This window comes from Streptomyces sp. NPDC058000 (genome assembly GCF_042886435.1).
Taxonomy (GTDB): domain Bacteria; phylum Actinomycetota; class Actinomycetes; order Streptomycetales; family Streptomycetaceae; genus Streptomyces.
The window spans coordinates 1-115,343 of sequence record NZ_JBHVQS010000008.1 but is presented as its reverse complement, the minus strand read 5'-3'; the positions used below and the strand labels follow the sequence as shown (position 1 = coordinate 115,343).

Here is a 115,343-nt window from a genome sequence, read left to right as displayed (position 1 = left end):
CGCGCCCGGCAGCGGCTCGGCGACGTGGTCGCGGTCGGTGACGCCCGGGCGCTGCCGCTGGCCGACGCCGCGGTGGACAACGTCGTCCTGGTCAACGTCCTGCACCTGACCGGGGACGTGGGCGGCACCCTCGCCGAGGCGGTGCGGGTGCTGCGTCCCGGCGGGCGGCTGGTCGCGCTGCACGGCCGCCCGGAACCGGAACCCACCGACCTGATGGCCGCGGCGGCCGGGCTCGACGTCCTCCAGCGCCGGCCCGACGGCCCGGCCGAGGTCGCCGCGGCCTTGCGCGCACTGGGCGCCCCGCTCGTCGTCCAGCGCCGGGCGGTCGAGCAGTGGGCCCGGATGTCGCCCCGCGACCTGGCCCGGGCGATCACCGGGCGGCAGTTCTCGTACCTGATGGGACTGGGCGAACCGGAGTGGGAGGAGGTGGTGGAACCGGTACTGACGGCGGTGCGTGCCCTGCCCGGCCAGGACCGGGCGCGCGAGCAGTGCTGGCGCTGTTGCGTGACGGTGGCCGAGAAGTGACCACAGCCGGTCGGTGAAACGGGTCGGCGAAACGGTCCGGTGAAACAGGCCGGCGAAACGGAATACGGAAATACGCGCGAATTACCCGCGGTGAGAGTGTGGGAAGTCCGGGAAACCGCCCGCCGCCGGGTATTCTGCCGGCCTGCCCAATTTCCTTCGCTACCCTCGGGCGCGAAAAATCGGTGCGGCTTGACACGACTTCGTCGCATCGCTGAGTATTCCCCAGGATTCCCGGGTTCCGGGATTCCGGATGGCGGGATTTCGGAATGCCGAAATGTCGGAATGCCGGAATGCCGCGATTGCGGAATGCTTGAATTCCGGTCTGTTCCGGAACGTTGTGACAAGGAGAGCACGAATGAAGTTCGCGATCGTCATGCTGGAGAACACCGAGTCCAGGAAGCTGCTGGACGACGACCACCTCGCCTACCGCAAGCAGATCGAGGGGTGGATGGGGGAGCAGGCGCAGGCCGGTACCCTCGTCGGCGGTGAGGCGTTCGAGACCGCCACCGTGGCTCCGGTGACGGTCCGCCGGTCGGCCGACGGCACCCGCGAGGCCACCGAGGGGCCGTTCGCCGACGGCGACGAGACCCTCGGCGGATTCATCCTCGTCGAGGCGGCCGACCGGGCCGCCGCCGTCGAGATCGCCAAGACCTGGCCGACGCCGGAAACGCTTGAGGTGCGGCCCGTCTGGGCGGCCGAATAGCCACCGCATCGTCTGCGTCCCGCGGACGTGCCGGGTGCCGCGCCACCGCGCGGCCCCGGCTTCGCGGGCCGACCGGAGGAGAAGGACGTAACGATGACCGACAACTCAATTCTGGTGACCGGCGGCGCGGGATTCATCGGATCCCATTACGTCCGCACGCTCCTCGCCGGCCCCGAAACGGCCGACGTCACCCTCACCGTGCTCGACAAGCTCACCTACGCCGGAAATCCGGCCAATCTCCGGCCGGTCGAGGACCACCCCCGGTACCGCTTCGTCCGCGGCGACGTCGCCGACACCGCCCTGGTCGACGAGCTGGTCGCGGCCCACGGCACCGTCGTGCACTTCGCCGCCGAATCGCACGTGGACCGCTCCATCAGCAGCGCCGGCGACTTCGTCCGCACCAACGTGCTCGGCACCCAGGTGCTCCTCGACGCCGCCCTGCGGGCCGGCGGCCGCCGCTTCGTCCACGTCTCCACCGACGAGGTCTACGGCTCGGTGCCGACCGGCTCCTCCCTGGAGACCGACCGGCTCGACCCCAACTCGCCCTATGCGGCCTCCAAGGCGTCCAGCGACCTGCTGGCCCTCGCCTACCACCGCACCCACGGCCTGGACGTGCGGGTCACCCGCTGCTCCAACAACTACGGCCCGTACCAGTTCCCCGAGAAGGTCATCCCGCTGTTCATCACCCGCCTCCTGGACGGCGGCACCGTCCCGCTCTACGGCGACGGCCTCAACGTCCGCGACTGGTTGCACGTCGACGACCACGTCCAGGGCATCGAGGCGGTCCGCACCGCCGGCCGCCCCGGCGAGATCTACAACATCGGCGGCGGTACCGAACTGACCAACAAGGAACTGACCGGACTGCTGCTGGACGCCTGCGGCGCCGGCTGGGAAAGCGTCGAGTACGTCGCCGACCGACAGGGGCACGACCGCCGCTACTCGGTCGACCACACCAAGATCGGCAAGGAGTTGGGCTACGCCCCGCGCCGCGACTTCACCACCGGCCTCGCCGAAACCGTCGCCTGGTACACCGCCCGCCGCGACTGGTGGCAACCGCTGCTGCGGCGCGCCGCACTGCCGTGACCGGCCGCCCCGCCGGCTGGCTGGTCACCGGCGCGGGCGGCATGCTCGGCCGGGAGTGCCTGGCGGTACTACGGGCCGCCGGCCAGGACGTCACCGGCCTGGACCGCACCGCCCTCGACGTCACCGACCCCGGCGGCGTGCACGCCGCCGTCCGGGCCCACCGCCCCGTCGTCGTCCTCAACTGCGCCGCCTGGACGGCCGTCGACGCCGCCGAACGGCACGAGGCCCGGGCCCGGCGCATCAACGGCGACGGCCCCGCCCACCTCGCCGACGCCTGCCACCACCACGGCGCCCGGCTGCTCCACCTCTCCACCGAGTACGTCTTCCCCGGCGACGCCACCACGCCCTACGCCGAGGACGCCCCGACCGCCCCGGTCAACGCCTACGGCCGCTCCAAGCTCGCCGGGGAACGCGCCGTCCTCGAACGGCTCCCCGACACCGGCTACGTCGTCCGCACCACCTGGCTGCACGCCGGCCACGGCCACAACTTCGTCCGCACCATGCGCCGACTCCAGGCCGAACGCGACCACGTCGACGTCGTCGACGACCAGCACGGCCAGCCCACGTGGGCCCGCGACCTGGCCCGGCAACTGCTCCTGCTGGGCCGGGCCGCCCGCACCGGCCGGGCGCCCGCCGGGATCTACCACGCCACCTCGGCCGGCGCCACGACCTGGTACGGACTCGCCCGCGCGGTCTTCGCCCTCACCGGCGCCGACCCCGACCGGGTCCACCCGACCGGCACCGCCCGGCTCGCCCAGCCCGCACCCCGGCCCGCCTACGGAGTCCTCGGCCACGACCGCTGGCGGGCCGCCGGGCTCCCCGCCCCGCCCCACTGGCACGACGCGCTGGCCCGCTCACTGCACGACACCGTCGGCTGAGCCCCGCAGGCCCGCGTACCACTCCCGGCACGCCGCGTACGACGGCAGCAGCCCGGCGCGCGCCGCCGCCGCGAGCGACGGCGCCCCGGCGTCCTTCGCCGACCGCACCGGCGCGATGTCGCGCGGCCAGGCGATGCCCAGCGCCGGATCGCACGGATCCACCCCGAACTCCCGCCGCGGCGCGTACGGCGCCGAGCACAGGTACATCACCGTGCTGTCCTCCTCCAGCGCCATGAACGCATGCCCCAGGCCCTCCGCCAGATACACCGCGCGCCGGTTCCGGTCGTCCAACCGCACCGCCTCCCACCGCCCGAACGTCGGCGACCCGGTGCGCACATCGACCGCGACGTCCAGCACCGCGCCCCGCACACACGTCACGTACTTGGCCTGACCCGGCGGGAGTCGGGCGAAATGGACACCGCGCACCACCCCGCGCCGGGACACCGACACGTTCGCCTGCGCCAGGTGCAGCCCGTGCCCGACCGCACCCCGCAACCCGCCCTCGGTGAACCACTCGTGGAACGTGCCCCGCTCGTCCGGGAACACCCTCGGCTCCCACAGCCACGCACCCTCGATCCCCAGCGGACGCACCCGCATCACCCCATCCCGACGGCAGCCGACCCGCCCAGCGTGCCGGCCGCCGGACGACCGCTGCTCAAGCGGAGGTCGAGCGCCCCCGCCCATCCTCGGAATCGCCCGCACATACGAAGACGGCGAGGGGACCGGCCGTGCCACAGCACCGGAACTTCATCGAGCTCGTGACCGACCGGGCCGCCGAACGGCCCACCCAGGACGCCCTGGTCTTCCTGACCGACGACGGCACCGGACTCACCCCGGAACGCCTCGACTACGCCCAACTCGACCGCGCGGCCCGCGCGGTGGCCTGCTGGCTGCAACGCCACGGCGCCTCCGGCCGCCCGGTCGTCGTCATCCAGAGCCAGGGCCGGCTGTTCGCCGCGGCCTTCCTCGGCTGCCTCTACGCCGGCGCGATGGCGGTCCCCGCACCACTGCCCGGCGGCGCCCGCCACAACGTCGACCGGCTGCTCGGGATCATCAAGGACACCGCCGCACACTGCGTGCTCACCGACAGCGCCGGCGCCCCCGACATCTCCCGGCTGCTCGCCGCGCACGGTCGGGGCAGCCTGCCCTGCCTGGCCACCGACGCCATGGACCCCGAGGACGCCGACCCGGACGCCTGGGCCCACCCCGACGTCTCCGAGGACGACATCGCCTTCCTCCAGTACACCTCCGGGTCCACCAGCGACCCCAAAGGCGTGATGGTCTCCCACCGCAACCTGATGTCCAATCAGCTCGCCATCTCGCGGGCCCTGGGCACCCACCAGGAGACCCGGATGGGCAGCTGGCTCCCCTTCCACCACGACATGGGCCTCATCGGCCACCTGCTGCACCCGCTCTGGCTCGGCGGCACCGGCGTCCTGATGCCCGCCGCGACCTTCGTCCGCCGCCCCGTCCGCTGGCTCCAGGCCGTCACCGACCACGGCATCACCGCCGGCGGCGGCCCCAACTTCGCCTACGACCTGTGCCTGCGCCGGATCCGCGACGAACAACTCGACGGCCTCGACCTCTCCCACTGGGAACGGGCCGTCAACGGCGCCGAACCGGTCCGGGCCGACACCCTGCGCGCCTTCGCCCACCGGTTCGGACCCGTCGGACTCCGCCCCCAGGCGTGCTACCCCTGCTACGGCATGGCCGAGGCCACCCTCATCGTCAGCGGCGCCACCCCCGACGCCGGCGCCGTCACCCGCACCGTGGACGCCGCGGCCCTGGAGGACCACCGCCTCACCGCCCCCGAGGACGACCGCCCCACCCGCGAACTCGTCAGCAGCGGACGGCCCCAGGACATCGAGGTGTGCATCGTCGACCCCGGGACCCGCCGGGAACTGCCCGACGGCCGGGTCGGCGAGATCTGGCTGCGCGGCGGCAGCGTCGCCCACGGCTACTGGAACCGGCCCGACGAGACCCAGGAGGTCTTCCGCTGCGCCCGCGCCGACGGCGAGGGCGGCTACCTCCGCACCGGCGACCTCGGCGCGCTCCACGACGGCGAGCTGTACGTCACCGGACGCCTCAAGGACATGCTGATCGTCTCCGGCCGCAACATCTACCCGCAGGACATCGAACGCACCGTCCAGAAGGTCAGCTCCCTCTTCGGCTGCTGCACCGTCTTCGGCGTCGGCGACGACCGCGACCACGTCGTGGTCGTCCAGGAACTCCGCGACCGCGGCACCTACGGCACCGACATGCCGGCCCTGGCCTCCGCCGTCCGCCACCGCGTCACCACCGAATTCGAGGTCGGCGCCGACTGCGTACTGCTCGTCCCGCAGGGCACCGTGCGCCGCACCACCAGCGGCAAGGTCCAACGCGGCGCGATGCGCGCCCTCTTCCTCGCCGGCGAACTCCAGGCCCTGCACCGGGCCGCCGGCCCCGAACTGGACCGGCTGCTGGGCCCGCTCGCCCGCGACACCGACCGGCCCGCCGGCCAGCCCGGACAGAACTGAAGGGACGCCGCCGATGCCGCGCACCATGAGCCACCTGTGGACCCCGCCCGACGAGGACACCGCGCCCCGCCGCACCCCCGCCGAGCGCCTGGAGAGCTACCTCGGCGACCCCGAGGACCCCGCGGGCATGCTGTCCTACGCCCGCGCCGCCGCCACCGACGCCACCGAGACCTTCCCCGCCGAAGCCTGCGCCCTGCTGGACCTGTGGGGACTCCCCGACCACTACGTCCCGGCCGAACACGGCGGCCGACTCCACAGCTACCAGGAGCTGCTGGGCCTGGTCCGCACCCTCGCCCGGCGCGACCTCACCGTCGCCGTCGCACACGCCAAGACCTTCCTCGGCTCGGTCTGCGTCTGGGTCTCCGGCGACCGGGTGGCCGCCCGCCGGCTGGCCGACCGGGTGCACGCCGGCGACGCGGTCGCCCTCGGCCTGACCGAGCGCTACCACGGCAGCGATCTGATGGCCGGCGAGGTGACCGCCTGGCCGGTGGCCGCCGGCTACCTCCTCAACGGCGAGAAATGGCTGATCAACAACGCCACCCGGGCCCGACTGGTCTGCCTCCTCGCCCGCACCGGACCTGACCCCGGCCCGCGCGCCTTCAGCATCCTGCTCGCCGACAAACGCGACCTGCCCGCCCCCGCCTACCGCGAACTGCCCAAGGTCCCGACCCACGGCATCCGCGGCGCCGACATCAGCGGCATCACCTTCGACGACGCCGTACTGCCCGCCCACAGCCTGGTCGGTGAGACCGGCGCCGGCGCCGAGATCGTCCTCAAGTCCCTCCAGATCTCCCGCACCCTGTGCCCCGCCCTGTCCCTCGGCGCCGCCGACCAGGCCCTCCGCCTCGCCGTCCGCTTCACCCGCGAACGCCGCCTCTACGGCCGCACCCTCGCCGAACTGCCGCTGACCCGCCGCACGTTGGGCGAGCTCTACGCCGACCTGCTGGCCATGGAGGCGCTCAGCACCGTCGCCGCCCGCAGCATCCACCTGCTGCCCCAGGAACTCAGCCTGACCTCCGCCGTCGCCAAATACCTGGTGCCCACCGTCGTCGACGACGTCCTCACCCGGCTCGGCGGCCTCCTCGGTGCCCGCTCCTACCTCACCGCCGAATTCGCCGACGGCCGCTTCCAGAAGACCGAGCGCGACCACCGCATCGTGGCCGTCTTCGACGGCAACACCATGGTCAACCTCTACGGCCTGATCTCCCAGTTCCGCGCCCTGGCCCGGCACCACCCGGCCACCCCCGACCGGCTGCCCGACCCGGACCTCTACGACCCCGACGCCCCCCTGCCGCCGGCCCGCCTGACGGACCTGGCACTGATCTCCCGCCACGGCAGCAGCATCCTCGGCGCCCTGCCCGACCACACCGCGGCGCTGACCGCCGCGGCCGCCGCCGACCCCGCCCTGGCCGGCGCCGCCCGCGCCGCCCACCGGCTCACCGCCCGCGCCGCCGGCCTGCTCACCGCACTCCCCAAGGCCGCCCACACCGTCACCGGCACCCCACCGGAGAGCTTCGAGCGGGCCGCCGCCCTCGCCCTGTGCACGGCCGGCGCCGCCTGCCTCGGCGTCTGGCGCCACGCCCCCCGGATCGGCCGCCACTGGCCCGCCGCCACCTGGCTGGAACCCGCCCTGCGCCGCGTACTGGCCCGGCTGGACGCCACCGGCCCCACCGGCCCCACCACCGGGGACCGGACCGCCTCCCGGGCCGCCGCGGACGACGCGGTCTTCGGCCCGCTCACCGACCGGCTGACCGACCAGTACCTCCGCGGCGAGGTCTTCTCACTGCTGCCGTCGACGACGGCCGAAGGAGCGCCCAGATGAACCTGTCATCGGCCCAGGGCACCCGCCCCCCTTCCGTGTCGGAGGAGAGCGCCGTACGGGCCCGGATCGCCTCACTGGAGAAGCGCTTCGGCAGTCGGACCGACCTGGCCAACCCGCTGCGCGACACCGCGCTGCTGGACGCCGACGAGCGGGCCGAACTCCTGCCCGTCGCCGAGCGGATGCTCGCCGAGTACCGGCTCAACGCCGAGTTCGTGCCCACCGCCCTCGGCGGCCGGTTCGTGCAGGTCGACACCCTCGCCCGGGTGCTGCGCACGGTCTTCCGCCGGGACGGCGCGCTCGGCCTCGGCTACGGCGCCTCCTCCTTCCTCGCCGCGGTCGCCGTCTGGGCCGCCGGCACCCCCCGCCAGCAGCAGTGGACCGCCGACCTGCTGATGGGCGGCGGGCGACTGGCCGTCGCCTACCACGAACTCGCCCACGGCAACGACTTCGTGCGCAACGAGTTCCGCGCCGACCGGCACGAGGACGGCTACCTCCTCAACGGCCGCAAGGAGGTCATCAACAACGCCGAACGGGCCGAGGCCCTGGTGCTGTTCACCCGCACCAGCCCGGAGCCGGGCAGCCGCAGCCACTCCGTGCTGCTGGTCGACAAGGAACTCCTGCCGCCCAACGGACTGGCGTACCTCCCGGCCTACCCCAGCGTCGGGATGCGCGGCTGCCAGCTCGGCGGCCTGGACTTCACCGACTGCCCGGTGCCCGGAGACGCCCTGGTCGGCGGCGAGGGCGACGGCGTCGAACTGGCCCTGCGCTCCTTCCAACTCACCCGCAGCGCGGTGCCCTCCATGCTGCTCGGCGGCGCCGACTCCGCGCTGCGCACCGTCGTCGGCTTCGCCCTGGACCGGCAGTTGCACTCCCGGCCCGTCCTGGACATCCCGCACGCCCGGTCCACCCTGGCCGGCGCCTTCCTCGACCTGCTGATCTGCGACAGCCTCGCGCTGGCCGCCACCCGCGCGGTGCACGTACTGCCCGCCGAGACCAGCGTGCTGGCCGCGGTGGTGAAGTACCTGGTGCCGAAGATGCTGGGGGAGACCACCTACGACCTGTCCACGGTGCTCGGCGCCAGCTTCTACGTGCGCGACGGGCGCTACGGGATGTTCCAGAAGCACGTCCGCGACCTGCCGGTGATCAGCCTCGGGCACGCCGGGACCGCCGCCTGCCAGGCCACCATCATCCCGCAGCTGCCCCGCCTGGCCCGCCGCTCGTGGCTGCTCGACGAACCGGCGCCGGCCACGCTGTTCCGGCCCGGCGAGGGCCTACCACCGGTCGACTTCCAGCGCCTGGCGCTGGCCGGGCCCCGCGACTCGCTCGCCGCCTCCCTCGTCGCGCACGCCGACGCCCTCACCACCCGCACCGACCTCGGCGCCTACCGGCCCGCCCTGACCGCCCTCGCCACCTCCCTCGTCGACGAACTCCGCCGCCTGAAGGACGCCTGCGGCCGGCTCTCGCCCAAGGACCGCACCGCGCTGGCCAGTCCGCACGCCTACGCCCTCGCCGACCGCTACGCCCTGGTCCTGGCCGGCGCCGCCTGCCTGGGCGTCTGGCTGCACCACACCGTGCCCGCCGGCGGCCCCGACCAGGCGTTCCTCGGCGATCCGGGCTGGCTCGCCGGGGCGCTGCACCGGATCGCCCGGCGCCTGGGCCTGGACACCCCCGAACGCCCCGACGGCTGCGAGGCCCGGGTCGTCGAGGAGGTCCTGGCCCGCCACCGCGACGCCCGCAGCTACGACCTGTACGACACCCCGCTCGCCGACTGAACCGGACCCGGCCGCCCCGCGCGGCCCCCGCCCGGGTCCGCGAAGGGCCCCCGCTGCAAAAGGAGTTCACCATGGAGAACCGGCCCGACGAGGCGGAGTTCCGGGCCTGGCTGCTGGCCCGCCTCGGCGAATACCTGGAGCGCCCCGTCGAAGACCTGGACACCGCGGTGCCGTTCGCCGAGAGCGGCCTGGACTCGGTGGCGGCGCTGAGCCTGTGCGGCGACATCGAGGACGCCTACGGGCTGGTCCTGGAGCCGACCGTGGTCTGGGACCACCCCACCGTCGCCGCCCTCTCCCGCCACCTGTGTGCCTGCGCCGCGGTCGCCGCCCGCCCCGCCCCCGGGGCCCACTGATGCTCGGCATCGCCGTCACCGGCCTGGACTGCGCCTTCCCCGGCGCCGCCGACCCCGAGGAGTTCTGGCGGCTGCTCGGCCACGGCCGGCAGGCGGTGGGCCCACCGTCGCCCGCCCGCGGCGACGGCCGCCGCGGCGAGCAGCCGGCCGGCTACCTCGACGACGCGGACGCCTTCGACCACGCCTTCTTCGGGATCGACGCCGCCGAGGCCCAGACCATGGACCCGCGCCAGCGACTGCTGCTCCAGTGCGTCTGGCGGGCCCTGGAGGACGCCGGCACCCCACCCGCGGCCCTGGCCGGCACCCAGGTCGGCGTCTACACCGGCACCATGACCGACGACTGGGCCGCCCTCCAACTCGCCGACCCCGCCACCGTCTCGGCCCGCACCGGCACCGGCACCGGCCACGCCATGCTCGCCAACCGCCTCTCCTACCAGCTCGATCTGCGCGGCCCCAGCCTCACCGTCGACACCGCCTGCTCCTCCTCCCTGGTCGCGGTGCACCTCGCCTGCACCGCGCTGCTGGCGGGGGAGTGCGACCATGCGGTGGCCGCCGGGGTGAACGTCCTGCTCACCACCGCTCTCGACGCGGTCTACGCGCGCTCCGGGCTGGCCGCTCCGGACGGCCGCTGCAAACCGTTCAGTTCCGCGGCCGACGGCATCGGCCGGGCGGAAGGGGTGGGCGCGGTGGTACTGCGCCGCCTGGAGGACGCCCTGGCCGAGGGCCGCCCCGTCTACGCCGTGATCCGCGGCAGCGCCATCAACCAGGACGGCCGCAGCAACGGCATGACCGCCCCCAGCCGCGGTGCCCAGCGCGAGGTGATCACCGCGGCCTGCCACCGCGCCGGGGTCCGCCCCGCCGAGGTCGCCTTCGTCGAGGCGCACGGCACCGGCACCCGCCTGGGCGACCTCATCGAGCTGGGCGCCCTCGGGGACACCTACGGCGCCGAGGGGCGTGAACTGCCCTGCCATATCGGCTCGTTGAAGGGGAACATCGGGCACGCCGAGGGCGCGGCGGGCATCGCCGGGCTGATCAAGGCGGTACTGGCGCTGCACCACCGGACACTGCCGCCCGGCTACGCCGTGGGGGACGACACCCCGGGCCCCGGGCCCGAACGGGCCGGGCTGTGCCTCCCGGACCGGCCGGTGCCGCTGCCGCCGGAGGGGCAGGTGCTGGCCGGCGTATCGAGCTTCGGGATGGGCGGCAGCAATGCCCACGTGGTGCTGGGCACCGCCCCCGACGGCCCCTCGACGCCACCCGCGCAGGGCGCCGTCCCCAGGGTGTTCACGCTCAGCGCGGACAGTGCCGCCGGGCTCCAACGGAACCTGCTGGTCCAGTCGGAGGCGCTGCCGGACGTCCCCCGGTCCGCGTTCGCCGCCGCCTGCTGGACCAGCAACACCGTCCGCACCCGCCTGCCGTACCGGTTCGCGGCGGTGGCCGGCGACCCGGCCGCCGTCGCCCGGGAGCTGCGGGCGGCGGCGCTGGACGCCGACGTGTTCGGCCACTCCGACCGGTTCGCCCGCCCGGACGGCCCGCCGTCCGTCGCCCTCCTCTTCACCGGGCAGGGCTCCCAGTACCCCGCCATGGGCGCCGGGCTGTACGCCGCCGTACCGTCCTACCGGCGCCACTTCGACGCCGCGGCCGCCGCCCTCGACGGCCATCTGGACTACTCCGTAGGCGAGTTGGTGCTCTCCGGGGACGAACGGGTGGACCGTACGGAGTGCGCCCAGCCCGCCCTGTTCGCCGTCGGGTACGCGCTGGCCGGGATGGTCACCGACCTCGGGGTCCGCCCGGTCGCGGTGCTCGGCCACAGCAGCGGGGAGTTCGCCGCGGCCTGCGCCGCCGGGGCGCTGTCGCTGCCGGACGCGGCCCGGCTGGTCGCCCGGCGGGCCCGACTGATGGGCGCACTGCCGGCCGGAGGCGCGATGCTCGCCGCCCGCTGCCGGCCGGAGGACGCCCGGGAACTGGTGCGCGACACCACGACGGTGGCACTGGCCGCGATCAACGGCCCCCGCGCCGTGGTCCTGTCCGGCTCCCGCCCCGAACTCACCGTCATTCAACGGGAGTTGGCGGCGCGCAAGGTCGGGAGTCGATGGCTGCCGGTCTCGCACGCCGCGCACTCGCCGCTGGTCGAGCCGATGCGGGAGCCGTTCGCGTGGGCCGCGGCGGAGGTGTCGGGCGGGGTGCCCACCGTGCCGTTCCACTCGACCGTCCACGGCCGACGCTGCGGCGACGGGGAAGCGCTCGACGGCGCCTACTGGGCCGACCACCTCACCGCCCCCGTACGGTTCGCGGACGCCCTGCGCGGGCTGTACCGCGCGCACCGCCCCACCCACCTCGTCGAGATCGGGCCGCGCCCGGTCCTCGCCCCGCTCGCGCACCGGCTGGTGCCGCTACCGAAGGATGCGTGCCGCACCGCCTGCCAGGGCCCGGAATCGACCGGCGGGGAGGCCGCGGAACTGGCCGCCGCGCTCTACCGCTGCGGACTCGACCCGGACTGGACGGCGCTCTACGCACCGGCCGAGCGCACCCCCCACCGCCTCCGCCCGCACGCCTTCGCCACGGCCGCCCGCTTCTGGGCCCGCCCGGAGACCACCCCCCGGCCCGCCGCGCCCACTCCGATGCCGGCCGCCGCACCGCCGGCGGGGCCCGAGGCGATGCTCGACACCGTCCTCGCGACCACCGCCGCCGTCCTGGGGCGGGAGCCGTCCGACGTACCGGTCGGCGCCCGCTTCTACGAGGACCTCGGCTTCGACTCCGTGATGATCATGGAGTTGCGGCACCGCATCGAGCAGAGCTTCCCCGCCCTGGCCGCGGTGCCGCTCTCCGAACTCCTCGACGGCGTCACCGACCCGCGCGGCCTGGCGGAACACCTCTGGCTGCGCTGCTCCGGGGTACGCGCATGACCGCCCCGGTGTACGTGGCCGCCGCCGGCACCGCGCTCCCCGGGCCGCCCGTCGACAACGCCACCCTGGGGGAGCGCCTGGGCCTGCTGCCCGCATGGGTGGAATCCTTCATCGGGACCCGCACCCGGCACTTCGCGGTGGACCTCACCGACGGCCGGATCCGGCACACCCTCGCCGACCTGTGCACCGCCGCCGCCCGGCAGGCGATGGACACCGCCGGCATCGGCCCGCACGAGATCGACGCGGTGGTACTGGCCACCGCCACCCCCGACACTCTGATGCCCACCACCGCCGCCACCGTCGCCGACCGGCTCGGCATCGACGGCGTCCCCGGCTACCAGCTCCAGTCCGGCTGCGCCGGTGCCGTCCAGGCCCTGGCCCTCGCCGCCGCCCTGCTCGGGCAGACCCCGCCCCCGCCGGACCGGGCCCCCGCCGTCCTGGTCCTCGGCGGCGACGTCTGCACCAAACACCTCGACCTCGGCCGCCCGCTGCACCGCCTCCCACCCCGCGCGCTGATCAACTACGCACTGTTCGGGGACGGCGCCGGCGCCGCCGTCCTCACCGGCGACCCGCTCGGCCACGCCGTGGAACTGCGGCACACCACCCACCGCATGTACGGCCGGGACCGCGAGCCCGGCCAGATCGTCGAATGGTTCGGCAGCGCCGACCGGGACCGCACCGCCCCCGGCGTCAGCGAGGACTACAAGGCCGTCGAGGAACACGTCCCGCCGATGGCCCGCACCGCACTGACCGGACTACTGGACGCCACCGGCTGGCCCCCCGCCACCGTGGACTTCCTGCTGCCGCCGCAGCTCGGCGGCAAGATGACCGCCGCCCTCGACGCCACACTGCGCGAGGCCGCCGGACTGCGGGCGGACTGCACCGAGGTCTCCTGCGTCACCGAGACCGGCAACACCGGCAACGCCCTGCCGTTCCTGCAACTGGCCCGGCTGCTGCCCAAGATGGCCCCCGGCGACCGGGCCCTGGCCGTCGCCATCGAGTCGAGCAAGTGGATCGAAGCCGCGTTCGCCCTGGAAGCGGCATGAGGCGGCATGAGAGGGGAGTACGACCGTGCGCACCGTCCTGGACCTGATCGAGCTGGCCAACGACGAACTCGGACTGCACCTACGCCCGGAGGACGCCGGCACCGCCTTCGAGGACCTGCCGGAGTGGGACTCCGTCCACCTGCTGCGGCTGGTGACCGCCCTGGAGGACGCGCTCGGCGGGCCGGTACCGGTCGCCGAGGTCCTCGGCGCCGCCAGCCTCACCGCCCTCTTCGACCTGGCGGTGCGCCCGTGACGGCCCGCCGCGCCCGGCGCACCCCCGGCACCGCCACCCGGCACCCCGACCGGGCCCGCCGCCACACCCGCTACTTCCTCGACTGGGCCCGCACCGCCGCCCCGGTGCACCTGGCCGCCGAGGTCGACATGTCGGCGGTCGAGGCCCACCGGGCCGCCGCCCGGGAGGCGGGCCACCGCTACTCCGTCGTCAGCTACCTGCTGTTCACCGGAGCGCGCACACTCGCCGCCCACCCGGAGGCCAACGCCGCGGCCCTGGGCACCGCCCGCCCCCGCCTGGCCCACTACCGCACCGTCAACGCCAAACTCGCCCTCGACCGCACCCACGACGGCCGCCGCACCGTCCGCACCGCCGTCCTCCCGGACGCCGACCGGCTCGACCTGGACGCCCTCCAGGAGTGGGTCGCACACTGCCGCGACGACGACCCGGCGAGCCTGCCCGGCGCGGCCGGCCTGCGACTGCTGTGCCGACTGCCACCGCCCCTGGGACGGCTCGCCTTCCGCGCCGCGGTCCGCGCCCCCGACCGGCGAGCGGCACTCCTCGGCACGTTCGCCGTCAGCTCCCTCGGCCACCGCCGGGTGGACACCTTCCACTCCTACGGAGGCACCGCCGTCACCCTCTGCGCGGGACGCACCGCCCCGCGCCCGGTGGTCCGGGACGGCCGGATCGTCCCGGCCCCCGTCATGCGGCTGGGCCTCACCTTCGACCACCGTGTGCTGGACGGCGCCGCGGCCGCGGAACTCCTGGACGATCTGGTGCGCCGCTTGGAGGAATGGGATGCCGGTCCTTCCGGGGCTCCCGACGGTCGGCCCGGCCGGGCCGGCGGTCGCCGTCCTGCACACACCGGGACCGGACGGTCCCTGGCAGCCGGTGCGTGACGCCCTCGCGGGCAGCGGCTCGGTGGTGGTGCACGCCCGGCCCGCCGGCTGGCTGCCCGCCGACCCCGACGACCCCCGGCTGCGCCCCCTGCTCGGCCGCGACTACCCGCGCTACCGCAAGATGTCGCACCCGCAGGTCCGCGGCCGGTTCGTCGCCTCGCGACTGCTGCTCAAGTACGCCGCCTGCTCGGTCATCCACGCCGCGCCGCACTCCGTGGAACTGGCCTACAAGCCCGGCGGCCGGCCGTACTTGCGCGGTCTCGACCAGATCGACATCAGCCTCAGCCACACCGACGACCTGCTACTGGTCGGCCTCACCCGGCGCGGCTGGATCGGGGTCGACGCCGAACTGTCCGACCGCCGGATGGCCCGCACCGGCATCGAACGGCAGGTCTGCACCCCCGCCGAGCGGCGCATGCTGGACGCCGTCCCCGAAGCCGACCGCAATGCCGCGCTGATCCGGCTGTGGACCCTCAAGGAGGCGTACAGCAAGGCGATCGGGCAGGGCATGCGCTTCCCGTTCACCGAGTTCGGCTTCGGGCCCGGCGACCGCCCGGTCACCGTGCTGTGCCCCGACGGCGCGCCGGGCACCGGAGAGGAGTGGTCGTTCGCCACCCACACCGTGTCCGGCGACTACACCATCAGCATCGCGCGGTACGACGCCGGCTTCGGCGACACCGGCGACACCGCCGCCGGAACCATGCTCGACGAGGGCCTGATGCAGGCCCTGATGGAGATCGCGGACGCGGAACGGTGAGCGGGCCGGAGGGTGACCGGGCCGGAGGACCACTGGTCCGGCCGATGACCGGACCGGAAGCGACGAAGCAGGCGAGGGCCGACATGACGGAACGTCAATTGACTGCGGACGTCTGCGTCGTGGGCGGTGGGCCCGCCGGCCGGGCGCTCGCCCTCGCGCTGGCCCGGCGCGGCCGCTCCACCGTTCTCCTGGAGAAGAACGGCGGCGCCCGCCGGGCCTTCCGCGGAGAGTCCGTCGCCCCCGACGCGGTACGGCTGCTGGCCGGACTCGGCGTCCTCGACGACCTGCGCGCCGCCGCCCTGCCGGTACGCCGGCTGACCGTCGCCGACGGCGGACGCACCGTCCTCGCCGTCGACTTCGACTCCTTCCCGTACGCCTACCGCACCCCGCTGGAAATCCCCCAACCCACCCTGACCGCCGCCCTCGCCGCCGCCGCGCACCGGACCGGCGCGGTCACCACCCTCGAACGGGCCGCGGTCACCGCGCTGGTACGGGACGACACCGGCCGGATCCGCGGCGCGGCCGCCACCACCCCCGACGGCACCGTCGAGGTGCGCGCCGCCCTCACCGTCGGCGCCGACGGCCGGCACAGCACGGTCCGCGAGCTCGCCGCGCTGCCCTGGCACAGCACCCCCCTCGACCGCGACGTCATCTGGCTCAAACTCCCCTTCCCGCAAGGCAATTGGGACCGCCACGCCTACCAGGTCCGGATCCGCGGCAACCGGCACGGCCTCTTCCTCCCCAGCGCCGACGGCCGGCTCCGGGTCGGCCTCAACATCCCCAAGGGCGGCTTCAAGCAGCTGCGCGCCCAGGGCGTCGCCGCCCTCCACCGCCGCCTCGCCGAACTGGCCCCGGAACTCGCCGACACCGCCTGCCACACCCTCACCGGCTGGTCCGGCACCGCCCTCCTCGACATCTTCTCGACCGACGTCCCGCGCTGGTACGCCCCCGGCCTGGCCCTCGTCGGCGACGCCGCCCACACCCTCTCCCCGGTCCTCGGCCAGGGCGTCAACCACGCACTGGCCGACGCCGTAGCCCTCGCCGCCCACACCGCACCCGCCCTGCACCACCGCGACCTGCCCGCCCTGGACGCGGCGCTGGCCCGCTACCAGGCCCACCGGGCACCCGTGGTGCGCCGCGCCCGCGCCCTCCAACTCCGCCAGGAGCGGGTCTTCACCTTCGCCGCTCCGCTCGCCGTCGCCCTCCGCCGCGGCGCCTACCGCGCCCTGCACCACACCCCCGCCCTGCGCCGCCGCGTCCTGGAACCCGTCTACTTCCCCGGCCGGCAACGCCTCCGCCGCCCGGCCCGCCCCCTGGAGACCCCGTGACCACCGCCGCCACCGCCCGCGCCGGTTACCTCGACGAACTCCGCGACCTGGTCATGCTGCACGCCCGCGCCCAGGGCCTGCCCCCGGCCCCCTGCCGGACCCTGCTCGCCCGGATCCGCACGCCCGACGGGGACGCCGACGGGCCCGGCTCCTGGGTGGGGGAGTGGTGCGCGGCCGGCGACCGGCTCGCCGCCCGCGGCCGCCTGCTGGACGCCTGCCGGCACTACGCCCTGGGCCGCTTCCCGTACGTCGACGGGCCCGGGCGGCAGCGCGCCCAGGACGCCTGCACCGCCGCCTTCGACCGCTGGCGCCGCGGCACCGGCGGCCGCCGGATCCACGTGGAACGGCTCACCGTCACCCACCCCGCCGGTACCCAGACCGCCTGGGCCGCCGGACTGGGCGACCCGGCCCGCCCCCTGCTGCTGATCACCGGCGGGATCGTCAGCGTCAAGGAGCAGTGGGCGCCCCTGCTGCGCCTGGCACCCGCGCTCGGCATGGCCGTGGTGGCCGCCGAACTGCCCGGCGTCGGCGAGCACACCGCCCGCTACGGACCCGACGCCCACCTCGCGTTCACCGCCCTGCTCGACGCGCTCACCGGACGCACCGACACCACCCGCACGCACGCCCTCGCGCTCAGTTTCAGCGGCCACCTGGCGCTGCGCTGCGCCCTCGACGACCCGCGGATCCGCTCGGTCGCCACGGTCGGCGCCCCGCTCGGCCCCTTCTTCCGCGACCCGGCCTGGCGCCGCCACGTCCCGCAGACCACCCGCCGCACCCTGGACCACCTCACCGACGGCACCACCGGCACCACCGACCGCGTGCTCCCCGAACTGGCCCTCACCGACGCCCAGTTACGCAGCCTGGACGTGGACGTGGCCTACGTCGCCAGCCTCCGCGACGAGATCGTGCCGCTCACCGAGGTGGGACTGCTCCGCCGGACCGTCGCCCGCAGCCGGGCACTGGTCCTCGACGACGTCCACGGTGCCCCCGCGCACCTGGCCGTCGTCCGCCCCTATCTGCTGGCCCACGCGGTGCGCGCCGCCCGGGCCCATCCGGCCCGGCGCGCACTGTTCGGCGGCCTGGCCGCAACCGCCCGGGCCCGTCACGCCCTGCCCGGCGGTGCGGTATGACGTCCACGACCTGGACCTGGACCGCCCCCGCCGGCCGGGCGCTGAGCGGGACGCTGGGGATCGCGGCACTCCTGGCCGGCGCCCGGATCGCCGGCCCGCGCAACAAGGTGCTGTGGACGGCCGCCCTGGCCCCCGACACCGCACTGCTCCTCGGCGCGTCCGCGGCCCCGACCTGGCGCCAACTCCCGCGGTACGCCATCGGCCCCTACAACGCCCTGCACTCCCCGGCCGTGCCCGCCGCCCTGCTCACCGCGGCCGCGCTGACCCGCCACCGCTCCCTGCTGGTGGCCGGCCTGGCCTGGTTCGGACACCTGGGCTGGGACCGGGCCTGGGGCTACGGACCACGGGACGCGGACGGATTCGTCGCGGGTAGGGCATCGGATACCTGATACGGCACCAGGCAGTGCCCGTCAGGTCGGGTAACCGGGGCAGGGAGACCTCCGCGCCCGCCCGTTCGTCCTGGAGTGCAAGGCCGAGAAGGGCATCCGCCGGCGAGCGCGAACGCCAACAGGGCCCCGGCGCCCGTCCGGTGGGATCGGACGCCGGGGCCCCTCTCTCCTACTTCTACTTCTGTCCCTTACATGTCGCCGCCACGGCCACCTTCGCCGCCGCCACGGCCGCCGTCGTTGCCGCCATGGCCGCCTTCGTCGCCGCCACGGCCGCCATTGTCGCCGCCACGGCCGCCTTCGTCGCCGCCACGGCCGCCTTCGTCGCCGCCACGGCCGCCGAACGAGTTGTCGCAGCCGATGCGGGAGCCCATCGAGGTGGCCTGCGCGCCCGGCGAGCCCTCGCCGTTGAGCGCGTTGCCCAGCAGGCCGTTCAGGATCCCGACCTCGCCGAGCACATCGACGTTCAGGTCGTGCGAGCGGCAGGAACTACCCTGGCCGATCTTGAAGTCGTTGCCGCCGCGACCGCCCGCGTGGGCGGTGCCGGCGCCGAGTACGCCAATGCTGCCGAGGGCGGCGGCCAGGACGGCAGCCTTGTAAAGCTTGTGCATTTCTTCTCCGGTGGATTGCGACGATGTGTCAGTTAATGCCCGACTTCGTACAGTTATGGAAGGCTAATACGAAATATGCCGGAGGAATCCATCGACGCGCCGGATAGGCCGGACCGCTTCCCGGAGATGCTGGAGGAGCGCGGGAGGGTGGGGAGTGCGGGGTCCCTGCCCCGTCCGACCAAGCCCCGCATCGCCGAGCTCAACACGGCGGCCTACGGCCCCGAGGCCGCCCCGAAGTCACGGGTCGCCGTTCCGGGGCCGTCACCAGGCGACCGGTAGGGCCTCCAGGCGGTTGAGCATCAACCCGGACCGCATCCTGACCCGGTCCTCGGGGACGGCGAGCCGGAGGTCGGGGAAGCGGGCGGCCAACGCGCCCAGGGCGATCCGCAGTTCGGCGCGGGCCAGCGGCGCGCCCAGGCAGAAGTGCGGGCCGTGACCGAAGGCGAGATGGGCACCGTCCCGGCGGTCCGGGCGGTAGGCGGCGGGGTCCGGGAAGCGGGCCGGGTCGCGGTTGGCGGCGCAGACCGCGGCGATCACCGCACTGCCGGCCGGGATCGGGCACCCGGCCAGCTCCACGTCCTCCAGGGTGACGCGCAGCGGCCCGCCGTCCCCGATGGGGTTGACGCGCAGCAACTCCTCGACGGTCGCGTCCAGTTGATCCGGGGCGGACCGCAGCGCGGCCAAGGCGCCCGGATGGCGCAGCAGGGTGAAGACGGCGGTGCCCAGCACCGAGGCGGTGGTCTCGTAGCCGGCGACGAGCAGGGTGAGGACCATCGTCAGCAGTTCGCGCTCGGAGAGCCGGCCCCGCTCGTCACGGGCCGCGACCAGCGCACTCAGCAGATCGTCACCGGGCTCCGCCCGTTTGGCGGCGACCAGCGAGCCCAGGTACTCCAGCAGGGCGGCGCGTCGGGCCAGCGCCTCCTCGCGGTCCAGTGCGGTGATCGACAGCACCGCCTCCGACCAGTCACGGAAGTCCGCCCGGTCGGCCGGCGGCACCCCGAGCAGTTCGCAGATCACCGCCACCGGCAGCGGCTGGGCCAGCGCCTCCAGGACGTCCACCGGGCCGCCGTGCCGCGCCATGGCGTCCAGCAGCGCGCCGGTGAGCTCCGCGATCCGCGGGGCGAGGGCCGCGACCCGGCGCGGGGTGAACTCCCGGGCGACCAGGGACCGCAGCCGGGTGTGCTCGGGCGGGTCCATGGTGAACAGCCCGCCCTGCTCGAACGCCACCGTGGTGAGCCGGGGCGCACCGGGCGCCACGGTGGCCGCCCGGCTGAACCGGGGATCTCCCAGTACGGTGCGGACGTCCTCGTAACGGGAGACCACGTAACCCTCGTCGCCGCTGGGGAACCGGGCCGGACAGACCGGTTCCCGTTCCGCCAACTCAGCGTAGAGCGGCGGCACTTGAGTGGCCGATGGGCGGGTGAAGGGGTAGTCGCGCACGGGGGCGGCGGCAGGGGCGCGGTCGGACATGGTGCCTCCGGGGCTGCGGCGGTGCACGGACGGGATGGAGGGATGGAGGGAGGGTGGGCGGCCGGGAAGGGTGGGGGCGGGCGGGCTGTGGACGGTCGCAGTGAGCATCGCCCGGCGGTGCACAGCGTCGGTCGAGGCCGGCTGGAGGGCCGGATCCGGGGCCGCTCACTCCTGAGCAGACGCGGCGCCGCTGCCGGCCGCATGGTGGCGGGCCGGCCCGCATCCGCGAGGGTCCGCGGGCCGGCCGGAGACGGACCGAAGGAGAGGCCGCGCACCATGACCGACGCGACATCCACCACCGAGGGACAACTGGCGCCCTTCCCCGAGGACTGGGCGCGGGCGCTGGCCGTCGTCGCCCACCCCGACGACCTGGAGTTCGGTTCCGCGGGCGCGATCGCCGCCTGGACCGCCGCCGGCAAGGAGGTCGTCTACCTGCTGGCCAGCCGTGGCGAGGCGGGCATCGACGGGATGGCACCCGAGGAGGCCCGGGCGGTCCGCGAGGCGGAGCAGCGCGACAGCGCCCAGATCGTCGGCGTCAAGGAGGTCGAGTTCCTCGACCACCGGGACGGCGTCATCGAGTACGGGCTGCCGCTGCGCCGGGACATCGCGGCGGCGATCCGCCGCCACCGCCCCGACCTCGTCCTCACCTACAACCACCGCGACCTCGCCTGGGTGAACCACCGCTGGAACATGCCCGACCACCGCAACACCGGACGGGCCGCGCTGGACGCGGTGGCCGACGCCGCCAACCGCTGGGTCTTCCCCGAACTGCTGGAACAGGGCCTGGAACCCTGGAGCGGCGTCCGGCACGTCGCCATCGCCTCCTCCGCGCAACCCACCCACGCCGTCGACCTCACCGCCACCCTGGACACCGCGGTGGCCTCCCTGGAGGCACACCGGGTCTATCTGGACGGGGCCGGGATCGGGGACGTCCGTGGGCCGATCACCGGGTTCGCCCGGCAGATCGGCGAGCGGTTCGGCGGCCGGCCGGCGGCCTCCTTCGAACTCCTCAACCGCTGAGCCGGTGGACGCCGCGAACCGCCTGCGTCCGCTGCTGGACGCGGTACACGACACCGCCGCGGAGGTCCGGGGCAAATGTCCCGACTACTTCGCCGACCGGCCGCTGCGCCTCGACCGGGACCTCCTGGGACGCTACGGCGGCGTGGCCGGCGGGACCCTGGCCCGGCTCATCGGGGACACCTACGGCCTGACCGTCGAACCGGCCGACGGCCCGGAGGCGCTGACCGCCGTGGACCGACTGGTCGCCGAGCGGGCGGCCGGCGGACCCGGCGCAGCCGCTACTCCCGCCGCCGTCCCACCGGAACCCGAACCGGAACCGGAACTGACCGCCGTCCCGCCGGAACCCGAACTGGCCGCCGTGCTGCGCTCGGTGGCCGCCGCCCAGCAGGAGCGCGACCGCCTGGACCGGGCTGCGGCCGAACGGATCGCCGCCCGCCGCCCGGAGCGGACCGGCGTCATGGGCGGCGTGCTGCACTACGCCGCGGCCGGCCCCCGCCGGGAGGACGCGCCGCCCGTCGTCCTCCTCAACGCCCTCGGCATGGGCCCCGCCCTGTGGTACCCGCTGATGGGGCAACTCGCCGAAGAGCACCGGGTGGTGACGTGGGCGCCGCGGGGCACCGCCCCCGGTTCCCGGCCGCTGCGGGTGCGGGACCACGCCGCCGACCTCGAAGCGGTACTGGTCGCCGAGGGCGCCACCGCCTGCCACCTCGTCGGCTGGTGCACCGGCCCCAAGGTCGCGATGGCCTTCCACCGCCGCCGCCCGGACGCGGTGCGGTCGATGGTCTGGCTGCACGGCTCGTTCCGCCGCACCGACGACACCGGCGGCCGGGAACCGGACACCCCCTACGAACGCAATCTGGAGGAACTGTGCCGGGCGGTGGCGGCCCGGCCGACCATGGCCGACACCCTCCGCCGGATATTCGACGGCGGGGGCGGGACCGACCCCGCCGCCAGCACCGGAGCCGGCTCCGACACCGACCCCGACACCGACCCCGAGACCGATCCGCACCGCTTCGCCGAAGAGGTGCTGGCCCGCCCGGCCCGCGCCCTCGACGAGGAACTGCGCCGCCCGTTCGCCACCGGCCCGGCCCTCGCCGCCTACGCCCGCCAACTCCTCGACTACTGGGCCGACGACGCCCTGGCGCACGCCCCGCAGGTGCGGGTCCCGGTGCTGTGCGTGGGCGCGGCATACGACCGGATCGCGTCGCCCGAGCGGCTGGCGGCGGCGGTGGAACGCTTCCCGGACGCCCGCTACCGGCACCTCGCCGGCGCCACCCACCACTCGATGCACGACCGGCCGCGCGAGATCGCCGGACTGCTGACCGCCTTCCTAAGGGCGGTCGAGCCCATCGGGGCGCCCCGCACCCCCGCTCAATTGTGAGCGGCACCGCGGGACACCCCTCCCTAGCGTCATCCGATACGGGGCCGCGCACGGCCCGTCGCACGAAGAAGGGGACTGACCGATGACCGACACGCTGAGCGCGGCAACGGGGGCGTTCCGCGCGGCGCAGGCGGGACCCGCCGGGGCCGGCGGCGACCTGCTGCACTCCGGCAACGCGGGATTCATCATCCACCGGGCCGGCCAGCTCGACCATGCCTACCGCACCGAGGGCCGGGCGTTCGCCGCGGACCTCGTCGAGCACCTCAACAAGGTGATGGCGGGCACCGCCACCGTCCTCGTCCACGAGGAGGTGCTCGGTGCCGTGGACCGGCTGCACTGGCTGATCCACATGAAGAAGCCCGACGACTACCGCCGGTTCCTGGAGATCGCCGACCACGACCGCTCCTTCAAGGAGATCACCGAGGCCGACCGGCTGACGGAGCGTCAGGGCGGCAACTGGGAGCGGATGTTCGTCGAGGGCTCCTTCCGCGAGCGGGTGTACGTCCCGCAGCACGGCCTCGACGACCACGACGCCGACCACGCCGACCACGCCGACCACGAAGATGCCCACGGTGACCACGACCACGACGCGGACGCCACGACCTTCGTGCCGCCCGCCCGCCACCAGACCGGCCTCCCCGACAGTCGCCTGCGCAGCTCCGCCGACAGCGGGCTGACCGTCATCCGCACCGCCCAGACCTTCTACCGCTTCCGCAACGAGGCCCGGGAGTTCGCCTTCGCCTGGTCCTCCGAGGTCAACCGGGCGCTCGGCGGCGAGTTGACCGTCTACCTCTACGAGGAGACCTTCGGACAGCAGGACCGGATCCACTGGATGATCCACCTCGACAACCTCGACGTGTACCGCAAGCTCACCGAGCTGAGCCGCACCGACACCGCCTACCGGGCCCTGTTCGGCCGGGAGTTCGTGCCCGCGCACAAGGGCGGCGGGGGCTGGGAACAGACCTTCGTCCCGGCCTCGATCCACGACACCGTGCTCACCCCGCTGCACGGCGGCGCCCCGATCGGCTTCTGACCGTGGACACCCGCCGCCCGCCCCGGACCGGCACCCGCCCCGCCGACGGCCCGCCGGTCCGTCTCACCGCCGAGCCGCACGTCCTGCGCGTCACGCTCAGCCGCCCGGACCGGCAGAACAGCCTCAGCGGCCCGGTGCTGGACGCCCTGGCCGCGGCGCTCGACCGGGCGGTGGCCGACCCGGAGTGCCGGGTGCTGCTCATCGAGGGCTCCGGCGGCACCTTCTGCACCGGACTCGACTTCGACGAGGCCGGTGCGGACCTGGCCGACGGCGGCCCGGCCACCGGCGCCGGCCAGGGCGGCGCCGCCTTCCTCGCCCTGATGCGAAGGTTCGGCACCGCCCCGGTCGCGGTGGTGGCGTCCGTCGACGGCCGGGTCGCCGGCGGCGGGGTGGGGCTGGCCGCCGCCGCGGACCTCGTCCTGGCCACCGAGCGCAGCCAGTTCAGCCTGCCCGAGGCGCTGTGGGGGCTGCTGCCGTGCTGTGTGCTGCCCGCACTGATGCGCCGTACCGGCTTCCAGCCCGCGTATGCGATGGCCCTGTGCACCCAGCCGGTGTCCGCCCGGCGGGCCGAGGCGTTCCGGCTGGTTGACGAGGTGGTTCCGGACCCGGACGCGGCGGTGCGCCGGTTGCTGGTCCGGCTGACCCGCCTGGACCCGCGGACCATCGGCGAACTCAAGCGGTACGCCCGGGCCTTGTGGTTCACCGACCAGGAGACCGACGCCTTCGCGCTGGCGGAGTTCACCCGGGCCGTCGCCTCCCCGGTGGCCCGGCGCCGGATCACCGACTACACCACGGCACGGCAGCTCCCCTGGGAGTAGCCCCGGACAAGTGAGGGACGACGCGATGGTGGCACTGGTTTTTCCGGGCCAGGGATCCCAACGCAAGGGCATGGGCGGGGAGTTGTTCGCCCGCTTCCCCGACCTGACCGAGCGGGCGGACGCCCTCCTCGGCTACTCCGTCGAGGAGCTGTGCCGCACCGGCGGTGACGGGAGGCTGGACCGCACCCAGTTCTCCCAGCCCGCCCTGTTCATCGTCAACGCGCTGTCCTACCTGGCCCGGGAGACCGGGTTGCCCGAGCCCAGCCACCTGGCCGGGCACAGCCTGGGGGAGTACAACGCACTGTTCGCGGCCGGCTGCTTCGACTTCGCGACCGGGGTGCGGCTGGTCCAGGCGCGCGGCGCGCTGATGGGCCGTGCCGAGGGCGGCGGAATGCTGGCGGTGCTGGGCGCGGACGGCGAAGCGCTGGCCGGGCTGCTCGCCGACAACGGCGTGGCCGGTGCGGACGGCATGGGCGGCATGGGCGGTGTGGCCGGCGTGGCCGGCGTGGATATCGCCAACTACAACGGGCCCGCGCAGACCGTGCTGTCGGGGCCGTTGGACGCCCTGCGCGAGGTGGCCGCCGAGCTGTCCGGGCGGGCCGGCGTGCGGTGCGTGCCGCTGCGGGTCAGCGCCGCCTTCCACTCCCGCCACATGCGCCCGGCCGCCCAGGAGTTCGCCCGGTTCCTCGAAGGGTTCGCGTTCCGTGATCCGCGGCTGCCGGTGCTCTCCAACGTCACGGCCCGGCCGTACGGCCCCGGGCAGGTCGCGGAGCTGCTCGCCCGGCAGATCGACCATCCGGTGTGCTGGACCGGCATCATGGACCGGCTCGTCGCGGACGGGGTGCGGGGGATCGAGGAGGTCGGGCCGGGACGGGTGCTGACCGGGCTGTGGCGGCCGGTGCAGGAACGGGCCACCGCGGGCCGCCACTTGGCTACGGACGACCGCCCGGCTACGGAGGACCGCCCGGCTACGGAGGACCGCCCGGCTACGGAGGATCGTCCGGCCACGGTCGAACGCCCGGTTGCGGAGGATCGTCCGGCCTCGAACGACCGCCCGGCACCCGTCCCACCCGCGCCCGCGGCGTCACCGAGGCCCGCGCCGGTGGCCCGTTCCGCGTCACCAGCCGCCTCCGCACCCCCGGCCGCCTCCGTCCCGCCCGCCCTGCCCGTTGCACCCGTCACACCCGTCGCCCCCGCACCCCCGGCCGCCCCGTCGCCCCACTCCGCCCCCCTCCGCGCCGAGGACCTCGGCAGCGCCGCGTTCCGGCACGACTACGGCGTCCGCTACGCCTACCTCGCCGGTGCGATGTTCCGCGGGATCGCCTCCACCGACCTCGTCATCCGGATGGCCCGGGCCGGCCTGATGGGCTTCTTCGGCGCCGGCGGCCTCACCCTGGACCGGGTGGAGGAGGCGCTGACCACCCTCACCCGCGCCCTGGGCCCGGACGGCCGCTTCGGTATGAACCTCCTGCACTCGATCGACGACCCGGCCTACGAGGACGCGGTGGTCGGGTGCTGCCTCCGGCACGGCGTCCGGCACGTCGAGGCCGCCGGATTCACCCAACTCACCCCCGCCGTCGTCCAGTTCCGCTACACCGGCGCCCACCGCGACCCCGACGGCCGCCCGATCGCCGTCCGCCACGTGCTCGCCAAGGTCTCCCGGCCCGAGGTCGCCACCGCCTTCATGGGCCCGGCCCCCGAGCCGATCGTGACGAAGCTCCGCGCCGCCGGCCGGCTCACCCCCGAGGAGGCCCGGATCGCCGCCGAACTGCCGGTCAGCGAGGACCTCTGCGTGGAGGCCGACTCCGGCGGGCACACCGACGGCGGCGCCGCGCTCACCCTGCTCCCCGCCATGCTCCGGCACCGCGACGCGGCGATGGCCCGGCACGGGTACGGCAAGCAGATCCGGGTCGGTGCGGCCGGCGGGATCGGCGCCCCCGAGGCCGTCGCCGCCGCCTTCGTCCTCGGCGCGGACTTCGTGCTGACCGGCACCGTCAACCAGTGCTCACCACAGGCCGGCACCTCCGACGCGGTCAAGGACATCCTCGCCGGACTCGACGTCCAGGACACCGCCTATGCCCCGGCCGGCGACATGTTCGAGATCGGCGCCCGGGTCCAGGTCGTCCGCAAGGGCACCCTGTTCGCCGCCCGCGGCAACAAGCTCCACCAGCTCTACCGCGCCCACGACCGTTGGGAGTCGATCGACCCTGCCACTCGACGCTCCGTAGAGGAGACCTACTTCAAGCGGACCTTCGACGACGTGTGGGCCGAGACCCGCGCCTACCACCTCGGCCGCGGACGCACCGCCGAGATCGACAAGGCCGAGCGTTCGCCCAAGCACAAGATGGCCCTCGCCTTCCGCTGGTACTTCGCCCGCTCGGTCCGCTGGGCGCTGGAGGGCGACCCGGCCCAGAAGGTCAACTTCCAGATCCAGTGCGGCCCGGCGATCGGCGCCTTCAACCACGTCGTCCGCGGCACCCCGCTGGAGGACTGGCGCAACCGTCACGTGGACGCCATCGCCGCCTGTCTGATGACCGGCGCCGCCGACGTCCTGGCCCGCCGCCTCCCGTCCTGAACCAGCCCGCGCACAACCCGTCATGACGTCCTCTCACCACAGGAGCACCAGGTGACCACCCAAGCCGCCCCGGCACCCCCGGTTTTCCACTCCACCAACAGCGGTGTGATCGTGCAGCGCACCGCCCAGCTCAAACAGGCCCACCGCACCGAAGGCCGCCGGCTCGCCCTGGAACAGGCCGCGTTCCTCAACGCCAAACACGCCGGGCAGGCCACCGTCACCGTGCACGAGGAAGCCTTCGGCACCCGCGACCGGCTGCACTGGCTGATCCACCTCCCCGCCCTCGGCGGCTACCGCGCCCTCGCCCCGCTCCTCGACGGCGACGAGGGCCCGGCCGCCGACGCCGACTGGCACGACTGGTTCACCGACGGCTCGTTCCACGAGACCGCGCTCATCCCGCAGCACTGGGGCATGTACGGCACCGACGAGGCACTGCCCGAGGGCACCGTCATCGACGCGGCCGCCCCCGACCTGCGGGTCCCGCCCGCCCAACGGCAGACCTCGATCAGCCCGGCACGGACCCGGCACTCCGCCAACTCCGGGCTGATCATCCACCGCACCGCGCAGCCCAAATACGCCTTCCGCGCCGAGGCCCGGCTCTTCGCCCGCCGGATCACCGCCTCCATCACCACCCGACTGCCCGGCATCGCCTCCTCCTTCCTCTACGAGGAGGCGTTCGGCCCCGCCGACCGGGTCCACTGGCTGATCCACATGAAGAGCGTCGACGCCTACTACGACCTGATCGACATGCACATGCGGCTGGACGACGAGACCCGCGCCATCTACCTCGACGAGATCATCGCCCCCGAGAAGGGCGGCGGCACCTGGAACCGGCTCTTCGTCGAGGACACCATGACCGACCTCGCCTTCGCGCCCCTGGCGGAGGCCCACTAGAGCCGCACTCGCCCCCCGCCCCGACGCCCGCGGGCCTGCTCACTTCTGAGCGGGCCCGCGGGCGCGCTGTTCCTAGGGTTCACACCGGCGCCGCACACCGGCCTCGCACCCGGCACCGCGCGGCCGCTCACCTGGCCGTCCACCGGTCCCACACCTGGGGGAGCAAGCACATGGAGCCTGGAACCAGCCCTGCGGGAGCGCCGGCCACCACCGGCGACGCACTCGCCGCGCGCATCGCCCGGACGCTCACCCGCGTCCTCGCCGAGGCCCGGCCCGGCGACCCGCCGGCCGCCCCGGACACCGCACTGCGGCGGCTGGGCCTGGACTCGATGACCGCGGCCCGGCTCTGGCTCGCCGTCCAGCACGAGCACCGCCTCGACGTCCCGCTCCGCTGGCTCACCGAGGCCCCGACCCTGGCCGACTACGCCCGGCGGGTCGCCGCCCTCGCCGCCGGCGACACCCGCCCCGAGCCCGGCCCCGGCGCCCCGTCCGCCACCGCCGACCCGGCCGCCCGCCACGAGCCGTTCCCCCTGACGCCCCTTCAGGAGGCGTACCTCAGCGGCAAGGAACCCGAACTCACCGCCGACGCCGTCGGCTGCCACCTCTACCGCGAGTTCGACCTCCCGGCCCTAGACGCCGAGCGGCTGCGCACCGCCTGGCAGCGCCTCGTCGACCACCACGACATGCTGCGCGCCGTCCTCACCGACGACGGCCGCCAGCAGATCCGCGCCACCGCCCCGCCCTGGACCCTGAGCGTCCACGACACCGCGGACCGCGCCGCGTTCACCGCCCGGGCCGCCGAGGTCCGCGGGCGACTCGCACACCGTCACTACCCGGCCGGGCAGTGGCCCCCCTTCACCGTCGAGGCCACCCGCCGCGCCGACGGCGGCGGCCGGATCCACCTCAGCATCGACGCGCTGATCACCGACGGCCAGGGCCTGGACCTGCTCACCGCCCAGTGGCAGGCGTGCTACGACGACCCCCGGCACCCCCTCCCCGCCCCCGCCACCGGACTCACCGTCCGGGACTGCGTCACCGCCCTGGACGCCGCCCGGCACACCCCCGGGCACCGCCGCGACCTCGACCACTGGGTGGAACGGATCCGCCGACTCCCCGGCGCCCCCGGCCTGTTCACCGACGCCCCGGAAGAGCGCCCCGACGGTCTGCCGTGCCTGCGCCGGACCACCCGCACCGCCGCCCTCCCGCCCGCCGTGTGGCAGGCCCTCCAGGACCGTGCGGCGGCACTGGAGGTCTCGCCGACCGCCCTGGTGCTCACCGTCTTCACCGAGGCACTCGCCCGGCACGGCGCCCACCGCCCGTACGCGCTCGTCGTCACCACCAGCCGCCGCCCCCATCTCCCGCCCGAAGCGGACCAGTTGGTGGGCCCGTTCACCGGTACCGCGCTCGTCGAGGCGGTCCCGCCGTATGCGCACCCGTTCGACGAGGCGGCCCGGCTGACCCACCGCGAACTGTGGGACGCACTGGAGCGCTCCGGGGTCTGCGCGGTCGCCGCCGGGCGCGAACTGCGCGCCCGCGACCGGGGCCGCGGCCCCGCGCCGCTGCCGGTCGTCTTCACCAGCATGCTCGACACCGCCGGCCGCCCCCGCGACCGCGGCTTCGCCGCCCGCACCGGCTACGCCGTCAGCCAGACCACCGGCATCTGGCTCGACCACCAGATGTGGGAACAGGACGGCGCGCTCCACCTGCGCTGGGACACCGCCGACGCCCGCTTCACCCCCGGCACCGCGGACGCCGCGTTCGCCGCCCTCTGCAACGGCCTGCGCGCCACCGCCCTCACCACCGCCCCCACCACCCGCCCGCTCAACGACCTCCAACAGGCGTACTTCGTGCCCCGCGCCACCGCCGACCCCGGCCCCTGGCGCGGCTGCCAGGTCGTCACCTCCTACGACAGCGAGGAACGGATCGACCCGGTCCGGCTGTCCGCCGCCGTGACCAAGCTGGCCGCGGCCTACGACGTCCTGCGCAGCGCGGTCACCCACGACGGCACCATCGAGGTGTGCGCCCGGGCGCCCGAGCAGTGGACGGTACCCGTCATCGGCCCCGGCCCCGACGGCGCCGCCCCCTGCCCGGACGCCGTCCGGGAGGCGATGGCCGCCGCGCCCTTCCCGCTCGGCCGCCACCCGCAGTTCGAGGTGCGCGTCACCCGCGGCACCGCGACGCCCCCCACCGAGGCGACGGGCCCGGCCGCGTCCGACACCGACACCGACACCGTCCACCTGGTCGTCGACCTCACCCTCGCCGACGCCCGCAGCATCCACCTCATCGGCCGCGAACTGATGCGGCTGTACGCCGACCCGGCCGCCGCCCCGCGCCCCGTCGAACCCCGCCCCGAGGAGGGCACCGCACCGCCCGCCGACCCCGACCACTGGCCGCGGCGACTGCGCGACCTCCCGCCCGGCATCCCCGCCGCCCGCACCGCCCCCGACGGCACCCCGCCGCGCCGGATCCGCCTCCAGGCCGCCCCGCTCGCCTGGCAGCCGTTCGCCGACCGCTGCGCCGCCCACGGACTGTCCCCGGACGCCGTCCTGTTCACCGCCTTCTGCGAGGCGCTGGCCCGCCGCCACGGCGCCGGCTTCGCGCTGCCCGTCGTCCGCTGGGACCACACCGGCGACCAGCACCGGCCGGCCGAACACACCGCCCTCAGCTGGCTGCCCTGCGCCCCGCCCGCAATGCCGTTCACCGACCGCGCCCGCCACTGCCAGCACACCCTCGACGAGGACCGGACGGTCCCCACCAGCGGCCTGCCCGAGCTACGGCGCACCGCCGCCCGCACCGGCACCGCCGGCCACCCCGTCGTCTACACCTCCGTCCTGGACCTCACCGACCGGCCACTGCCCCCCGGCAGCACCGCCGGCCCCTGGCTGAGCTGCACCCCCGACGTCACCCTGGACTGCATCACCACCGTGGACGCCGGACTGCTCCACCTCGCCTGGGACGCGGTCGAGCCGGAGGCCCCGGAGGACGGCTGGGGCGAGGCGTTCGCGGCGTACACCGCGGCCGTACGGCGGTTGGCGACGGACGACGCGGAATGGGACGGGCCCGCGCCGGACGCCCCGCAGCCGCTTCCGGCGAAGACCCCGGCCCCCGGCGCCCTCACCGACGCCGAACTCCACACCCTCCTCCACACCTGGAACGACACCGCCCACGACTTCCCCGCCGACCGGCTGATGCACCAGCCCTTCGAGGAGCACGCCGCCCAGCGGCCGGATGCCGAGGCGCTGCGCTGGCGCGGCGGCACCATGACCTACCGGGAACTCAACCGGCGCGCCAACCGCCTCGCCCGGGAACTCCGCACCCGCGGCGTCGGCCCGGAGACCGTGGTCGCGGTCAGCGTGCCGCGCGGCCCGATGATGATCGCCGCGGTCCTCGGCGTCCTCAAGGCCGGCGGGGTCTACCTCCCGATGGAGCCGTACCTGCCCGCCGAACGCGCCGCGGTCATCCTGGAGGAGGCCGACGCCGCCCTGGTCATCACCACCGAGGACCGCGACGGCTGGCCCGTCCCCGACGGCGTCGGCCGGCTCTGCGCCACCGCCGCGACCCGGGGCCCGCACCCCGCCGACGCCGACCACGACCCCGACCCGACGACCGGGCCCCAGCACACCGCCTACATCATCTTCACCTCCGGCAGCACCGGCCGCCCCAAAGGCGTCGCGGTCGCCCACCGCCCGGTCCTCAACCTCCTCAACTGGTGCTACCGCACCTTCGACTTCGGCCCGCACGACCTGGGCCTGTGCGTCACCTCGCTCGGCTTCGACCTCTCGGTCTTCGACGTCTTCGGGCTGCTGGGCCGCGGCGCCGCCCTCTACCTCGCCGACGAGGAGCAGCAGCGCGACCCGGCGCTCCTCCTGGACGTCCTGCTCGACGAACCGGTCACCTTCTGGAACTCCGCGCCCACCACCCTCGCCCAGATCGGCCCGCTGCTCGACGGCCGGCAGGATGCCCCCGGCACCGGCGACCTGCGGTTGGTCTTCCTCAGCGGCGACTACACCCCGCTGTCCCTGCCCGACGAGATCCGCGCGGTCTTCCCCCGCGCCGATCTGATCAGCCTGGGCGGCGCGACCGAGGCCACCGTCTGGTCCAACTGGTTCCGGATCGGCGCCATCGACCCGGAGTGGCGCAGCATCCCCTACGGCAAGCCCATCGACAACTGCCGCTACCACGTGCTCGACGCCCGGCTGCGCCCCTGTCCCGTCGGCGTCGAGGGCGACCTCTACATCGGCGGTGAGTGCCTGGCGCTGGGATACGTCAACCAGCCCACGCTCACCGCCGAACGCTTCCTGCCCGACCCCTTCCGGGACGACCCCGATGAGCGGCTCTACAAGACCGGCGACCGCGCCTGCTACTTCCCCGACGGCAACCTCTGCTTCCTGGGCCGGGCCGACGGCCAGGTCAAGATCCGCGGCTTCCGGGTGGAACTCGCCGAGATCGAACACCGGTTGCGCGCCCACGAGGCCGTCAAGGAGGCCGTGGTGCTGGCCCGCGAGGACGGCTGCGGCGACCGCAAACTGGTCGGCTACGTCGTCCCGCGCCCCGGCGCGGCGTGCACCGGACGGGACCTGCGGGCCTTCGCGGCCCAGGCCCTGCCGGAGTACATGATCCCCAACTTCCTCGGCTTCCTGACCGCCTTCCCGGCCACCGCCAACGGCAAGTTGGACCGGTCGGCGCTGCCCTGGCCGCTGACGCAGGACCAGCTGACCGGGCCGACCGCCGAGAGCGCCGGGACCCCCGAGGTCGCCGCCGCGCCGGCCGGCGGACCGGGTCGGGCCCCGGCGCCCCGGCCCACCGGGCCCTCGCACGCCGAGCTGTGCGCGGAGATCGCCCGGCTGTTCGCGGAGGCGCTGGGGGTGCCGTCGGTGGACGCCGAGGCCGACCTCTGGGACCAGGGCGCGACCTCGTTCACCATGGTCAGGGTCTCCGGCGCCCTCCAGCGCGCCCACCGGCAGCGGGTACCGGTATCGGCGCTGCTGGACGAGCCGACGGTGAGCGGCATCGCGCGGTGGGTGCGGACCCATCTCCTGGGAGCGGCCGAGCCCGAACCGGAGCCCGAGCCCACGCCCGAACCGGCGCCCGCCCCCGCCCCCACGCCTGCCTCCGCTCCCGCCTCCGTCGACTTCTTCTCCCCGGAGGACCGGGACCGCTTCAAGCGGCAGCACTGGAACCGGCGCCCGGAGGAGCCGGACACCCCCGAAACCCCCCTGGAAACCGTGGAGTTCGAGGCGGAGCTGTACGCCTGGCGGGCCAGCCGCCGGGACTTCGGCGCGGGTCCCGTCCCGTACGCCGACTTCTGCCGGCTGCTGAGCCTGCTGCGCGCGGCACCGGCCGACGGGACCGCCCGCGCCCTGTACCCCTCGGCCGGCGACACCTACGCCGTCCAGGTCTACCTCCACCTCACCCCGGACGCCGTCGACGGCCTCGGCGCCGGGCTCTACTACTACGACCCGGACCGGCACGCCCTGCGACTCCTCGACGCCGACGGCCGGCTCGACGGCCGCAGCCACTTCTACTACAACCGCCCGGTCTTCGACCGCTCGCGGTTCGGCGTCTACCTCTTCGGCCAGCGGCACGGCATCGAGCCGCTGTACGGGGACGAGAGCCTGCGCTACCTCACCCTGGAATCCGGCTACCTGGGGCAGCTGCTGCTGATGGGGCAGGCCGCCTGCGGCATCGGACTGTGCCCGATCGGCGCCCTCAACACCGACCGGCTGCGCGCCCAACTGGGCCTGGACGAGGGGCACGTCTTCCTCCAGGCGTTCCTGGGCGGCGCCGCCGCACACCCGGAACGCTCGGCGGCCGGCACCCGTCCGGTCTTCGCCGACCCCGAGCCGACCGGCCCGGCGGCCCCGGCGGCGGAGCCCACGGCCGCCACCCCCACCGCCGTCATCGGGATGGCCGGCCGCTTCCCCGGCGCCGACGACCTGGACGCCTTCTGGGACGACCTGCTGGCCGGCCGGGACGCGGTCCGCCCGCTGCCCGCCACCCGCACCGAGGCCGCCCCGCCCGGCGCCCCCGCCACCGGCGGTTTCCTCGACGACATCGACCGCTTCGACAGCCTGCGCTTCCACGTCGCACCGCAGGAGGCGGGCACCGTCGACCCGCAGGCCCGGCTGATGCTGCACACCGTCTGGCAGTGCCTGGAGGACTCCGGACACACCGCCCGGTCGCTGCGGGAGTCGGCCGGCCGGGTCGGGGTGTTCGTCGGCGCGATGTGGCACGACCACCGGCAGCAGGGCGCCGACCACTGGGCCGACGGCGGCCCCGCGCACACCCCCGCCACCGCCTCCGACATCGCCAACCGCGTCTCGCACTTCTTCGACTTCCGCGGCCCCAGCCTCGCCGTGGACACCTCCTGCTCGTCCTCGCTGGCCGCGCTGCACCTGGCGGTGGCGAGCCTGCGCCGCGGCGAGTGCGGGGCCGCGGTGGTCGGCGCGGTCAACCTCTTCGGCCACCCGTACCACTGGGGCCTGCTCGACGGCATGGAACTGCTCGCCACCGGTGCCCCGCGCGGCGCGTACGCCGCGGACGGCAGCGGCTGGCGCCCGGGGGAGGGCGCCGGGGTGCTGCTGCTGCGGCCGGCGGCCGCCGCCGAACGCGCCCGGGACACCGTGCACGGCCTGATCGAGGGCACCCGGATCGCCCACGCCGGGCGCGCCCCGCGCTACGGCGCCCCGCGCACCGAGGCCCTCACCGACTCGCTGGCCAGGGCGCTCGCCGACGCCGGGGTGACCCCCGACGACCTCGACTACGTGGAGTGCGCGGCGGCCGGCGCGGGCATCGCGGACGCCGCGGAACTGGAGGCCCTCGGTTCCGTGCTGGCCCGCGGCGCCGACGTCCCGCCGGTGCCGGTCGGCACCCTCAAGCCCAACATCGGCCACCTGGAGGCCGCTTCGGGCATCTCGCAGCTCATCAAGGTGTTGCTCCAGATGCGGCACGGCACCCTCGCCCCGACCCTGGTCGCCGCCGACCGCAGCCCGCTGGTGGACTGGCCGGGCCTCCCCGTGGAGGTGGTCGACCGGCCCCGGGCGTGGCCGGTCCGGGCCGCCGACGGCCGTGCCACGGCCCTGGTCAACGCGGTCGGCGCCACCGGCTCGTACGGACACGCGCTGATCCGGGCACCCCACCGGGACGTACCGGCCGGCGACCGCGCGGACCGGGCCCGGGAGGCCGCGCCGCACTCCCCGGCGCCGCGCGGCCCCCGTACCGTCGTGCTCTCCGCCGAGTCCCCGGAAGGGCTCACCGACGCCGCCCGCCGGCTCCGCGACCACCTGGCCACCACCGGCCGCCACACCGACCCGGACGATCTGGCCTGGACGCTCCAGACCGGCCGGGTCCCGCTCGCCGCCCGGTTGACGCTGGACGCCGACGGTCTGGACGGGGTCCGTGCCGGACTGACCGCCTTCCTCGACGGCCGGCGCCACCCCGGCCTGGCCACCGGCACCGCCGACCCGGCCCTGGCCGCCGCCCCGCCGGCCGCCGCCCCGGACTCCGCCGCCTCGGACCCCGCCACCGCGGTCGCGGACTGGCGGCGCGGCCACCAGGTCGACTTCGCCCGGCTGTGGACCGTCCCCGCCCGCCGCATCCCGCTGCCGGTCCGCGCCCTGGGCGGTGAACGACACCGGCTGGCGCCCGAGCGGCCGGCGGAGCCACCGCAGCCGACCCCGAGGGCGCCGGAGCGGGTCACCACCCCCGCCACCACCCCGATCGCCTCCCCGACGGCCGCGCCGGCCGCGGCTGTCCCGGCCTCCGCCGAGCGCTACCTCCTCGACCGCTACGCCGAGGCCAGCGGCATCCCGACCGACCGGCTGCACCCCCGCGTCCCGCTGGAGAACTACGGGCTCAGCTCCCACCTGGTCTCCCTGCTCAACGACCGCTTCGAGCGGGAGATCGGCGGGGTCTCACCCACCGTCCTCTACGAGTACCCGGACCTCGCCGGCGTCGCGGGCCATCTGGTCCGCCACCACCGGGGACCGTGGACGGAGCCGGAGCCCCCGCCCGCCGCAGCACACCAGGACACGGCACCCGACGCAGCGAACCCCGACGCAGCGAACCCCGGCACGGGAGACTCCGCCACGGGGGACCCTGGCACCGACGCCCCCGGCACCGACGACCCCATCGCCGTCATCGGTATCGCCGGCCGCTACCCCCAGGCCCCCGACCTGGACCGCTTCTGGCGCAACCTGGTCGACGGCCGGGACTGCGTCGGCCCGCTGCCCGCCGAGCGGGTCCGCGAGGGCTGGCCGTCCGAGCTGATGTGGGGCGGCTTCCTCGACGGCGTGGACCGGTTCGACCCGCTGCTGTTCGGGATCTCCCCGCGGGACGCCCAGCTGATGGACCCTCAGGAACGCCAGTTCCTGGAGGTGGCCTGGGAGACGCTGGAGGACGCCGGCTGCACCAGGGCCAAGATCCGTGACCGACTCGACTCCCGGGTCGGGGTGTTCGTCGGGACGATGTACAACGAGTACCCGTTCTTCGGCGTGGAGCGCTCCCTGCTCGGCGAGCCGGCCGACACCGGATCCGCGGTGGCCGGCATCGCCAACCGCGTCTCGTACTTCCTCGACCTGCACGGCCCCAGCCTGGCCGTGGACACCATGTGCTCGTCCTCGCTGACCGCACTGCACCTGGCGGTGGCGAGCCTGCGCCGCGGGGAGTGCGCCGCGGCCCTGGTGGGCGGGGTCAACCTCTCGCTGCACCCGCACAAGTTCCGCCAGCAGGCCCGGCTGAAGATGGCCTCCGCCGACCACCGCTGCCGCAGCTTCGGGGCGGGCGGCGACGGCTTCGTCCCCGCCGAGGGCGTCGGCGCGGTACTGCTCAAACCGCTCTCCGCCGCCCGCGCCGACGGCGACCGGATCCACGCAGTCATCCGGGCCACCGCCGTCAACCACGGCGGCAAGACCAACGGCTACATGGTCCCCAACCCCGTCGCCCAGGGCGAGTTGGTACGCACCGCGCTGCGGCGGGCCGGCGTCGAACCGTCCGACCTCGGCTACCTGGAGGCGCACGGCACCGGCACCGAACTCGGCGACCCGGTCGAGATCAACGGTCTGACCCGGGCCTTCGACGGGGCGATGCCGGCCCGCGGCAGCTGCGCGATCGGCTCGGTGAAGTCCAACATCGGTCACGCCGAGGCCGCCGCCGGCATGGCCGGCCTCGCCAAGGTCGTCCTCCAGCTGCGCCACCGCACCCTGGTGCCGTCACTGCACTCCCGTGACCTCAACCCGGCCGTGGACTGGGCCGGTTCGCCCTTCCACGTCCCCCAGGAGTCCCAACCCTGGGACGCCCGCCGCGGCCCCGACGGCACCCCGCTGCCGCGCCGGGCCGGGATCAGTTCCTTCGGGGCGGGCGGCGCCAACGCCCACGTGGTGGTGGAGGAGTACCTGCCCGCCCCGGCGGCCCCGGTGCCCGCCGCATCCGGACCGCAGCTGATCGTGCTCTCCGCCCACGACGCGGAACGGCTGCGCGCCCTGGCGGCCCGACTCCGCGACCGCCTCACCCAGAACCCCGCCACCGTCCCGCCGCCCGCGCTCGCCGACGTGGCCCACACGCTCCAGAGCGGCCGGGAACCGCTGCGCGAGCGCCTCGCCGTGGTCGTGCACGACCTGCCGGAACTCGTCGGGCACCTGGACCGGTTCGCGGCCGGCGCGGCGGACGGCCCGGTCCACGACCGCACCCCGGGGGCCGCGCACCCCGAGGGCCCGCTCGCCGCCCCGGAACCCGGCGCCGACCCGGTCGCCGAGCTGTGGCGGCTGGCCCGGCACTGGACCCGCGGCGGCGCGGTCGACTGGTCCGCCCTGCACCCGGCGCGCCCCCGGCTGATCGCCCTCCCGTCGTACCCGTTCGCCGGGCACCGCTACTGGCTGCCCGAACCCCGGCGGCCGCACGCCCCGTCGGCCGCCCCCGCCCGCCCCGGGATCCCGCTGCACGCCTGCGGCTGGGAGCCCGTACCGGGCCCGCGCCCGGCCGGTGAAGTGCGCGGCCGGACCCTGTGCCTCTTCGCCGAGCACAGCGAACCGCTGGCCCGCACGATCGCCCAACTCCTCGGCCCGGAAAGGGTGTTGCTGGTCCGGGAGGGTGCCGACGCCGGCGACGGCGTGCCCGCCTTCGCCTCCGAGCGGGAGGCCGCACGGATCATCAACCGGGCCCTGGCCCAGCACCCCGACCTCACCCACTGGCTCGACCTGACCGACCTCGGCCGACCGGCCCTCGACGGCCCCGGCCCCTGGACCTGCCGGCTGCTGATGCTCCAGCGGCTGGTGCGCCAACTCCGCCGCACCGGCTGCCGGATCCTCCAGGTGACCGGCGGACTGTACGGCCTGCCGGGCCCCGCACCGACCCTCGCCGGCGCGCGACTGGCCGGCTTCGTACGGATGCTGGGCGCCGAGTACGGGAAGGTCGCCGCCACCGTACTGGACCTGGACCCGGCCGCCGCCGGCCCGACCGACACCGCACGAGCGATCCTCGCCGAACTTGCCGCGCCGGACGCCCCGCACCAGGTCTGCCTCCGGGACGGCGTACGCCACCGCCCCGCCCTCACCGCACTGCCCGCCACCGACCCGGGCCCGCTGCGCTGCGCCGACGACCGGGCCTACCTCGTCACCGGTGGCACCCGCGGCATCGGCGCCCTGGTGGCCCGGCTCCTGGTCCGGCGCGGCGCTCGACGGATCGCCCTGACCGGCGGCCGCACCCTGCCGCCGCGCACCCGATGGGCCGCCCTCGACCCCCGGACGCCCGAGGGCGCCACCGCCGCCCTGGTCTCCGAGCTGGAGGCCGCCGGCACCCACGTCCTGCTGCACTCCGGGCCGCTCAGCGACCGGGACCGCACCGCGGACTTCCTGACGGAGGTGCGCCGCACCCTCGGGCCGCTCGGCGGGGTCGTGCACTGCGCCGGCCGCGGACCGCTGGGCCGCCCCTCGTTCGTCGGCAAGGACCTCGCCGACTTCGCCCCGGTCCTCGAACCCAAGACGACCGGATTGGAGACCCTGGCCGAGCTGTGCGCCGCCGACCGGCCGGAGTTCTTCGTGCTGTTCTCCTCGCTGTCGGCGCTCGCGCCCGCCCTCGCCGCCGGCGTCAGCGACTACTCCGCCGCCAACGCCTTCCTCGACTCCTTCGCCGAACACCAGGCACGGTCCGGACGGCCGTGGTTCCGGTCGGTGGTCTGGCCGACCTGGAGCGAGGCCGGCATGGGCGCCGCCAAGCCGGACGGCTGCGCCGCGGCCGGCGTCGGACCGCTCACCGACGAGGACGGGCTGCGCGTCCTGGAACGGGTGCTGCACCTGCCGCCCGAGCACGTACGGGTGGTGCCCTGCCCACCGCTGGACGGCGTACCGGCCGACCCCCGGGCGCTCCTGGGGCACCCGGCGGAGCCGGCCCCCGCCACCGACCCCACCACCTCTGAGGAGGAGACCGCCGTGCGGACCACCCCGGACCACGGGCTGCCGTCACCTGCCGCGCCGCCCTGGCTCGCCCCCCTGTTCAGCGAGCTGCTGGCGATCCCGGAGGACGACCTCGACCCCACCGAGCTCTTCGGCGACCTGGGCGTGGAGTCCGTGATGCTGGGCGAACTCCTCGAACGCATCGAGGAGAAGATGGGCCGCCCACTGGACCCCGGAACCCTCCTGGACCACCCCACCCTCGACCAGCTCGGCCCGCACCTGGCCGCCCTCGGCGCCCCGATGACCACCGGCCCGGCCACCGACGCCGCTCCGGCCACCGACGCCGCTCCGGCCCCGTCCGGCGCGGAGGCACCCGCCGCCCCCGCCCCGACAGCCACCCCGGCAGCCGCCCCGGCACCGGCCCCCGAGCCCCCCGCCGCGGCCCCCGACAAGATCGCCGTCATCGGTCTGGCCGGCCGCTTCCCGGGCGCCCCGGACGCGGCCGCGTACTGGGAGAACCTGCTCGCCGGGGCGTGCGCCGTCGACGAGGTGCCGGTCGCCCGCTGGGACACCGCCGCGCTCTACAGCCCCGACCACGCACCGGGCCGCAGCATCAGCAAATGGGGCGGATTCCTCGACGGCATCGAGGAGTTCGACCCGGAGTACTTCCGGATGACCGACGACGAGGCGCGCTGCCTGGACCCCGCCGTCCGGCTCTTCCTGGAAGGCACCGCGCAGTGCCTCGCGGACGCCGGCTACCGCGAGACGGAGCTGGCCGGCCGCGACGTGGGGGTCTTCGCCGGGGCGCGGATGTCCGGCTACGGACGGCGCGCCGCTGACCGCCGGGACGCCGTGGGCATGGGCTCCGACCAGAACTTCATCGCCGCCCGGGTCGCCCACCACTACGACCTGCACGGCCCCAACCTCGTCGTCGACAGCGCCTGCTCCTCCTCGCTCGTCGCCCTCCAACTCGCCTGCCGCAGCCTGCGCGACGGCGAATCCGAACTGGCCCTGGCCGGCGGGGTGGACATCCTCCTCGACGAGGAGCCCTACCTCGACTTCAGCGCCGCCCGGGCGCTCTCCCGGCGGGGCCGCTGCGCTACCTTCGACGAGCGCGCCGACGGCTTCGTACCGGGCGAGGGCTGCGGAGTCGTCCTGCTCAAACCGCTGGCCGCGGCGTTGCGCGACGGCGACCGGATCCACGCCGTCATCGACGCGGTGGCGGTCAACAACGACGGCCGCACCATGGGCCTGACCACCCCCAACCCGGCCGCCCAGGCCAAGGTCGTCCGCCGGGCGCTGGCCGCCGGCGGCCGCAGCCCCGAGGACATCGGGCTGATCGAGGCGCACGGCACGGGCACCATGATCGGCGACCCGATCGAACTGCGCGCCCTGACCGAGGTGTTCCGCGAGGCCACCGACCGCACCGGCTTCTGTGCCATCGGCAGCGTCAAGAGCAACGTCGGGCACCTGCTGAGCGCCGCCGGCATGGCCGGTTTCCTCAAGGCCGTCCTCGCGGTGCGCGAGGGCCGGATCCCGCCGACGCTCTTCTGCGACCGGCCCAACCCCCGCTTCGACTTCGCCGCCTCGCCGTTCCGGCCCGCCCGCACCGCCTTGGAATGGGCCCCCGACGACGGCCGGGTCCGCGCCGCCGGCGTCAGCGCGTTCGGCCTGGGCGGCACCAACGCCCATGTGATCACCAGCCAGTTGGACCCGGCGCTGGCGGCCCGGCACACCCCGCGGCCGGCGCTGTCCGATCCGCACTTCCGGCGCCGCCGCCTGTGGCTGGAGAAGCCCGCGGATGCCCGGCCGGCCGGCCCACCGCCGACGCCGGCCGCCGACGCCGCCCCGGCCACCGCGCCCCGCCGCCGCCTCAGCGCCTCCATCCTCGGCCTGCACTTCGCCCCCGCCCCGGCCGGCCCCGCACCCACCACCACCGTCCCGGCCCTCGACACCGCAGCGGCCACGCAGGAAGGACAGCCGTGTTGAACTCCCCTTCCGCACCGGACCCCGGCCACGAACTGGTCTGCCACCTGGTCCTCGCGCACTCCGACTTCATCATGCAGAACCACCGGGTGCACGGGGTGTCCGTGATGCCGGGCGTCACCTTCCTCGACATCGTCTTCCGCATCCTGCGCGACCGCGGTTTCGACACCGCCCACGCCGAACTCCGCAACGTCCTCTTCCACGAGGCCATCGCCACCGCCGAGGGCTTCGACTGCGACATCCGGGTCTCGGTGTCCGTTCCCACCGACGGCAGCCGCTGGATCACCGCCGAGAGCCGCCGCCGCGAGAACGGCGCCCCGGTCACCACCTACCGCGAGAACTTCCGCGGCGAACTGGTCTTCCGCGACGCCCCCGAACCGCCGCCGCTCGACCTCGACACCCTGCGCAGCACCGCCCTGCGCGTCGTCGACCTCGACGAGATGTACGCCCGGGCCCGCGCCGAGGAGATCCGGCACGGCTCCGCGATGCGCTGCTTCGGCCGGCTCTACTACGGCGACGGGCGGCTGCTCGCCGAACTCGGCCTGGACCCCGAGGCCGCCGAACTCGACGGCCACTTCCACCTGCACCCGGCCAAGATGGACTGCACCACCATCGCCGCGTTCGCCCAGGTCCCGCCGGAGAGCGACGACCCGTTCATCCCGGTCTTCATCGAGTCGTTCCGGGCCCCGCGCCCGCTCACCGGCACCGCCTACGCCTACATGCCGCACCCCGAGACGCTCGCCCAGTCCGGCGACGTGATGCACAACGACTGCGCGCTCTACGACGCCGACGGCCGCTTCCTCGCCGGCTTCACCAAGCTGATGTGCAAGCGCATCCGGCACGCCGGGCTGATCACCCGGCTGGTCACCGAGGACGGCCCGGACGGGTCCGACGACGGCTCGGTCGACGCCGTCCGCCGCCCCACCGCGGTCCTCACCGCCGGCTGCGCGGACCCCGGCATCGACGACGAGCGGACCGCCGACCCCACCGAGGTCACCGGCCACCTGCGCGGCATGATCGCCCGGATCCTCGGCAAGGACCCGGCCGCCCTCTCCACCAGCACCGGCTTCTACGAACTGGGCCTGGACTCCGGCCACATGCTCGACATCAGCCGCGAACTGGAGAAGTACGTCTGCTCCCCGCTGTACCCGACGCTGCTCTTCGAGTTCTCCGACATCGACTCGCTCGCCGCGCACCTGCACACCGAGTACGCGCCCCGGCTCCGCCCGGCCCCCGACCGCGACCCGGCGCCCGCCGCACCGGACACCCCGCCCGCGCCCGACGACACCGCAGAACCGACCCTCCGCTGCCACCGCCCCGTCTGGTCTCCGGCGGCCCCCCGACCCCCGGCCGACGGGACGCCCGCGGACCGCGCCCTCGTCCTGATCGGTGCCGCCGCCGCCACCGCCGCGGCACTCCGCACCGCCGCCGGCCCCGGCACCCGCGTCATCCGCGCCGAACGCGCCTCCGGCTACCAGCGACTGGGCCCCGACCACTACCGCCTCGACCCCACCGACCGCGACCAACTCGGCCGGATGCTGGGCGCGTTGCGGGACGAGGGCACCACTCCGGCCGGCTACGCCCGGCTCGCCCGGGTCCCGGCCCGCGCCGACGACGCCGCCGCGGTGCCCGAGGCGTACCGCGAATGCTGGGCGCTGGCCGCCGCCGTCACCGACACCCGACCGCTGCACCCCACCGCCCTGCTCTTCCTCCACCCGCACGACACCACCCCCACCCGCCCGCACCCGGAGGACGCCGCGCTGGGCGCGCTGGCCCGCACCGTCGCCGTCGAGGCGCCGGTGCTGCGCGCCCGCGCCGTCGGCCACCCGGCGGACCTGCCCGCCGACCGACTGGCGCGGCTCCTCGCCGACGAGACCGCCGACCTCTCCGCCGAGTCCGAGGTCCGGTACGCCGACGACGTCCGCCAGGCGGTCCGGTACGCGTCCGGGCCCGCCCCCACCGGCGGCGACGTGCTGCGTCCGGACGGCGTGTACCTGATCACCGGAGGCGGCGGCGGGCTCGCCGCGCTGATCACCGAGCGGCTGGTGGGCCGCGGACCGGTCCGGCTGCTCCTCACCGGCCGCAGCGCACCCGGCCCCGAACTGACCGGGCGGATCCGCGACTGGCAGGACCGCGGCGCCGCCGTGCACTACGTCCGCGGCGACATCGGCAACCTCGACGACGCCTACGCGGTCGCCGCCCGGGCCCGCGAGCTGTACGGCCGGATCGACGGGGTGTTCCACTGCGCCGGCACCGTCAAGGACGGCATGTTCTTCCGCAAGGACCCGGCGCAGACCGCGGCCGTGCTTGCCGCCAAGACCGCCGGCACCCGCCACCTGGACGCCGCCACCGCCGACGACGACCTGGCGTTCTTCGCGCTGTTCTCCTCCGTCTCGGCCTCCGTCGGCAACCCGGGTCAGGCCGACTACGCCTACGGCAACGCCTTCATGGAGCACTTCGCCGAGCGGCGCGCCGCCCGCACCGACCGCCGGGGCGCGTCGGTGGCCGTCGGCTGGCCGCTGTGGGCGGACGGCGGGATGCGGGTCTCCGACGACGCCCGGCACCGCTCGGCCGCCGGGACCGGACTGCACGCCCTGCCCACCGATGCCGGCCTGGACACCCTCTTCGCGCTGCTGGCCGACGACCGGGGCGCGCGGACCGTGGTCACCTACGGGGACCAGCGGCGCATCGAGGACCTGCTGCCGGCCCCCGAGCCGGTCCCCGAGTTGGTCCAGTCCGACGACCGGCAGACGTCCCCGTCCGACTCGGTCGCCGCCGCCTCTGGCTCGGCCACCGGTTCGGCCTCCGCCTCCTCTTCCGCTGCTTCAGCCGGGGGCGCCCCCACCGACCAGTCGGACGCCGTCGCCGTCATCGGCCTCGCCGGCCGCTATCCGCACGCCGACGACCTGGACGCCTTCTGGCGCAACCTCGCCGAGGGCCGTGACTGTGTCACCGAGGTCCCGGCCGACCGCTGGGACCACGACGCGATCCACGACCCCGAACCTGGCAAGGACGGCCGCACCTACGGCCGTTGGGGCGGCTTCCTCGACGGCGTGGACCGCTTCGACGCGGCCGCGTTCGGCATCTCCCGCCGCGAGGCCGAGCGGATGGACCCGCAGGAACGCCTCTTCCTCACCATCGGCCGGCAGGCCGTCGAGCACGCCGGCTACCGGCCGGACGCCCTGGTCGGCTCCCGCGTCGGTGTCTTCGCCGGCGTCATGTGGAACCACTACCAGCTCTTCACGGACGCGGACCCCTACCCCGACGCCGACGGCGATGGCGCCACGGGGGCGGACGGCGGCGCGGACCGCGGGGTGGCACCCACCGCGCTGCACTGCGCGGTAGCCAACCGCCTCTCCTACTGCCTGGGCCTCGCAGGCCCCAGCATGGCCGTCGACACCGCCTGCTCCTCCTCGCTCACCGCCCTCCACCTGGCCGTCGAGAGCCTGCGCCGAGGCGAGTGCACCATGGCCGTGGCCGGCGGCGTCAACCTCTCCGTCCACCCGCAGAAGTACCTCCAACTCGCCCAGGGGCGCTTCCTGTCCACCGACGGCCGTTGCCGCAGCTTCGGCGCCGACGGCGACGGCTACGTGCCCGGCGAGGGCGTCGGCGCCGTCCTGCTCAAACCGCTGGCGCAGGCGCAGGCCGACGGTGACACCGTCCACGGCGTGATCCGCGGCTCGTTCCTCAACCACTCCGGCCGCACCAGCGGCTTCACCGTCCCCAGCCCCGCCGCCCAGGCCGCCCTGATCGGCGAGACCCTGGCCCGCTCCGGTCTGGCGCCGGACAGCATCGGCTACATCGAGGCGCACGGCACCGGCACCTCGCTCGGCGACCCGATCGAGATCGCCGGACTCACCCAGGCGTACGCCAACGCCGGTATGGAACGTACGGAACGTAGAGAACACAGCAGTTGTCCGATCGGTTCGGTGAAGTCGAACATCGGCCACCTGGAGAGCGCGGCCGGCATCGCCGCGGTCACCAAGGTGCTGCTTCAGATGCGGCACCGCGAACTCGCCCCCTCGCTCCACGCCGAACGGCTCAACCCGTACATCGACTTCGCCGCCTCGCCCTTCCGCGTCCAGCGGGACCGCGCACCCTGGCGGCCCCCGGCGGGTAGCACCGTGCTCCGCGCCGGGATCAGCGCGTTCGGCGCGGGCGGCTCCAACGCCCATGTCCTACTGGAGAGCCCACCGCCGGAACCGGCCGACGCCACCCCCGCGGGACCCCAGCTGTTCGTGTACTCCGCGCCGGACGAGGCGCGGCTGCGCGAGGTCGTCCGGCGCCAGCTGGCCCACCTCGACCGGCTGGCGGCCGAGGGTGCCGACGGCGCCGGTACGGTCGAGGACGCCGCGGTGGCCCTGCTCACCGACGAGGTCGCCGCCGTCCTGGACGTGCCCCGTACCGCGGTCGACCCCCGCGAACCCCTCGCCGACCTGGGCCTCGACCCGGTCGCCGCCACCGAACTCCGCCGCCGGCTGGAGCACCGCCGCTCCGCCGGCGCACCGGTCGCCCTCGGCACCGCGATCGCCCTCGACACCGCGGTTGCCCTCGACGCCTCGATCGCCGAACTGGCCGGCCGGGCCGCCGCGGACCCGCGCACCGTCCCCCTGGCCGACATCGCCTACACCCTCCAGGTGGGCCGCGCCCAACTACCCGCCCGCCTGGCCGTCGTCGCCTCCGAACTCCCCACTCTGCACGCCACGTTGACGGCCTTCCTGGCGGGCGGGGAGCTCGGCGACGACGTCTTCACCGGCGCCGCGGAGCCGGCCGGGGGCACGGACCGGCCGCAGGACCACGACGAGCGGACCGCGGCCGGCGGGCGCGCCGTCGAACTGTTCCGGCAGGGCCGGTTGCACGGTCTGGCCCGGCTCTGGGCCGCCGGCACCGACGTGCCCTGGGAGGACTGCCGGCCCGCCGACGGCCCGCGTCCGCGCCGGGTCCCGCTGCCCGCCCACCCGCTCGACGAGCGGCCGTACTGGATCGGCCGCTGGCAGCGGTCCCGGGCCGAGCGCCGACACCCCGCGGTCGCCCCGGACACCGGCACCCCGGCCACGCCGACCGCCCCGGTCGCCGCCCGGCCGACACCGGCCCCGACGCCCCGCCCCGCCCCCGACCGTCCCGCCCTCGACCGCGCCGAGGCCGTCCGGGCCGTCGAGGACGCCGTCTGCGCCCGCCTCTACCTCGAACGCCACGAGATCGACGCCCGGTTGAGCTTCCACGAGATGGGCGTGGACTCGGTCGGTGCGGTGGAGATCGTCCGCGATCTGGGCGAACGCTTCGCCGTGGAGATCGACCCGGTGGCGCTCTTCGACCACCCGACCGTGACCCGTCTCGCCGACCACATCGGGGACCTGTGGCACCACACCCCGGCCCCTACGGAGCCCACGGCGACCGAAGGACCCCACGGGACCGACGACGCCCCCACGGCGGCGCCCGCCCCCGAAGCCCCCGCCTCCCCCGCCCCCACCGACACCACCGACATCGCCGTCATCGGCATGTCCGCCCGTTTCCCCGGCGCCGAAGACCTCGACGCCTTCTGGGCGAACCTCGCCGCCGGCCGCGACAGTTTCACCGAGGTGCCCGCCCACCGCTGGGCGGTCGACCGGGTCTTCGACCCCGACCGGCTCGCGCCCGGCCGCACCTACAGCAAATGGGCCGCCATGCTGCCCGACGTCGACCGGTTCGACGCCGCGTTCTTCCACCTCTCGCCGCTGGAGGCGGAGGTCATGGACCCACAACAGCGGCTCTTCCTCCAGCAGTCGCACGCCGCCCTGGAACACTCCGGATACGCGGTCGGCGGCCCCGAACGCACCCACTGCGGGGTCTTCGTCGGCTGCGCTCCCGGCGACTACTCGCTGCTGCTCGACCGGGCGGGCAAGGCCGACACCGGCCACGCCTTCCTCGGCACCACGAGCTCCCTCCTGCCGGCCCGGATCGGCTACTTCCTCAACCTCGACGGCCCCACCATGGCCGTCGACACCGCCTGCTCGTCGTCCCTGGTCGCGGTCCACCTGGCCGCCGACAGCATCCGGCGCGGCGAGTGCGCGATGGCCGTCGCCGGCGGGGTCGCCCTGATGGTCACCCCGCAACTCCACATCCGCGGCAGCAAGGTCGGCATGCTCTCCCCGCGCGGACGCTGCGTACCGTTCGACGCCGCGGCCGACGGCACGGTGCTCGGCGAGGGCGTCGGCGCCGTCGTCCTCAAACGCCTCGACCGCGCCCTGGCCGACGGCGACCACATCCACGGCGTCATCAAGGCCACCGGCGTCAACGGCGACGGCCGCACCAACGGCATCACCGCGCCCAGCGCGGCGTCCCAGGCCGCCCTGATCGCCGACGTCCACGACCGGGCCGGCGTGCACCCCGCCGACATCGGCTACGTCGAGGCGCACGGCACCGGCACCGCCCTCGGCGACCCGATCGAGGTCAAGGCGCTCACCGAGGTCTTCCGCCGGCACACCGACCGGGTCGGCTACTGCGGCCTGGGCACCGTCAAGGCCAACATCGGGCACACCACGATGGCCGCCGGAATCGCCGGCCTGCTCAAGGTCCTGCTGGCCCTGCGCCACCGCGAACTCCCGCCCGCGCCCGCCTTCGACACCCCCAACCCCAAGACCGACCTGCCCACCAGCCCCTTCTACGTCGTGCCGGACCGCCGTCCCTGGGAGCCCGGCCCCGGCGGCACCCGGATCGCCACCGTCAGCAGCTTCGGCTTCAGCGGCACCAACGCCCATGCGGTGCTCACCGAGGCCCCACGGCCGACCGCCCGCCCCGAAGAGCCCCACGGGGAACGACTGTTCCCGGTGTCCGCCCGCGACCAGGCGGCACTGGGCCGACTGCTCGGCGCCCTCGCCGACGCCATCCCGGACGACGCCCGCCCCGCCGACCTAGCCTTCACCCTCGGCGTCGGCCGCGCCCACCTCCCCGTGCGCGCCGCGGTCGTCGCCCGCGACACCCCCGAACTCCGCCGCAAACTCCGGCTGCTGGCCGTCGGTTCGACCGCGCCCGGCTGCTACCGCACCGGACCGGACGGCCCCGCGGCCACCGCCACACCGGAGGGGACCGGCGAACAGGACCTCGCCGCCCGCACCGGCGCCGCCGACCCCGACGTCCGCCGCACCGCCCTGGAAACCCTGGCCGCCGCCTACACCTCCGGCCACGACGTCGACTGGCGCGCCCTGCCGCACGGGCCGCACCCGCGCCGCACACCGCTGCCGACCTACCCGTTCGCCGCGGACCGGCACTGGGTGGAACTCCCGGCCCCCACCGGCGGCACCCACCCGGAGGCCACCGCCCCGGCCCCGCACCCGCTCCTCGGCACCCCGGCCGGCTCGCCCGGCGACCCCGACGGCGCCGTTCTGCCGGCCGCCGTCCCCGCCGACCACTGGGTGCTGGACCACCACCGGATCGGCGACGCCCCGGTCCTCCCCGGCGCCGCCGGACTCGACCTGGCGGTGGCCGCCGCGGCCCGCTGCGGCCTGTCCGGCCCGCTCACCCTGCACGGCGTCCAGTGGCTCCGGCTGATCGACGCCGAGGCCGCCGGTTCGCTGCGCCTGACCCTGACCCGCGACGGAACCACCACCGGCACGTACCGCTTCACCCTCACCACCGGCGACCACGGCGAGACCGTGTGCACCCGCGGACAGCTCACCGCCGCGCCCGACGGCCCGCCCCCGACCCCCGAAACCCTCGACCTCCGCGCGCTCACCGCCCGCTGTCCGCACACGATCCCGGCCGCCCGCTTCTACGCGGACTTCCGCGCCGGCGGCATCGCCTACGGCCCGACCTTCCAGGTCCTGGAGACGATCGCCTTCGGCGCGGACGACGTCCTGGGCGCCCTCCGCACCCCGCCCGGCACCGACGGTTTCGCCCTGCACCCCGCCCTGCTCGACGGCGCCCAGCAGACCATCGCGGCGCTGGAGGCCGGCAACGACGCCACCCTCGTGCCGTTCTCCGTCGAGCGGGTGGAGATCCTCGACGACCGCGCCCGGCCGGCCCACGCCCATGTGCAGCGCGCCGGACAGCACCGCTACACCGTGCGCCTCGCCGACGCCGACGGGCGGGTCTGCGTCCGCTACCACGGCCTCGCCCTGCGGGCCCGCCGCAACCCCGTCGACGCGATGATGCACCGGCCCGTCTGGCAGGACGCGACCCGCTCCGCCCCCGTCCCCGCACCGGACACCGGCCGCACCGCCGTCGTGCACACCCCCGCCGCGTTCCGGCTCGCCACCGCCCTCGCGGCCCGCACCGGAGCGGCCCTGGTCCCGCTGACCGGCTCCGCCGACACCGACCGCTGCACCGACCGCCCCGCGCTCCAACAGCCCCTGGACACCCTCTACTTCGTGGCGACCGCGGACGACGGGGACCGGACCGCCCCCGAGTCCGACCGCTCCGCCCTGGAGCTCTTCCGGCTCGTCAAGCACCTGATCACGACCGGCCGAACCCGGGACCGGCTGGCCCTGCGCCTCGTGCTCGGCGGCGCGGTCCCGGCCGACGACGCCGACCCGGTCCGCCCGGACGCCGCCGGGCTGCTCGGTCTGGCCCGGGCGATCGAATCCGAATGCCCCCGCTGGAGTGTCAGTTGCCTCGACGTCGGCGCCGGCCCGGACGCCGACCCGGCCGGTACCGCCGAGCGGATCACCGCCGAGCCGGGCACCGAACCCGTGGTGCTGCTGCGCGGCGCCCGCCGCCTGGAGCGGGTCTTCGCGCCGGTGCGGGTGCCCGCGCCGCAGGGCGTCGAGCCGTTCCGGGAGGGCGGCGTGTACGTGATCGCCGGCGGCGCCGGCGGCATCGGCTTCGCCCTCAGCCGGCTGCTCGCCCGGATCGCCCGCGCCCGACTGGTCTGGCTCGGCCGCCGCCCGGAGGACCCCGAACACCGGGCCAAGGCCGCCGAGATCGCGGCCCTGGGCGGTCAGGCCCGCTACCTCCGGGCGGACGTCGCCGACGAGTCCGCGCTGCGGACCGCGCTGGCCACCGTCCACGCGGAGTTCGGCCAGGTCAACGGCGCCCTGCACGCCGCCCTCGACCTGCGCGACCGCACCCTCGCCCACATGGACGAGGAGACCTTCCGCGCCGGACTCGCCCCCAAGGTCGCCGGCGTCACCGCCTTCGGCCGGGTCTTCGGCGCCGAACCGCTGGACTTCCTGCTGATCTTCTCCTCGGCGGTCTCCTTCGTCGAGGCCGGCGGACAGGCCAACTACGCGGCGGCCAGCACCTTCGAGGACGCCTACGCCCAGTGGCTGGACCGGCAGCGGCCGTACCCCGTCGCGGTCGTCAACTGGGGCTTCTGGGGCAGCGTCGGCGCGGTGGCCACCGACCGGATGCGGGACGCCTTCGCCAAGCTCGGCATCGGCTCCATCGAACCCGCCGAAGGCATGGCCGTGCTGCGCCGCATCATCAGCGCCGGGCTGCCGCAGACCCTCGCCATGAAGGCGGATCCGGCCGCACTGCCCGAGATGGGCATCCGGGTGGCGGGCGCGGACACCCCCGCAGCGAGCCCGACGGCGCCCGCCCCGGCCGCGGAATCCCCGGCCCCGCAAGCCGCACCCCGGCCGGCGTCCCCGACACGGCCCGCCGCATCTCCCACCACCCGCACCATCACCTCCACTACCCCCACCACCCCCCTCTCCGTCGACGCCGTCCGGGACTACGTCACGGGGGTCTTCGCCGAGGTGCTCAAGTACGGCGCGACCGCCCTGGACACCGCCGCCACCTTCGAGAACTTCGGCGTCGACTCCCTCGTCAGCCTCAACATCGTCAACCGCTTCGAACGCGACCTGGGCGACCTGCCGTCCACCCTGCTCTTCGAGTACATGACGATCGACCAGTTGACGGACCACTTCCGGGAGACGTACGCGGAACCACTGACCGCCCTGCTGGGTAGCGGAAGTGACGATGCATCAGCACCACTCGCCGTCCCGCCCCCGAGTCCGTCCCCGTCCCCGTCCCCATCCCCGTCCTCGTCCTCGGGCACGCCCGCGACGGACTCCGCCGACGCCACCCCCGCCGTCTTCACCCGCGCCCAGGAGGCGTTCGCCGAGGTCGAGGCGTACAGCCGGGACCTGCTGCGGCGCACCGTCCTCGGCTGGGACGCGGTACCGCGCCCGGGGGAGTACACGACCGTCGGTGAGCTGCGTTCCCGCCTCGGCGTGGTCGACCGGCACCGGCGGCTCTTCGACGCGGCGCTGAGCATCCTGCGCCGGTCGGGCGCGGCGACGGGCCCGGAGCCCGCCATCGGCACCGACGTTGGCACCGACGTCGGCACTGCCATCGGCACCGAGGAACGGGCCGCCTTCGGGCTGGCCACGGACGCCGCCTCGCCCGCCGCCCGGGTGGACGGCGCTCAGGTCGCCGCCCGCTACCCCGAGATGCGCGGCCACGTGACGCTCGTCGAACGCACCGCCGACGCCCTCGCCGAGGTGCTGGCCGGCCGCCGCAACCCGATGGACGTGCTGTTCCCCAAGGGATCGGTGGCGCTGGTCGAGCCGATCTACAAGGGCCAACCGATCGCCGACCACTACAACCAGCTGCTGGCAGAGGAGATCGCCGACGCGGCACGCCGGATCCACGCCGAGACCGGCCGGCCGGCCCGGATCCTGGAGATCGGCGCCGGTACCGGCGCCAGCTCGCAGACCGTGCTGCCCGCCCTGGCCGCCGCCCCGGACACCGCCCACTACTGGTACACCGACATCTCCCCGGCCTTCCTGCGCCACGGCGAGCGGGAGTTCGGCGCCGCCCACCCGTTCATGTCCTTCCGGACGCTGGATATCTCGCGCGACCCGCGCGAACAGGGCTTCGAACCGGGCAGCTTCGACGTCGTCTTCGGCACCCACGTCCTGCACGCCACACCGGACATGGACCGCACCCTGCGCAACATCCGCACCCTGCTCCGCCCCGGCGGCCTGCTGCTGGTCAACGAGATCACCCGGTTCTCCGACTTCCTCACCCTCACCTTCGGGCTGACCACCGGCTGGTGGATGTACGAGGACGCCGCCCGACGACTGCCGCACTCGCCGCTGCTGGCCCCGGCCCAGTGGCGGGACACCGCGGCGGCGGCCGGGCTGCGGACCGTCCGCACCCGCGGCCTACCCGGCATCCCGGTCGACGAGCTGGAGCAGTCGCTGGTGGTCGCCGAGCGCCCGGCCGAGGACCCGGCCGGCGGAGGCGGGCCGTCCGCGGAGTCCGTCCGCGCCTATGTGAGCGGGGTGTTCGCGGAGGTCCTCAAGTACGGTGCGGCCGACCTGGACCCGGCGGCGACCTTCGAGAACTTCGGCGTGGACTCGCTCGTCGGCCTCAACCTCGTCGACCGCTTCGAACAGGACCTCGGGGACCTGCCCGCGACCCTGCTCTTCGAGTACCCGACGATCGACCGGCTGGCGGAGTACCTGGCGGCGGAGCGGGGGGAGCGGCTGGCAACAGTGCTGGCGCCGGAGCCCCGGCTCTCGACGACGGCAATCAACCGTTCGCCGTCGACAGTGGCCGAGGAACCGACGGCTGCGGCCGAGGAAACGACGAGAACAGCCGAGGAAACGGCGAGAACGGCCGAGCAACCGACGGCGACGCCGGCCCCCACGGCCCTCTCCGCACCCCCGCTCGTCTCCGCCCCCCAGGACATCGCCGTCATCGGCGTCACCGGCCGCTATCCCCAGTCACCCGACCTCGACGCCTTCTGGTGCAACCTCGCCGAGGGCCGTAGCTGCATCACCGAGATCCCTGCCGAACGCTGGGACTGGCGAGACCACTTCGACCCCGAGAAGGGCAAGAAGCACCGCAGCTACAGCCGTTGGGGCGGCTTCCTGCGCGATATCGAGATGTTCGATGCGCCGCTCTTCGGCGTGTTGCCGCGCGACGCCGCCGACCTCGACCCGCAGGAACGCCTCTTCCTGGAGACCTGCTGGGAACTGCTGGAGACCACGGGCCACCTCGGCACCCACACCCACGAACCGGAGACCGGGGTCTTCGCCGGGCTGATGTACGGCGAGTACGGGCTGCTCTCGGCGGCCACCGACTGGCCCGAGGGCCGCTACGCCACCGGCCACTCCGCCTTCTGGTCGATGGCCAACCGGGTCTCCTACACCTTCGACCTGCAAGGCCCCAGCCTCGCCGTCGACTCCGCCTGCTCCTCCGCGCTCAGCGCCATCCAGCTGGCGTGCGAGAGCCTGCGCCGCGGCGAGTGCCGGATGGCCATCGCCGGCGGCACCAACCTGATCCTGCACCCCGCCCACTACGCAGCCCTGTGCGCCCGCACCATGCTCTCCGCCGGCGACGGGTGCCGGGTCTTCGACGCCGGTGCCGACGGCTTCGTACCCGGCGAGGGCGCCGGTGCGGTGCTGCTCAAACCGCTGGACCGGGCCGAGGCCGACGGCGACACCATCTGGGGCGTCATCAAGGGCGCGGTCAGCAACGCCGGCGGCAAGGTCAGCGGCTACACCGTGCCCAACCCCAACGCCCAGGCCAAGCTGGTCGCGGAGGCGCTCCGGCGCTCGGGCGTGCACCCGCGCACGGTCTCCTACGTCGAAGCGCACGGCACCGGCACCGCGCTCGGCGACCCGATCGAGATCGGCGGGCTGACCAAGGCGTTCCGGTCCGCCGGGACTGCTGGGACTGCCGGGTCCGCCGAGACCGCAGGGTCCGCCGGGTCCGCCGAGACTGCCGGGATCGCCGGGATCGCCGGGATCGCCGAGGCCGCCGGGTCCGCCGCGTCCGACACCGGCCACTGCGCCGTCGGATCGGTGAAGTCCAACATCGGCCACCTGGAGGGCGCGGCCGGGATCGCCGCGGTGACCAAGGTGCTGCTCCAGCTCAAGCACCGCACCCTCGTACCCACCATCAACCTCGACACCCTCAACCCGAAGATCGACTTCGCGGGTTCGCTGTTCCGGCCGCAGCGCACCGCCGAGCCCTGGGAGCGGCCGGTCGCCGACCTCGGCACCGGTGCCCGGGTCTGGCCGCGCCGCGCCGGAATCAGCTCGTTCGGAGCGGGAGGAGCCAACGTGCACATGGTGCTGGAGGAATACCGCGGCCCCGGCCCGGACCCGACTGCCACCCCGGACGCGGTCGCCGAACCGACCACCGCCACCGGGGAACCGGAACTGTTCGTGCTGTCCGCCCTCGACCGGGACACCCTCGCGGTGCACGCCGGACGGGTTGCCGACTTCCTCGACGGCCCCCAGGGCGCGACCACCCCGCTCGCCGACCTCGCGCACACCAGCCGCATCGGCCGCCGGGAACTACCGGAACGCCTCGCGGTGACAGCTTCTTCACACTCTCAACTCGCCGCAGCCCTACGGAAGTTCGCGCGGGACGGGGAAGTCTCCTCGGTGCCGGGGGCGGTGTGCGTGGGTACGGCCGTCAAGGGCGGACCCACGGACGGCCCGGACGGGGACGCCCTCGCCGCCGCGCTGGCCGGACGCCAATGGGCCGGACCGGCCGCGTACTGGGTGCGCGGCGGCCGGGTCGACTGGCGCGAGGTGCCCGGTGCGGCGGCCCGCCGGCGGGTGGCGTTCCCGACGTACCCGTTCCGCCGCAGCCGCCACTGGGTGACCGACGACCCCCGGCACCTGGCACCGGGGGCGGTGCGAACGGTCCCGGCGGCGGCAGCCAGCGACACGACGGCAGCCAGCGACACGACGACAGCCGGTGATGCGACGGCGGCCGGTGGCGCAACGCCGGCTCCGCATCAGGAGGTGGCTCCGCATCAGGAACAGCCGCCGGTCCCGCAGGCGGCGGCGGTCGCGCACCCCGGGCACACCCCGACCCAGGGCGTCACCCGGGCCCCGCAGGAGGACCCCGCCCCGGAGACCCGGCCCGCGCCCGCCCCCCTCCCGCCCGGCGCCGTCGAGCGCCGCGCCAACCACCCCGCCCTCGCCTTCGCCGATCACCACCGCATCGCCGGGGCCCGCTGGGTGCCCGGAGTGGCCCTGCTGGAGGCGGCCCGCGAGGCGGGCCCGGAAGGCGGCCTCGGCTTCCCCTTCCGCATCGGGTCGGTGCGCTGGCTGGCGCCGGCCGACCTCGACGCCGGTACCCGGCGGATCGCCCTCGCCTACGCCGACCGCCCCGGGACCGGCACGACCTTCCAGATCACCGACCCGGACGCCGGCGGCCGTACCCTCGCCCGCGGCATCCTCACCGCGGGCGGCCCGGACCCCGCACAGGAGCCCCCCGGGCACCTCGACCTGGCCGCGCTCCGCCGCCGCTGCCCCACCCAGCAGGACCTCTGCGAGTTCTACGACGCCTTCGCCGACAGCGGCCTGGAGTACGGCCGTTCGCTGCGCACCGTCGCCGGGCTCCGGTCCGGCGACGGGGAGTGCCTGGCCCGGCTGAGCCTGAGCCGGGTGCTGCGCCGGACCGGCCCGGTCTTCGCCCTGCACCCCGCCCTGCTGGACGGCGCCCTCCAGACCGTCTCGGCACTGTGTACCGGCGAACGGAGCTATCTGCCGGTCGGCATGGCCGAGTTGCGGGCCTATGGGCCGCTGCCCGCGGACAGTTGGGCGTACGTGCGTGAGGTCACCCCCGACGACCGGACCACCGGACACCGCCGCTTCGACCTCCGGCTGACCGACGGCGAAGGCCGGGTGCTCCAGGCTGTCGACGGCCTGGAGATCGCCCCGCGCGGCGCCGCGGCCGAGCCCACCGAAACCCGCTACCTACGGGCGACCTGGACCCCGGCCGCCCGCCGCGCCGACGCCGCCGGCGCGGACCGCCCGCCGCGCACCGTCCTCGTCTTCGGCGACGCCACGCCGACCCGCCACGCCCTGGCCCGCCAGCTGACGGACCACGGCAGCACCGTCCTGCACGCCACCGACGGCCCGGACTTCACGGCTCCCGAGGACGACGGACACCCGCACCCCACCTACACCCTCCGCACCGCCGACCCCACCCACCACACCCGGCTGATGGCCGAACTGGCCGACCGGGGGCAGCTCCCCGAGGCCATCGTCCACCTGGCCGACCCCGACCCCGCCCCCAACCCCGACGCCGCCACCGACGACACCGCGATGGCCGGCCGTGAGTTGCCGCCCGTCCTCTGGTCCGCGGTGGCGGTCCTCGCCCGGTCCGAACGTCCCGCCCTCCGCCTGGTGTACGTCCACCCCGCCGGCCCCGACGGCCCCGGCACCGCCGACCCCCGGCACACCGCCATCGGCGGGACCCTGCGCACCCTCGCCCTGGAACACCACAAGTTCGCCTCGGTGCGACTCGAACTGTCGCCAGAACAAGGGGAGTTGGCGGCCGGGGCGATCGTGGCGGAGCTGGCCGCCGCCACCCCCGGTGTCGTCGAGACCGCCTACGCCCCCGACGGCACCCGCACCGAGAAGCACCTGACGCCCTGCACCCCGCCGAACGTCCGGCTGTGCGATTTCCCGCTCCGGGACGGCGGCACCTATCTGATCACCGGCGGGGCCGGCGCCCTCGGGCTGCACTTCGCCGCCTTCCTCGCCGATCGCGCCCGCACCGCCACCCTCGTGCTCACCGGTCGCTCCCGTCCCGACGCGGCCACCGTCCGGCGCCTGGACGAACTGACCGAGGACGGCGTACGGGTCGTCCACCGGCGCGCGGACCTGCGCGACCCGGTCGCCGTACGGGAGTTGGTGGACTCCGTCACCGCCGAGTACGGCCCGCTGAACGGGGTGATCCACGCGGCCGGCGTCACCCACGACGCCCGCGCGGTCGCCAAGACACCGGACCAGGTCACCGCGGTGCTCGGGCCCAAGGTGCAGGGCACTCTGCACCTCGACGCGGCCACGGCGGACCAGCCGCTGGACTTCTTCGTCCTCTTCTCCTCCATGTCGGGCGAGTCCGGCAACCCGGGCCAGGCCGACTACGCCTACGCCAACGCCTTCCTCAACGCCTTCGCGGTCCGCCGCGAGGCCCTGCGCGCCACCGGCCGACGGGCCGGCCGCAGCCTGTCGATCGGCTGGCCGCTGTGGGCCGACGGCGGTATGACCGTCGACGACGCCACCCGCGAACTCTTCGTCCGCACCTGGAACATGGTGCCGCTGCCCACCCGCGCCGGCCTGCTGGCGTTCGTCCGGGGGCTGGCGTCGGAGCTGCCGGCGCTGTGCGTGGTGGAGGGGCTGATCCGCGACGACGCACCGGACGCGGAACCGGCCGGCGCCGCCCCGGAGCCGGCCGCCCAGGAACGGCCGGTCGCGGCGCCCTCCCTCGACGGCGCGCGGCTCCGCGACCTCGTGGAGCGCGAGGCCCGGGTGCTGGCCTCCGGGTTCCTGCTCGTCGACGAGACGGACGTGGACGTCCGGGCCGAGCTGCTGGAGCTGGGCTTCGACTCGATCACGCTCACCGAACTGGTCAACAAGGTCAACGAGCGGTTCGGCCTCGATCTCCTGCCCACCGTCCTCTTCGAATGCCCCGATCTGACGTCGTTCGCCGACTACTTGGTGGCCCAGCACGCTGCCGAGCTGTCCCGACACTACGGAAACACCGGACTGACAGAGCCGGAGGTGACCGTCCCCCTCCCCACCCCGGCACCCGCCGCCACCCCCCTTCCCGTCCCCCTTCCCACCCCCGTTCCCGTTCCCGCCCGCGCCGAGATCGCCATCATCGGCATCGCCGGCACCCTCCCCGGGGCCGACGACCCCGACGCCTTCTGGGAGCACCTGGCCGCCGGGGACGACCTGGTCGGCCCGGTGCCCGAGGACCGCACCGCGATCCGCGCCAACCCGGCCACCCGCGACCTGCGCGGCGGATTCCTGGACTCCGTCGACGCCTTCGACGCCCGCCTCTTCGGCATCTCGCCCAACGAGGCCGCGTTGATGGACCCGCAGCAGCGGCTGTTCCTCCAGACCGCCTGGCGGGTCTTCGAGGACGCCGGATACCGCCCGGCCGACCTGGCGGGCTCCTCGTGCGGACTGTTCGTCGGCGTCGCCACCCACGACTACGACGACCTGCTCAAGGAGAGCGGCATCCCGGTCCAGGCGCACACCGCCACCGGCATCGCGCACTCCGTCCTGGCCAACCGCGTCTCGTACCTGTTGGACCTCAACGGGCCCAGCGAGGCCGTGGACACCGCCTGCTCCAGTTCGCTGGTGGCCATCCACCGGTCGGTGCGCGCCATCCAGGACGGCGAGTGCGAACTGGCCGTCGCGGGCGGGGTGAACGTCATCCTCACCCCGGGACTGCTGGAGTCCTTCAGCCAGTCGGGGATGCTCAGCCCGGACGGCCGATGCAAGACCTTCGACGCGTCCGCCGACGGCTACGTACGGGGCGAGGGCGTCGGTGCGGTGCTGCTCAAACCGCTGGCCCGGGCCGAGGCGGACGGCGACCACATCTACGCGGTGATCAAGGGCAGCGCGGTCAACCACGGCGGCCGCAGCAACTCCCTCACCGCACCCAACCCCGACTCCCAGGCCCGGGTGATCGCCGCCGCGGTCCGTGCGGCGGGCATCGAGCCCGGCACCATCGGCTACGTCGAGGCGCACGGCACCGGCACCCGGCTCGGCGACCCGATCGAGACCGAGGGCCTGAAGAAGGCGTTCCGCACCCTCCACGAGGAGCGCGGCGAGCCGCTGCCCGACACCGGGCGGATCGCCCTCGGCGCGGTGAAGACCAACATCGGCCACCTGGAGACCGCGGCCGGGATCGCCGGTGTCCTCAAGGTGGTGCAGTGCATGCGCCACCGCGAGCTCCCCGCCAGCCTGCACGTGCGGGAGCTCAGCCCGTACCTGCGGCTGGACGGGACGCCGTTCCGGGTCAACGACCGGCACCGCACCTGGGAGCCGGCCCACACCGCCGACGGTCGTCCGGTGTGGCGCGCCGGTATCAGCTCCTTCGGCTTCGGCGGGTCCAACGCCCATCTGGTCCTGGAGGCGTACGAAGGCCAACTGCCGTCTCCTGTAGACGAGTTCATCCCCCGGGTCGTCACGCTCTCCGCCGGTGACGACGACCGGTTGCGGAGCTACGCCGGCCGGCTCGCCCGGCATCTGCACCGCTTCCCGGAGGCCGACCCGGCCCGGGTCGCCCACACCCTCCAGACCGGCCGCACCGAGCACCGGCAGCGGTTCGCGGTGACGGTCCGCGACCGGACGGAGCTGGTGCGGGCACTGGAGGCGTTCGCCGCCGGGGAGTTGCCGGACGGCGCGCTGACCGGCACCGCCCGGCGCGGCGCCCCGGCGGCCGGCGGGGACGAGGACCGCGAGCTGCTGATGAAGCTGTGGTGCGAGGGCGCCGAGGTGCCCTGGCACCGGCTGTGGACGTCGGCGCCGGGACGGATCCCGCTGCCGGCCGCGCCGTTCGCCCGTACCCGCCACTGGTTCGCGGCACCGGCAGCCGAGCCGCAGACCACCACCGACGCACCGGCCCGACCGGACCAACCGGACCAACCGGACCGACTGGCCCGACCGGCCCAACTGGTTCAACCGGACCGACTGGCTCAACTGGCCCGCCCGGCTCGCCCGGCCCTTGAGGAGACCGTGATGGAAACCCCCACCCCGATCCGCCCACCGCACCCGGCGCGGCGCGGGCCCAAGGTCCGGCTGACGGCCCCGGGCGGCGCCCGACCCGCCCCGGTCGCGCCCGCCCAGACCGCACCCGAGCCGGCCCCGTCCGCTCCGGCCCCGTCCGCCCCCGCCGTACCTGCCCCCGTCGTGCCTACCCCTGCCCCCGCCTCCGCCCCTGACCCCGATTCCGCCGCCGCTGGTCCCGACATCGCGGCCCTGCTGCGCGGCCAGCTCTCCCACCTGTTGGGCATGGGCATCGACGAGATCGACGACGACGCGCCGTTCGGCGAGCTGGGGTTGGACTCGATCTACCGGATGGACCTGGTCCGCACGCTCAACGAGACCTTCGGCCTGGAGCTGAAGGCGGCGGAGCTCTACGACTACGACACGGTCGGCCTGCTGAGCCGGTTCGTCGCCCCGCTGTGCGGGGGCCCGCACGGTCAGGCCACCGTCCCGGCCACCGCCCTCGCCCCCGCGCCCGTGACCACTGCGGCCCCGGTCCCGGCCCCGGCCGCTGCCCCCGAGGAGCGCTCCTTCGAAGATCTCCTCCAGGACGCCATCGCCGCCGAACTCGGCCGCCCCTTCGACCCCCGCGAGACCTTCACCGACAACGACTTCAGCTCGTTCGACATGCTGCGGGTGGTCGCCGCCCTGGAACGCGGCTTCGGCGCGCTCCGCAAGACCCTGCTCTTCGACCACCCCACGCTCGGCCGGCTGGCCTCCCACCTCACCGAGACCCACGGCCCGGACGCCGCCCGCCTGTTGGCGGCCGCGCCGACCACCGACGCCGCACCCCCGGCCGCGCCCGCCGCCACCGACCCGCGGCGGTACGACGACGACGGCGCCCTGGTCATCGCCAAGACCGACCTGCCGGACCACCCGGAACTCGCCGCCACCGTGGCCGACCTGGAGCGCCGCCACGGCCGCGAGGGCGGGCTGCCGGGCCGCGACATCGCCCCGTTGATCTTCCTGGGCGCGGCCCGCAACGCCTACTTCAACTTCTCCCGCCGCGGCGACGCCATGCTCACCTGGAGCTACGTCGGGCCCACCGAGGACATGCCGGCGCTGGCCGCCGAGTACGTCCGCTACGGGCAGGCGCACGGCATCGACCCCAACATCGTCTCCCTGATCCGCCTGGAGGAGGCGGACGGGGTGCGGTTCACCGCCACCCCCTTCGGCGCCCTGCAACGCCTCGAAGGAATCAGGGACTTCACCCTCGAAGGCGGCCGGATGCAGCGACTGCGCTACATGATCCGGAAGTTCGAGAAGGCGGGGGAGTGCCGCACGGTCGAGTACCCGGTCGGCTCCGATCCGGACACCGACCGGTCGATCACCGAGCTGATCGACCGGTGGTGCGAGGCCAAGGACATGGTCAACCCGTACGTGCACACCGTGCGGGACGAGATCGGCCGGGGCATCCTCGCCCCGCGCCACCGGATGTTCCTGACCTACGTTGACGATCGGTTGGTCAACGCGGTCATCGTCACCAAGATCCCGTCCGAGGACGGCTACCTGCTGGACCTGGAGTTCTACCCCAAGGACGCCCCGCTCGGCGGCCTCGACCACACCGTGGTGAAGATCATCGAGCAGACCGCGGCCGAGGGCTGCACGGTCTTCAGCTTCGGCGGCAGCTTCGGCGCCAAGGTCTGCGAGTCGCCGAACGCGGCGCCGGAGGCCGAAGCCGCACTGGAGGAACTGCGCTCCCGCGGGATCTTCACCGGTGACGGCAACCTCCGCTTCAAGAACAAGTTCCGCACCGAGAACCTGCCGCTCTACCTCTGCCAGCCCGCCGACACGGCCCGCACGGACGTCTCCCGGCTGATCCTGATGATCGCCAACCCGGAGGTGGCGACCCAGGGGGAGGCCGCTGCCACCGCCGAAGCCGCTACCTACGCTGCAGCCGTTGCCGCGGACGAAGCCGCCGCCGAAGCCGAAGCCGCTACCTACGACGAAGGCGTCGCCGCACCCGCACCCGCACCCGCACCCGTCGCCGACGTCACCCCCGCCACCGAAGGCCCCTCGTCCGCCGCCCCCCGGGACCACCACCTCGCCGCACACGGCTGGAACCCCCTCCACCTCCCGGCCTCCGCCATCGACTTCGACCTGCTCAGCGACTCCTGGGCCGAGCTGGACCGACCGCACATCGCCGCCCGCACCGCCGCCCTGCGCGCCGCGGCCGAGCACCGCCCCACCGGTCAGACCCTCGACGGCCTGGACCTGCTGCCGTTCTCCTGCGTGGTGCCCACCCCGTCCGGCCGGGCCGCCGAGGCCGCACTGTGCCGCGCCTGGCCGCACCGCGGACCCGTCGTCCTGCACAACTCCCTCTTCCCCACCTGGTACTTCAGCCACCTCGACCACGGGTTCACCCCGACCGCGGTACGCCGCGCCGCGGACCCGGACCCGGTCTTCCGCGGCGACCTCGACCTGACCCACCTGGACGAGCTGCTGGCCAAGGACGCCGGCCGGATCGCCTGCCTGTGCATCGAGGTCAGCAACAACGCCGACGGCGGCGCCGCGCTCTCCTACGAGAACCTCGCCGCGGTCCGCGAGACCGCCGACCGGCACGGCGTCCCGCTCGTCCTGGACGCCACCCGGGTCCTCGACAACGCCGTACTCATCACCGAGTACGAGGACGACCACCGCGGCCGCGAGGTGCTGGACGTGGCGCGCGACCTGCTCGCGCTCGCCGACGCCGTCACGATCAGCCTCTCCAAGGACTTCGGCGTGGACACCGGCGGCATCGTCGCCACCGACGACCCGACCGTCGCCCACCACCTGCGCGAACGGATCACCCTGCGCGGCCCGGAGATCAGCCGCTCCGGTCGGGCGCTGGCCGCCGCCGCGCTCGCCGACACCGCCTGGGCGGTCCCGGCGGTCCGCGACCGGGTGCACCAGGTCGCCCGGATCCAGCGGGCGCTGGCCGAGGCCGGTGCCCCGGTGACCGACGGCACCGCCACCCACTGCGTCCTGCTCGACACCCGGCGGATGCCCGCCCTCGACGGCCACGCCCACCCGGTTCCGGCCGCCCTCGCCTGGCTCTACCGGCACACCGGCATCCGGGCCGCCGCCCATCTCGACGGCCGTACGGACGGCCCGGCCCTGATCCGACTGGCCATCCCGGTCGGCCTCACCGACGCCGAGACCGACGAGATCATCGCCCGTCTCACCACCCTGTTCGCCGGCTCCACCGGCTCCACCGGCCCCACCGCCCTCGACATCCCCGACCTGCTGCCGGCGCCCGGCGACGGGCCCGCCGCGCTGGCCTGGTACCACCCCCTCGACCGGGTCCCCGACGACATCCGGGAGGCCATGGTCGAGGGCCACCGGGCCGAGAACGACAACTGGACCGTGCTCCGCGAACACCAGCCGGCCACCGAACGGCACCTCGTCCGGCTGCCGCAGGGCGCCGGCGGCGGCGACGTCGAGGTGTTCACCGCGGGGGACGGGCCGACGCTGCTGCTGATGCTGCCGTTCAACATCGGCGCCGGGATCTACGGACCGCAGTTCGCGGCGCTCGCCGACCGCTACCGGGTCACCGTCGTGCACCACCCGGGCGTCGGCGCCACCACCGCCTGTGAGGACCTCACCTACGACGGCATCGCCGACCTGTGCCGCCGCACCCTGGACCGGCTCGGGGTGCGCGGCCGGGTGCACGTCGCCGGGGCCTCCTTCGGCGGGCTCACCGCCCAGACCTTCGCCCTGCGCCACCCCGACGCGACCGCCTCGCTCACCCTGATCGGCAGCTCGTACAAGCTCGGCAACCGGGCCGGCGAGGTCAACCGGCTCGCGGTGGTGGCCACCGAGGACTTCGACCACGTCGTCACGGAGAGCGGATCGGACCGGCTGGGGCGTGAACGCACCCGCTACGAGCGGCAGTTGCTGCGCTGCGAAAGCATGGACCCGCAGACCGGGCTGCGCTACCTCGACATCTTCGCGGCCGCCCCGAACCTGCTCGCCCGGCTCGGCGACATCACCGCGCCCACCCTGCTCGTCCAGGGCCGGTACGACACCGTGATCCCGTTGAAGACCGCGCACCTGCTGCACGGCGCCATCCCGGACGCCACCTACCAGGAGATCCCCGACGCCGGGCACTTCCCGAGCCTGACCAGCGCCGACGAGTTCAACGCGACCCTCGCCGCCCACCTGGAGCAGCACCCGGCATGACTGGACGGAGACCCGGCATGACCACCACACGCACAACCACAACCACCACCACAGACACAGGCACGCCCACACCCACGCTCACCACCCCGTCCCTCGACATCCGGCAGGAAGTCAAGCGGACCATCACCGTCCGCCCGGGGATGTGCGGCCCCAACTCCCTGTTCCAGGGCCAGCTCGGCGACTGGACCTGGGAGACCGTCAGCGCCCTGTGCGGCACCGACGTCTTCGCCGCCAGGGACACCGCCGGCAACCCCACCTACCTGGCGTTCTACTACTTCCGGGTACACGGCAGCCGCACCCTGCACCAGGGCGCGCTCACCTTCGGCGACCGGCTGACCGTCACCTCCGGCTGCTACGACCAGGGCAGCGAATCGGTGCTCACCCTGCACCGGCTGGACCGCACCGGCACCCCCGGCGCCGACCGGCCGCTGGACCTCGCCGAGTTCTACGAGCAGCCCCGCGAAGGGTCCCTCTACGTAGAGAACTTCAACCGCTGGGTCACCCGCAGCACCCCCGGCAGCAACCAGGACCTGGTCAAGGCGTCCCCGCCCGACTTCCGCCACGAGGGGCTGCCGGCCCTGCCGGTCCGCTACTCGCCGCGCGCCGTCTACCGCCGGGCCCGCAGCGAGCACACCTTCCGCGACCGCGCCGACCGCGGCTACCGGCCGCTGCCCGGCCTCGGCCTGGTCGAGCACCCGGTCGACCTCACCCGGGACGTCAACGGCGTCGGACTGCTCTACTTCGCCTCGTACTTCGCCCTTGCCGACAAGGCGGCCCTCGCCCTGTGGCGGCAGCGCGACCGGTCCGACGCCGCGTTCCTGCGGCGCACCGTCCTCGACCAGAAGATCTGCTACCTCGGCAACGCCGACCTCGACTCCGTGCTGGTGCTCAGCGCCACCTCGCGGGTCAGCACCACCGACCCCGGCGACGAACTCACCGACGTCGTCATCCGCGACCGCGGCACCCACCGCGTGATCGCCGTCAGCACCCTGCACACCGTCCACGACCCCGAGGGGGAAGCAGCATGACCCAGACACCGACCGTCCACAGGGCCGCGACGGCGGAACTGGTCCGCGCGGTCGTCACCGCCATCCTGCCCGGCATCGACCCCCAACTCGTGGGCGGCAAACGCCACTTGAAGGATCTGGGGGCGGACTCCGTGGACCGGGTGGAGATCATCTCGGAGCTGATGGCGCGCACCGGCACCGACGCCCCGATGTCCGCCTTCAGCGAGCTGCCCGACATCGACAGCCTGATCGACTTCCTGAGCGGAGCCCAGCGATGACCGCCACCGCCGGCGCCACCGCCGGCGCCACCGCCGGTGCCGCCGACCGGACGGCCTACGGCATCGAGGCGCTCAACGCCTGGTGCGGCCTCGCCAGGATCACCACCGCCGACCTCTTCGCCGGCCGCGGCCTCGACCCGGCCCGCCTCGACAACCTCATGATGACCGAACGTTCCATCGGCCTGCCGATCGAGGACCCGGTCACCAACGCCGTCAACGCCGCCCGCCCACTCGTCGACGCCCTCCCGCCCGAGGAACGCGACCGCATCGAACTGGTCGTCACCTCCACCGAATCCGGCGTCGACTACAGCAAATCGCTCACCTCCTACGTCCACGAACACCTCGGCCTGAACCGCCACTGCCGCCTCCTGGAGGTCAAACAGGCGTGCTTCGGCGCCACCGCCGCCCTCCAGACGGCCGTCGGCTACCTGGCGTCCGGTATCTCACCCGGCGCCAAGGCCCTGGTCATCGCCACCGACGTGGCGGTCGTCGACGAGAAGGCCGAGTACTCCGAACCGGCCGCCGGACACGGCGCCGTCGCACTCCTCCTCGGCGACGACCCGCGCGTCCTCGCCCTCGACCTGGGCGCCTTCGGCAACTACAGCTACGAAACCCTCGACTCCGCCCGCCCCTCGCCCCGCTTCGACATCGCCGACGTCGACCGCTCCCTCTTCGCCTACCTCGACTGCCTCAAGCACTCCTACGCCGACTACGCCTCACGCGTCGTGGACGTCGACGTCACCACCGACTTCGACCACCTCGTCATGCACACCCCGTTCGCCGGACTGGTCAAGGCCGGCCACCGCAAGCTGATGCGGGAGCACGGCGCCGCACCGCACACCATCGACGCGGACTTCACCCGCCGGGTCGCCCCGTCCCTGGTCTACCCCAGCGTCGTCGGCAACCTCTGCTCCGGCTCGGTCTACCTCGCCCTCGCCAGCCTGCTGGACTCCGGCGCCCTCACCGGCCCGCGCCGGATCGGCCTGTTCTCCTACGGATCCGGCTGCTCCTCGGAATTCTTCAGCGGCGTCGCCGACGAGCGCTCCGCCGCCGCGGTCGCCGCCCAGGGCATCAAGGCCCACCTGGACCACCGCGCCCGGATCACCTTCGACGAGTACCTGCGGATGCTCGACCACAACCTCCGCTGCCTGGAGCCGGTCCAGCACCGCACCATCGACCCCGAGCCCTGGGAGCCGATCCTCGCCCGGGTCGCCGACCGCAAGGAGATCCTGACGTTCACCGGCGTCAAGGACTACCACCGCCAGTACGCCTGGCGCTGAACTCCCCCTGCCCATAAGGAGATTCACCTTGTCCGGCTCATGGATAGCGGGACGGGCCGACCCCGCCGGCTCCGCCCCGCGGCTCTTCTGCTTCGCCCACGCCGGCGGCGGCGGCGCCTTCTTCCACCCCTGGCGCACCGCACTGCGCCCGCACGTCGAGGTCTGCCCCGTCGTCCTGCCCGGCCGCGAGAGCCGCGGCCGGGAGGCCCCCTACACCCGTATGGGACCGCTCATCGAGGACCTCGCCGACGGCCTGGCGCCCTACCTGGACCGCCCCTACGCCTTCTTCGGGCACAGCCTCGGCTCGATCGTCGCCTACGAGACCGCCCGCCTGCTGCGCGACCGCGGCGCCACCGGCCCGGCCGCCCTACTGGTCTCCGGCCGCCGCGGCCCGTACGCCCCCACCGACCGGCCCGCCGTCCACCACCTGCCCGACGAGGAGTTCCTCGCCGAGGTCACCGGGCTCGGCGGCACCCCACCGCAGGTCCTGCGCCAGCGCGAACTGCTGCGACTGTTCCTGCCCGCACTGCGCGCCGACTACGAACTGAACGAGACCTACCGGCCCGCCCCACCGCCCGCGCCCGCCCTCACCTGCCCGGTCTTCGCCTACACCGGCGACGCCGACCCGCTCGCCTCGCCCCACCAGGTCGCCCGCTGGCGCGAGGTGACCAGCGGCGACTTCCTGCTACGGGTCCTCCCCGGTGACCACTTCTACCTCAAGGAGGCCCCCGACGGCCTGATGACCGCCCTCCGCACCGCCCTGTCCACGGTGCACCGGGAATCGACCACCGCTCAACGACCCCTTCGTACGGTCGGGACCTGAGCTTCGGGTCGATCGCCCTGGGGAGGCCACATGAACCCGTCGTCGCACGTCTCCGCTCCCGCCGGATTCCGCGCCCGGATGCACGGCGTGCTCTACAAGGACTCGGTGCGGGCCTCCACTGTGACGGTCGACCGCAACCAGAACGCCTACAGCTGCGGCGACCAGGACCGCAACGTCTACTACGTGGAGAGCGGCCAGATAAAGACGGTGATGTTCTCCCGCTCCGGCAAGGAGTGCCTGCTGCGGATCTACACCCCCGGGGACCTCTTCGGGGAGCTGTGTTCGCTCGGCGGCGTCCGCGCCGAATCCGCCACCGCGATGCGCGACAGCATCGTCCGCAGAGTGCCCTACGGGCAGTTCCTCACCGCCCTCACCGAGGAGGGCCTGGTCGACGCGTTCATCAACCACCTCACCCGGCGGCTGGCCGAACAGCAGCAGTCCATCACCCACCTCGTCACCGTCGACAGCGAACAGCGCCTGGGTGAGATCCTGCTGGACCTCGCCCGCAAGCTCGGCAAGGGCGACCGGCAGCGGTCCCGCATAGAGGAGCGGATCACCCACGAGGAGCTGTCCGGCATGGTCGGCACCACCCGCTCCCGCGTCGGCCACTTCCTCAAGCACTTCCGTGACGTCGGCCTGGTCGAGGTCACCCCCGAATCCCACCTGGTCGTCGACCAACGCCGGCTCGCCGCCTACCTGGAGACCCGGTCCGCCTAGACAGGAGCAACCATGCGCGTCCTCTTCGCCACCAACCCGCACATCGGCCACACCTTTCCGACCATCGCGCTGGCCTGGGCGCTGCGCTCCGCCGGGCACGAGGTCCTGCTCGCCACCACCGGCGACGGGCTGACCGCGGCCGGCGCCGGCCTCCAGGTCGCCGACGTCGCCCCCGACTGCGATATGGCCGCACTCCGCACCACGATCGCCGCCGAATGCCCCGACATCGTCCGCCAGCTCACCGAGAACCCGCCCCGCGACCTCAGCCTGATGTCCGTGATGTGGGCCCGGATGGCCGCCGGCGAACTCGGCGACGGCACCGTCAAAGTGGCCCGGGACTGGCGGCCCGACCTCGTCGTCCACTCCCAGATGTGGAGCGCCGGCACCCTGGCCGCCGCCGCGCTGGGCGTCCCCGTGGTCAGCCACGGTTACGGCTTCGCCCGCAGCGGCGCCCTGGAGACCGCCCAGTTCACCGACCACATGGCCGACGCCCGGGAACGGCACGCCGCCGGCCGACTCCCCGCCCGCCTGGTCCTGGACGTGGCACCGCCCAGCATGGTCACCCCCGAGCCCGGCGGCCGCACCGTGCGCTACGTCCCCTACAACGGCGGCGGCGTCCTCCCGCCCTGGCTGCTGGAGAACCCCGGCCGCCCCCGCATCGCGGTCACCCTGGGCACCATGGCGCCCAAGCTCACCGGCCTCGGCCCGGTCGAGCACCTGCTCCGCCACGCCCCCGACGTAGACGCCGAGTTCGTCCTCGCCCTGGGCGACATAGACATCAGCTCCCTCGGCGACCTCCCGCCCAACGTCCGCCCCTGCGGATGGCTGCCGCTCGGCGCCCTGCTGCCCACCTGCGCCGGCATCGTCCACCACGGCGGCGCCGGCACCACCATGACGGCGGCCGGCGCCGGCGTCCCGCAGCTGATGCTCCCCGACGGCGCCGACCGCCACATCAACGCCGACGCCGCCACCGCCCGCGGCCTGGCCCTGGCCGCAGCGCCCGAAGACCTCACCCCCGACCTGCTGCGCCGCCTGACCGAGGACGACAAGCTGGCCCACGCCGCCGCCGAGGTCCGCACCGAGACCGAGGCCCTGCCCGGCCCGGCGGACCTCGTCCCCGACCTCGTCCGGTTCGCCACCGCCTGACCCGGCGGCCCCGGCCCCGCCCCACCCACCCAGCCATCACGAGGTGACAACCCCATGTGGGACCAGCAGTTCGAGCAGCTCGTCCGGGACCGCCTGCCCGGCCTCGACCCCGGCACCCCGCTCACCGCGGACCTCTCGCTGCCCGCCTTCGGCCTCGACTCCATGGCCACCGTCGGCCTGATCGTCGCCCTGGAGGAGACCTACGGCCTCGCGCTGCCCGAGACCGTCATCGCCCCCGCCACCTTCGCCACCCCCGGCGCCATCTGGACGGCCCTGCGGCCGCTGATCACCGCCGCCGGCAGCGGAGTCGGCCGATGACCGCGGTCGCCCCGCACACCCCCGTCAAACGCCTCCACCACTGGTTCCTCGACGGCCTGGCCCGCAACCCGCACGGCACCGCACTGCGCCTCAACGACCGCCGCTGGACCTACGACGAGGCCGACCGCACCGCCCGCTCCTGGGCGGCGGCCCTGCACACCGGGCCCCGCCCGCCCCGCCGCGTCGGCATCCTCGCCGCCAAGTCCGAGGAGAGCTACCTCGGTTTCCTCGCCGCCCTGTACGCGGGCGCCACCGCCGTCCCCCTCAATCCCGAGTACCCGGTCGCCCGCAACCAGGGCATCGCCGCGGCCGCCGCCCTCGACGCCCTCATCGTCGACCCGGCCGGCGCCGCGCAACTCGACGCCCTGGCCGCCGCCGTCCACCCCGCCGTCGTCCTCGCCCCCCGCCACGACCGGTGGGCCCCCGCCGCGGCCGGCACCCCCGTCCGCGTCCCCGACCCCGCCGCCGACCACCCGCCCGCCACCGGCCCCGACGACGGCCTGGCCTACATCCTGTTCACCTCCGGCTCCACCGGCCGCCCCAAGGGCGTACCGATCCGGCACGGGAACATCTCCGCCTTCCTCACCGCGACCCTGCCGCGCTTCACCTTCGGCCCCGACGACACCTTCGGCCAGGTCTACGAGCTCACCTTCGACCTCTCGATGTTCGAGGTCTGGGCAGCCTGGGCGTCCGGTGCCTGCCTGACCGTCCTCAACCGCCTCCAGGCCCTCAACCCCCGCCGCTACCTCCGCGACCACGGCATCACGGTGTGGACCTCCACCCCGAGCCTGGTCGCCGCGGTGCGCACCCGCGACCTGCTCCGCCCCGGCGACCTGCCCGGCCTGCGCCACACGGTCTTCTGCGGCGAGCCGCTACCGGCCGAGAACGCCGCGTACTGGTGCACGGTCGCCCCCCGCACCGTCCTCGACAACCTCTACGGCCCCACCGAACTCACCGTCGCCTGCACCGGCCACCGCTGGGCCCCGGCCACCGACGCGACCACCGGCACCGTCCCGATCGGCCGGCTCAACGCCGGCCTGCGCGGCCTCCTCCTCGACGAGGACGGCCGCACCGACGCCACCACCGGCGAACTCTGCGTCACCGGGCCCCAGATGTTCGACGGCTACCTCGACCCCGCCAACGACGCCGGCCGCTTCCTCGACCACGACGGCCACCGCTGGTACCGCACCGGCGACCGGGTCCGCCGCACCGCCGACGGCGGGCTGGCCCACCTCGGCCGCAGCGACGGCCAGGTCAAGATCCAGGGCTACCGCATCGAACTCTCCGAGGTGGAACGGGCGGTGCGCACCGCGGCCCCGCAGACCGAGGCCGCCGCCTTCGCCGTCCCCGGCCCGGCCGGCCCGGTGCTGGTCGCGTTCGTCCTCGGCGAGGACACCCCGGACCTGACCGCACTCGCCAAACGGCTCGCCGAACTCCTACCGCCCTACATGCTCCCCAAGCACCTGTGGGCGCGGCCCGACCCGCCGCTCAACCCGAACGGCAAGACCGACCGCCTCCGCCTGCGCGAGGAGGCCGCCGAGCGGATCTGAACAACGCGGCGTGGGGCGGACCGGGTCTTCCGGTCCGCCCCACCGGCGCGCACCCACAACGGATATGACGTGACGTCAGCTCAGTCCATCTCGGTACAGTGCAGTGCAGTTCCGCTCAGTTCCATTCAGTTCGGATCGGCTCGGCTCAGGGTGAGGCGCGGGCCGCCACCACCTCCCGCGTCCAGGCATGGCGGGGCGCGCCCAGCACCTCGGCCGCCGGACCCCCGGAAACCCGGGACACGGCAGTTCGGCTCCTCGGACACGGGGGACGGATCCCCCAAGACTCGGTGTCCCGCCACCGGCCGTCTGCTCAACTTTGCCCGCCCGACCGGCACAGACCGGCACCGACCGGCCGCCTCGGCATCCCGTACCGCCCCGATGCTCAGTTATGAGCGGAGCGCCACCGGGCGGGCCGGGAACATCGGTCCCGGAGGTGGCTCTTGTGCGTGGAATCCTTCTGGCCGGTGGCACCGGCTCCCGGCTCTGGCCGATCACCCGGGCGGTGTCCAAACAACTCATGCCGGTCTTCGACAAACCGATGGTCTACTACCCGCTCAGCACCCTGGTGATGGCGGGCGTCAGCGAGGTGCTGGTGATCACCACACCCGAGGACCGCCCGCAGTTCCAGCGGCTGCTGGGCGACGGGCACCCCTGGGGCCTGCGCCTGGAATACGCGGTCCAGCCCGAACCCCGCGGCATCGCCCAGGCGTTCCTGATCGCCGAGGACTTCCTCGCCGGGGCACCCGCCGCTCTGATCCTGGGCGACAACATCTTCCACGGCGTCGGCCTGGGCCGCCGACTGCGCGACCGCGGCACGGTCACCGGCGGGCGGATCTTCGCCTACCCGGTCGCCGACCCCACCGCCTACGGCGTCGTGGAGTTCGACCCGGCCGGCCGGGTGCTCTCCATCGAGGAGAAACCCGCCGTGCCGCGCTCCCGCTACGCCGTACCGGGCCTGTACTTCTACGACGGCGCGGTCGTCGACATCGCCCGCGGCCTGCGCCCCAGCGCCCGCGGCGAACTGGAGATCAGCGACGTCAACGCCGCCTACCTGGAGCGCGGCCAACTGCACGCGACCCTCCTGGACCGCGGCACTGCCTGGCTCGACACCGGGACCTTCGACTCCCTCGTCCAGGCCGCCGAGTTCGTCCGGGTCATCGAGGAGCGGCAGAGCCTGAAGATCGGCTGCGTCGAGGAGGCCGCCTGGCGCGCCGGCCTGATCGACGAGGGGCAACTGCGGCGCCTGGCCGAACCACTGTGCAAGAGCGGCTACGGCGACTACCTGCTGCGGCTCCTGGACTGGGAGGCGCAACGGCACGAGCAGTTCGCCGACCGACTGGTACCGGTGGCGGGCCGGTGAGCCACGTCCGAGGAGAACCGGTGACCCAGACCAGTCAACCCCACCACGACCGGGTCCGGCCGCGGCTGCTGGCCGTGCACGCCCACCCCGACGACGAATCCAGCAAGGGCGCGGCCACCATGGCCAAGTACGCCGCCGAAGGCACCGACGTCCTGGTGGCGACCTGCACCGGCGGCGAACGGGGCTCCGTCCTCAACCCCGCACTGCGCGGCGACCCGGAACTCGCCGCCCGGATGCCCGAGGTCCGCGCCCGCGAGATGGAGACGGCACGACGGATCCTCGGCGTCCGCCAGGAATGGCTCGGCTTCGTCGACTCCGGCCTGCCCGAGGGCAACCCCGCCCCGCCGCTGCCCCCGGGGTGCTTCGCCCGCCTGGACGTCGCCGACGCGGCCAGCGAACTCCTCCGCGTCATCCGGGAGTTCCGGCCGCACGTGGTCACCACCTACGCGGCGGACGGCGGCTATCCGCACCCGGACCACGTCATGACCCACCGGGTCACCGTCGCGGCCTTCGACGCCGCCGCCGACCCGGACGTCTGCCCCGAGGCCGGCCCGCCCTGGCAGCCGCTCAAGCTCTACTACAACCACGGCTCCCACCCGGCCCGCCGAGCCGCCCTGCACCGCGCCCTCCGTGATCGCGGCCTGCCCTCCCCGTACGCGCCGATCTGGCGGGACCTGCGGCACCAACCCCCGATCACCACCCGGGTCCCGTGCGCCGCGTACTTCCCGGTGCGCGACCGGGCGCTGACCGCGCACGCCTCCCAGATCGACCCGGACGGCCCGTGGTTCGCCGTGCCGCTCGCCCTCCAGCAGGAGATCTGGCCGACCGAGGACTACGCCCTGGCGCGCTCCCTGGTCGACACCCACCTGCCGGAGACCGACCTGTTCGCCGGCATCACCCTGCCGGGCGTGCCGCGCCTGCACTACGCGCCCCGGCACACCGCCCCGGCGGACCGGCCGCACGCCGGCGCCGTCACCCCGGCCGGCCGCTGAGCGGCCCGGGGCCGAACGCCGCGGTCACCCGCAGGTGGCCGGGCACCGGGGGCAGCGGGTCGAGGCCGTGCCGGAACACCGGCGCCGCCTCGTCCCCGCCCTCCCGCCCGAACCCCAGCGACGGATAGAACTCCCGGAACCGCCCGTTCTTCGCGGTCTCCCGGTACCGCCCGCGCACCGCCACCAGCCCGCACTCCCGGGCCCGCCGCAGCACGCAGCCCACCGCGGCCGCCGCGATCCCCCGGCCGAACACCCGGCAGCTGAGCAGCGCATTGTCCAGTTCCAGGACCCCGTCCGCGCGCCGCGCGAAAACCGCCCCCACCACCCCGGCGTCCCCGAACCGGTCGGCGGCCGTGACCACCAGCACCGTCCGCCCGGCCGCCGCGGCGTACGCCGCCACCTCCGCCGGCCCCATCCGCAGCGTCGTCAGGTTGAACTGGTTGGTCCGCCGGGTGAGTTGGGCCACCCGCGCCAGGTCGCCGCCGGTCGCCGTCCGGATCCCGACCCGCACGTCCAGCCGCCGCAGGTACTCCGCGTACGAGCCGGTGTCCGCGCGCAGCTCCGCACGGGCCGCCTCGGTCCGGTAGTGGGCACCCCGGACGCGGTCCTCCTCGGTCAGGTCCAGCGTGTCGAACCAGCCGTCGGCGAGCAGCAGATGGCCGTGCACGGCCGGTTCGTCGCCGAGCCGGACCACGGCCACCTCGGGCAGGCTCCCGGCGACCAGCCCGGTCTCGAACGCCGAGTCGTCGGCGAAGACGAGACTGTCCACCCCCAGGTTCAACCGTGCGGCGATCTCCCGCAGGTTCCCGTCCTTGGGCGCCCAGTCGGCCCGCACGCAGGCGAAGTCGGCCTCCCGCAGCACCATGTCCGGGTGGTCCCGCAGCACCGTGGTCACCGCCGCGGCCTCGTTCTTGCTGCTGACCGCCAGCACCACGCCCTGACTCGCCAACTGCTTGACGACCCGCTGGAACCGCCCGAACGCCTCGCCCCGGAAGGTCCCGGCCGCCGCGATCCCGTCCGGCCCGTCGTCCCCCAGCACCCCGTCCCACAGGGTGTTGTCGAGGTCGACCACCAGCACCTTCTTCGTCCGCCCGGACAGCGCCCGGGCCAGGTGCCCGACCTCCCGCGCGTACCGGGCCAACAGCTCCTCGCTCAGATGCGCCTTGGCGTAGACCGCCAGCCGCGGGTCCTCGGCGGGCCCGCCGGCGGCCACCAGCGGATCCAGGTCCAGCACCACCACCCGCGGATGCCGCGCCGCCAGCCGCAGCAGTTGGGAATTGAACTCCCGCCACACCACGCCGAGTTCGGCCCGGGACGCCAGATCCACCAGCCGGTGCGACCAACTCCGCGGCAACGGAACGGTGTTGAGCACCAGGGTGCCGCCGCCGTGCGCCGCGTACCGCTCCGCCAACGCACCGATCCCGGCCAGCGCCCGGTCCGCGGCCGCCCGCACCTCGCCGACCCGCCACACCACCGGCAGCTCGTCGAGCACCACGTACGGATCCAGGACGCACAGCACCAGCCGGTGCCCGGCGTCGTAGACCGCGCTCGACGGGTCCCGCAGGTCCCGCACATACGCGTCGAAGTCGCTCACCGCCACCCGCGCCCACAGGCCGTGCCGGGCGCACTCCGCGGTCAGCGACGGCACCAGCGCGGCCAGCGTGCCGTGCCCGGTGACCGCGATCCCGATCTCCTCGGGGGCGTCCGGGGCGGTGCGGGAGGGGGCGTGGCGGGCCAGCAGCCGTCCGGCCCGCGCCAGGTCCGCGAACCCGCCCGGACCACCGGCGAGTTCGTCGAGCACCGCCCGCACCTCGCCGTACCCGCCGCCCTCCCGCACCAGCTCCCGCAACCGCACCAGTGCCGTCGCCGCGTCCGCCGTCATCGCACAGCCCCTCGCCGCCGGGTCGGATGTCCGCGCCAGGCTAGGGCGCGGCCCGGCCGGTCGACTCGGGCCCTGGTGGAGCCCCGTACCGCGCCGCGGTGGGGCGCGGTCAGTCGACCGCCGGCTGCTCCGGCCCGCACCAGGCGGTCAGCGCCGCCCGCAGCGCGTCCTCCGCCACCGGCCCGTCGCTCGCCCAGGCGAGATAGCCGTCCGGCCGCACCAGCAGCGCCGCCGCGTAAGGGCGTCGGGCGGTGGCCGGGACGACCTCGACCCGGTCGGCCCAGCCCGCCGCGGCCTTGAGGACACCACCGGCACCCGAACCGTCCAGCCCCAACAGCAACGGCCGCCCCGGGCGCAGCAGTTCCGCCAACCGGGCCGGCCCGTCCGCCGTCGTCACCGGCAGATCCCGGGCGAACGCCCCCGCCAGCGGATGCCCGCCCGGCCCGGGGGGACCCCCGGCGGTGGCGGGGGGAGCGGCGTAGCGGATGCCGGTGCCGTAGATGACGTCACTGAGGTGCTTGTTGACCTCCTCCATCGCCATCAGCCGGGTGAACAACGCCCGCAACGCGTCCACCTGCGGGCCGGGCGCCATCAGCGCCACCTGCGCCCGGGTGTTCTCCAGCACCTCCGCGGCGACCGGATGCCGCTCCGCCTGGTAGCTGTCCAACAGCCCCGCCGGCGCCCAGCCCCGGCACTCCGCGGCCAGTTTCCACCCCAGGTTGAAGGCGTCCTGAAGGCCGAGGTTGACGCCCTGCCCACCGGCCGGGAAGTGGATGTGCGCCGCGTCCCCGGCCAGCAGCACCCGGCCCGCGCGGTACCGGCTCGCCTGGCGGGCCCGGTCGGTGAAGCGGGTCACGAAATCCACGTCGGTCAGGGTGATCCGCTGCCCGGTCACCCGCTCGATGCTCCGGGCCAGTTCGTCAGCGGTCGCCGGGCTCTCCAGGTCCTCCGGCACATCCCACTCGGTGACGGCTATCCGCCCGTCGGGCATCCGCATGAACCAGCCCCCGTCGGTGCGCCGCCAGCCGGCCGGCAGTTCCCCGCCCCCGTGGACCTCGATGGCGCCGCGCCCCATCCGGGACACCAGCGACGGGTCGGTGCCCGGGAAGTCGATCCCGGCCCCCTTGCGGACCACGCTGCGCCCGCCGTCGCACCCGACCACGAAGTCGGCGCGCACCGCGGAGTCGCCGGCCGCGGTCCGCACGTGGACGGTGACGCCGTCCGCGTCCTGCGCCAGGCCGGTCACCTCCTGGTCGTAGCGGACCACCGCGCCGAGGCCGTGGGCCCGCCGCGCGAGCAGTTCCTTCAATACGTGGTGGGGGAGGGTCAGGCCGTGCGGCTGCTCGGCCGGCTCCGCCGAGTGCCGGCCGAGCTTGTACAACCCGGCGAAGTGGCCACGGGTGGCCTGGTCGGCGAGCAGCCGCCGGTGGTCCGCCAGCCCCGGCAGGCTCTCCTGGGCGCGGGTGAACTCCGCCAGCAGGCCCCGCCGGTCCAGGGTCTCCAGCGTCCGGGAGTGCAGCTCCAGCGTGCGCGGTTCGCCCTGCCCGCGCCGCCCCTGCTCCAGGACGAGGGTCCCGACGCCGTGCAGACGCAGTTCCGCGGCCAGCATCAGTCCGACCGGCCCGCCGCCCGCGATGACGACGTCGAAGTGCTCCCCGCCGAGCGGGTGTTCCGTAGTGGTCATGCCCGCGACGCTAGCGACCGCGGGCACCCATCACCAGTTACCGCTGTGCAGGCCAGAGTTGCACCGGACGCACTCCCCGGGGCAAGACCCGACACCGCGACCACACCCCGGCAGCGGCCCACACCCCGGCCGCACGCCGCCCCGCCGGGTCAGGGCCGGTAGCGCAACGGATGGTCGGCGGGCACCTCTGTCACCACGATCTGGTGCCCGTCCGGGTCTCCGAACCGAAGGGAAGCAGTAATCGGGAGATAGTAGACAAATGGTGACACTTGGCATGAAAGCGCTCTCGGCTATCCGCCTCAGCGTCAAGACGGACGAGACGACCTCCCCAGATCGACAGCGGGCAGCCAATGAAGAGTCTGCCCGGGGCCTCGGCGCAGAGATCATCGGTGAGGCAGAGGACCTTGATGTCTCCGCCTCGAAGACCACCCCTTTCGAGCGTCCTCAGCTGGGCGTATGGCTGGCCGATCCCGCCAGTTACGACGCCATCCTGTGGTGGCGCCTCGACCGCGCCGTCCGTTCCATGGCGGATATGCATGCGCTCGCGAAGTGGGCTCGGGATCACCGTAAGATGCTTGTCTTCGCCGAGGGGCCCGGCGGCCGGCTGGTCCTGGACTTCCGCAATCCGCTGGACATCATGTCGGAGCTGCTGGTCACCCTGCTGGCATTCGCGGCGCAGATGGAGGCTCAGGCCATCAAGGAGCGGGTCACCAGCGCCACCGCGGCCCTCCGCGTGATGCCTCTGCGCTGGCGCGGTGCGCGGCCTCCGTACGGGTACGAACCCGCGCCCATGCCCGGAGGCGGTGGCCACACGCTCGCGCCTGATCCAGAAGCCGTCACGGTCATCGAGCGCATCATTCGGGAACTTGTCGACGGAACCGCCATTTCTGCGATTGCAGTGGCCTTGAACGAGGAAGGCGTTCCGTCGCCCCGTGACCACTGGGCGCTCAAGCGAGGGCGGTCCACCGGCGGTAAGACAGGTGGGCGCCACTACGACGTCGGAACCAAGGTCGAGCGCTTCCGATGGGGTGCCTCCACCATCAAGGCACTCCTCACCTCGCCGACGCTGCTCGGCTACAAAGTGCACAAAGGCACTCCGGTCCGTGACGCAGAGGGGCATCCCATCGCGGCAACGGCTCAGCCCCTGCTGAACCGTGACGAGTACGACTACATCGGCTCACTTCTGAAGGCGCGAGCAACGAGACCCCGGACCAGGAAGGACACCAACGCGCTGCTCCTCCGGGTCGCCTTCTGCGACAGCTGCGAAGGCCGCCTCTACTGCGCACGCGCCAGCGGAAAGCGTCCCAATATCTACGGTTGCCGCCCCTTCGCCGACGGGCGGACCTGCTCCGCGACGGCCAACATCAAGGCGGAATGGCTGGAGGAGTACGTGGAGAAGGAATTCCTCGTACGCGTGGGTTCTTGGGAGCTGGTGGAAGTGAAGACGATTCCCGGCTACGACCCCGGACCGGAACTCGCCGAGGTGAGTGCGGAACTCGAAGCGCACATGTCCGAGGCAGAGCGATTCCGTTCGGACACCGGCCGCCGGATCTGGCAGTCGACGGCGGACGCCCTTGAAGCACGGCTGGCCGACCTGGAGGCTACCCCTGCTCGCCCACCGCAGGAGCACGTGGTCCGAACAGGCAGGACTTACGCCGACGAGTGGCATCGGCAGGACGTGATCGGCCGTCGCCGCATGCTCCTGGACGCCAGCGCGCGCGTCGTCGTCCAGCCTGGCCGCAAAGGTGGCAGGCACAGGCCGGATGAGTCCCGCTTCTCGTTCACCCTGGGAGCGAGCCGCGCCATCGCGACCCGGCTCAGCGAGATCGCTGCAGAAGAGTCCACCGCCTGAGTTCCTTCCGAAGCCTCCCTACCGCCGCCCCGGAGGGGTACGTCCCGCCGGGGCTAACGACCTTGGGGGCGATTGAGGTCGGGGCGTGCTGGCCTGGCAGGTCGGCTGGTGGGTGATCAGCAGACGGCCTGCCGGGCGAGCACCAGTTCGGTGCTGGGCTTGCGGCGGGTGGCCCTGCGGGCGGAGCGGTCGGAGACCAGTCCGGCGATCGCGAGATGGGTCTCGGCATAGGTCTCGCGGCGGCCGGTGAACCGCTGCAGCGGCCGCCACTGCTTGTACTTGGCGTTGGTGTGTTCCACGCAGATCCGCCGTGAGGACTGGCGGCGTCGCCGCTCGCGCCAGGCGTGGTGCTCGCCCAGCGGCGCGTCGTCCTTCGGCTTCTTCGGCGGGGCGCTGACCTGGCCGGGGAAGTCGTTGGCCAGCCCGCGGTAGTCCTCGTCGACCTCGGTTTTGACCTTCGGGTGCAGGCGGAGCTGCTCGGCGATGCCCTCGGTGCGCACGGCGGTCTCGTCGTGCATGCGGCCCGGTCGGACTACGCCGCTGAACAGGGTGCAGCCCTGCGGGTCGCTGAAGGTGGTGGTCTTGATGGTGTTCTGTCTCTTCTTGCCGGACACGAACGCCTTGCGGCCGGGGCGGTGTGTGCTGGGGCGGCGGACCTGCACCTCGGTGCCATCGATGCGCAGCTGAACGTCCTTGGCATCGGCGTAGGCGAACAGGTCCTCCAGCGTGCGAAGCCGTACCCCGGGCCGGTCGGGGGCGGCGAAGCCGCGGGCCGCCAGCAGTGGCCGGACCTCGCGGATCGCGGCGGAGATGGTGGAGCGGTCCACCCCGTACAGATGGGCGAGCGCCGTGTGCGGCAGCCCCAGCCGCAGGTGGACCAGGGTAGCCAGGAGCCGGTCGGCGAACACCAGCTGCTGCTTGGGCCCCGCGTCGGCGGCCCGCTTCCGGTCTCCGCCACGCCGCTCGCGCAGCGCCGACTCTCGCGCGGCCTGCCACTTGGGGGCGAGTTCTTCGAGCAACTCGCCGAAGTGTGCGCGGGGAACCCCAGGCAGGGCAGGATGGGCGCAGGCCGCACGGGCCCGGGTAAGCGTCACAACTCACTCAACCCGTGCGGCCGTTCTCATGTCACGGCCGGGACGAGGCGCGATACTCGACGGGTGGAGTCGATCTACCGCAGCACGACGGGCAAGGAGCTCATCCAACGCTGGTGCCTCGGCCAGCTCACCGCATGGCCGGTGCCGCACGAGCGGACGACGGTGACCGCCAAGGGCGCACCGACCCACGTCGTCCTCGCCGGTGTCGGCGCGACGACGGTCGTTTTCGTACCCGGCACCAACTTCAACGCCGCCGCGTCCCTGCCTCTGGCCACGGCGCTGGTCGCCGCCGGTTACCGGGTCCTGCTGGCGGACGTCCCAGGCCAGCCCGGTCTCAGTTCCGGCGAACGTGGTCTTTCCGGCGGCCGGTTGTCCTGGTACGGGGCGTGGCTGACCGAGGTGATCGAGAGGACTTCGTCCGGGCCGGTCGCGGTGATGGGCCACTCCTTCGGTGCCGCGATCGCCCTTTCCAGCGATAGTTCCCGGATTGACCGGCTCGTGCTGGTCTCCCCTGGAGGACTGACCAAGCTGAGGCTGACACCCACCGTGCTGGCCGCCTCGGCTGCCTGGTTCCTGCGGCCCACGCCGACCCGCAGCACCCGACTCCTGCGCGCCATGCTTGCGCCCGGCCATCCACCCCGCCAGGAATTGGTGAGCTGGATGACGCTGGTCGCCCGGAACGCGCGCTCAAGCGGGGCGCCAGGCGCTGCCACCCTGCCCGCACGGTCAATTCCCCGCTTGGTCCTCACCGGTGAGCACGACGTCTTCCTCCCTCCGCGACGGCTCGGTCCAGCAGTCCGCGCCGCACTCGGCGCTGAGCTGGGTGTGATCTCCGAGGCCGGACACCTCGTGGTCGAGGAATGCCCCGAATACCTGTCCACCTTGCTGGAGATCCCGGGCCAGCCCGCCCCCGACACCCTCACGGGGTAGCCGACCTCCAAGCGCCGGTCTCTACCGACGACCCAGGACCAGGCCCTACACAGCGAGGCACATCTATCGCTCTCCAAGTAGTAAGCGCCGCGGCGCGTTACTAGGTGTAACCCGCGGCCTGCGGCGCTGAGGTGGGCAGGGTTGCGCGAACTGGTGAGCGTGCTGTCTCGCGAGCTGCCGGATCCGAAGCTTCCTGGCCGGTCATCATCCCGATGTTCTGCAGTCAGTATCCTTTGCTCCCAACGGAGTTGGAGGGGGATGCACGCATGGCGTCTCAGGTGGTGTCGTACGAACTTGATGACAGGACGGTAGCCCGGTTCGAGATCGAGCCTGCCGACGGCTTTCACCCGGTAGGGGCCGAGGAAGTCGCGGGCCGCGTCCGCGAGGCGGTGAGTCCGGCGGTCGAAGCCGCCCGCACCGTCCTGGACCGGGTGACCGCACTCGGTCCCGACGAAGTCCAAGTCAAGTTCGGCATCAAGGTCAACGGGACCGCGAACTGGCTGATCGCCAAGGCGGCCACCGAGGCGAACTTCGAGGTCACGTTGGTATGGAAGCCTGAAGAGCGCCCGGGCGGGGACGACTGACACACGGTGAATCCGGGATTCGGCGCCGGCCGCCGCCCCCGCACGGCCGTCTGGGTGGCCGCTGTTCATGCTGCCGAGGAGGATGAGAGCCCGCTGGGGACCGGATTCCTCGTCGACAACCGGCGGGTCATTACGTGCGCCCACGTCGCGTGCCCGCCATGGGAGAAGAGCGGCGCCCTCTGGGTGGCGTTCCCGAAGTCCGATCACCTCATGGACCGTCGTGTGCAGGTCCTTGAGGTGATCGCGCCCGAGACGCCCGCCGAACGACGCAAGCAGGACGTGGCGGTACTGGTGCTGACCGAATGCCTCTCCGACGAGGCGGCGGCACGGCTGCGCCGGCCGACAACCGACGCTCTCGTAGGCGAGGCGTGGTGGTCGTTCGGCTTCCCCGGCGGGGACGTGTTCGGCAACTCCGCCGACGGAACGGTGGGAGAGTCCCTGGCCTTCGGACGAGTACGCCTCGATACCGAGTCCCGCTACCTCGTGAAGCCCGGCGCTCACCCGACGCGACAACCGGGCCCTCACCCTGCCCCGGCCCCGGAACGGCCACATCACACAAGAACCAAGTCCCCACCAACGAGCCGACCCGGACCCATGAACGAATGAGGCTAGAGGATTCAGCGAAGTTGCGTCGCATTGACATCGCCTCGGGCGCGCTTGGGCCTGGCAGGAGGGGCGAGGTGAGTGTGGTGCTCGGGGGAAAATCGCGGGATGCCGCCAAGTTGGCGATCGCCTTCGGGAGTCGTCGTGGCTTGGTAGCCTCGGCGCAAATTGATCGCCAGGGGCCTGCAGTACGGAAGCATCTGCTGCAGTGTCGACGGGGAGGGGCGCCAGAGCATGTGGACGGCGAGGACGATGGGCGGGGCCGCATTAGCGGTGATTCTGCTGGCGGGCTGCTCGGACGCGGGCAGTTCGGGGCACGGAGGCAAGCCTGGCGGGGCGGGGGACGGCGCCTCCGCCGCAAAACCACTGGCCAAGATGACCATGCCGTCGGCCTATGACGCGACCAAAGGCTGGGATGAAACTCTTTCGTGGGTGCCGGAATCGGTCAGAACAATCCCGGTGTCCGTAGTGCCGCATTCGGGCTCGGTTGTGGTGATGCAAGGTGCTTCTGATGGCTACATGGTGCAGGTGAGGGCTGCCGACAGCGGGCAGGTTCGTTGGAGTTCCAAGCCGTGGAACCCGCCGGCGCCGATGGCAGGGGCAGAAGGCAGCTCCGAGGACGGCAAGGCCGCGGAAATCCCCGATGTCACGGGCGTCGAGCAGGACGGCCACAGTTATGTCGTCGCGTACGCGCACGGCATGCGCGGTAAGGACGATCTGCACGAGGGCACCGAGGTGGTACGCCTCGCTGTGTATCCCGCCGATGCGTCGGGTTCCTCGGTGAAGCCTCTGCGGGAGATCGATGTGCCGGTGTCGGCGGCGCCGGGCGAAGTGCGCGTGCATGAGCGTGGTGGTCGGCTGCTGGTCGGATGGGGTGAGGGAGGCGCGTTCCCGCACTCGTCTGCAGCGGTGGATGTGGCTACCGGCTCCATCACTGCCTACAAGGACGCCAACCAGCTCCTGCCCCAGTGCGAACGCGCGGTGGCATGCTCCGGCAGTCGGGTCATGGCAGCGACCCCCGACGGACCGCTGGTGGCGATGGGCGGAGGCGGCTTCGGCATCCCGGGCCGTTGGTTCAGCGATGCGGTCCGCCCCGCAGGGGTCGCAGCGCAGGCTGGCGTTCTGGACTCCTGGAACGGCAGCGTGGGCGGCGTCGCAGACCGGCAGTTCCTCGCCGTCTGGCATACCAACGCTGCGTTCGACGAGAAGAGCGATCCAGTGTGGTCAGTGCACGATCTTGGCACGGGCAAACTCCGGGCCAGCATGGTGTGCGGAGAGGAGCTCCCCGACAGCCTCACTTCGACGCACAGCTACCCGTTGATCAGCTCCCCCGGAGGCCGCTACCTCGCGGCCGGTCCTCTTGCCTTTGACCTGGAGCGGAAGAAGGGCATCTGCCTCAAGGGCGATGGCAACCGCAAGACGATCCTGGTCAGCTCCATCCGCGACGACGGGACGGCCTACGGCGTGGTCGAGGAAGAGCCCACCACCAGCGACTCGAAACCTGTCGTCGCCCAGCTCGACCTCAGCACCGTCACCGGCAAGACCAAGGTCCTGGGCACGGGCGTCGATGTCCCCTACCACACCAGCGTGAACGGATCCGGTCTCTTCATCACCCGCGATGGCGACAAGATCGTACGGGTCTCGCTGCGCGCCGGGCGCTGACAAGGGCCAAGGGCTGCCCAATCGCAGCGCTGTGCGCGTGGCGCCGGCTGCTGACCCCACCATGATGCCGACGTCGGTCGTATGGGTGTATCCGTTTCCGTAGGCTGGTTGTAGCCCGCCTTCCGGCTCAACGTCGTGACGGGCGTCCACGTGGCATGCGGAAATACAAGAATCACGTTGGCCAAGGTGACCGGGGATGTTCTGGCGGCCGGCTCGGCCCGTCCGGTGGAGCGGGAGGCGCGGGGGGAGCGGCCGGCGGGCGCGGCTGAGACGGCCGTGCCGCGTGCAGACACCGATTCGCACCGATGAGGCCGGGGTGCCACGACCGGCCCCACCACCCGTACTGCGGAGTGGCGACGGGGCGGCCGGCCAGGTTGTCAAGGGCAGTTATGTGGCCCGGCAGCGGAGAGCCGCCTTGGCCGACGTCGAACGGGTGAGCGTCCGATCTGCCGAGGGCTGCAAGCCGGCCGATGTGCTGGGCTTGCAGCCCGTCAACGTCAGTTCTGTGGATCCAGGGATCGCAGCAGTTCGAGCAGCCCCTGCGCAGGGAGCAGTTGATCGTCGGTGACGGGGTCGGGGCTGAAGTGCATCAGGCTGTTACGGAACTGGCGGCACTCCTCAATCGCGGCGAGGAAGTGCTGCTGGTCGATGGCCCAGTCCAGGGCGGACCAGTTCTCGGGAGTCCGGAGCAGGTGCCCGTATGCCCCGAAGGTCAGGTTGGCGGCGGAGCTCACCCGGGAGGCGCGCCCTCGTGGCACCACCGCCCGGATGCGGTCGAGCGGTATGCGCTGGTCGACCACGCGGCGCAGACGCTGCTCGATCTCCTCCACGAGAACGAACGGGCGTACCCGCGTGCCGAACTGCACTGTCAGGTCCGAGGCGGTTACCAGGCCGCAGACCCTGTGGTCGTGGTCGCGCACAAGGACGTATCCGGTCTGCTGGATGGTCCCGATCCAGTCGAGGAGGTCGTCCGATCGGTCCGCCTCCTGGCCCCTGACCGTGGCGGCTTGGAGGCTCGCACGGGGATCGGCCATGTGGGCGCGCCCGATCGACTCCCAGCTCACCACGCCACGCAGTCGCCCGTCCGCGTCGAGCACGGGGAGCTGGCTGTAACCGCGCAGCACCATGAGGGTCATCGCGGTCCTCAAGCTGTCCCCGACCCGTACGCACTCGGGCATGCGGTTCGCGGAATCGAGGTTGCTCACCCGGTACGCGACGGTCTGTGCCTGGGACTCCTCGTCCGGCAGGTGACCGGCAGCCTGCACCGCGCTGTGGACCGAGGCCGGCAGGCTCGTGGTGCCCGAGAGCCGGGTCATGGCGCTCGTTCCCGCCTCGTCCGGCTCGGAGCCACCCGCCAGTACGGCGATCCGGCTGTCAATGCTGCCTTCCGTGAAGGGGGGCACGGTGACCAGGCCGCGCGCGTCGAGGTCGTTGTTGATCTGCTCCACGGCTGCTGGGTACCGACGCTGGATGCCCCAGACGGCGAGGAAGTCCCGGATGGAGAGGGTGAGCGGTTCGTCGGAGGCACGGCGGCGCACTTCCTCGAACAGTTTGGCGGGCTCGGTCAAGGTGGCGGCGAATTCGTCGGCGTCGGGGCGTCCCGGGTCGGGCCTGCCGTCGGCCAGGGCGGCGATGCGCTCCGCCGCTCCGAATCTGCTGAGTTCGAAAACGGTCAGCAAGGAACCCATGCTGTCCAGCAGATCGGAGTGGATCGACTGTCGGTCGATGTCCTTGACGAGCCACTCCACCCGGCGGACGTGGCGCAGTCCGTCAGCGGCTTCCGAGCGGTACGCGTAACCGCCTGCCACACGGCCGATGGCCACGAGCCATGACTTCAACGGGAGCGCGACGAGGTCCCCGGGCTGGATCTCGTGGACGAAGCGGTAGAGCTGACCGGTCCAGTTCCCGACCGTGTACGGGCCTTCGTCGGGGTAGGCGGCGGCCACGGCCGCCTTGATGTCGTCACGCGTGGCACTGTCGGTCAGATCTCCCAGGCCGAGCCACCCGGCGAGCAGCATGCCTTCCTCCAGCGCCGCCTGCTCCCGCTCCCCGTTCTCGCCCGCCCGAACCACCCAGGCCCGCATTCCGCCCCTCCCGTATGAACATGTCACTGCTTGCGTGGCGTGACCCTATAGCACGCGCGCTCAACGGCTCCTGGCTACGGTTGACTTACGGCCTTTTCGAATCCGCGGACGCTGATCTTTCGGTAGTGGCCGGTGCCGCGCTTCAGCGCCCTAAACTGATCGACAGGCAGTGCGACCGGGGTGAGGGCCGTGACGAGCGTGGGGGTACGAGAGCGCCGATGAAGCCGTTGGACACCGACAAGGACCCGCGTGTACGAGGGCCGTTCGAACTTCTTGCCCGGCTTGGCGAGGGCGGTATGGGCGTCGCGTATCTGGCCCGCAGGATTCCGCTGGACGGCCTCACGGACGAACTGGCCGCGACATACCGGCTGATCGAGCCCGACGAGGGTGTGGACGCCGCCGAGTCACGGCTGGCCGTGGTCAAGCTGATTCAGCCGGATCTGCTGGACCAGACGTCGGCCCGTGAGCGGTTCGACAGGGAGATCGAGGCCGTACGCGCGGTGGTCAGCGCTCGGGTTCCGGCGCTGCTCGCGGCGGCCCCGGGGGCCGCGGAGCCGTGGTTTGCCATGGACTACATCGCGGGGCCGTCGCTGCACACCATGGTGGAGGAGTCCGGGACCCTGGCCGTGGGGCCGTGTGCCGCGCTCGGCCTGGCCCTCGTGGACGCCCTGCGGGCGATCCACGGCACCGGGCTCCTGCACCGGGACCTCAAACCGAGCAATGTCGTCCTCGGCCCGGACGGGCCGGTGGTGCTGGACTTCGGTCTCGCGGTACTCGTCGAGCGGCGCACCAGCCAGGCCATCACCAAACCGGGCGAGGCATGGGGGTCGTGGCCGTACGCCTCGTACGAACAGCTCCACGACTTCCGCCACGTCAAGGAGCCGGCCGATGTGTACGCGCTCGGTGCCACGCTGTTTTTCGCTTTGACGGGGAGGGCGCCGTATGCCCAACAGCCTCTGCTCACGCCCCCCAACTGGAACGGTGTCGACCCGTCCTTCCTGCCGTTGCTCGGGCAGATACTCGTGCACGTTCCGGGCCAGCGTCCGGACCTGGACGCCGTGGAGATGGGCCTGCAGGCCGTCCTCGTCCAGGCCGGCCTGACTCCTGAGCTCGCGGCAGTGGAACTCAGGGAGCTCGTGGACGCCGCCGGCCTGGCCCCGGAACTACCCCCCGAGGCCGTGGCCGACCAGGTCGATCCGGCCGTGCGGGAGCTGGCCCAGAAGGCGGTTGACGTCGGTGCGGCACCGGACGCCCCATGGGCCGGGGACGGCGCCGCGGATCTGTCGGAAGAGACCGCCGGTTTCTTCGGCATCGTCGACACGGACGAGATCGAGCGGGCCGAGGACGCCGCAGACCGGGCAGGCGCGCCCCACGGGTACGCACCCACGGTCGTCGATCCTGCCGCGGCGCAGCCCGCCGAACCGGTCCCCGTCCCTCCCCCCTCGCCCGCAGCCTCGGCCCCGCAGACGACGCTCGGGGAGGGCCCCAGCCCCACCAGCCACCGCCGCCGGCCCTCGCGTGAAGCGGAAGAGCATGAAGCGGCGGAACTGGCGCCGCTCGCCCCGGCGGCGCCTCCCCGGGCCGCGCTGCACGTCGCCGAGGAGCTGCGCCTGGCGTATGCACATCGCGGAGACCTCTAGGGGCCGAGGGGCTAGTGGGCGAGTAGCCGCACCAGGGGGCGCGGTCCGGTGGCGGCCGTACAGTGAGACGCACGTCACAACGCGGCCCCCTTTCAATCCCTTCCGGGGCCCGCGCCTCCCGGGCCCCGCCCGGCCGGCCGGCGTGCGCCAAGCGGTCTCGCCCACCTCCATCGGCGCCCTACCCTTCTCAGGGGCCCCGCTCCACGGCGCCACTTCCCGCCGTAGCACCCTCCCCGTAACGACCTACAACGTAAGGAGCCGCCCGCCATGCCCGACGCCGTGCCCGGTACCCCCGAGGCCCGCCCCGCCGACCGGGCCACGTCGGCGCCCGGAGGACCTCCGCCCGCCGGCACGGTGATCGAGGTACGGGACGAGGAGTGGATGGTCTGCAACAACCCGAACGAGGTGCGGCCCGGCGAGTTCCTGATTGAGGTGGTCGGCGCCTCCGACCTGGTGCGCGGCCAGAAGGCCCAGTTCCTCGTGCCGACGATGGACCGCCCACGTGTCCTGCGTCCCGAGGACACGCAGCTCCTCGCCGACCGCTCTCCGCACTTCCGGCGCAGCCGCCTTTTCCTGGAGGCCGTGCTCCGCAAGACCCCGTTGCCGCAGACGGAACGCCGTCTGTCGCTGACCGACGGATTCCTCCTGGACCGCATGGACTACCAGCTGCGGCCCGCCGCGAAGGCCCTGGCCAACCCGCTGCGCCCGCGGCTGCTGATCGGCGATGTGGTGGGCCTGGGCAAGACCCTGGAGATCGGGGTGCTGCTCGGCGAGCTGATCCGGCGCGGCCGGGGCGAGCGCATCCTCGTCGTCACGCCCGCTCCCGTCCTCGAACAGTTCCAGCATGAGATGTGGACGCGCTTCTCCCTGCCCCTGGTACGGCTGGACAGCTCCGGTATCGCCCGGATCGAGCGGAAGATCCCGGTCGGGCGCAATCCGTTCACGTACTACAAGCGCGTGATCATCTCCATGGACACCCTCAAGAATCCCAAGCGCTACCGTCCATGGCTGGAAGGCCTCCACTGGGACGCCGTGGTCATCGACGAGTCCCACAACCTCATCAACCAGGGCAGCGACCGCCGCGCCCTCGCGGATCTGCTCGCCGAGCGCACGGACGCGCTGATCCTGGCGAGCGCGACACCGCACAACGGCGACATGCCCGCCTTCACCGGCCTGATCCGCCTCCTCGATCCCATGGCGGTCAAGGACTCCCGGAAGCCGAAGGCCGAGGAACTGCATCACCTGATGGTGCGCCGTACCAAGGTCAGCGCGGAAGTCGCGGATCAGCTGACGGACCGCTGGGCGCCGCGTGGCGGCTCCCGGCCGGTACGCTGCCAGGCGAACGCGCTGGAGGAGAAGGTCTTCCAGGAGCTCGCAGACCACTGGCTGGCCCAGCCCGATCAGGCGGTGGGCGCGGAGGACCGCCTCTTCCCCTACGTCCTGCTCAAGTCCTTCCTCTCCTCGCACCGCGCCCTGTTCGCCACGGTCCGCGACCGGCTCACCAAGACCGGACACCGCCTCCCCGAACGGCACACGATCGCCGATCCGCCGCCGGCAGAGGTCACCGGGCAGACGTCCGAGGCCGCCTCTCTCCTGCGCCTCATGGAGTTCGCCCGCGCCATCGACCGCGCGGCTACCGAGGATGCCGGCCTGACCGCCACGTCCAAGCTGGCGGGCCTGGTGGAAGAGCTGCGGCGGATCGGGGTCAAGGCGGGCAGCCCGACCCGGGCCGTCGTCTTTTCCGAGCGTCGCGAGACCCTCGACTGGCTGGGGAAGGCGCTTCCCCCGCTGCTCGGCTGGCAGGACGAGGACGATGCCAAGGCCGTCGTCAAGGTCCTGCACAGCAGCGGGGTCTCGGACCGCGTGCAGATGGAGTACGTCGACGAGTTCGCCCGCGCGGGCAGTGACGTACGGCTGCTGCTCACCGGCGACGGTGCCTCCGAGGGCGTCAACCTGCACCGCCAGTGCCACCACCTGATCCACTGGGACCTGCCCTGGAGCCTGATCCGCGTGGAGCAGCGCAATGGCCGCATCGACCGTTACGGCCAGACCGAGCCGCCCGAGTTCCGCGCGATGATCCTGGAATCGGCCGTCGAGGGCGCACTGGACGACACGGATATCGCCGAGAAGGTCCTCGCCCGCGAGGAGAGGGTGCACGCGGTCCTGGGCGCGGTGGAGGCGGCGACGAAGGAGAACGACGGCGCGCTGGAGGAGAAGCGCGTCATGGAGGCATTGCTCAAGGGCGAGGCCCCGCAGCAGGCCGTGGATGATCTGGAGGCCGTTCCGTTGTCCGGGGACGGAGCTCCGACGGACCTGCCGCTCGCGCAGCAGCTGAACGCCGAATTCGGCGCGAGCGGCGACCCGTACGACGGCGCCGGGTTCGACTTCGACACGGACTACGAGGAGGAGGCGGGCTTCGACTTTGACGACGGCCTGGACGCCTCGGAGGACCCGGACACCTCGGACGTTTCTGGCTTGTCGCCACAGGCCGTGCCCGGGGAGGCTCCGGCTGCCAAGGACGTCCTTCCCCCTCTCCACTTCATCGAGGAGCTGCGCCTGTTCTCGGACCGCCGTGACTACGTCCTCGCCGGCCTGGAAGAACTCAAGGATCTGGAGTCGTTCCGCCTGGACACCACCGTGCATGGCACCGACCTCAGCTTCGACACTCCGGAGGATCTCGCTGACCGGCTCGACGTACTGCCCCCCGGTTATCTGCGCGACCACGGCATCACCCGGCGCATGAAGCTCACCTTCAGCCGCAAGGACGCGGCCGACTCCCTCAAGCGGGCCCGGGAGGACGCCGACTCGTCGTCGCTGTGGCCGGACGCCCACTACGTCGGCGAGCTGCATCCCGTCATGGAGTGGCTCACCGACAAGGTCCTGGTCCAACTGGGGCGTCAGCAGGCGCCGGTGGTGCAGGTGGAACGCGCCCGTGTGCCGGAGCCGGTCTTCCTCACCCAGGGCGTGTGGTCCAACGCGGACGGCCGCCCGACGGTCGTGGCCTGGCTGGCCGTCGACCGGCTGGGCCGGGCCGGAGAGGAGCCCCGGGTGCGGAAGCTGACCCGTCGGCTCCTGGCCGATCTCGGCCTGGGCCCTGACATGCCGGACCACTTCGCGGACGGCGACCCGGACGCGCTCCAGCAGCATGTGCCGGCGGCCGTCGCCGCCACGCGCCGCGAGATGGACCGCCGGCGGGCCGACGCGGAGCAGCTCGTCGACGCACCGCTGCGTGAGTACGAGCAGCGGGTCGGCCTCTGGCGCCAGCAGGCGTTGCCCGGCTTCAGTGGCGGACGCGGCGCCCGTGAGCGCGCCGCCGAGAACCTGGAGGGGGCAGCGGCTCGCCTGCGCACGACTGGTGAACCGATGGTGCGGGTCCTGGTGGTCCTGGAGCCGAGCGCATGACCGGCCGTTTGACCGCACCCGTATCCGTACCCGCACACGTGTCCGCGTCCGCAACGCCTGGCACGGCAAGCCAGCAGGAGCAGCAAACGTGAAGTTCGACGCTCTGATCAACGAGGGTGAGTACTTCCCGTCCTTCTACCTGGACGAGATGCTGCCCAAGCAGCTCAAGACCGGCCGTCTCAAGCAGTGGACGGCACAGGAGCGGCAGGGCCGGCCGACACCCCGGCAGGGCTTGCGGGACCTCACCGGCCGCTATCTCGATGTGCGGCTCACCGTGGGCGGCGAGGCCGATAAGTACAACCTCCTGCCCGACCCGGAGGCCCGCGCCGCCCAGGAGGCGGCGACCGAGGCGGTCAAGGCGCACACCGGTCCGGACGAGCCGCCGGCCTTCCAGCCCGCCGCCGGGCCGCGTGCGTACGGCGACAGTCCGGAGGAGGCGTGGCGCGCGGGCCTGGACGCCTGGCACGTCAGCGTGTTGGAGGCCCTCGGTTTCACCCCGCGCCCCGGCCACCGCACCGTGCACGGCGCCGCCGGCCCCGTCGCCGTACCCGTCGCCCACAGTGAGCCGGGCATCGCCGTCCTGACCGGTGGCTTCGCCGACGACCTCGCCGCCACGCGCGCCGACGGCTCGGCCAACCGCCTAGCCAGCCCGGTTCGCGTCGCCTCCGGCAAGACGCTCACCACGGTCACGGACCTGGCCGCCTGGCTGCTCGCCGCCGCCGACGCCCCCCGCTACGCGCTGCTGCTGTTCGGCGGCATCCTGGTCCTCGCCGACCGGGAGCACTACATGCGCGGCCGCCACCTGGCGGTCAGCCTGGAGATTGCGCTGCCCCGCAAGGGCGTCAAGGGTGCGACCGCCAGTGAACTCGACGTGATCGCCGCCCTGTTCGGGGCGGAATCGCTGCGCCCGGCCGAGGACGGCGGGGACGACGACATCGCCCGCCTGGTGGCCGAGTCCCGCGACCATTCCGTAGGCGTGACCGCAGATCTGCGCGAGGGTCTGAAGGAATCGGTCCAGCTGATCGCCAACGAGGTGCTGGAGCTGGCCAGCACGGACGGCGTCAAGCCCGCCGACCTCCCCGAATGGCTCCCGGACGCGCTCGCCGAGCCCGGCGCACTCCCGCGCCTGCTCACCAACGAGTCGCTGCGCTACCTCTACCGCATCCTGTTCCTCCTCTACGCCGAGGCCCGCCCCGAGCTGGACATCCTGCCGATGCGGAGCGAGCAGTACGCTTCGGGCTACAGCGTGGCCCGGCTGCGCGAGCTGGCGGTCCAGGAGAAGCTCTCCAGCGCATCGCGCGACGGCTACCACTTCCACGACTCCCTGGACCTGCTGTTCGAGAAGGTCTTCACCGGCCGCCCGGTCGCCGACACCGTCACCTCGCGTCCGGCCCAGCCCGACACGGACGGGAGCGGCAGAACCCTGCCCGGAACTGACGGGACCGGCACGGCGTCGCCCTCCCCGGCCGGGCCCGTCACGGACGCCGATCCGCCGGAGCTGTCCGAGGACGACGGCTACGCGGGCGTCCGCATCGAGGCCCTGCGCTCCCGACTCTTCGACCCTGCCTCGATAGAGCTCGTCGACCAGAAGATCATCCACCCCAGCGACATCGCCCCCGACGGCACGGTCCCCGGCTCGGCCCGCCGCCTGGACCTGCGCTTGCGCAACAAGGTCCTGCACCAGGTGCTGCGCAACCTGACCGTCGTCGAGGGCCGCGGGCGCGGCGGGCGCGGCGGTTTCATCTCGTACGCGAACCTCAGCATCAACCACCTCGGCGCGGTCTACGAGGGGCTGATGTCCTACACCGGGTTCATCGCCGATGAGCCGCTGTACGAGGTCGCCAAGGGCGGCGACCCGAGTGGCGGCTCCTGGCTGATCCGGGCCAGTCAGGTCGCCTCGGGGCGCTACCCGGACGGTCCGGACGACAGCGTTTTCGTGAAGACGGAACTGAACCCGGAGACCAACGAACGGGTGCCGTTCCCGCACAAGGTCGACTCGTACGTCTATCGCCTGGCCGGCCGCGACCGCCAGACCAGCGCCTCGTACTACACACCCGAATCCCTCACCCAGGCCACTGTCGAGCAGACCCTCCGCTTCCGCCTCGACGAGAACGGCGAGGTCGACCCCAAGGAGCCGGAGAAGGCCTGGGTCAACGCCGCCGACGTCCTGAAGTGGCGGGTGTGCGAACCGGCCCTGGGCTCCGGTGCGTTCCTCAACGAGGCGGTCAATCAGCTCGCCGAGCTCTACCTGCGCCTCGCCCAGCGCGAGCGCGGCGTCGAGATCGACCCCGAGGACTACCAGCGCGAGCTCCAGAAGGTGAAGGCCTACCTCGCCCTGCACAACACCTACGGCGTCGACCTCAACGAGACGGCGGTCGAACTCGCCGAGATCTCCCTCTGGCTCAACACCATGCACCGGGGCATGAAGGCCCCTTGGTACGGCCTCCACCTCCACCGCGGCAACTCGCTCGTCGGCGCGGCGCGAAAGGTGTACCCCGGTAACAGCCTCAGCAAGGGCGGCTGGCTGACGGCGAAGGAACCGCAGCGTCCCCGGCACGTCCCGCTGGGCGAGAAGCTGAAGGCGCGGGAGGTGCACCAATTCCTGCTGCCTGCCATGGGGTGGGGCTCCATCGGGGAGAAGGTGTCCCTGCGGACGCTGAAGAAGGGCACGCCCGAGGAGACGGTACGGGCCGTGGTCGATGGCGATGTCGTCGACTGGCTGGAGCCCGAACTGGTCGAGGCGATGCGGAAGTGGCGCTCGGCGATGCGGCGCAAGCCGAAGGGCGACCGGCGGACGACGCCGAAGAAGGCGGTAGCTCCGACCCCGGAGAAGCAGGCCAAGAAGGACGCCGGGTCCGGGCAGGGTGCCTTCGACCTCGGGCTGGAGATCTGGGAGCAGCCGACGCTGGGCGTCGTCTCAGCCAAGCCTGAGGGGCCGGCTGGGGCCGCGAGTTCGGCCAGGTCTGCTCAGCGGGACGACGAGGCGGAACCCGGGGCCCGGACCCAGACGGGACGGCTGATCCGGCTGGCCCAGCGCGTCGAATACCTGTGGGAGCTGGTCGTGAAGCGGCTGACGCTCTCCGAGCAGGAGATCTCACGGCACGTGGACGTGTGGGGCGCGGGTGCGTCGCTTCCCCCGGACGGCTCCGAAACGGGCCCCAGGCCGATGGACCGCGATGCCGTGCTGGCGGCGCTCCGCCGCCAGGGCACCCCGTATTGGCGGCTCAAGCAGCTCATGGACGCGTGGTGCGCACTGTGGTTCTGGCCGCTGGAGGAGATCGGGCTGCTGGACGGTACGGACGACTTCGAGTACCGCCCGCACGGCGAGGACCGCACCGAGCTCCCCAAGGGCCACGGCAAGCGCCGGGTCGCCCTCAAGTCCCTCGACGACTGGATCGAGTTCGCCGAGGCCGTGGTCGGTCGGGTCGACGTGGACACGGGCGAAGGGCAGGTCACGTTTCTGCCCTTCGAGGGCGTCCGGAGCCTGGAGGAGCTGGACGCCAGGGAGCGGCAACTCGACGAGAAAATGACCGGGGACACGGCTTGGTCCAAGCCGGTGGACCTCGGGGGTACGTTCCCCTGGTACGGGACGGTCGTGCGGATCGCCCGTGAACGGGGCTTCTTTCACTGGGAGTTGGGCTTCGCGCATGTCTTCGCGGAGGGCGGCTTCGACTTGATGGTGGGGAATCCGCCGTGGGTGCGGCAGGAGTGGGACGAGAACGGCGTTCTCGCGGAGATCGAGCCGTGGTTCGTGCTCGGGGGGAAGGAGTCGGAGGCCGACCGGGAAGAGAACGTGGCCGAAGCACTGGCCAAGCCGGAGCACCGGTCGTTCTATTTGGACGAGCTGGGGACCGTGGCGGGCGTTTCGGAGTTCCTGTCGTCGGCGGATACGTATCCGGAGCTGGTGGGGACTCGGCCGGATATGTATCGGGCTTTCATGTTGCTGGGGTGGAGGGCGACTGGTGAGCGGGGGGTTGCTGGGCTTATTCATCCGTCGACGCATCTGACGGGGTCGAAGGAAGGGGTGCTGCGCCGGAGAGCGTATGAGCATCTGAGGCTGCATGCGGACTTTGTTAATGAGCTGTACCTTTTCGCTAAACCTGTCGATCACAGCACGCACTTCAGCCTCAATGTGTACGGGCACAGGCGCGACATTGGATTTCAGCACTTGAGCTGGGTCATCCACCCGAAGATGGTGCGTGAATCGCTGTGGCACGACGGAAAGGGCCAAAGCCCCAGCATTAAGTACCGGGGCACATGGGATACGCGTCCGCACCAGAGCCGAGTCGTGAGCGTGAACCGACAGACGCTCGCCGAGTGGCGTGAGCTGGCGGGCGAGGAGAATCCGCCGCCGGTCGAGCAAGCCAAGCTCCTCTACCCCGTGACACAAGCTGAGGAGTCAGCCATCGCGGCGCTCGCGAAATGGCCTCTCCGGCTCAGCGCAATGGATCCGTGGATCAGCGGGGGCTTCAACGAAAAGACAGACCGCGCAGCGGGCTACTTCTCCTGGGACTCTGGCCCGGCCGACAAGTGGAACGATGTGATCCTCCAGGGGCCGTTCATCGGTATCGCGACACTCTTCGCCAAGCGGCCGATTGAGGATGCCCGTACGTCGCTCCAGATGGAGCCGTGGGGCCACCTGAACCTGGCGGTGGACGAGGTGCTGCGCACGAACTACCGTCCCGCTGGAGCCCGTTCAAGGTTCATTGCCGCACAGAGCCAGTGGGTGGACCGCGACCGGATTACCCAGCTCTGGGGTGACCCCGCAGCGGTCGCGGCTGCGGAGGCGGACGTCAAGGCATCCGACCCCGAGATCGAGGACGACGACCTCGACAAGGCTGTCGATGCGTTGTTGCGGGCGGCGAGCATGCGACCGTACTCGGAGTTCTACCGGGTGGCGTGGCGCAGGCAGATCGCCTCGAACACCGAGCGCAGCCTCTTCGCGGCCCTCGTCCCACCTGGGCCCGTCCACGTCGACTTGGTCAATTCCATGTCGCTCGGCGGCCTCACCGACACCGCGCTGGCCGCCGGATTCATGGCCGCCCTGCCGTTGGACTACTACTTGCGTGCCACGGGACGCAACGACCTCCGTATTGGTGAGGCCAAGACGCTCCCGGCCCCCACACCAGACCACCCCCTAGCCCCCGCCCTCCTCCTCCGCACCCTCCGCCTCAACTGCCAGACCAACGCCTACGCCCCTCTCTGGGAGGAGCTCTACGACCCGGTCTGGCAACAGGACACCTGGGCCGCCTCCACAAGATGGCCCAAGGCAACGACCCCGCTCAGCGTAGGCGTAGGCCCCACCTGGACCGGCGACACCCCCCTCCGTACCGAGTTCGCCCGTCGTGCCGCGCTCGTCGAGATCGACGCCCTCGTCGCGGTCTGGCTCGGCATCAGCGAGGAGGAGCTGGTCGCCATGTACGACGCCCGTTTCCCTGTACTCCAGCAGTACGAGGAGCACATGTGGTTCGACGCGACCGGCCGCCGTATCGCGAAGGCGCACCAGCAGCACGGCTACGGCCAGCCCAAGGACGCTTGGAAGACGTTGAGTTCACCGGCGGCTTTCCCGAACGAGCACAAGGTCCCCGAGGGGTACACCGCCCCTCTCTACCAGGCGCACCGCAGGGAAGAAATGCGAGCCGCCCACAAGGAGTTCACCCGCCGCCTGCACGAGGCCGGCTGACCAGGCACCCCACCTACGCCAAGAGCCCTGCCGCCCGACAAGGATCGGCAGGGCTCCCGCGTACGTACGACCGTCAGGCGTCCGCCCCCGAAGAGGCCAACCCGACGAGCCCCGCCCATGCCTCACGCGACACCGTCACGACGGGCCCGGCCACGGCTTTGGAGTCCCGGACGTGCACAACTCCCGTACCGGCCGCGACCTCCACACACTGGCCGCCCTCGGTTCCGCTGTAGCTGCTCTTGAACCAGGCGAGGCCGGATGCGACGGTCGAGGACTCAGCGATCTTCATAGCGATCCCAGCAACCCTTCGATGAACTCCAGTGACTCTCGCGGACTGAGAGCCTGTGATCGGATGATCCCATAGCGGGCGGCGGCGATAACCGCCCGTTCAGGGTCGGTCTTAAGGGTGCTGGTTGCGTGTGTCTCGGCGTACACGAACTTCTTGTCGTCCTTGCGTGTGACGACCGTGAAAGGCCCGTTCACGCCCGCGTTGTCCGCGCAGTCAAGCGGCATGACCTGGATCTCGACGTTCGGCTTCTGGCCGATCAGGAGCAGTTGCTCCAGCTGTCCCCGCAGCACGTCCTTGCCGCCGTACCGGCGTCGCAACACCACCTCGTCCATCACGAAACTCAGCAGTGGTGCGGGCCGCCGGTCGAAGATGTCCTGCCGAGCCAGCCGGGCGGTTACCCGCTGCTCGATCGTTTCGTGGTCCAGAGGAGGACGCGCATGCCGAGCAGAGCCCTCATGTACTCCTCGGTCTGGAGCAGGCCATTGACCACATGCGTGTCGTACATGACCAGCTCAATGCACTCCTTCTCCAGCTTCGCCATCCCCCGGAAGAACAAGGGATACTGAGCCCGCTCGACCTGCTCCTTCCACACCGTGAGCAGACCATCCACCCCAACACCTCGTCCGCCCGGTCGATGGTCCGGGGCGTCGGGATCCTGCGCCCCTGCTCGAACGACGCGACGGTGGACGCCGAATACCCGATCCGCCGCCCGAACTCCTCGCGTTCCAGCCCGGTCCGGAGCCGCAGCGTCTTCATGCTCTGTCCGAACGTGACGACCAGGCCCTGACCGGACTTGTCCGCCGCCCGCCCGCCGGCACCGTCGCCGCTCTCCCAGCCGTCCCCGAGGCTGACGAGCGCCTCGTCACCGCCCGGCGGGGTCTCCGCTTCCGTCGTCGTGAGTTTCGTATGGTCCGCCATCGACATCACCACCTTCCCGGCCCAACGCCCACCCGATGAATGTCGTCACGCCGCGCGATTCCTACCCGTACCGGCACGCGCGTACAACGGATTCGCGTCGGTGCGTCACCGCTGGTGACGCTACGCCACCGGCGGGAGGGTGGTCGGCATGACGAGCAATTCCGGCGATCTCACTCGCACCACCCAACTCGCCGCCCCCACCCAGCTCTTGATCATCACGCCCGGGCCGCAGCAGTGCGCGGACCACACCTTCGAGATGCGCTTCACCTCCACACCGTGCGGGGCACGCCTCGCCCGCCACCTGGCCGCGCACCGGCTGGGCACCTGGGGGATTCCGTACGACACCGACCCGCATGACGCGCTCGTCCTGATCGTCGCCGAGCTGTCCGCGAACGCGGTACGGCACGGCTATGTCCCCGGCCGGGACTTCCACCTTCGCCTGTACGTTCCGGCGGACTCGTGCCCCGGCGTCGCCCGGGTCGAGGTCACGGACACCCGCACCGAACGTGTACCGCCCCGCCCGGCCGCCGTCCGCGACCCTGGAGCCGGGGAGGGCGGCCGGGGGCTGTGGTTGGTGTCCCGGCTCGCCGTCCGCTGGGACTGGTACCCCCGGACCGGTGGTCCCGGCAAGACGGTCTGGGCCGAGTGCGCCGTCCCGGGGTGTGACCTCTCCCGCGAAGAGGTGCGGTAGCGGCTCCGCTCTTGGCTGGTCGGTCGGGTGAGACGCGCTTGATGGGTACGTACCCGTACCCGTATCCTGGCGGGGTTCGATCGAGGAGGCTCCCATGTCCGACGCCAACGTCCGTATCCCCGCCGAAGCCCGCGACAGGCTCGCCCGCATAGCTTCCTCCGAAGGCATGTCGTTGCGGGGGTACCTGTCCCACCTCGCCGAGACGCTGCTCACCCCTGAAGAGCGCGCGGAACGGGCCGAGCGGGCCCGCGCCGCCCTGTGGGAGTGGAACGGCTACGACCCGAGCGCGGCCGAACAGGTAGCCCTCGACGCCGAGTTGGATCGACGGCTCAGTGAGGCGGGAGCAAGGTGACCGAGCCCCTACACATCGTCCTGGACGACACGGCGATGGTTGCGGCCGGTAAGGGCAGCGTCCTCGCCTCCCGGCTGATCCATCGCGCGCATGCCGAGGCGGGCTGGTTCCTGTACGCCTCGGCCTGCGCGCTCGTCTCGGCGGACCGCATACGGCCGGGCACGGCGGAGCATCTCGCCGCGCTCCCCGGTGTCAAGGTCCTCGACCTGGACCTGCCCGCCGCGCTCGCCCTGGCCCGCGACGACTCCTGGGCCCCGGCCCACACTCGGTACGCCGCCGAACCCACGGTGGAGCGGCCGAACGGCGCGGTGGTCGCCACCACCGCCCCCGATGTCTGGAAGGGGCAGCCGGTGCGGATCATCGACCTCACACCGTGATCTCCCTGATCTCGACTCCCTAATCTGGCTGATCTCGGCGAACGAGGCGGCTGTGTCAGACCTCCGCCGTAGAGTGGAACGTGATCGATTCCGACCGCCCCGGTCCGTATCCGGGGCGGTCGGGGTGATCGGATTGCACGCCACGACACGGGAGACGGGGGCCAGGGGCGCGTCATGAGACCCACACTCGCCGCGCAGACGCTGCGCGACACCACGGTCGAGTACCTGACGACGACGTTCGCGCTGGCCGAGCCCGACACCCAGGAAGCCCTGGAGGAATTCCTCACCGACCCGGCCGACGGGCTCTTCCGCGGGCCGTATCTGCGCATCCGGCGGCCCTTCCGGGCGGCGGCGGACGGCTGGCAGCGCCATCTGGACTGGTACCCGGCGGACTTCCCGCCGCCCTACGCGCACCAGGCCGAGGCGTTCGCGCGCCTGACCAGCAAGGACGGGCGTCAGCCACAGCCCACCCTGGTCACCACGGGCACCGGGTCCGGCAAGACGGAGTCCTTCCTCATCCCTGTACTCGATCACTGCCGCCGGGCACAGGAAGCGGGCAAGCCCGGCATCAAGGCCATCCTGCTGTATCCGATGAACGCCCTCGCCGGTGACCAGGCGGACCGTCTCGGTGATCAACTGGACAGGGACGACCGGCTGAGGGAAGTGACGGCGGGGCTCTACATCGGCGAGGCATCGTCCCGCGGCACGTCGCCTTACGGACGGGTGGAAGTGGACCGCGCGGAGATCCGCCGCAACCCACCGGACATCCTGATCACCAACTACAAGATGCTGGACCTGCTGCTCCAGCGCCAGCAGGACGCCTCGCTGTGGCGGGACGCCGATCTGGCGTACGTCGTGATCGACGAGTTCCACACCTACGACGGGGCCCAGGGCACTGACGTGGCGATGCTGCTGCGGCGGCTCGCGGCGGTCGTCGGGGCCGGAGAGGAAGGCCGGCCGCTCGGGGCGATCTGCCCCGTGGCGACCTCGGCGACGCTCGGGTCCGGGGACACGGCGGGCGGGCCCCGGGCCATGCTGGACGTGGCCTCCCAGGTGTTCGGGGTGCGTTTCCCGGACGACGCGGTGGTGGGGGAGGACCGGCGGGACGTCGAGGACTTCCTCTCCCCCGTGGACCACTCGCTGCCGCTGCCGTCCCCCCACGAGCTGGCCGCCCTCCCGGACCCGGCGCGCACGCCCGGTGGCATGGACGCCGTGGCCCGTGCGACCGTCGGGTGTGACACGGCCGATCCGCGCGAGCTGGGGCGGCGGTTGCTGGCCCATCCGCTCACGCGTGCGCTGCTGGGGTCGAAGGACGCGCCGCTGACGGCGGTGGAGGCGCTGGAGGCGTTCCCCGACACCTCGGCCTGGCGCGCCGTGGCCGCCCAGGACCCGGAGACCGCTGCCGCGGCGCTGGCGCGGTTCGTGGCGCTGATCTCCGTCGCCCGCGCGCCCGATGCGTCCGACGGGCGGGACCGGCCGCTGCTTCTGGTGGAGAGCCATCTGTGGCTGCGGGCGCTGTCGCGGGTGCTGCGGTTCGTCGCGCCGGAGCCGGTGTTCTCCTGGTCGGACGCCGACCAGGCGGCCCTCGCCGAACAGCAGCGCGCGGACACCGAGCGCCTGGCCTTGGCGGACGCCGAGCGCCGGATGCTGGTGGACGCCGCGCAGGCGGAGCGGCGGCGGCACGCTCAGCGCTCGGGGCGGCTGCCCGCCGCCTACTGCCGGCACTGCGGCCGATCCGGCTGGGCCGCGATCTGCCCCGACCGCAACCCGCAGAGCCTGGTGCACGCGCCGGACGAGATCTACCGCGCCAGCGCGGCGGGCGGCGCCGCCAAGGGCCGGGTGCGGGCGATGATCGCGGCCACCCCGGCGGAGGCGGCCGAACAGGCCCGCGCCACGCTCGCGCGCCGGGCCCGGCGCGGTCGTCGGGGCGCCGCGCACGACGCGACCCTGCTGGTCCTGGAGGACAACGGCAGGGCACTGCGCAGACTGGACCCGGACGAGGTCCTGCGCGATGCCAACGCCAACGACCATGCCCATAGCCATGCCGACGCCGACGCCGGAGCCGTCGCTCCGGCGCCTGAGAACGGCGTCTATGTGTGGACGTGGTTCGACAATCAGGAGCAGGCCGAGTACGCGAAGCAGGACCGTTGTCCGGCCTGCGGGCAGGCCCAGGGCATCCGCTTCCTCGGTGCCGGTGTCGCCCCGCTCGCGTCCGTCGTAGTCACCCAGCTGTTCACCGGCGGCGAGCTGCCGGACCGGGACGCGGAGAAGCGGGACCGCCGCAAGACGCTGATCTTCAACGACTCGGTGCAGGACGCGGCGCACCGCGCGGGCTTCGTGGCCAGCCGTTCGTGGAAGTTCTCCCTGCGCTCGCTCATTCACCAGCAGCTGACCGAGCACGTCCGCACCGACCAGGAGTTCGCGGCCGACGGGGTCCCGTTGAACGAGCTGATCTCCTCCCTGGTGAGCCGGGCCGCCGTCCCCGAGGAGCGGCTGCTGGGCGCCGTCGTGCCACCCGACCTGCACGACGTGGACGGGGTGGGGAAGCTGCTCGCCGGCAAGAAGCGCATCCCGAAGTCGACCTGGAAACTGGTCGGTGAACGCCTGGCCTTCAACACCCTGCTGGAGTTCGGCCTCTACTCCCGCCTGGGCAGGACCCTGGAACTGACCCGCACCGTCGCGGCCGAGGTGCACCTGCCCGACCCCGAGCGGGCGGCCAAAGCGGCCGAGTCCCTTTTCCGCGTCCACGAGGGCCGGCTCCTGCCCGGCGCGGTGGAGACCGCCGATGCCGATGTCGATGCCGATGGTGAGGCCGACGTCACCGACGCCACTGACGGCGGCGCGGCAGCGCCGAAGGCCGGGCCGCCCGCCGAAGGCCCCGAGCGGCTGCGCTACTTCGAGGGCTACGTCCGCGGGCTCCTGGAACACATCCGACAGATCGGCGGCATCCACCACACCTGGCTGGACGGCTTCATCGACGAGGAGGGCCGCTCCCGGCACCCGGTCTCCACGGGCCGCCCCGAAGGCATGCCCCCGTTCCGCCGCAACGCGGAGGCCCCGGCGTTCGTCCTGGTCGGTGCCCAGCGCGGCCGTACCGACTTCGAGCGGGTGGACACCCGGGACAGCTGGTACGTCGACTTCACCCAGCGGTGTCTCCAGCTGGACCGGGAGTCGGCGGCGGTGTATCTGGCCGAGCTCTTCGAGCAGCTTGCCGACGACGGGGTCGGCGCGCTCGCCCGGCGGCGGACCAGCCCGGCCGACAAGCAGCAGGGGCACGGGGTGTACGGGCTCACCCCCGGGCACGTGCGGCTGCGCCCCCTGGCCGACGAGCAGACCGCGTTCGCCGCTCTCACCTGCCCCAGGTGCGGCTGGACGCAGACCGTACCGCCGGAGCGGGCCCCGGTGTGGCAGGGCATGCGCTGTCCGCTCAAGCGCTGCGACGGCGCCCTCCGCCGGCCCTCGGCGGAGGCCGGCGGCCGGGCGGCCCGCGACTACCGCTCCGACTACTACCGGCGCCTGTACCGCGAGGCCGAGCCGTACAGCGTGGTCGCCGCCGAGCACACCGGAGTCCTGGGGCGCAAGGAACGCGAGGAGGTGGAGAAAGGTTTCCGGCGCGGCGTCAAGCACACCGATCCGAACGTCCTGTCCTGCACGCCGACCCTCGAACTCGGCATCGACATCGGCCAGTTGGAGGCCGTCATCCTCGCCTCCCTGCCGCCGTCCACGGCCGGCTACGTTCAGCGGGCAGGCCGGGCGGGGCGTGCGACCGGCAACGCCTTTCTGGTGTCGCTGGCCGACACCAGCCCCCGGGCGCTGTACCACCTCGCCGACCCACGGGACCTCATCGCCGGCCCGATCCTGCCGCCCGGCTGCTTCCTCTCCGCCGGTGAGCTGCTGTGCCGCCAGTACACCGCGTATCTGATCGACCGCGCGGCCCGGGGCGCCTTGGAGGGCGTGCCGCCCCTGCCGGACCGCGTCACCCAACTCATCGGCCGTGCGGGTTGGTTGAAGCAGTTCCGCAAGGCGACGGCCGGCCGGGTGGACCTCGCGGAGGAGTTCCTGCGCCTGTTCCCCGCGATTGACGGCGTCCCGGGTTCCGGCGTCTCCCGCGATGCCCGCAAGGCGCTGCGGCGCTACGCGGAAAGCGGGCTGGCCAAGGGAGAGATAAGCGGGCTGGCCAAGGATCTGGACGATGCGGAAAAGGCGTGGGAGGTCGAGCGCGCCGAACTCGCTCAGCGCCGTGTCCTCATCAATGACGCCGCGGAATCCCTCCAGGAGGCCGTCGAGGACGAGGCGCGCGAGAAGCGCAACCTGGTCCGGGAGGCCGCCGGCGTCGCGAAACTGCTCCAGCAAATGGCCCAGTCCGACGCTCAGGGCTTCCTCGTCGAACACGGGCTGTTGCCCAATTACAGCCTGGTCGCGGACGGCGTGCGCTTGGAGGCCATGCTCAGCTACAAGGAACCTCCCAAGAAGGCGCGCCCCGCAGGCGACGCGGCCGACGCCCGGAACGCGCCCAAAACACGCTGGCGTACCGAACCCCGTGTCTACGACCGGCCCGCCGAGTCCGCGCTCACCGAACTCGCCCCGGGAAACGCCTACTACGTGCGCGGCTACCGGCACGTCGTCGACGGCTTCGACCTCGGGCCCAGCAGACAGGACGCGGCCGACGGCACCCCCGTCGGCCTCCAGACCTGGCGGGTCTGCCGGGAATGCGGCCATGTCCGCACCGGCGAGCGAGCCGAACACGACACCTCGCCCTGCCCGCGCTGCGGCGGCTCCGGCATCGGCGGGCGCACGGCCCTCCACCAGGTGGTAGTCCCCCGCAAGGTCACCGCCCACGACAAGCGGGGGGACGCCCGGATCGTCGACGACCACGACAACCGCACCCGCACCGCGTACACGACCGTCACCGCCGTCGACGTCGACCCGGCGGACATCAAGGAGACCTGGCGGCACCAGAAGACCACCTTCGGCGTGGACCACGTCCGTGAGGCCGTCATCCGCCGCTTCAACCTCGGCAAGACCAGGCACGGCCGGCGCAACGACACCTCCTTCGCCGGCGCGGAGGTGGCCATCACCGGATTCACCGTCTGCCCGCAGTGCGGTGGCGCCACGGACCGTGAGCCCGGCCACGGCCCGACCCAGGACTCGCTGAGCCAGTCCCTCCTTGGCCGGGTCGAGCTGGCGCACCACCGGCCGTGGTGCCCCACCCGGCGCCGCGACAAGCAGGCCACACCGCAGGACGTGCAGGTGATCACCGCCACCGAACACCGCACGGAAGCGCTGCGCATCCTGCTCCCCGCCGCCACGCTGAACGTGCCGGAGCGCCTCGCCTCCTTCTCCGCCGCACTCCACTTCGGCCTGGCCCTGCGCTACGGCGGCGACCCTGCGCACATCCGCTCCACCCCCGCCACCGAGCCCGACCGGGACACCGACCTCACACGCAACTACCTGGTGCTCTACGACGCCCTGCCCGGCGGCACCGGCTATCTGCAGCGCCTGGTGGACCGCGAGGGCGAGGAGTTCCGCACCGTTCTCGCCGAAGCCCAGCGCAAGCTGCTCGCGTGCCCCTGCAAGGGCACCTCGCGCCGCGCCTGCCACCGATGCCTGCTCGCCTACGCCCCCGAGCGGGACTACAAGAACGTCGACCGGCGGGAAGCCCTGTGGATGCTCGACAGCCTGCTGGGCTCCGACGGCACCAGCGGATGGGACGTCCGCAAGGAGTCGGCCGATGCCGCACTGCGCTTCGCCGACCAGGCGGAAAGCGATCTGGAGCGCCGTTTCATCGAATGCTTGGACCGCTGGCTCGAAACCCTCGCAACCATCGAAAACGGAGCCGCGGCGGGCCATACCTCCACGCCCACCGGCAGGAACGGCAAACAGTTCACCCTCATCCGGCCGGACGGCGGTGAAGTCCACTGGGAGGTCGTCGCCCAGAAGGACCTGCACGACTACCGCACCCGCCCGGACCTGCTGTTCCGACCGATCGCCGGCGAAACGACCACCGATGGGGCCCCTCCGCTCTCGATCGCCGTCTACCTCGACGGCTACCGCTGGCACGCCTCCTCCCGCACCAACCGCATCGCCGCCGACGCGGCCAAGCGGGCCCGGCTGCGCGCCGACGGGATACTCGTCTGGCAGATCACCTGGGACGATGTCGCGGCCTGGGACCGGTCCCTGAAGGACGAGCCGGCGACAGACGTGGACGCGGCCCCCGATCCGCTCACACCCGTCATCGCGGGCCCCGAGGCTGACGCGGCCTGGCCGCCCTACGACGTGCAGTCCGCTGCCGGCCCAGGTGCCATGGTGCGCAAGCAGTGGGCGGGGCTGCGGCGCGACCCCGCAGAAGTGGACACGCTCCTGTACGGCGGGGCCATCCCAGCCTTCCTCGGTTTCCTGCGCGATCCCCGGCTCAACAAATGGCAGCAACTCGCCCAGCTCGCCGTGAGCGTGCCCGCCGCCCTCCGTAAGAGGGAACTGGTCGATGCCGATCCGGCCACCGCCGTCGGGTGGATCGAGGCCGCCGTCCGCGGCGAGCCCGCCCCGGCCGTCACCGGCCAGGGGCTCAAGCTGCTGACCTTCCAGGACGCTTCGGGGCTGCCGCTCGTCATCGTCGGGGCCCGGCGCGCAGACGCCAAGGCGTTTCGGTGGAGCGCCCTCGCCGTGCTCGACGACCGACCCAAGGCCGTCCAGGGTGACCGGGCTGACCACCGGCGCCGGTGGAAGGCATGGCTGTGCTGGGGCAACATCATCCAGTTCCTCGACCCCACCGGCGGCGGCCAGGCGGACGGACTCGCGCTCGCCCGCACCACGCTCGACACCTTCGACGCCTCCCTCCTCGCCGCCACGGCCGGTGCGGGCGCTGGCCTGTTGCCTGCGCTGCGCAGTGAGACACCGGGTACCGGACTCAACCTCCCCGAGGACCAGGATCTGTCCGGAGACCGCCCCGAGGCCGACGACCGCCCACCGGCCGCCATGGCACGCACAGCGGCGCAGGAACAGAAGCGGCAGGAGCAGGCAACCTCCAGGGCCCTCGAAGCCGGCGACGAACTGACTCCTCTGGAACGTTCCGCATGGCAACTGGTCCTGGGGGAACTGTCGAAGTGGGGTGACCCGCAAGTCGCTGCGATCGCTGAGCGCCTCGCGGCGCGCGGGGACATTCCTGTGGGCCGGGCGAGTTGGGACGTCGACGGTGTGTCACGCACCGTCGAACTGGCCTGGCCCGGCCATAGGATCGGCATTGTCCTGGCTGAGGACGCCGAGGACACGGAGTACATGGCGCAATGCGTGGCGGCCGGCTGGCAGGTGCGCGCGCCAGACGGCTGGGACGTCGAGCAACTCGCCCGTTCGCTGGGCGAGGAGGGGGTCGCGCAGTGAGCTACGGGGCGGGTCGTCGGGCTGGTGGTGCCAGGACACGGGTGCAGGTGGGCCTCCAGGCCCACGAAGACATCCGGCGGCGGGGCGGGGCCGCGGCGGACGCGGTCGCCACCTTCGTCCAGCGGCTGCGCGCCGACCGCACCAACCGGGCCCTGCGCCTGTCCTTCCTGCGGGCCGCGGGCGACAACGGAGACCTGTATCTCGCACACGTCGACGCCCGCTGCATGACCCTGCTCCTGTCGACGGACGGCGGAGACGAGATCGCGGTCCTCGCCGTGCGCACCGGGGCCCTGGCCCACGACGAACTCGCCCGCCTCACCGTGGAGATCAACACGGTGTCGGGGGCGGTTGAGGTGGTCGACCAGAGCGAGGCCAGTGCCAACGTCGTCGCCCTCCCCGACCGATCCGACACCGCCCCGGCCGAGGCCCCCACCACCGGCTCACCGGACCCCACCAGCGCTGAAGCGGTCGTATCCGCCCCCGCCAGCGGCCTGCGGACTCCGCTCTTCGCCCGGTACGACGACAAGCTCCTCGTCGACCTCGGCGTCGTCCCCTCCCTGCTGCCGGCCCTCTGCAAGGTCACTACGGACGAGCAGTTCGAGCGGCTCCTCACCCACAACCTGCCGGAACTCACCCGAGATGTCCTCCTCGCCCTACGCGACCGCGTGGAACCGCAGGACGTACAGCGGCACATCACGGCCAAGTGGCGTCCCAAAGAGGATGTCAACCCGCGGGACTGGGCCCGTGCGGCACAGCGTGCTGTCTCCCAGGCGGCGACCGACGACGACGCCGTACTCGGCGCGCTGGGCAAGAGTTTCGATGCCTGGCGACTGTTCCTCCACCCGGAGCAACAGCGCCTCGCTGCCGGTGACTTCAAGGGTTCCGCAAAGGTGACGGGTGGTCCCGGTACCGGCAAGACCGTCGTCGCCCTGCACCGCGTACGCCACCTCGTCACCCGGCTGCCACCCGGCCACTCCCGCCCGGTACTGCTCACCACGTACAACACCAACCTCGCCCTGGACCTCAAGGAGCGTCTGCGCCACCTGGGCGGCGACGACCTGCTGCGCCGTGTCGACGTCAAGTCCGTCGACGTGCTCGCCCGTGAGATCGTCCAGGAGTCCCGCGTGGACCTGGGCCGGCCGCTCGACGACGACGTCGCCATGAACCTCTGGCACACCGTCCGCACCGAAACAGGTCTCTTCGAGTACGATGCGGACTTCTTGGACAGCGAGTTCAAGCACGTGATCCTCGCCGGCGGATGCCGCTCGTGGGACACCTACCGCCGCATCGGCCGCGCGGGGCGCCCACGCATCAGCACGGCTCAGCGCCACGACGTATGGCAGCTCGTCCAGAAATACCAGGCGCACTTGGACTCCCCGCCGCGCCAGACCACGTACGCCCTCATCGCTGACCGGGCGGCCGCCCTCGAACAGCACCGTATGACCCGGGTCGAGGGGCAGGCCCGCTACAAGGAGGAACAGGGCGGCTGCGACCTCGTCCATCGAGAGGCCGGCAGCGGAATGTGGCTCAAGCCCCGTTACCAGCACGTCGTCGTCGACGAGGCACAGGACCTGTCCGCCGCGCACTGGCGCATGCTGCGCGCCATGGTCCGCAGAGGCCCGAACGACATCTTCCTTGCCGGAGACGCCCACCAGCGCATCTACGGCAACCGCGTCGTCCTCGGCCACCAGGGCGTCGAGATCCGCGGCCGCGCCTCCCGTCGCCTCACCCTCAACTACCGCACCACCCGGCAGATCCTGGGCAGTGCCAACCGCCTCATCGACGGGGCCCCCTTCGATGACCTCGACACCGGAATCGACACCCTCGACGGCTACCGCTCCGTACTCACAGGGCTTGCCCCGCAGTTCTGGCGCGCCCCCGACCGGCTGACCGAGATGCAGGCCGTGGCCGCGCTCATCAAAGAGCGCCACGACACCCACGGCACTCCGTACTCCGCCATGGCGGTCAGCGTTCCCGACGGGGGGTCCGCGCAGGAGTTCGCCAACGTCCTGGCCAAGGAGCCGTTCTCTCTCCCGGTGGTCGAGCTCGGCAGGGACGGAGTCCGTTCCGACCGGGACGCTGTGCGCATCGGCACCATGCACCGCTTCAAGGGCTTGGAATTCCAGCGAGTCTTCCTGACTTCCGTCGGCGAGGGGCAGGTGCCGCACCAGCGCATCGAGCGGTACCGGCTGGCGAACCCGGATCGCTACCGCCAGGAGGAACAGCGTGCCCGCTCGCTGGTCTTCGTCGCCGCCACCCGGGCCCGTGACGAGCTCATCGTCACCTGGAGCGGCAAGGCCAGCCGTTTCCTCCCACAGGACGCGGACGACACCGCCTACCGCGCCACGGATCTCCTCCGGCAGGACGGACCACCGTCCGGCTCCTCGGGGGCGGCCGTCGCCTGACCCTGATACGGCCTACGGCACGAGGCTGGGCTATTTCGGCGCACAGGCCCGGACTGGGACAAGCGCTCGGCGGACCTGCCCGCCAGCCCGGCAGGCACTCAGGCTTGCGGACGCCCGCGACCGTTGTCCACAGGCGCCGCGAATACAGCCTCCCCGTGCCCCGTCTCGCACGGTATCGTGCCCGTGGCATTCCGTTACAGCGGGAACCTGGAGGTGGCTCGTGGCCCGAGCCTGGGAAGCTGACCCGTCGGCGTTATTCGTCAAGCGGTGGGGGAAGTCGGCGGAAGAATTGGGCAACTCCCAGGGCAGGGAGCAATGTCCGGATATCTGGCGGCTCAGTAATGGTGATATCGCCGTCATCGGCCGCGATCTGACCGACGACTACGCTTCGCGCCTGCCGGAAGGCGTGTCTCTCGCGGCTGACGAACGCCTCGTCGTCATCCCTGGCAACATGCTCATCGCGGCGAAACCGGACATTCCCGATGCGTGAGACTCAGGTGCCGGCGCTTCCTTTGAAGCGTGGCCAGCGACTGACCAACGACGAGTACCTTTGTGACTTCCGTGCTCGGGACGTGGCGATCCACAACGGCGACTCGTGGAAGCTGGAGCGGCTGCAGCACTTCGAGGAGGTGGGCAGTCCGTCCCGCGACGCGCTGCGACGCGGGGACTGGGCCACGGCACTGCGCTTGTTCGAAGAGGGCCGTGACAACCTGCGCGGGATCCAATCAGATGAAGAGGCCCGTGGTTCGGTGTTCCACCGGGTGCGCGTGGTGGAGGAGCCGCTGACGCCGTACGTGCAGTGGGAGCTGCATTCGCTGCGGATCAGTGCCGAGTACGGGGAGCGGGTGCGGATCCTGCCTGCCAAGGCGGTCGCCGCGGCCGAGGTCGACGGCTGGCTTCCGGAACTGACCATTCAGGACGACACGGTGCTCTTCCACGTTCTCTACACCGAGACCGGGGTGCCGGACGGTGCGATCCGCTTCACCGACCCGGAGATCGTTGATCCGTGGGCGGCATACGTGCGGAACGCCTACTCAGCTGCGGAAGACCTTGCGTCCTACTTCGAACGCGCCGTCGCACCGCTGCCGCCGCCCCCGGCGGCTTGACCCGGAAGGGACGCACCGATCGGCATGCCGGCAGACGCCAACGGGTGGTCCGGAGACTCGACCAACGACCTCTCCGGGGAGTCCCGCGATGTCGTCCAGGCCGGGAGGGTGTCCGGTGGCATTCACTTCCATCAGGCACCGGGAGCACCTGACCGTCCACGAACCGTCCCTCGGCAGCTCCCTGCCGATGTGCACGCATTCGTCAACAGGACTGACGAGCTAGGCCAGTTGAATGCCGTGCTGACCGGCCGGGACGGCGGTCAGGTTGTTGTGTCGGTGCATGTGGTGGCCGGTACGGCCGGGGCGGGCAAGACGTCTCTGGTCCTGCACTGGGCCCACCAGGTCAAAGACCGCTTCCCCGATGGCCAGCTCTTCGCGAATCTCCGGGGCTACGACCCGCGTGAGCCGGTCACCGCCGCGCAGGCGTTACGCGGTTTCCTGCGTGCGCTCGGCGTGGCCTCGGGCGACGTACCGCAGGACGTGGACGACGCGGCCGCGCTCTACCGTTCCCTGCTTGCCGACCGCCGGATGCTCATCGTGCTCGACAACGCCGCCACCGTCGGTCAGGTACGGCCACTGCTCCCCGGAAGCGGGGACAACCTGGTACTGGTGACCAGCCGCAACCGCCTGGCCGCCCTCGCCATACGGGATGGCGCTCGCAGGATCACCCTCGGCACGCTCCCTGAACCGGAAGCCGTTGCACTGCTGCGGGCCGTTACGCAGGACTACCGCCCGCAGGACGACCTGGTCAAGCTCACCGAGCTGGCCCGGCTGTGCGCACACCTTCCGCTCGCCCTGCGGATAGCAGCCGAGCGCGCCGCCAGCCACCCGCACCTGCGGCTCGACGACTTGCTCGCCGATCTGCGCGACGAGTCAGGGCTCTGGGACGCGCTTAGCACGGGCCTCGACGAGGAGGCCGAAGCCGTCCGGACCGTCTTCGCCTGGTCCTACCGTGCTCTGCCACAGCACTCCGGGCGACTCTTCCGACTCCTTGGCCTGCACCCGACACCGGAGTTCGGGCTCCACGCGGCCGCCGCGCTCGCCGACCTCACCCTCAGCCGCGCCCGGCAGCTCCTCGACGACCTCGTCGGCGCCCATCTGCTGGAGCAGACCGGCCCCGACCGCTACCAGTTCCACGACCTCCTGCGCGCCTACGCATCCGACCAAGCCCACGACGAGGAACCGGCGGCGGAGCGCGAGGCCGCCCTGCGCCGCGCGCTGGACTGGTACCTGCACACTGCGGACGCGGCACAGTCCTGGCTCCAGCCCAGCGAGGACCACGTACCGCTGCCCCAGGCGATCACCCTCCTGCCGTCACTGGCCTTCGCCGACTACGACGGCGCCGCCGACTGGGCGGAACGCGAACGCGCCACTTTCCCGCACCTCGTACGAGCCGCTGCCGCCGCCGGGCTCCATCAGCACGCCTGGCAGTTGACCGCGACGCTGTGGAATGCGTTGTCCGCTTCGGCTTCCTTCGCGGACTGGCTCGATTTCGGACACGTCGGCCTGGCGTCTGTCGAGCATGTGAATGACTCAGACGGGCAGCTCCTACTCCTCAGCCAGCTCGGTATGTCGCACCGTTCCGTCAACCAGCTTGACCAGGCGGTCGAGTACTTGAATCGCGCCCTCGCGCTTGCCCGCACTGCGCAAAAGCGCATAGATGAGGCACATGCCCTCAACCTCATGGGCCTTATCCACTTGCGTGCTCGCCGACTCGAAGCTGCCGCCGCACACTTCGCACAAGCCATCGATATCTTCCGCGACGTGGACGGTGCCCGCTGGGCCGCCTTCGCCCTGTCCAATGTGGCTGGAGCCCACTTGGAGGCAGGACACCTTGAGGAAGCGGATGCCGCGATCCAGGCCGCCCTCGCCGCTCACCGCGCCCTGGAAATTCAGCAGAGCATCGGCAACGCGTTATGGCTCGCCGCAGAACTCCATCGTGAGCGGGACGAGACCGAGGCAGCCCGTGAGGCCATTGACGAGGCCCTCGGGATCGCGCTGAGTCTGCGCAATCGTGGGCTGGAGGGCTTCTGGTTGCTCACGCTCGGCGGCATTCAGCGCGCCGCCGGGCAACACGGTGATGCTCTGGCCTCCTACCAGCGGTCGGCCATGCTTCACCGGCGCCTTGGCGATCGTAGCCGTGAAGCCCTGGCCTGGCGTGGCACGGGGCGGACGTACTCCGCGATGGATCGCTGCGGCGAGGCCGCCGCCTTCCACCGCCAGGCCGTAGCCGTGCACCGCGATCTTGGGGACGAGTGGGAGCTCGCTGTGGAGCTTGACCACCTGGCTGCCGCTGTCCGACCTCAAGATCCCGAGGCGGCTCGTGCCCACTGGGCCGAGGCACTGACACACCTGACCTCGTACACCGATTCCCGGGCCGCAGCTATGCGCTCACGCCTGGAGGGGCGGCTGGCTGAAGGCGACGACTGAATAGGTTTACATGGCCGGTGGCCACGCGCTGACCCGGGACGCGTTCCCCGTCAGCGGGGACGCCGCAGGATCGGCGTACGCGAGCGCTGCGGTCTTTGAGTTGTTAGGAGTCGGCGCTGTCGCCGAGGTAGTGGCCGCGGAGGCGTGAGTTGCCGCGACGTTGTCAAACACGAACAGCCGCTGGCTGGCTTGCTATTCGGCGACAGCCAGAGCGTGATCGACCTGATGACGCGTGGAGTCGAGCTCCAGTGAGCAAGACTCCCGTCGCCAGTGGTACTCGGAAGCGCCGTCCCCGGGAGCCGGCGAGAAGTGCGTCACGCTGCCGATGCACCGTGCGGTGCCCGCGCTGGGCGAGACCGGCGAGGGGCTCGTGGCGTCGAAGACAAACGTGCCGGCATCGACGGGCTCGAGTGCCAGGGTGCGGCGTGCCTCCCACTGCCCGCCTGGGCGTGGGTACCGCTCACCACACGTCACCGTCCGTGATGCGTTGTTCCCGCGTTCGCATCACTTTGAGCGTGTCCGGGGCATCAGTCGGCCACACCCGACCTCCCGCCGCTCGCAGGTAGGGAACGCCCTTTCTGATATCGGTGACGATCGCCCGGCGCCCGGTGGCGTATTCGACTTCATCGCCGACCTGCGGGCGGTCACTTGAGCTGTGCATGGCCACCGCCCATCATGCCGATGGTGAGCACGAGAGCGAGTGCGGCCAGGCATGTCAGGTAGGTGACGATGCGTCGCTGGTGAGGAGTCACGGGGCCCTCCCAACCAGGGCGGCGCGCGGGGTGGGCTGGTTGGGCTCGTCGAAGGTGGTGACTGTCCGGCCTCCGGCTGCGATGACGCGTTGTTGGAGCAGCAGACGGTGTGTGGTGTCGGTTGCCAGTCTTTCCCAGGTGTGCACCAGGCAGAGCACCTCGCGATGGTCCGCTTCGGTCTGCATGGCGGTCAGCAGCGCGGCCAGTTGCGGCCGGTGCGTGGTGAGGGCGTGCTCGCCGAGGTCGATCCAGCGGCCGGCAATGGCCCAGCCCATGCCATCGGCGTAGTGGCGGCAGCCCTCCAACCGCATGTGGAGCTGTCGGCGGGAGCGGCTGGCACTGCGGTCGTAGATGAAGGTGAGCGGAGGCATGGGGGCTGTCATCGTTGGTTCTCCGCGGTGTGCCGGGCCAGCAGGTACTGGCAATCCCGGGCGAGCTGGCGCACCTGGATGTGAGCGGAGAGCACGCCCTGCCCGAGACCCCGACTGGTCTGTCGCTCGATGCCGTCGAGCCGGGCTTTGAGCCGGTGTGCCTCGATGCTGCTGGGCCGTAGTTGCCGGGCGGACTCACGAACCTCGGGGAGGAGGAGAGCGATGTGCCCACGCAATTCCTGCTCCAAGTCGTTCAGCGTAGCGGGAGCCGGTCGGCCGAAGCCGAGACGCAGCGCGCGTCGGATCGTCGTGCTCATGGTTTCCACATCGACCGGCAGCGGTTCGTGTCCAGGTACGGTTCCTACGAGGTACGCGACACGGTGGGCTGTTTCCCGCTCGTCGCCGTACTGTCCGACCTCGTACCCGTAGGCGGTGACGTAGCGGCCATCGTCGGCGGTAACGTCCTCGCGGGCTGCCAAGTTCAGCGGATGTAAAGCGGAGAGGGCGGCCGCATCGGTCCAGGCGACCGCGACACCGTTCGCTCGGAGGTGCTCGGCCAGAATGGCGGCCGAGTCGTTTCTCGTGTCCATGGTTGTAGTGCACTGTGACGCGAGCCGACTGGGTATCTGACAACCTATGACACGGACTTGATCATGGCTATGAGCATTGCCATTACCGGAACGCGGTCAACAGGGCACCGCGAAATCACCTGGTACACCGACCTCTTCGCCCGCTATCTCGGTCCGTTCGCGAGCGACGATGCCCACTTCTGTATTGGTGGGGCGAAGGGGATCGACTCGCTGTCGTTGCTGTGGCTGGCCGGCCATGCGCGGTCGTCGATCACGATCGTCGTCCCGGGGACCGTCGAACAGCAACCAGCCGAGGCCCAGGAGACGATCAGCCGGTGCCAGGACCGGATCGGGGAGGTCGTCGAACTACGTGCACCCGAATTGCGGACGCCTGCCTACTACGCCCGGAACCGATACATGGTCGACCGGTCCGAGATGGTCATCGGGTTTCCTCTTGACGGGGGTGACAGCACGTCCGGCACATGGCAGACGATCGAGCACGCTGCGACGAGCCGGAAACCTCGCTTGATCGTCCCTGTGTGACGTCCGGCACGGGCAGGATGGGGACATGAGCGCGCACGATCGCCATCGCGGTGCGGCCACGCTGAAGCAGCTGCGCCGCAGCCGCGGCATGTCCTTGGCCGACACCGCCCGCGCCCTGATCGATGTGGCAGCCCGACTCGGACAACCTCTGGACGGCAGCGTCGCCAGTGTTCAGCGGACCGTCGCCCGATGGGAAAGTGCCAGGCCGAACTTGCCCAGCGAGCGGTACCAGCTGCTGCTCGCCCACCTCTATGCCCGTCGTTCCGATGGCGAGACGTGCCTCGGCTCCGGCTCCGATTTCGTCGAACTGCTCGATGCTCTGAGGCACCTCGGTGAGAGCGAGCAGGCCGTTGTCGAGCTTCGTCGACTAGGCAGTGTCTGATGGCTCTTTGACGAGATCACGGAGCCAGATCACGATGGCTGCGGTGGTCAGGGTGCCGTGGAAGATGTAGTCGCGTTTGT

At 73.0% G+C, this 115,343-nt stretch carries 63 protein-coding genes and 1 pseudogene (1 of these 64 running past the window's edge); 53 read left to right on the top strand and 11 right to left on the bottom strand.

Annotation, left to right across the window (positions count from 1 at the left end):
- The 4 genes from ACFVT2_RS11180 to rfbD form a co-directional block, all read left to right on the top strand.
- Positions 1-525 carry the 3' portion of a class I SAM-dependent methyltransferase gene (locus tag ACFVT2_RS11180; RefSeq protein WP_390015125.1) on the top strand. It extends 219 nt beyond the left edge of the window, so only the last 525 of its 744 coding nucleotides appear in the window; its start codon lies off the left edge, out of view; the stop codon is at positions 523-525.
- Between the two features lie 355 nt (positions 526-880).
- The gene (locus ACFVT2_RS11175; RefSeq protein ID WP_390015122.1) at positions 881-1,228 is read left to right on the top strand and encodes a YciI family protein; all 348 of its coding nucleotides are present in this window, start codon (positions 881-883) and stop codon (positions 1,226-1,228) included.
- Positions 1,229-1,321: 93 nt separating this feature from the next.
- A complete protein-coding gene (rfbB, locus tag ACFVT2_RS11170) occupies positions 1,322-2,311 on the top strand; it encodes a dTDP-glucose 4,6-dehydratase (RefSeq protein WP_390015119.1) in 990 nt (329 codons plus the stop codon).
- Between the two features lie 41 nt (positions 2,312-2,352).
- Positions 2,353-3,189 carry a dTDP-4-dehydrorhamnose reductase gene (gene rfbD / locus ACFVT2_RS11165; protein ID WP_390015422.1) on the top strand — a complete coding sequence of 279 codons (837 nt, stop codon included), beginning with the start codon at positions 2,353-2,355 and terminating at the stop codon, positions 3,187-3,189.
- Here the strand turns inward: rfbD and rfbC are convergent.
- On the bottom strand, positions 3,166-3,780 hold the full coding sequence (rfbC, locus tag ACFVT2_RS11160) for a dTDP-4-dehydrorhamnose 3,5-epimerase (protein WP_390015419.1): 615 nt from the start codon (positions 3,778-3,780) through the stop codon (positions 3,166-3,168). The genes rfbD and rfbC overlap by 24 nt on opposite strands.
- 137 nt (positions 3,781-3,917) lie before the next feature.
- On the opposite strand from rfbC, the gene ACFVT2_RS11155 reads away from it, so the two are divergent.
- From ACFVT2_RS11155 to ACFVT2_RS11100, 12 genes are all read left to right on the top strand, one after another.
- Positions 3,918-5,705 carry a fatty acyl-AMP ligase gene (locus tag ACFVT2_RS11155; protein WP_390015116.1) on the top strand — a complete coding sequence of 596 codons (1,788 nt, stop codon included), beginning with the start codon at positions 3,918-3,920 and terminating at the stop codon, positions 5,703-5,705.
- A gap of 13 nt (positions 5,706-5,718) precedes the next feature.
- Complete coding sequence (locus ACFVT2_RS11150; protein WP_390015113.1) at positions 5,719-7,527, top strand: acyl-CoA dehydrogenase family protein; 1,809 nt, start codon at positions 5,719-5,721, stop codon at positions 7,525-7,527.
- Positions 7,524-9,299, top strand: coding sequence for an acyl-CoA dehydrogenase (locus ACFVT2_RS11145; RefSeq protein WP_390015110.1), 1,776 nt, complete (start codon positions 7,524-7,526; stop codon positions 9,297-9,299). Before ACFVT2_RS11150 ends, ACFVT2_RS11145 begins: the two co-directional genes overlap by 4 nt.
- A gap of 71 nt (positions 9,300-9,370) precedes the next feature.
- Positions 9,371-9,652: an acyl carrier protein gene (locus tag ACFVT2_RS11140; protein ID WP_100602357.1), complete on the top strand. Its 282-nt coding sequence runs from the start codon at positions 9,371-9,373 to the stop codon at positions 9,650-9,652.
- Positions 9,652-12,558: a type I polyketide synthase gene (locus ACFVT2_RS11135; protein ID WP_390015107.1), complete on the top strand. Its 2,907-nt coding sequence runs from the start codon at positions 9,652-9,654 to the stop codon at positions 12,556-12,558. The genes ACFVT2_RS11140 and ACFVT2_RS11135 overlap by 1 nt, the downstream gene beginning before the upstream one ends.
- Positions 12,555-13,604 (top strand): 3-oxoacyl-ACP synthase III family protein, encoded by a 1,050-nt coding sequence (locus ACFVT2_RS11130; RefSeq protein ID WP_390015104.1) that lies wholly within the window; start codon positions 12,555-12,557, stop codon positions 13,602-13,604. The genes ACFVT2_RS11135 and ACFVT2_RS11130 overlap by 4 nt, the downstream gene beginning before the upstream one ends.
- A gap of 25 nt (positions 13,605-13,629) precedes the next feature.
- On the top strand, positions 13,630-13,857 hold the full coding sequence (locus ACFVT2_RS11125; protein ID WP_390015102.1) for a phosphopantetheine-binding protein: 228 nt from the start codon (positions 13,630-13,632) through the stop codon (positions 13,855-13,857).
- Positions 13,854-14,735, top strand: a complete 882-nt coding sequence (locus tag ACFVT2_RS11120) for a 2-oxo acid dehydrogenase subunit E2 (protein ID WP_390015100.1) — start codon at positions 13,854-13,856, stop codon at positions 14,733-14,735. The genes ACFVT2_RS11125 and ACFVT2_RS11120 overlap by 4 nt, the downstream gene beginning before the upstream one ends.
- Positions 14,728-15,492: a 4'-phosphopantetheinyl transferase family protein gene (locus tag ACFVT2_RS11115; protein WP_390015098.1), complete on the top strand. Its 765-nt coding sequence runs from the start codon at positions 14,728-14,730 to the stop codon at positions 15,490-15,492. The genes ACFVT2_RS11120 and ACFVT2_RS11115 overlap by 8 nt, the downstream gene beginning before the upstream one ends.
- A gap of 83 nt (positions 15,493-15,575) precedes the next feature.
- On the top strand, positions 15,576-16,820 hold the full coding sequence (locus tag ACFVT2_RS11110) for an FAD-dependent oxidoreductase (protein WP_390015096.1): 1,245 nt from the start codon (positions 15,576-15,578) through the stop codon (positions 16,818-16,820).
- Complete coding sequence (locus tag ACFVT2_RS11105; protein WP_390015093.1) at positions 16,817-17,950, top strand: alpha/beta hydrolase; 1,134 nt, start codon at positions 16,817-16,819, stop codon at positions 17,948-17,950. Before ACFVT2_RS11110 ends, ACFVT2_RS11105 begins: the two co-directional genes overlap by 4 nt.
- Positions 17,947-18,339, top strand: a complete 393-nt coding sequence (locus tag ACFVT2_RS11100; RefSeq protein WP_390015091.1) for a DUF4260 family protein — start codon at positions 17,947-17,949, stop codon at positions 18,337-18,339. Before ACFVT2_RS11105 ends, ACFVT2_RS11100 begins: the two co-directional genes overlap by 4 nt.
- 188 nt (positions 18,340-18,527) lie before the next feature.
- On the opposite strand, the gene ACFVT2_RS11095 is transcribed toward ACFVT2_RS11100, so the two are convergent.
- Complete coding sequence (locus ACFVT2_RS11095; protein WP_390015088.1) at positions 18,528-18,947, bottom strand: hypothetical protein; 420 nt, start codon at positions 18,945-18,947, stop codon at positions 18,528-18,530.
- A gap of 75 nt (positions 18,948-19,022) precedes the next feature.
- Between ACFVT2_RS11095 and ACFVT2_RS11090 the strand changes: the two genes are divergently transcribed.
- Complete coding sequence (locus ACFVT2_RS11090; protein ID WP_390015087.1) at positions 19,023-19,226, top strand: hypothetical protein; 204 nt, start codon at positions 19,023-19,025, stop codon at positions 19,224-19,226.
- On the opposite strand, the gene ACFVT2_RS11085 is transcribed toward ACFVT2_RS11090, so the two are convergent.
- Positions 19,209-20,417, bottom strand: coding sequence for a cytochrome P450 (locus tag ACFVT2_RS11085; protein WP_390015085.1), 1,209 nt, complete (start codon positions 20,415-20,417; stop codon positions 19,209-19,211). The two genes, ACFVT2_RS11090 and ACFVT2_RS11085, sit on opposite strands and share 18 nt — an antisense overlap.
- Before the next feature lie 276 nt (positions 20,418-20,693).
- Here ACFVT2_RS11085 and ACFVT2_RS11080 point away from each other — a divergent pair, with 276 nt between their 5' ends.
- The 18 genes from ACFVT2_RS11080 (at position 20,694) to mca (ending at position 73,601) form a co-directional block, all read left to right on the top strand.
- Positions 20,694-21,437 (top strand): PIG-L deacetylase family protein, encoded by a 744-nt coding sequence (locus ACFVT2_RS11080; RefSeq protein WP_390015083.1) that lies wholly within the window; start codon positions 20,694-20,696, stop codon positions 21,435-21,437.
- 4 nt (positions 21,438-21,441) lie between these two features.
- Positions 21,442-22,818, top strand: coding sequence for an alpha/beta fold hydrolase (locus ACFVT2_RS11075; protein WP_390015080.1), 1,377 nt, complete (start codon positions 21,442-21,444; stop codon positions 22,816-22,818).
- Between the two features lie 82 nt (positions 22,819-22,900).
- The gene (locus tag ACFVT2_RS11070; RefSeq protein WP_390015077.1) at positions 22,901-23,851 is read left to right on the top strand and encodes a DUF6039 family protein; all 951 of its coding nucleotides are present in this window, start codon (positions 22,901-22,903) and stop codon (positions 23,849-23,851) included.
- A gap of 2 nt (positions 23,852-23,853) precedes the next feature.
- Positions 23,854-24,669 carry an enoyl-CoA hydratase-related protein gene (locus ACFVT2_RS11065; protein ID WP_390015075.1) on the top strand — a complete coding sequence of 272 codons (816 nt, stop codon included), beginning with the start codon at positions 23,854-23,856 and terminating at the stop codon, positions 24,667-24,669.
- A 25-nt stretch (positions 24,670-24,694) separates the two neighbouring features.
- Entirely contained in the window at positions 24,695-27,244 is a 2,550-nt protein-coding gene (gene fabD, locus ACFVT2_RS11060; protein ID WP_390015072.1) for an ACP S-malonyltransferase, read from the top strand.
- Positions 27,245-27,295: 51 nt separating this feature from the next.
- Positions 27,296-28,138, top strand: a complete 843-nt coding sequence (locus ACFVT2_RS11055) for a DUF6039 family protein (RefSeq protein WP_390015070.1) — start codon at positions 27,296-27,298, stop codon at positions 28,136-28,138.
- Between the two features lie 170 nt (positions 28,139-28,308).
- Positions 28,309-41,514: an amino acid adenylation domain-containing protein gene (locus ACFVT2_RS11050; protein WP_390015068.1), complete on the top strand. Its 13,206-nt coding sequence runs from the start codon at positions 28,309-28,311 to the stop codon at positions 41,512-41,514.
- The gene (locus tag ACFVT2_RS11045) at positions 41,508-64,130 is read left to right on the top strand and encodes an SDR family NAD(P)-dependent oxidoreductase (RefSeq protein ID WP_390015065.1); all 22,623 of its coding nucleotides are present in this window, start codon (positions 41,508-41,510) and stop codon (positions 64,128-64,130) included. Before ACFVT2_RS11050 ends, ACFVT2_RS11045 begins: the two co-directional genes overlap by 7 nt.
- Positions 64,131-64,147: 17 nt before the next feature.
- Entirely contained in the window at positions 64,148-65,158 is a 1,011-nt protein-coding gene (locus ACFVT2_RS11040) for an LnmK family bifunctional acyltransferase/decarboxylase (protein ID WP_390015062.1), read from the top strand.
- The gene (locus tag ACFVT2_RS11035; protein ID WP_390015060.1) at positions 65,155-65,415 is read left to right on the top strand and encodes an acyl carrier protein; all 261 of its coding nucleotides are present in this window, start codon (positions 65,155-65,157) and stop codon (positions 65,413-65,415) included. The genes ACFVT2_RS11040 and ACFVT2_RS11035 overlap by 4 nt, the downstream gene beginning before the upstream one ends.
- Positions 65,412-66,695, top strand: coding sequence for a hydroxymethylglutaryl-CoA synthase family protein (locus ACFVT2_RS11030; protein ID WP_390015057.1), 1,284 nt, complete (start codon positions 65,412-65,414; stop codon positions 66,693-66,695). Before ACFVT2_RS11035 ends, ACFVT2_RS11030 begins: the two co-directional genes overlap by 4 nt.
- 28 nt (positions 66,696-66,723) lie before the next feature.
- Positions 66,724-67,518 (top strand): thioesterase II family protein, encoded by a 795-nt coding sequence (locus ACFVT2_RS11025; protein ID WP_390015054.1) that lies wholly within the window; start codon positions 66,724-66,726, stop codon positions 67,516-67,518.
- Between the two features lie 30 nt (positions 67,519-67,548).
- Complete coding sequence (locus ACFVT2_RS11020) at positions 67,549-68,235, top strand: Crp/Fnr family transcriptional regulator (protein ID WP_390015051.1); 687 nt, start codon at positions 67,549-67,551, stop codon at positions 68,233-68,235.
- Positions 68,236-68,247: 12 nt separating this feature from the next.
- On the top strand, positions 68,248-69,381 hold the full coding sequence (locus tag ACFVT2_RS11015; RefSeq protein ID WP_390015048.1) for a nucleotide disphospho-sugar-binding domain-containing protein: 1,134 nt from the start codon (positions 68,248-68,250) through the stop codon (positions 69,379-69,381).
- A gap of 54 nt (positions 69,382-69,435) precedes the next feature.
- The gene (locus ACFVT2_RS11010) at positions 69,436-69,699 is read left to right on the top strand and encodes an acyl carrier protein (protein ID WP_390015046.1); all 264 of its coding nucleotides are present in this window, start codon (positions 69,436-69,438) and stop codon (positions 69,697-69,699) included.
- Positions 69,696-71,249, top strand: a complete 1,554-nt coding sequence (locus tag ACFVT2_RS11005) for an amino acid adenylation domain-containing protein (RefSeq protein WP_390015044.1) — start codon at positions 69,696-69,698, stop codon at positions 71,247-71,249. Before ACFVT2_RS11010 ends, ACFVT2_RS11005 begins: the two co-directional genes overlap by 4 nt.
- Before the next feature lie 442 nt (positions 71,250-71,691).
- Complete coding sequence (gene rfbA, locus ACFVT2_RS11000) at positions 71,692-72,609, top strand: glucose-1-phosphate thymidylyltransferase RfbA (RefSeq protein ID WP_390015042.1); 918 nt, start codon at positions 71,692-71,694, stop codon at positions 72,607-72,609.
- Between the two features lie 20 nt (positions 72,610-72,629).
- Positions 72,630-73,601, top strand: coding sequence for a mycothiol conjugate amidase Mca (gene mca / locus ACFVT2_RS10995; protein ID WP_390015039.1), 972 nt, complete (start codon positions 72,630-72,632; stop codon positions 73,599-73,601).
- Here mca and ACFVT2_RS10990 read toward each other — a convergent pair.
- A complete protein-coding gene (locus tag ACFVT2_RS10990) occupies positions 73,582-75,483 on the bottom strand; it encodes an HAD-IIIC family phosphatase (protein WP_390015038.1) in 1,902 nt (633 codons plus the stop codon). The two genes, mca and ACFVT2_RS10990, sit on opposite strands and share 20 nt — an antisense overlap.
- A gap of 109 nt (positions 75,484-75,592) precedes the next feature.
- Positions 75,593-77,167 carry an FAD-dependent monooxygenase gene (locus ACFVT2_RS10985; RefSeq protein WP_390015036.1) on the bottom strand — a complete coding sequence of 525 codons (1,575 nt, stop codon included), beginning with the start codon at positions 77,165-77,167 and terminating at the stop codon, positions 75,593-75,595.
- Between the two features lie 259 nt (positions 77,168-77,426).
- Between ACFVT2_RS10985 and ACFVT2_RS10980 the strand changes: the two genes are divergently transcribed.
- A complete protein-coding gene (locus ACFVT2_RS10980; protein WP_390015034.1) occupies positions 77,427-79,019 on the top strand; it encodes a recombinase family protein in 1,593 nt (530 codons plus the stop codon).
- Positions 79,020-79,135: 116 nt separating this feature from the next.
- On the opposite strand, the gene ACFVT2_RS10975 is transcribed toward ACFVT2_RS10980, so the two are convergent.
- Positions 79,136-80,113 carry a transposase family protein gene (locus ACFVT2_RS10975; RefSeq protein ID WP_390015031.1) on the bottom strand — a complete coding sequence of 326 codons (978 nt, stop codon included), beginning with the start codon at positions 80,111-80,113 and terminating at the stop codon, positions 79,136-79,138.
- 63 nt (positions 80,114-80,176) lie between these two features.
- On the opposite strand from ACFVT2_RS10975, the gene ACFVT2_RS10970 reads away from it, so the two are divergent.
- From ACFVT2_RS10970 to ACFVT2_RS10955, 4 genes are all read left to right on the top strand, one after another.
- Positions 80,177-81,043 carry an alpha/beta fold hydrolase gene (locus ACFVT2_RS10970; RefSeq protein WP_390015028.1) on the top strand — a complete coding sequence of 289 codons (867 nt, stop codon included), beginning with the start codon at positions 80,177-80,179 and terminating at the stop codon, positions 81,041-81,043.
- Positions 81,044-81,309: 266 nt separating this feature from the next.
- Entirely contained in the window at positions 81,310-81,627 is a 318-nt protein-coding gene (locus tag ACFVT2_RS10965; RefSeq protein WP_390015025.1) for a CU044_2847 family protein, read from the top strand.
- Positions 81,628-81,633: 6 nt separating this feature from the next.
- A complete protein-coding gene (locus tag ACFVT2_RS10960) occupies positions 81,634-82,233 on the top strand; it encodes a serine protease (RefSeq protein ID WP_390015023.1) in 600 nt (199 codons plus the stop codon).
- Between the two features lie 372 nt (positions 82,234-82,605).
- A complete protein-coding gene (locus ACFVT2_RS10955) occupies positions 82,606-83,892 on the top strand; it encodes a hypothetical protein (RefSeq protein ID WP_390015020.1) in 1,287 nt (428 codons plus the stop codon).
- Between the two features lie 497 nt (positions 83,893-84,389).
- Here the strand turns inward: ACFVT2_RS10955 and ACFVT2_RS10950 are convergent, their stop codons facing one another.
- Positions 84,390-85,976, bottom strand: coding sequence for a CBS domain-containing protein (locus tag ACFVT2_RS10950; RefSeq protein WP_390015017.1), 1,587 nt, complete (start codon positions 85,974-85,976; stop codon positions 84,390-84,392).
- A 218-nt stretch (positions 85,977-86,194) separates the two neighbouring features.
- Between ACFVT2_RS10950 and ACFVT2_RS10945 the strand changes: the two genes are divergently transcribed.
- The 3 genes from ACFVT2_RS10945 (at position 86,195) to ACFVT2_RS10935 (ending at position 96,701) form a co-directional block, all read left to right on the top strand.
- Entirely contained in the window at positions 86,195-87,616 is a 1,422-nt protein-coding gene (locus tag ACFVT2_RS10945) for a serine/threonine protein kinase (RefSeq protein ID WP_390015014.1), read from the top strand.
- A gap of 267 nt (positions 87,617-87,883) precedes the next feature.
- Positions 87,884-91,018 (top strand): SNF2-related protein, encoded by a 3,135-nt coding sequence (locus tag ACFVT2_RS10940; RefSeq protein WP_390015011.1) that lies wholly within the window; start codon positions 87,884-87,886, stop codon positions 91,016-91,018.
- Between the two features lie 88 nt (positions 91,019-91,106).
- Positions 91,107-96,701, top strand: coding sequence for an Eco57I restriction-modification methylase domain-containing protein (locus tag ACFVT2_RS10935; RefSeq protein WP_390015008.1), 5,595 nt, complete (start codon positions 91,107-91,109; stop codon positions 96,699-96,701).
- A gap of 73 nt (positions 96,702-96,774) precedes the next feature.
- Here the strand turns inward: ACFVT2_RS10935 and ACFVT2_RS10930 are convergent, their stop codons facing one another.
- Both ACFVT2_RS10930 and ACFVT2_RS10925 read right to left on the bottom strand, forming a co-directional pair.
- Positions 96,775-96,990, bottom strand: coding sequence for a DUF397 domain-containing protein (locus ACFVT2_RS10930; protein WP_390015005.1), 216 nt, complete (start codon positions 96,988-96,990; stop codon positions 96,775-96,777).
- A pseudogene (locus ACFVT2_RS10925) lies at positions 96,987-97,746 on the bottom strand (helix-turn-helix domain-containing protein). The gene ACFVT2_RS10930 and the pseudogene ACFVT2_RS10925 overlap by 4 nt, the downstream one beginning before the upstream one ends.
- Before the next feature lie 310 nt (positions 97,747-98,056).
- Between ACFVT2_RS10925 and ACFVT2_RS10920 the strand changes: the two are divergent.
- From ACFVT2_RS10920 to ACFVT2_RS10885, 8 genes are all read left to right on the top strand, one after another.
- Positions 98,057-98,599 carry an ATP-binding protein gene (locus ACFVT2_RS10920; RefSeq protein ID WP_390015003.1) on the top strand — a complete coding sequence of 181 codons (543 nt, stop codon included), beginning with the start codon at positions 98,057-98,059 and terminating at the stop codon, positions 98,597-98,599.
- 94 nt (positions 98,600-98,693) lie between these two features.
- Positions 98,694-98,951 carry a hypothetical protein gene (locus ACFVT2_RS10915; RefSeq protein WP_390015000.1) on the top strand — a complete coding sequence of 86 codons (258 nt, stop codon included), beginning with the start codon at positions 98,694-98,696 and terminating at the stop codon, positions 98,949-98,951.
- The gene (locus ACFVT2_RS10910) at positions 98,948-99,328 is read left to right on the top strand and encodes a hypothetical protein (RefSeq protein ID WP_390014998.1); all 381 of its coding nucleotides are present in this window, start codon (positions 98,948-98,950) and stop codon (positions 99,326-99,328) included. The genes ACFVT2_RS10915 and ACFVT2_RS10910 overlap by 4 nt, the downstream gene beginning before the upstream one ends.
- A 174-nt stretch (positions 99,329-99,502) precedes the next feature.
- Entirely contained in the window at positions 99,503-106,705 is a 7,203-nt protein-coding gene (locus ACFVT2_RS10905) for a DEAD/DEAH box helicase (RefSeq protein ID WP_390014996.1), read from the top strand.
- Between the two features lie 47 nt (positions 106,706-106,752).
- Entirely contained in the window at positions 106,753-109,110 is a 2,358-nt protein-coding gene (locus ACFVT2_RS10900) for a 3'-5' exonuclease (RefSeq protein ID WP_390014994.1), read from the top strand.
- Between the two features lie 220 nt (positions 109,111-109,330).
- Positions 109,331-109,600 (top strand): hypothetical protein, encoded by a 270-nt coding sequence (locus ACFVT2_RS10895; RefSeq protein WP_390014992.1) that lies wholly within the window; start codon positions 109,331-109,333, stop codon positions 109,598-109,600.
- Positions 109,593-110,216 (top strand): DUF6879 family protein, encoded by a 624-nt coding sequence (locus tag ACFVT2_RS10890; protein WP_390014989.1) that lies wholly within the window; start codon positions 109,593-109,595, stop codon positions 110,214-110,216. The genes ACFVT2_RS10895 and ACFVT2_RS10890 overlap by 8 nt, the downstream gene beginning before the upstream one ends.
- Positions 110,217-110,405: 189 nt before the next feature.
- On the top strand, positions 110,406-112,646 hold the full coding sequence (locus ACFVT2_RS10885; protein ID WP_390014987.1) for a tetratricopeptide repeat protein: 2,241 nt from the start codon (positions 110,406-110,408) through the stop codon (positions 112,644-112,646).
- Positions 112,647-113,394: 748 nt separating this feature from the next.
- Here the strand turns inward: ACFVT2_RS10885 and ACFVT2_RS10880 are convergent.
- Both ACFVT2_RS10880 and ACFVT2_RS10875 read right to left on the bottom strand, forming a co-directional pair.
- Positions 113,395-113,781, bottom strand: coding sequence for a recombinase family protein (locus ACFVT2_RS10880; protein ID WP_390014985.1), 387 nt, complete (start codon positions 113,779-113,781; stop codon positions 113,395-113,397).
- Complete coding sequence (locus ACFVT2_RS10875) at positions 113,778-114,359, bottom strand: DUF6415 family natural product biosynthesis protein (RefSeq protein ID WP_390014982.1); 582 nt, start codon at positions 114,357-114,359, stop codon at positions 113,778-113,780. Before ACFVT2_RS10875 ends, ACFVT2_RS10880 begins: the two co-directional genes overlap by 4 nt.
- Positions 114,360-114,428: 69 nt before the next feature.
- On the opposite strand from ACFVT2_RS10875, the gene ACFVT2_RS10870 reads away from it, so the two are divergent.
- The gene (locus tag ACFVT2_RS10870) at positions 114,429-114,881 is read left to right on the top strand and encodes a hypothetical protein (RefSeq protein ID WP_390015416.1); all 453 of its coding nucleotides are present in this window, start codon (positions 114,429-114,431) and stop codon (positions 114,879-114,881) included.
- 25 nt (positions 114,882-114,906) lie between these two features.
- On the top strand, positions 114,907-115,263 hold the full coding sequence (locus tag ACFVT2_RS10865; protein ID WP_390014981.1) for a hypothetical protein: 357 nt from the start codon (positions 114,907-114,909) through the stop codon (positions 115,261-115,263).
- Positions 115,264-115,343: the final 80 nt, after the last annotated feature.

Bases quoted from the DNA above. Each gene is read 5' to 3' on its own strand.
- ACFVT2_RS10985 (WP_390015036.1), bottom strand. From the start codon at position 77,167: ATGACCACTACGGAACACCCGCTCGGCGGGGAGCACTTCGACGTCGTC.
- ACFVT2_RS11175 (WP_390015122.1), top strand. From the start codon at position 881: ATGAAGTTCGCGATCGTCATGCTGGAGAACACCGAGTCCAGGAAGCTG.
- ACFVT2_RS10955 (WP_390015020.1), top strand. From the start codon at position 82,606: ATGACCATGCCGTCGGCCTATGACGCGACCAAAGGCTGGGATGAAACT.
- ACFVT2_RS11095 (WP_390015088.1), bottom strand. From the start codon at position 18,947: ATGCACAAGCTTTACAAGGCTGCCGTCCTGGCCGCCGCCCTCGGCAGC.
- ACFVT2_RS10920 (WP_390015003.1), top strand. From the start codon at position 98,057: ATGACGAGCAATTCCGGCGATCTCACTCGCACCACCCAACTCGCCGCC.
- ACFVT2_RS11100 (WP_390015091.1), top strand. From the start codon at position 17,947: ATGACGTCCACGACCTGGACCTGGACCGCCCCCGCCGGCCGGGCGCTG.
- fabD (WP_390015072.1), top strand. From the start codon at position 24,695: ATGGTGGCACTGGTTTTTCCGGGCCAGGGATCCCAACGCAAGGGCATG.
- ACFVT2_RS11140 (WP_100602357.1), top strand. From the start codon at position 9,371: ATGGAGAACCGGCCCGACGAGGCGGAGTTCCGGGCCTGGCTGCTGGCC.
- ACFVT2_RS10905 (WP_390014996.1), top strand. From the start codon at position 99,503: ATGAGACCCACACTCGCCGCGCAGACGCTGCGCGACACCACGGTCGAG.
- ACFVT2_RS10945 (WP_390015014.1), top strand. From the start codon at position 86,195: ATGAAGCCGTTGGACACCGACAAGGACCCGCGTGTACGAGGGCCGTTC.
- ACFVT2_RS11080 (WP_390015083.1), top strand. From the start codon at position 20,694: ATGACCGACGCGACATCCACCACCGAGGGACAACTGGCGCCCTTCCCC.
- ACFVT2_RS10980 (WP_390015034.1), top strand. From the start codon at position 77,427: ATGGTGACACTTGGCATGAAAGCGCTCTCGGCTATCCGCCTCAGCGTC.
- ACFVT2_RS11005 (WP_390015044.1), top strand. From the start codon at position 69,696: ATGACCGCGGTCGCCCCGCACACCCCCGTCAAACGCCTCCACCACTGG.
- ACFVT2_RS10890 (WP_390014989.1), top strand. From the start codon at position 109,593: ATGCGTGAGACTCAGGTGCCGGCGCTTCCTTTGAAGCGTGGCCAGCGA.
- rfbB (WP_390015119.1), top strand. From the start codon at position 1,322: ATGACCGACAACTCAATTCTGGTGACCGGCGGCGCGGGATTCATCGGA.
- ACFVT2_RS11035 (WP_390015060.1), top strand. From the start codon at position 65,155: ATGACCCAGACACCGACCGTCCACAGGGCCGCGACGGCGGAACTGGTC.
- ACFVT2_RS11090 (WP_390015087.1), top strand. From the start codon at position 19,023: ATGCCGGAGGAATCCATCGACGCGCCGGATAGGCCGGACCGCTTCCCG.
- ACFVT2_RS11085 (WP_390015085.1), bottom strand. From the start codon at position 20,417: ATGTCCGACCGCGCCCCTGCCGCCGCCCCCGTGCGCGACTACCCCTTC.
- ACFVT2_RS11010 (WP_390015046.1), top strand. From the start codon at position 69,436: ATGTGGGACCAGCAGTTCGAGCAGCTCGTCCGGGACCGCCTGCCCGGC.
- ACFVT2_RS11150 (WP_390015113.1), top strand. From the start codon at position 5,719: ATGCCGCGCACCATGAGCCACCTGTGGACCCCGCCCGACGAGGACACC.
- ACFVT2_RS11130 (WP_390015104.1), top strand. From the start codon at position 12,555: ATGACCGCCCCGGTGTACGTGGCCGCCGCCGGCACCGCGCTCCCCGGG.
- ACFVT2_RS10965 (WP_390015025.1), top strand. From the start codon at position 81,310: ATGGCGTCTCAGGTGGTGTCGTACGAACTTGATGACAGGACGGTAGCC.
- ACFVT2_RS11020 (WP_390015051.1), top strand. From the start codon at position 67,549: ATGAACCCGTCGTCGCACGTCTCCGCTCCCGCCGGATTCCGCGCCCGG.
- ACFVT2_RS11110 (WP_390015096.1), top strand. From the start codon at position 15,576: ATGACGGAACGTCAATTGACTGCGGACGTCTGCGTCGTGGGCGGTGGG.
- ACFVT2_RS11050 (WP_390015068.1), top strand. From the start codon at position 28,309: ATGGAGCCTGGAACCAGCCCTGCGGGAGCGCCGGCCACCACCGGCGAC.
- ACFVT2_RS10870 (WP_390015416.1), top strand. From the start codon at position 114,429: ATGAGCATTGCCATTACCGGAACGCGGTCAACAGGGCACCGCGAAATC.
- ACFVT2_RS10950 (WP_390015017.1), bottom strand. From the start codon at position 85,976: ATGCGGGCCTGGGTGGTTCGGGCGGGCGAGAACGGGGAGCGGGAGCAG.
- ACFVT2_RS10880 (WP_390014985.1), bottom strand. From the start codon at position 113,781: ATGACAGCCCCCATGCCTCCGCTCACCTTCATCTACGACCGCAGTGCC.
- ACFVT2_RS10865 (WP_390014981.1), top strand. From the start codon at position 114,907: ATGAGCGCGCACGATCGCCATCGCGGTGCGGCCACGCTGAAGCAGCTG.
- ACFVT2_RS10930 (WP_390015005.1), bottom strand. From the start codon at position 96,990: ATGAAGATCGCTGAGTCCTCGACCGTCGCATCCGGCCTCGCCTGGTTC.
- ACFVT2_RS10990 (WP_390015038.1), bottom strand. From the start codon at position 75,483: ATGACGGCGGACGCGGCGACGGCACTGGTGCGGTTGCGGGAGCTGGTG.
- ACFVT2_RS10915 (WP_390015000.1), top strand. From the start codon at position 98,694: ATGTCCGACGCCAACGTCCGTATCCCCGCCGAAGCCCGCGACAGGCTC.
- ACFVT2_RS10875 (WP_390014982.1), bottom strand. From the start codon at position 114,359: ATGGACACGAGAAACGACTCGGCCGCCATTCTGGCCGAGCACCTCCGA.
- ACFVT2_RS11040 (WP_390015062.1), top strand. From the start codon at position 64,148: ATGACCACCACACGCACAACCACAACCACCACCACAGACACAGGCACG.
- ACFVT2_RS11070 (WP_390015077.1), top strand. From the start codon at position 22,901: ATGACCGACACGCTGAGCGCGGCAACGGGGGCGTTCCGCGCGGCGCAG.
- ACFVT2_RS11030 (WP_390015057.1), top strand. From the start codon at position 65,412: ATGACCGCCACCGCCGGCGCCACCGCCGGCGCCACCGCCGGTGCCGCC.
- ACFVT2_RS11145 (WP_390015110.1), top strand. From the start codon at position 7,524: ATGAACCTGTCATCGGCCCAGGGCACCCGCCCCCCTTCCGTGTCGGAG.
- rfbD (WP_390015422.1), top strand. From the start codon at position 2,353: ATGCTCGGCCGGGAGTGCCTGGCGGTACTACGGGCCGCCGGCCAGGAC.
- ACFVT2_RS10940 (WP_390015011.1), top strand. From the start codon at position 87,884: ATGCCCGACGCCGTGCCCGGTACCCCCGAGGCCCGCCCCGCCGACCGG.
- ACFVT2_RS11015 (WP_390015048.1), top strand. From the start codon at position 68,248: ATGCGCGTCCTCTTCGCCACCAACCCGCACATCGGCCACACCTTTCCG.
- ACFVT2_RS11135 (WP_390015107.1), top strand. From the start codon at position 9,652: ATGCTCGGCATCGCCGTCACCGGCCTGGACTGCGCCTTCCCCGGCGCC.